We start from the raw sequence: 114,847 nt of genomic DNA, 5'->3' as shown, positions 1-114,847 counted from the left end.
CGGCCCGCTCGCTGCCCAGGACCACGTTCACGGCGACCGCGTACGCCTCGAACAGCAGGAAGACCAGCGCGACCCCCAGCAGCGCCGCGCACCCGGGGGTGCGGCGGCTGTCCCGGGTCTCCTCGCTGAGGTTCCCGGTCACGTCCCAGCCCCAGTAGCAGAAGGCGGCGACGAGCGCGCCCGACGCGAATCCCGAGGCCCCGTCGAAGTGGCCGAACCCGAACCACGACCAGTCGAAGGCGGCCGCCGCGCCCTGGTGCACGACCGCGCCCACCAGGAACAGCAGCAGGAGCAGCAACTCGACTCCCGTCACGAGGAGTTGGGCCCGCGCGCTGAGCCGTGCGCCGCCCAGCACGACCAGCAGCACCAGCAGGAACCAGCCCGCGCCGACCGCCGTGGAGAGCGCCGTGCTGTCGGCCAGCGCCGGGTCGTACAGCGCGAGCGTCAGGGCGCCCGCGGGCAGCGCCCCGGCCACCATGAACAGCGTCGCCGACACCACCAGCGCCCACCCCGACAGGAACCCCAGGCACGGGTGGAGGGTGCGGCCCACCCAGGAGTAGGCGGCGCCCGCGTTCACGTCGATCCGGCCCAGCCTGCCGTACGCCACGACGATCCCCAGCATGGGCAGCGCGCAGTACAGCAGCGCGGCCGGCGCGGCCAGGCCGACGGCGCCCACCAGGACGGCGGTCGTGGCGGCGAGCGAGTAGGCGGGCGCGGTGCCGGCGACCGCCATCACGGTCGTGTCGAGGGTGCCGAGAGCATCGGGGCGTAGCCCTCTTCCGGAGAAGTTGCGCATGCCGAACGTCCTTGACTGGCAGGGGGGATGGCGCTGTGCTGATCGGTCCGTGCGCATCGTAGTGGCGGTCGCGGAAGCTGCGGCTCCGGGGACCTCCGGGGCGCGGCGGGGCCGCCCGAGTTGCCGGGCGCGGCGCGCGGGTGTGCCCTGGGATGGGGACGGGGACGCCGTGGGAAGGAGCTCCGCCATGGGCGCACACGCGGCACCCGCGCGGCACCGCCGTGCGAGGCGCCTCACCGAGGGCCGCAACACCCTGCAGTGGGCGCTGCCCGCCACGCTGGGGTTCTTCTACGGCCTGTACGCCGGGTTCCTGCACCGCGGCGCCGGTCCCACGGACTGGGGCGACGTGGCGTACGGCCTCGTCAGCGGGCTGGTCTTCGGCGTGCTGAGCTTCGCGCTCGGGCGGTACCGGCGGGCGCTGCCGCGCGAGCTGCGGGGCGCGGCGTACGGGCGCTGGCCGGCGCCGGCATCGGGTGGCTGTTCAGCCTGTCAGGCGGCAGCGTGGTCGCCAGTGCCGGGCTCGGCCTCGGTGTGGGCGCGGCCGTCGGGCTCGCGGCGTTCTACCTCTTCTACACGCACGAGTAGCGCCGGACCGCGGGCCAGCTCACAGGCACGGGTGGCGCCGGACCGCGGGCCACGCTCACAGGCGCGGGTAGCGCCGGATCGCGGGCCACGCTCACCCGCACGAGTCGCGAGCAGCGGGCGCCGCGGGGCCCGCTGTGCGCGCGGAGACGCGGTGGCGCGGTGCCCGCTCCGGTCGCAGACTGAGGACCATGGCCGGTTTCGCTGTCGAGACCAGCGGTCTCGTGAAGGTGTTCGGATCCACCAGGGCGCTCGACGGGGTCGACCTGAGGGTGCCGGCCGGCACCGTCTACGGCGTGCTCGGCCCCAACGGTGCGGGCAAGACCACCGCCGTGAGGGTCCTCGCCACGCTGCTGCGGCCGGACGGCGGCGAGGCCCGCGTCTTCGACCGCGACGTGGTCCGGGACGCCGACGAGGTGCGCAGCCGGGTCAGCCTCACCGGCCAGTACGCGTCCGTGGACGAGGACCTGACCGGCACCGAGAACCTCGTGCTGCTCGCCCGGCTGCTGGGCCACTCCCGGCCCGCCGCCCGCGACCGGGCCGCCCAGCTGCTGGAGGCGTTCGGCCTGTCCGAGGCGGCGGGCCGCCAGGTGAAGCAGTACTCGGGCGGCATGCGGCGCCGCATCGACATTGCGGCGTCCATCGTGAACACCCCCGACCTGCTGTTCCTCGACGAGCCGACCACCGGGCTCGACCCGCGCTCCCGCAACCAGGTGTGGGACATCGTGCGGACCGTCGTCGGCCAGGGCACCACCGTGCTCCTCACCACGCAGTACCTGGACGAGGCCGACCAGCTCGCCTCCCGGATCGCGGTCATCGACCACGGCCGGGTCATCGCGGAGGGCACGAAGGGCGAGCTGAAGGCGTCCGTGGGCGCGGGCTCCGTGCACGTGCGGCTGCGCCACGCCGAGCAGCGCCCCGACGCCGAGCGGGCCCTCGCGGCCGCCCTCGGGGCGACCGTGCAGCGGGAGGCGGACCCGGTCGCCCTCACCGCCACCGTCGACGGGCACCGCACGGAGCTCGGCGCCGCCGAGCAGGCCGCGCGGGCGCTGGCGGCACTGGCCGGGCAGGGCATCACCGTGGACACCTTCGCGCTGGGCCAGCCCAGCCTCGACGAGGTGTTCCTCGCGCTCACGGGCAAGGAAGCCGAGCCGCGGAAGGACGACGCACCATGACCACCACCGGCGAGCGGACCGCCACCGCCCCCCGCGCCGACGACCTCGCCGACCTCCTCGTGCAGGGGGCCGACCGCAGGCCGCCGCGCCCCTCGGCGCTGTCCGCGTCCCTCACCTTCGGCTGGCGGGCCATGCTGAAGATCAAGCACGTGCCGGAGCAGCTCTTCGACGTGACCGCGTTCCCGATCATGATGGTGCTGCTGTACACGTACCTGTTCGGGGGCGCGCTGGCCGGGTCGGTGTCGGACTACGTCCAGTTCCTGCTGCCCGGCATCCTCGCGATGAGCGTCGTGATGATCACGATGTACACCGGGGTCGCCGTGAACACCGACATCCAGAAGGGCGTCTTCGACCGCTTCCGGACCCTGCCCGTGTGGCGCCCGGCCCCCATGGTCGGCTACCTGCTCGGCGACGTCGTCCGCTACCTCATCGCCTCCGCCGTGATGCTGTCGGTGGGCCTGCTCATCGGCTACCGGCCGCAGGGCGGCCCGTCCGGGGTGCTGGCCGGGGTGGCGCTGCTGATGGTGTTCTCCTTCGCCTTCTCCTGGGTGTGGACGATGTTCGGGCTGCTGCTGCGCAGCGAGAAGTCCGTGATGGGCGTCAGCATGATGGTGATCTTCCCGCTGACGTTCCTCAGCAACGTGTTCGTCGACCCGAGCACCATGCCGGGCTGGCTCCAGGCGTTCGTCCACAACAACCCGGTGACGCACCTGGCGGCGGCCGTGCGGGAGCTGATGGCGGGCGGCCGGCCCGGGGTGGACATCGCGTGGACCCTCGGTTGGTCGGCGCTGCTCGTCGCGGTCTTCGGCGCGGTGACGATGCGGCTGTACAACCGCAGGTGACGGCGGACCGCCGAGCGCGCGTCACCGAGGCGGAACGGCCTTGGGCCCCGGCGCGCGGCGGCCGCGCCCGGGGGCGGCAGTGCGAAGCGGCGGACGAGGGCGGCGCGGGGACCGCCCGAAGCGGCGGCCCGGGGGCGGCGGCCGGGGGCGGCGGCGGTGGGACCGCCCCGGGCGGGGGCGCAGGCGACCGGCCGGTAGTGTTCCGGGGCGTGAACAGCCCGGAGAGCCCCGCACCCCCGTCACCGTCGTCGGCGTGGGCGCCGACGGCTGGGACGGCTGCCCGAGGCGTCCCGTGCCGCCCTGAGGGCCGCGGAGGTCGTCGTCGGCGGCGGCGCCCGCCAACTCGGCCTGCTGCCCGAGGACGAGGTCCGCGCCGAGCGGATCGCCTGGCCCTCGCCGCTGCGGCCCGCCGTCCCCCGGGTGCTGGCCGCCCACGCGGGCCGCCGGATCGCCGTGCTGGCCAGCGGCGACCCCATGTTCCACGGCGTGGGGCGCGCCCTCGCCGACGCCGTGGGCGCCGAGCGGCTGCGGGTCCTGCCGCACCCCTCCTCCGTGTCGTACGCCTGCGCGCGGCTCGGCTGGCCCCTGGAGGACACCGAGACGGTGTCCCTGGTCGGGCGGGACCCGGACACGCTGACCGCGGCGCTCCACGACGGCCGCAGGCTGCTCGTGCTGAGCGCCGACGCCGCGACCCCCGCCCGGGTGGCGGCCCTGCTGCGCGGACGCGGGTACGGACCGAGCGCCCTGCGGGTGCTGGAGCAGCTCGGCCACCCCGACCGGGAGCGGCTGACGCCCCCGCCACCGCCGACGCGTGGGACGCGCCGCCCGGCGACCCCCTGAACATCGTCGCCGTCGAGTGCCGCCGCGCCCCGGGCGCGCCCCGCCTCGGAGCCGTACCGGGCCTGCCCGACGACGCGTACGAGCACGACGGGCAGCTGACGAAGCGGTACGTGCGGGCCGCGACGCTCGCCGCGCTCGCCCCCGCCCCCGGCGAACTGCTGTGGGACGTCGGCGGCGGCTCCGGTTCCGTCGGCATCGAGTGGATGCGGACCCACCGCGGATGCCGGGCCGTCAGCGTGGAGCGCGACCCGGCACGGGCCGACAGGATCGAGCGGAACGCCGCCGCGCTGGGCGTGCCGGGGCTGCGCGTGGTCCGGGCCGCCGCGCCCGGGGGCTCGCGGGGCTGCCCGCGCCCGACGCGGTGTTCATCGGCGGCGGGCTCACCGCGCCCGGCCTTCTGGACGCCTGCTGGGACGCCCTCCCGGCGGGCGGTCGGCTGGTCGCGAACACCGTGACGCTGGAGTCGGAGGCGCTGCTGGCCGACCGGTACCGGCGGCACGGCGGCGAGCTCGTCCGCCTCGCGGTCGCCCACGCCGTCCCCGTCGGCGGCTTCACCGGGTGGCGGCAGGCGATGCCGGTCACCCAGTGGTCCGTGACGAAGTGACGCGGCGGCGGCGCAGGCGGCGCGGGTGATGCCGGTGGTACCGGTGTGGTACCGGTGGTACCGGTGGCGTACGGACGCAGGGACGCAGGGACGCAGGCACGCAGGGACGCAGGGACGCAGGCACGCAGGCACGCAGGGACTCAGGGACGGACTGACGCAGTGACGAAGGCAGGAGAGCAGCAGTCATGACGGTGTACTTCATCGGCGCCGGCCCGGGCGCCGCCGACCTCATCACCGTGCGGGGCGCCCGCACGCTCGCCTCCTGCCGGGTGTGCCTCTACGCCGGCTCACTGGTGCCGCGGGAGCTGCTGGCCGAGTGCCCGCCGGACGCCCGGCTGGTCGACACCGCGCAGATGGACCTGGACGCGATCGTCGCCGAGCTGGTCCGCGCCCACGAGGCCGGGCACGACGTGGCGCGGCTGCACTCCGGCGACCCGTCGGTGTTCAGCGCCGTCGCCGAGCAGATGCGCCGCCTCGACGCGGCCGGGGTGCCGTACGAGGTGGTGCCCGGCGTCCCGGCGTTCGCGGCGGCCGCCGCGGCGCTGAAGCGGGAGCTGACGGTGCCGACCGTCGGCCAGACCGTCATCCTCACCCGCGTCGCCCAGCAGGCCACCCCCATGCCGGAGGGCGAGGACCTGGCCACCCTGGGCCGCAGCGGCGCCCTGCTGGTGCTGCATCTGGCGGCCCGCTACGCGGACCGGGTCGTCGCGGAGCTCGTACCGCACTACGGGGAGGACTGTCCGGCCGCCGTCGTCGCGATGGCCAGCCGACCCGACGAGGTGGTGCTGCGCGGCACGCTCGCCGACATCGCGGAGCAGACCAAGGCGGCGGGCATCACCAGGACCGCGGTCATCATCGTCGGCCGGACGCTGGCGGCCACCCAGTTCCGCGACAGCCACCTGTACTCGCCGGAGCGCGAACGCCACGTCTGCTGACCCCCGGGCCGCGCGGCCCCTGGCAGCGGGCCCCGACGGCCCGACCGCCCCGACCCACCCCGACCGGCCCGTCGGCGCCCCAGCCCTTCGGTGAGGCCGCGCGGGGCGGGGACGCGGCCGTACGGTGAAGACGTGCGAGTGGTCCGCGACCGGGTCGCGCTCGGCGCCTTCGCCGTCACGTGCGTCCTGGCGGGCGGCAACGCCGTGGGCGTCCGCTTCAGCAACCGCGAGCTGGACCCGCTGTGGGGCGCCGCGGTGCGGTTCGGCGCCGCCGCCGCCGTCCTGCTGCTGCTCATGGCCGTGCGGCGGCTCGCCTGGCCGCGGGGACGTGCGCTGGCGGGCGCGGTGCTGTTCGGGGTGCTGAACTTCGGCGTCACGTTCGGCCTCGCCTACTACGCGCTGGTCCACATCCACGCCGGTCTGGCGCAGACGCTCCTGGCGCTGGTGCCGCTCGTCGCGCTGCTGCTGTCGGTGGCGCAGCACCAGGAGCGGTTCAGCGCGGCGGCCCTGTCCGGGACGCTGTGCGCGACCGCGGGCGTCGGCGTGGTGTCGCGGGCGACGGTGCAGGCCGACGTGGCGTGGCCGGCGCTGCTCGCGGCGCTCGGCGCCGTGCTGTCCTTCGCGCAGGCGGCCGTCCTCGTGAAGCGGGTGCCGAAGCTGCACCCCGTGACGATGAACGCGGTGGGGATGGCCGCGGCCGCCGTGCTGCTCTTCGCCGGGTCGCTCGCGGCAGGGGACGCCTGGGTGCTGCCGGACCGGGCCGCCACGTGGTGGGCGCTGGCGTATCTGGTGGTGGCCGGGTCGGTGCTGACGTTCGTGTCCTACGTCGTGGTCATCGAGCGGTGGGGGCCCTCAAGGGCGGCGTACGTGTTCGTGGTCATCCCCGTCGTGACGATCGCCGCCTCCGCGTGGCTGGACGACGAGCCGCTCACGCCGTCCCTGCTGGTGGGCGCGCCGCTGATCCTCCTCGGCGTCTACCTGGGCGCGCTGCGGGGCGCCGCCGCCCGCCGGAGCGGCCCCGAGGACTGACCGCCGCCCCCGGAGCCGCTCGGCCGGCGGTGGCACGCCACGGCCCCGGTACGGTCCGGTCCAGACCGGTCCCGTCCGGTCCGGTCCGGTCCGGACCGCTCCCTCGGCTGCGGCGGCGCGCACGGCCGCGGCACGGCCGGGCACGCCCACGGGGCCGCCGCTCGGCCGGCCGCACCACCTCGGCGACCCGGCCCACCCCACCGCGTACGTCAGTGCGGCCCGCCCGGGATGGTCGACGCCACGATCCGCGACCTCGCCGAACGCGGCCTGCCGCACCACCGCACCACCGCATCCACCGCAACCCGCCACCGCCCGTGTCCTGACGCGCAGTCGGCCGGCCGGGGGCGGCGGTGGGCCCGTCGGCGCACGTCGGAGCCGTTCGCCCCCTTTCCGGAGGGCTGCGGTCTGTGGTGACCTCACTACGGGCCCGTCCGTCGGCGACACCGGGCGGGCCCGCCGTGTCCGTACCCGACCCGGGGAGGTGCCCATGGGCCCGATGGCGCGAGAGCGAGCCGCGAGGTGATCGCCGCGGTCGGCCACGCCGACCTGACCCCCGACAGCCTGCCCCTGGTGGAGGCCGCGCTGCGGGCGCGGTTCGAGCACACCGCGGACGGGGCGACCGGTGTCGTCCGCGTCGGCGCCGGCCTGCCCCTGGCCGTCGGCCGGGCGGTACGGGGGCGGGCCGCGGCCTCGTGGTCATGGTGCCCGCGCAGGGGTCCGTCCCGGCGCTCCTGCCACGGCGCGACCGGGCCGCGGCCGGTGAACTCCTGCTGCTGGCCGAGCACATGCGGCTGCTGCCGTACGACCCCGAAGGGCGGGACGCCTGCGTCGAAGCGGACGAGCGGATGATCCGCACCAGCCGCCGGCTGCTGGCCGTCTGGGACGGCTCACCGTCCGACGAGCGGGACGCCACCGCCCACCTGGTGGCGTACGCCCGGGCCCGGGGCATCCCCGTGGACGTGGTGTGGCCCGAGGGCGCGGCCCGCGCCACCCGGGCGGCGGGCGGTGCCCGATGAGGGACGCGCGACGGGACCGTTCGCCCTGCCCGGGGCGCACATGACGTCCCTCGCGCAGCACGGGCCACCGGCCCGGCCGTCGCGCTGCTGCGGCTCGCCGGCGGCCGCCGCCCTGACGCGGACGCCCGTGCCCGTACGGTCGCCCGGTGCGCGGCCCGCGGTCTGTCCGCCGCCCTGGCCCTGCCGGCGGCCACCGCCGGGTTGTGGACCGCCGCCGTGGAAGGGGGCGCGGTCACCGCCGGCTTCCCGGCCGTCGGAGCCGTACGTGCGCGGCGGCGGTGACGCGGGGCGGCAGCGTAGCGTCTGCCGCATGAGTGATCGGGGAGAGGGGACACCGTCCCGGATTGACGCCCAGGTGCCGCGACCACGGCGCGAGTTGGCGGGGACGGCGGCGGTCGCGGCCGGGGGCCCGGCGCACCCGGCGGCGACACGGTTGCGGCGGGCGCACGGGACGGGCAGGCCGTACAGGACGGGCAGGCCGTACGGGACGGGCAGGCCGTACGGGACCAGCGGGGCGTACCCGACCAGCGGGGCGTGCGGGCTGAGCGGGGCGTGCGGGGCGCCCGGTGGGGCCGGGCCGAGCGGGCGGCGCTGCTTCTTGCCGCGCCGAGGCCGGGCGGGGAGGGCGCGGCGGCCCAGCGGGGGCGGTGCTCGCCGCACTGTGCTTCCTCGTGTGCTGCGCGATCGGACTGCAGTCGTGGACGGCCCTGCGGGTCGCGGGCTTCGACCTGGGAATATTCGACCAGGCCGTGCGCTCCTACGCCGACTTCGCGCTGCCGCGGTCCGCCATCAAGAACGTGCACCACGAGTTCCCGCCCGGCTTCTCCGTGCTGGGGGACCACTTCTCGCCGGTACTGGCGCTGCTGGCGCCGCTGTACTGGCTGTGGGACGACCCGCGGACCCTGATCGTGGCGCAGGCCGCGCTGTTCGCCGCCGGGGTGCCCGTGGTGCGCCGCATCGCCCGGCACTGCTACGCGGGCGCCGCGCCCGCGGCCGTACGGCGCGCGGCGGACGTGGCGGGCCTCGTGTACGCCCTGGGCTGGCCGCTGGCGAACGCCGCGTACTCCGGCTTCCACGAAGTGGCCTTCGCGGTGCCGGTCACCCTGCTGATGCTGGAGCGGGGCCTGGCCCGCCGCCACGGCCCGGCCGCGGTGTGGGCGGCGGTGCTCTGCACGGTCAAGGAGGACATGGGGCTGGTCGTCGGCCTGTTCGGCGCGCTCCTCGCCGTCCGCGCCCACCGCGCCGGCAGCCGCGGCGGGCGCACCACGGGGCTGGCCCTGATGGTGGCGGGCCCCGCGGTGACGGCGGCGGCGGTGCGGTGGTTCCTGCCGGCCATGGGTGGGGTGCCCGGCTACTACTGGTCCTACGGCAGGGTGGGCGCCGACCCGGGCGAGGCGCTGGTGCGGCTGGTCACGGAGCCGTGGGCGGTGGCGCTCGTCGCCGTCACCCCCACCGTCAAGGCGGCGCTGCTCGTCTGGCTCCTGGGCACCCTGGCGCTGCTGCCGCTCGGTTCGCCGACCTTCCTGCTGGCGCTGCCGCTGCTGGGGGAGCGGGTGCTGTCCGACAACCCCAACCACTGGCCGGCGATCCACCACTACGACGCGTTCCTGTGGCCGATCCTGCTGACCGCGGCGCTGGAGACCGCGGGCCGCCTCCACCGGGCCCGCTCCCGGCTGCCGCGCCCGCCCGGCCTCGACCGCATCCGCCCGTCCGGCACGCGGGGCGGCGCGCGCCCGACCCGGGGCGCCCGCGCCCGACGGGTGCGGCGGCCGCCCACCCGGTGGTCGCCGCGCTGCCCGCGGCGGCGGTCGCCCTCAGCACGGCCGCCACGCTCTTCGTGGGCGCGGGCGTCCTGCTGAACCCCCAGTCCTGGCGGCCCGACACGGAGGCCAGGGCCCTGATCCAGGCCGCGGAGCTGATACCTGACGGGGCGACGGTGGAGGCCGACAACAACATCGCGCCCCGCCTCACGGCCCGTACCGACGTGGTGATCGCGGACGCCACCCCCAGGGGCGCGGACTGGGTCCTGATGCGGGAAGGGCGGCGCTCCTTCCCCTTCCTGAGCGCAGCCGACCAGCGCCGCAGGGTCGCCCTGCTCAGGGACCACGGCTACACGGAGACCTGGAGCCGCGACGGCGTCGTCCTCCTGCACCGCACCCGGGCCGAGACCGTGCCGGGCACCCGCCGTCCCGGGCCGGGCAGCGTCCCGGTGAGGGAGCAGGTGCCCGCGGACGTCGGCCGCGACCTGTTCCGCCGCTGAGGCGCACGCACGCGCGCCGGAGCCTGCGCGCCTGCCACGCGCCGCCGCCCGTACGGCCGTTACGTCCACCCCACCCACCCCACCACCCGCCCACCCCACCACCCGGTCGCCCGGTCGCGCGGTCGCCCGGCCATGCAGCGCCCGGCACCGCGTCCACCCGGCGCCGCGTCCACCCGGCGCCGCGGCTACACGGCGACGGGGTGGCCGAGTGCCGGGACCGGTTCGTCGAGCCGGAACTCGCGGTGCAGCAGCTCCACGGCCCGCGCGCAGTGCACCTTGGAGACCGTGAACGCGGTGCGGATCTGCGAGGTCGACACCGAGTAGGCGTCGATCCCGGCCTGCCCGAGCGCGGCCAGCATGCGGCCCGTGGTGAACGGCCGGCTCAGCAGCCCCGTACCGATCAGGGAGATCTTGGCCACCGGGTCGTGGACGTCCGCGGGGCAGGCGAGCCGGCCCAGCACCTCGCGCAGCACGGGCACATGGCGGCGGGCGACCGTGAAGTCCCAGCCGTGGCCGATGTCCCCGTCGCCGACACGGGACACGAGGTCCACGGGGACGGAGATCTCGGCGAGCGCGGCGAACAGCTCCAGGCCCCGGTGGCTCAGGCTGCCCGGGCGGATCACCACCCGGGCGACCTCCGTGTCGTGCGCGATCGCCGTGACGGACTGGGCGCTTTCCAGCATGTCCTCTCCGGTTTCCTCAGGGATGACGGTGGTGCCGGGCCGGTCGGAGAACGCGGAGCGGACGTGGATGCGCACGCCCGCCCTCGCCGCGATCCCGACGGCCTGCGGGTGCAGGACGGCGGCCCCCGAGTAGGCCATCTCGGCCATGAGACCGCTGCCGATCACGGGCAGCAGCCGGGCCTCCGGCGTGATGCGCGGATCCGCGGTGTGCACACCTGCGACGTCCGTGTGGACCTCGCAGGCGGCCGCGCCGAGCGTCGCCGCGAGGGCGACGGCGGTCGTGTCGGAACCGCCCTTGCCGAAGGTGACCACGTCGCCGGCGGCATCCCCGGCCTGGCCGCCCGCCACCACCGCGACCGTGCGGCGGCGCAGCAGCTCCCGCAGCCGCGTGCCGTCCACGGCGGTGAGCCGCCGTCGCCGTGCGGACCGGACGCGGCCATACCGGCCTGCGCCCCCGTCAGGGCCGCGGCGGGGACACCCATGCCGGTGAGGGCGATCGCGAGGAGGGCGGCCGACGCGACGGGGCCGGTGGCGAGCAGCTGGTCCGCCTCCCGCGCGGGCGGCGCCGCCGACACGGCGCGCGCGTCCGCCGCGAGGGCGTCGGCGGTGGTGCCGCGTGCCGACACCACCGCGACGACGGGATGGCCGGCGCGGTGGGCGCCGGCGATCCGCTCGGCGACGGCGCGCAGCCGCTCGGGCGCGGGCCCCAGGGACGTGCCGCCGAACTTCATGACGCGGATCGCTTCCGCCGCCGGGGGGACGGCGGCTACCGGGCTGTGCACGGTGGTTCTCCTTCTCATGTCGTCGAGGCGGCACCTGGTGTGCCCGAGTGGCGGTGGAGGCCCGGACGGGGGCGCGAGGCGGCCCGGGGACCACTCGCACGCAGGCCGCCTCGCACGCAGGCCGCCCGGACGCAGGCCGCCCGCGCGCAGGCCGCCCGTACGCAGGCCGCCCGCGCGCAGGAAGCTCCCCGCGCGCAGGAAGCCCCCCGCGCGAGCGCCCGGCCAGGTGAGCGGTCACCCAACGACGTCCAGCGCCTGGGTGACGGCGTTCCGTACGGTGATCCCGGCGCGGTCCAGCAGGTACCGCTCGCCGCCCACGAGGTCGAAGTGGACGTCCGGCACCCCGATGCGCCGCACCGGGGGCCCGCCCGCCTCCGCGAGCACCTCGCACACCGCGCTGCCCAGACCGCCCACGGCGCGGTGGTCCTCGATGGTCACCACCACCTCCGAACGGGCGCTCGCAGCCAGCAGGGCCTCCCGGTCCAGCGGCTTGACCGTGTGCATGTTGAGGTGCCCGGCGCTGACGCCCCGCGCGGCCAGTTCGCGGGCCGCCTCCGCCGCCACGAGGTTGGGGTGCGGTCCGGTGGCGACGAACAGCACCCGGCCGGGTGCCCGCAGCACCCGCGCCCTGCCGAGCACGAACGGGGCGCGCTCCGCGTACGGCGACGGCGTCGCGGGCCCGCCGAGCCGCAGGTAGGCGGGGCCCGGGGTGCGCGCGAGGGCCACCGTCGCCTGCGCGGCCTCCCACGCGTCGGCCGGCGCCACCACCGTCATGTGCGGCAGCATGCGGGTGGTGCCGAGGTCCTCCAGGGCGTGGCGGGCGGGGCCCTCGGAGCCCGCGGAGAGCCCCGCGTGCGTACCGACGATCTTGACGGGCAGGTCGGCGCCCGCCACACCGGTCCTGATCTGCTCGAAGGCGCGGCCGACGGCGAACGGGCCCAGGCCGCTCGCGAACACCGGCCGGGCGGCCACCGTCATCCCGGCGGCGACACCGATCAGGTTCTGCTCGGCGACGCCGAGGTCCACGTACTGGCGCGGCAGCTCCGCGGCGAACTCCGCCTCCAGGTCCGTGCCCGCTGACAGGCAGGCCAGCAGCGGGTTCTCGCGGCCCAGCGCGAGCAGCGCCAGGGCGTAGGCGTCCGGGCCGGACAGCACCGAGCGGTGCTCCCACACGTGGTCGAGGACGTCCGCGACGGAGCGGCGGGCCGCGACGCCCGTGCCGGTCACGGACGCTCACCCGCCAGCGCGGCGAGGGCCAGCCGCCGCGCCTGCGCGTCGAGGACCGCTGTGTTGCCGCGCCGGGTGTCGTGCAGGCCGGGGACACCGCGCGCCGCCACGGTGCGGGCGAGGACGACCGTGGGCCGCCCCGGCCGGACGGGCCCTTCGAGGGCCCGCCGGATCTGGCCGTGGTCGTGCCCGTCGATCCTCAGCACGTCCCAGCCGAAGCCCGTCCACTTGTCGGCGAGCGGCTCCAGCGCCATGCGGTCCTCGGTGCGGCGGCCGCCCTGCCAGCCGTTGCGGTCCACGACCGCGACGAGGTTGTCGGCGCCGAGGTGGGCCGCGGCCATGGCCGCCTCCCAGGTGGAGCCCGCCTGGAGCTCGCCGTCGCCGAGGATCACGAAGGCGCGGTTGTCGTAGCCGTAGCGCCGCCCGGCGAGGGCCACGCCCAGGCCCAGTGACAGGCCCTGCCCGGGCGCGCCGGTCGCGAAGTCCACCCCGGGCAGCCGCCGCAGGGGGTGCCCGGCGAGCCGGCTGCCGTCCTGCCGGTACGTCCCGGTCTCCGCGTCCGGGATGAGGCCCGTCGCGGCGAGCGCGGCGTACAGCGCGGCGGAGGCGTGGCCCTTGCTGAGGACGAGGTAGTCGCGGTCACCGGAGGAGGCCCCGTCGCCGGCCGGCTGCCGCAGCACCTCGCCGTACAGCACGGCGAGCAGGTCGGCGACGGACAGGCTGCCGCCGAGGCGGGCACCACCGGGCGCCCCGCTCATCTCGACGACCCGGCGCCGGATGTCCGCGGCGAGCCGTGCGGCCGCGTCCTTCCTCGGCGGCGCGTGTGTGAGCATGCTCGATCCCTCCGAAACGAAGCCGTCTCCCCGGTCAGCCGACGCCATAACAAACCAACTGAGCTGTTTTGTCAATGGCGGCCTTGGGGGTTCGGTCGCAGGGACGGGTGGGTCGGCGGCCTGCGACCCCGCCAAGGCGACCCCCGACCCCGCACCTCGAATGGCATGCCCTCACCTGGCGATGAAAGGGCGATCCGGGGGTCGGGCGGCCATGTCGCGGCCGACTTCGGAGCGAGGTGAATCCCCCTCGCCCTTCCGGGTGGGTCACCTGCCGGCCCTCTGGCTGCGCAGAGAAAGCCCCTTGACAAAACCAAGCGGTAGGTTTTTTGCTGTGGGGGGCGCGAGCGGCGCACGGCCGGTAAGGCGGAGCACCCGTCACCGCCGACCCCTGCCCTGCCGGCGGATTCGCCGGATGCTTGCCGACGAACGGCGTGATGGCGCGACCCGGCCTTTCTCGGGCAGCTGCCCGGTGAGGCACTCGCGGAGGATGCGGGATGCGAACTCGTGAGGGCGCCCCCACCCGCTGCCCACCTGTTCGTACGGGGCCCGGAATGGCCCGTACCCGTCTTGACCAGCGGCGGAGGGTTCGGGGCGGCCCTCTCCGGACAGCCCCGGACGGAGGTGAAGGCAGCCAGAACCGCAACCACTGCTCGGCTCCTTGCGGCCCTCGGGGCCGTACCACCGAAGGGGCTGGCCGGTTACCGCGGCGATGCCTGCGAAGTCGTGGTCGCCGTGCAGGAGGGTGAGTCCCCGCAACTCGGCAGCCGCGGCGCCGAGGTCCATCGCACCGGCGACGCCGGCCTCCTCGTCGCCCGCCGCCTGCTCGGAACCGGCCGACTCGTCACCACCGACCACGTGATCGGCCGACTCACTGCGTACGCCGGAGCCCCGGTGCTGGAATAGCCCCATGGCCGACACGCTGTACGACACCGACCTGATCATCATCGGCGGCGGTCCGGCAGGCTGCGCCGCTGCCCGCATGGCCGCCAGCGTGGGCATGCGCTCGATCCTGATCGAGCGGGACCGGCTGTGCCGCAACCTCTACCGGATTCCGGCCCTGAACAACGTCCTCGGCGGCCACACCAGCGGCCCCGAACTGGCCGACTCCATCGTCGCGGAGGTCAAGGGCACGGATCTGTGCCGCCTCGAAATCGGCCGGTACGTCACCGATCTCCGGGCCGGCAAGGACGGGGTGACGGTCACGGTCGACACGGGGACCCGTCTCACCGCTCCGTACGCCGTCGTCGCCACCGGCGTCGGCGCCCTCCAGCCCCGCGACGTCACCTGGATCACAGCCCCCGCCGGCCTCACCCTGCCCCCGCTCTGGCAGGCCCAGGCGGAGGATGCCGAGGGCCGCACCCTCCTCGTACTCGGCGGCGACCGCCCGATCGGCACCTTCCTGCGCGCCCACCCGACCACCGACACGCGCCTGCTCGTGGCGTACCCGGCGGCTGACGCGTACAAGATCGAGGAGATTCGCGAAGACCCCCGCGTCATGCTCCTCCCCGTCGAGCACCTCACGCTGGCCTCCGCAGAAGGCGCCTCGGTATCAGCGGAAGCGGTGGGCAAGGACGGCGTACGGCACACGATCGCGGCGAACGCTGCCTACCTCAGCATCGGGAACGCCCCGACCGCACCGCCCGGCGACCTGACCCGTGGTGCGGACGGATACTGCCCGCCTACCGACCAGCACCCCCGCGTCATCGTGGCCGGAGACCTCCGCTCCGCCCGGTTCCAACGGATCATGACTGCCTTGGGCTCCGGCAGCGAAGCCGCCCTGCACGCCTACTACGCGGCCAGGGACACGGACGTCCGCCAGCTGGCCCATCACTGAGGCCATCTGGGGAGCCCCGGGAACAGTCGCTACGGACAAGGACCAGGACAACGAGGTCTGAGACACGTCGAAGGGCCCCACCGCGAACGGTGGGGCTCTTCGACATCGTGCCCGGTGAGGCACTGGCGGAGGATACGAGATTCGAACTCGTGAGGGGTTGCCCCCAACACGCTTTCCAAGCGTGCGCCCTAGGCCTCTAGGCGAATCCTCCGCCGGAAACATTACATGACTCCGGGGAGTGCTCGCGAACTCGTTGCCGGGCCGGACGATCAGGTACCCTGGGCGCAGCCCCTCACGTGGCGCTATCTGACTGAACTCCCCCAGGGCCGGAAGGCAGCAAGGGTAGGTCGGCTCTGGCGGGTGCGTGGGGGGCGCTTGCGTGTGTGATCTTGGGCGGGTCGTTTGTCAGCGCGGCCCGATATCGTCGTATGCGTGTCGTCCCTCGCGCTGTACCGCCGCTACCGCCCCGAGACCTTCGCGGAGGTCATCGGGCAGGAGCATGTCACTGACCCGCTGCAGCAGGCGCTGCGGAACAACCGGGTCAACCACGCGTACCTGTTCAGCGGTCCCCGCGGGTGCGGCAAGACGACCAGTGCCCGCATCCTCGCCCGGTGCCTGAACTGCGAGCAGGGGCCGACGCCCACGCCCTGCGGGGAGTGCCGGTCCTGCCGGGACCTCGCGCGGAACGGGCCGGGGTCCATCGACGTGATCGAGATCGACGCGGCCTCCCACGGCGGTGTCGACGACGCCCGCGACCTGCGGGAGAAGGCCTTCTTCGGGCCCGCGGGCAGCCGGTACAAGATCTACATCATCGACGAGGCGCACATGGTCACCTCGGCGGGCTTCAACGCCCTGCTGAAGGTGGTCGAGGAGCCGCCGGAGCACCTGAAGTTCATCTTCGCGACCACCGAGCCCGAGAAGGTCATCGGCACCATCCGGTCGCGGACCCACCACTACCCGTTCCGGCTCGTCCCGCCCGGCACGCTGCGGGACTACCTGGCCCAGGTGTGCGGGCAGGAGGACATCCCCGTGGAGGACGGGGTGCTCCCGCTCGTGGTGCGGGCCGGTGCCGGGTCCGTCCGTGACTCCATGTCCGTCATGGACCAGCTCCTCGCCGGTGCCGGCGAGGACGGTGTGACGTACGCCATGGCCACCTCCCTCCTCGGGTACACCGACGGTTCGCTGCTCGACTCCGTCGTCGAGGCGTTCGCCACGGGCGACGGCGCGGCGGCCTTCGAGGTCGTCGACCGGGTCGTCGAGGGCGGCAACGACCCGCGGCGGTTCGTCGCCGACCTGCTGGAGCGGCTGCGGGACCTCGTGATCCTCGCCGCCGTGCCGGACGCCGCGGAGAAGGGGCTCATCGACGGGCCCGCGGAGGTCGTCGAGCGGATGCAGGCGCAGGCGTCGACGTTCGGCGCCGCCGAGCTCAGCCGGGCCGCCGACCTCGTCAACACCGGGCTCACCGAGATGCGCGGCGCCACCTCGCCGCGCCTCCAGCTGGAGCTGATCTGCGCGCGCGTCCTGCTGCCCGCCGCCTACGACGACGAGCGGTCGCTGCAGGCGCGGCTGGAGCGCCTGGAGCGCGGCGCCCACTTCCAGACCCCGGCCCGGGCCCCGCCATGGGGTACGTCCCGGGGCCCGGCGCCCACGTGCCGGACGCGGCCGGGCCCGCCGCGCCGCCGCCCGCCGCGCCCCCGTCACGCCCGCCGCCCAGCCCGCCGGTACGGCCGGAACGGTCGCCCCCGCGCCCGGCCCCGCCCAGGCCCCCGGTCCCGCGCCCACCGCGCCGCCCACCGCGCCGCCCGCCCCGGCTCCCGCTCCCGTCGCGGCCGCCCCCGCGCCCGCCGATGCGCCTGCGGCCGCCCCGGCTCCCCGCACGCCCGGCGCCTGGCCCACCGCCGCCGCACCCGGTGCCGGTGCCGGTACGGGCAGCGCGCGCCAGCCCGGAGGGTGGCCGTCCGCCGCCACGCCCGGGCAGGGGCGGCCGGCCGCCCCGCAGCCGCACGCCGCCCCGTCCGCGCCGCAGCCCGCCGCCCATGCGGTGGCCCCCGAAGCGGCCCAGGGCGCCGCTCAGGTGCGGAACATGTGGCCGGGCGTGCTCGAAGCCGTCAAGAACCGCCGCCGCTTCACCTGGATCCTGCTCAGCCAGAACGCCCAGATCGTCGGCTTCGACGGCACGACCCTCCAGCTCGGCTTCCTCAACGCGGGCGCCCGGGACAACTTCCTGAGCAGCGGCAGCGAGGACGTGCTGCGGCAGGTCCTCGCCGAGCAGTTCCACGTCCAGTGGAAGGTCGAGGCCATCGTCGACCCGTCCGGCGGCGGCGCCCCCGGCCCCGCCTCCCCGGGCGGATACGGCGGTGGCCGCCCCGCCCCCGCCCCGCCGCCCGCCGCACCGCAGCCGAGCGCCCCCGGGCCCGCCGCCCCGCCACCCCCGCAGTCCGGACCGCAGACCACCGCGTCGCAGTCCGGGCAGGCTCCTGCGGCGCAGCAGCCCGCACCCGGCCCGGGCGCCGCCCGCGGCGGGCCGCGCGCCGCCGAGCCGCAGCCCGCGTACGAGCCGCCACCGCCGCCCGCGCCCCGGCAGGTCGCACCCGAGGACGACGTACCGGAAGAGGACGACCCCGACCTCGTCGAGTCGGCGCTCTCCAGCCACGAGCTGATCGTCCGAGAGCTCGGCGCCACCGTCCTGGACGAATACACGAACGAGTGAGGGCGTCCCGGTCGGCGGCCCGCACAAAGGGCGGGGCGGGCTCCGGGCTACCCTGGCTGGCGTGAAGGTCCTCGTCATCGGCGGCGGCGCCCGCGAACACGCCCTGTGCCGCTCCCTCTCCCTCGATCCCGACGTCACCGCTCTGCACTGCGCGCCCGGCAACGCCGGAATCGCGGACGTCGCCGAGCTCCACCAGGTGGACGCCCTCGACGGCGCAGCCGTGGCCGGCCTGGCCCGCGACCTGGGCGCCGACCTCGTCGTCGTCGGCCCGGAGGCCCCGCTCGTCGCGGGCGTCGCCGACGCCGTGCGCGCCACCGGCATCCCCTGCTTCGGCCCGTCGCGGGAGGCCGCCCGGCTGGAGGGCTCCAAGGCGTTCGCGAAGGACGTCATGGCCGCCGCCGGGGTGCCCACCGCCCGCAGCTACGTCTGCACGACGCCCGAGGAGATCGACGAGGCGCTCGACGCCTTCGGCGCCCCGTACGTCGTCAAGGACGACGGCCTCGCGGCCGGCAAGGGCGTCGTCGTCACCGGCGACGTCGAGCAGGCCCGCGCGCACGCGCTCTCCTGCGAGCGGGTGGTGATCGAGGAGTACCTCGACGGGCCCGAGGTCTCCCTCTTCGCGATCACCGACGGCACGACCGTGCTGCCGCTGACCCCCGCCCAGGACTTCAAGCGGGCCCACGACGGCGACGAGGGCCCGAACACCGGCGGCATGGGTGCCTACTCGCCCCTGCCGTGGGCCGAGCCGAAGCTGGTCGACGAGGTCATGGACACCGTCCTCCAGCCGACCGTCGACGAACTGCGCCGCCGCGGCACGCCGTTCTCCGGCCTGCTGTACGCGGGTCTCGCCCTGACCGGCCGCGGCGTCCGCGTGATCGAGTTCAACGCGCGCTTCGGCGACCCGGAGACCCAGGTCGTGCTGGCCCGGCTGCGCACCCCGCTCGCCCGCGTCCTGCTGAACGCCGCGAACGGCACGCTCGACGCGGAGCCGCCGCTGACCTGGCGCGACGAGGCCGCCGTGACGGTGGTCGTCGCCGCGGAGCACTACCCGGCGGCGCCGCGCACCGGCGACCCCGTCACCGGTCTGGACGAGGTCGCGGAGCTCGACGCCCCGCACACGTACGTCCTGCACGCCGGGACCAAGCGGGACGGCGACCACGTGGTCAGCGCCGGCGGCCGCGTCCTGTCGGTCACCGCGACGGGCAAGGACCTCGCGGAGGCCAGGCAGCGCGCGTACACGGCGGTCGGCCGCATCCGCCTGGAGGGTTCGCACCACCGCACGGACATCGCCCGCGAGGCCGCGGGCGAGTAGGCGGCAGACCCGGGCGGGCGGGCCCCTGCCGGTGCTCCCGGCGGGGCGGGCCCCTGCCGGTGCTCCCCGCTGCGAGGGCCATGGCCGTGGCCGGCCCTCCCGTCGGGGACCGGCCAGACGGGTCCTCCTCCTGTGGGCCGGATGCGGCGGGCCCCCGTCTTGGGGGGCCCGCCGCCGGTCTTTCGCCTGGGCGAGTCAGGCCTTCAGGCGATGCCATGGCCAATCCTCACGGTCAGTGGTTCCCGCCGCCGGACAGGCGGGCCTGCCCGGTGCCGCCGGGCCCGCCGGAGCCGCCGAACCCGCCAGGAACGCCGGAGACGCCGGAGCCGCAGAAGCCTCCCCGACCGCGGGAGCCGCCGGAGCCGCCGGGGCAGCCGCACGGCCCCTACCGTTCCGGCACAGGGGGGCCGGAACGAGCCGCTGACGGATCCGCCGCGTGCGGGCTGCCGCAGTCGCTGAACCCCAGCTCATGCCGCGCTGCCGGGACGTCCGGAGCCGCGCGGGCCGACCGCCGGTCGGCGGGCCGCCGGTCGGCGGGCCGCCGCAAGTGAACCGCGGGCCTCGCACAGCCGTCGCACCTCTCGCCAAAGCCATTCCATCGAGTGACGACTCACCCATCCGGATGACGCCCGCCGATGCCCCAACTAGGGTGCCGCGCAGGCGTTCCGGCACTTGGCCCACCGGCATTGCGATGTCAGTGGCGGGTGTCACAGTGGGGGAGTGAGCAAATCCGCCGCAGGCAGCGGGCCCGCGCAGGGCCGTCTGCCACAGGGCTGGAGGGGGTGACGTACGGCTGTGTTCGGTTCCGGCTTCCGCAAGGACAGGGGCGCCGCGGGGACCTCGGGTTCGCGGGCGTTCCCGGGTTCTCCGAACGCCATGGGTGAGGAACGGGGTGCCCGCGCGGCACGCGCCCGGGCTCTCGCCGTGCTCCGGGTGCGCGGCAGGGCGTGGGCCGTGGCCCTCCTGCCCGCCGCGGTGGCGGTCGTCCTGCTCTCCGGCGGGGTGAGCGGCCACCTGACCGGTCCCGGCTGGGACGTCGCCCGCCGCGTCATGGTGGTCGTCGCCGTGGCGGTGCTGGCGGTGGCCGCGGGTGCCGCGGCCGTGATCGCCCAGGCCCGCCCCGCGCAGACCCCCACGGTGGAGATCGCCGAGGCGTCGGCGCCCGACCTGTACCGGATGGTGCGGGACCTCGCCACCAGGCTTTCGGTGCCCGCGCCCTCGGCGATAGCGCTGACCCCGGACTGCGACAGCTGGCTGGAGGACCGCGCGGGCCCCTCCGTGCACGGCGGCGGGTCCCGTGCGGACGGCGACGGCCCCTCCGGGCCGGCGGCGGCGCCGGTGCTCGTCATAGGTTCGCCGTTCCTGTGGTGGATGCGCGTGGGAGAGCTGCGGGCCGTGCTTGCGCCCGTCGTGGCCGGTACGGGCGCGTCCGTGCAGCCGGACATAGCCGCGGCCCGCCGCTTCGTGCGCGGCCTGGACGCCGCGGTCGCGCTTGCGGCCAGGCCCGGTCTCGGCGCCGTACGGCGGCTGGGGGCGCGGGCCGCCGGAGCGGTCGCCCGGCCGATGCTGTCGGCGGTGCGCGGGCACGCGGCCGAGATGGAGCGGGGCGTCGCGGCGGCCGCATCGGAGCGGGCCCAGGCCGTCGACTACGGCCTCCGGATCGTCGCGCAGGAGCAGGTCGGCCTCGCCTACGCGGGCTGGGACCGCCTGCTGACCCGCGTGGCGCTGCCCGCCTGGCGCATGGGCCGCTGGCCGTCCCGGCTGGACGCCGGGGTGGTGGCGGCGCTCACCGAACTGTCCCGGCGCGACCGGCTCGCCGAGGGGTACACGTCCCGGCTCGGCGAGCGGCCGGCCTGCGACCTGCTGGAGGAACCGGGGCTCGTCGACGAGGCGGCCTCCCTGCTGGCGGCCCGGCTCTTCCACGGCGGGCCCGCGCAGACGGGGCCTGACTGGGCACCGGTTGACTGGCAGGAGTACCCGCGGGAGGTCGTCGACCGGAAGTGGCGGACCGAGGCCGCGCGCCTGCACCGCGCGCTGGACCGGCTGGGGGCGCCCGAGGCGCCGACGCTGGAGCGGGTCTTCGCCCATCTGGCCGCCGCGCCGGACGGTGACCTGCTGGCTGCGGCGCTCACCGCGGAGGTCGCGCGGGAGGACGCCGCCCGGGAGGACGCCGCGCGCGAGGCAGCACGGGCCGGCGCGGCCGGTGCGGCGGACGCCCGGCACGCCGACCGCGACGCGCATCCCGGGTCGCCGGGCCCCGAGGCGCTGCTCCTCCCGGACGGGGGCGACCTGCCACTCGTGCCGCTTCAGCCGCCGCGTACCGGGCGGGACCTGCTGGCCGACCACGTGACGGCCACGGTGTGCTGCGCGGCGGTGGACACGGCCGGCGCGGCGCCGGGCCTGGACTGGCTGGACGGGCCGACACTGCTGGTCGACGGAGCCGGCGCGGCCGCCCGTGCCGAGGTGTCGTCCGGTGTGCTGGCGCTCGTCGAGGACGCCGACCCGAAGCCCCTGCGCACCTGGCTCACCACCTTGGGCATCCGCCCCGAGGCCCCTCTGCGCCTCACCTGAAGGGGCCCGCCGGAGCCCCCCCGAGACGACGGCCGCAGTGGACCCACTGCCCGTTGCGGCTCCCTGCGGTGCGGTGCAGTGCAATGCAGTGCGGGACCCGTCGCAGGTGTGGGCCGTGCTGTCGGACCCGCCGTGCGCCCGGGCGGTACAGCAACCGAGCCCGCCGGGCCTTCCGGCGGTGCGGCCCCGGCGCCCGCAGCGGCCGCGTAAGCACCGGCCCCGGCCGCCGTGGCCGCGTAAGCCCACCGGCCCGGCGGTAGCGGCCGCGTAAGCCCCCCGGTCCCCGCCGCCGCGGCCGCGTAAGCCCCCGGTCCCCGCCGCCGCGGCCGCGTAAGCCCACCGGCTCCCGCCGCCGCGGCTGCGGAGGCGCACCGGCCCCGGCCGCCGCGCGGAGGGCCACAGGCCCCGGCCGCCCCCGGCTCCGGCCGGCCGCGGGGCATCCCCCTTGCGGGTGACACCGGCGCACCCGCATCGGAATGCCTCGCTCCGTTCACGTCAATTCGCGACGACCGGTGACGGAGTGCGTGCGTAATGTGATGTGCTGGGGACCGGCGCTGAACGCGCCGCGACAGCCGAGCGTCGAGCCGGGCGGAGCGGGGGAGTCGAGGGAGGGGCAGCACCATGGGGGCGGAGCAGGTACGGCGGTGGGAGTCCGGTGCGCTGGCCCACGCCGCCGACGATCCTTTCGGCCAGGGCCCGCTGCCCTGGCTGCGCGGCACCGAGCAGTACGTGGACGAGCACGGGCGGCTCACACCCTGGTACGCGGTGCCGCCCGCCGTCCCGGGCCGTGACGCGTCGGCCGGTTCGGGCGGCGCGCCCCGCCCGGCGGACGACGTGCACCTCCAGATCAAGGGCTTCGCCTCCACCGGCGCCGTGGCTCCCGGCGAGGCGATCGACTTCCACGTCACGGTGAACCCGCCGCAGCAGTTCTCGGTCGACGTCTACCGCATCGGCCACTACGGCGGCGACGGCGCCGCCAAGATCACCACGAGCCCGCGGCTGTCCGGCATCGTGCAGCCGCCCCCGCTCACGGCGGGCCGCACGGTGTCCTGCCACCACTGGTGGCTGTCCTGGCGGCTGCCCATCCCGTCGTACTGGACGATCGGCGCGTACGTCGCCGTGCTGACCACCGCGGACGGCCACCGCTCGCACATCCCGTTCACCGTCCGCGACGGCCACCCCGCCGACCTGCTCCTGGTCCTGCCGGACCTGACCTGGCAGGCGTACAACCTCTACCCGGAGGACGGCCGCACCGGCGCGAGCCTCTACCACGCCTGGGACGCGGACGGGCACCTCCTCGGGGAGGGGGACGCCGCCGCGACGCTCTCCTTCGACCGGCCCTACGCCGGCCAGGGCCTGCCCCTCCACATCGGGCACGCCTACGACGTGATCCGCTGGGCCGAGCGGTACGGCTACGACCTCGCCTACGCCGACGCCAGCGACCTGCACGCGGGCCGCGTCGACCCCACCCGCTACCGGGGCCTGGTCTTCCCCGGCCACGACGAGTACTGGTCGGTCCCGATGCGCCGGGCCGTCGAGCAGGCCAGGGACTGCGGCACGTCCCTGGTGTTCCTGTCCGCCAACACCATGTACTGGCAGGTGGACCTCGCCCCGTCGCCCTCCGGCGTCCCCGACCGGCTGCTCACCTGCCGAAAACGCCAGGGCCCCGGGAAGGCCGCACTGTGGCGGGAGGTCGACCGGCCGGAGCAGACGCTGCTCGGCATCCAGTACGCCGGCCGCGTCCGGGACCCGCAGCCCCTCGTCGTACGGAACGCGGAGCACTGGCTGTGGGAGGCCACCGGCGCGGGTGAGGGCGACGCGCTGCCCGGCCTCGTCGCGGGCGAGGCCGACCGCTACTTCCCCCGCACCCCGCTCCCCGACCACCAGTGCCGCATCCTGCTGGCCCACTCGCCCTACCGGGACGCCGACGGGGCCGTACGCCACCAGGAGACGTCGCTGTACCGCGCGCCGTCCGGCGCCCTCGTCTTCGCCTCCGGCACCTTCGCCTGGGCCCCGGCCCTGGACCGCCCGGGTCATGTCGACGCCCGCGTCCAGCGCGCCACGGCCAATCTCCTGGACCGCATCTGCAAACGGGACTAGAACCGCTCCGTGCCCCCGGACACGGCCGCTGTCCCGCCGTACGGGAGAATTGCCGCGTTGGGACAGACCCACGGGGAGGAACCGTGTCCGGATTCGTAGAAAAGCCCGAACCGCTTCAGGTGCCGGGCCTGGTACATCTCCACACCGGCAAGGTGCGCGAGCTGTACCGGAACAGCGAGACGGGCGACCTCGTGATGGTCGCCAGCGATCGCGTGTCGGCGTACGACTGGGTGCTGCCCACCGAGATCCCGGACAAGGGCCGGGTCCTCACCCGGCTCTCCCTCTGGTGGTTCGACCGGCTCGCCGACCTGATCCCGAACCACGTCGTCTCCACGGAGCTGCCCGCCGGCGCGCCCGCCGACTGGGAGGGCCGCACCCTCGTCTGCAGGTCCCTGCAGATGCTCCCCGTCGAGTGCGTGGCGCGCGGCTACCTCACCGGGTCCGGCCTGGTCGAGTACGACGCGTCCCGCACGGTGTGCGGGCTCGCGCTGCCCGAGGGCCTCGTGGACGGCTCCGAGCTGCCCGCCCCGATCTTCACGCCCGCGACGAAGGCCGCGGTCGGCGACCACGACGAGAACGTCTCGTACGAGGAGGTGGCCCGCCAGGTCGGTGCGGAGACCGCCGCCCAGCTCCGCCAGACCACCCTCGCCGTCTACAGCCGGGCCCGCGACATCGCCCGGGACCGGGGGATCATCCTGGCGGACACCAAGTTCGAGTTCGGGCGCGACGAGGACGGCGGCCTGGTACTGGCCGACGAGGTGCTGACGCCGGACTCCTCGCGGTTCTGGCCCGCCGCCGAGTGGCAGCCGGGCCGCGCCCAGCCCTCGTACGACAAGCAGTTCGTGCGGGACTGGCTGACCTCCCCGGCCTCCGGGTGGGACCGCAGGAGCGAGCAGCCGCCGCCCCCGCTTCCGCAGGAGATCGTGGAGGCGACCCGCGCCAAGTACGTCGAGGCGTACGAGCTGCTGACGGGCTCCACCTGGCAGTGACCGGCCGACCGGCGCGCCCCGCTGCCCCCGGAGGCGGCGGGGCGCCGCCGGCGCATGCGGCGCGCCACCTGCCTCCTGAACGCCGAAGGCCCCGGTCGTGATGACCGGGGCCTTCGATCCCGAGCGGACGACGAGGCTCGAACTCGCGACCTCAACCTTGGCAAGGTTGCGCTCTACCAACTGAGCTACGTCCGCATGCGCTGTCGCGCGGCACCTACTATACCCAACCCCGGTCGCGTGCGAGACGCACTGCCGCATGACGGTTCTCGGCACCGAGCTTCGAGACGGCGGAGGACAGGTAGTTCCGGACGGTCCCGGGGGAGAGGGAAGCGCGCTGGGCGATCTCCGCGATGGGCGCCCCGTCCGCCGCCAGCTCCAGCAGCTCCGCCTCCCGCGCGGTCAGCGGCGAGTCCCCGGACGCGATGGCGTCGGCCGCCAACTCCGGGTCGACGTAGCGGTTTCCGGCGTGCACGGTACGGATGATCTCGGCGAGCTGCTGCGCGCTGACCGTCTTCGGCACGAAGCCCCTGGCGCCCGCCGCCAGGGCCCGCTTGAGGTGGCCCGGGCGGCCGTGCCCGGTCACGATCATGGTGCGGCAGCCGGGCAGTTCCGCCCGCAGGGATGTGGCGACCCTCACGCCGTCGGCGCCGGGCATCTGGAGGTCCAGCACCGCGACATCGGGCCGGTGCGTCCGCGCCATGGCGATCGCCTCGGGCCCGGACGCCGCTTCGGCGACGACCTCGATGTCGTCCTCCAGCCCCAGCAGCGCCGCCAGCGCCCCCCGGATCAGGTGCTCGTCATCCGCCAGCAGCACGCGGATGCGCACGGGGTACGCGGTCACCGGCGGTCCTCCTCGGCGACGGGCCTGCCCACCCGGGCGCCGGGCCCGTCCGCGCGGCAGCCGGCCGCGGCCTCCGCACGCCGCGCCCCGGCGGGAGCGGGGAGGGGCCGGGCGGGCGCTTCGGTCCCGGTGCGCCCGAGGGCGGCTGTCTCCGGGGTGGCGCCGCTCCTCCCGGGAGGGCCGCGTCCCGCGCTGCCGGGCCCCCGGTCGCCGCCGGTGCGGGGGCTGCGGCGGCTCGGGTCGCGGGAGGGGCGGGCGCCAACGGCACCCTGGCGGTGACGCGGAACCGGCCGCCGGGCAGGGCAAGCGCCTCCAGCGTCCCGTCGAGCGCCGTGAGCCGCTCGCGGAGCCCGGCGAGCCCGGAGCCCCCGCGACGGCCCTACCGGCGGCCCCGGGCGAGGCGGGGACTCCCCGGCGGCCCGCTGCGAGGCAGCGGGGCCGGGGCCGCCGGCACGGAGGCCGGCGGCAGCGGCAGCGGCACCAAGAGCAGCGGGAGCCCCCTTCACTGCGGTCCCGGCACCGGTGTCATCAGTCCCCGTCTCGGCTGCGGCGCCCTCCACACCGGCCCGGACGCCGGCTCCGCAGCCGACGTCGATGCCGGCTCCGGTCCCCGCGGGAAGGCCGGCCTCCGTACCTGTACGACCTGGACGACGGCCGTCGCACGCTCCCGCAGCAGGGGCGGGCCCAGCCTCCGCGCGGGCCCTGCGAGAGCTGCCGCCACCGGCGCCGAGAGCGGCACCGCCTTCATGAGCGCCACCGGCGCCGAAGCCCCGACGGCCGCCTCCCGCCCGCCCCCCATACCCGACAGGGTGCCCGTGCCGTCTGCCGAGTTGGCCACCGCCGTGCCCGCGTCCTCGCCGCCCGCCGGGTTGGCCACCGCCGTGCCCGCGTCCCCGTCGCCCGCCGGGTTGGCCGCCGCGGCGTATGCGCCCGCGCCGATGCCGGTGTCCGCGCCGGCCCCCGCCATGCCCGCGCCGTCGTTCTCGATCACCAGTGTCACGTGTCCGTCTCCCCCCGTCGGCGCCGTCACCGTCAGGGTGCAGGTGCGTGCGTCCCCGTGCCGCGGGACGTTCGTCGTGGCCTCCCGTACCACCCATCCGAGGGCGGAGCGGGCCTGTGCCGGCAGCTCGGCGGGGACGCCGTCGGACGTGATCCGGCACGTGACGCCCGCGGCGGCCAGTACGCCCCGGGCGCCTTCCAGTTCCGTGTGCAGGTCGGCTTCGCGGTAGCCGCGGACGACCTCCCGTACCTCCCGCTGCGACTCCTGGGCGATCCGCTGGACCTCGGCCATCTGCTCCACCGCCTGCTCGGCCGCACCGCGCCGGGACAGCTGCACGGCCAGCTCGCTCTTCAGGGCGATCACCGACAGGTTCCGGCCCATGACGTCGTGCAGGTCGCGGGCGAACCGCAGCCGTTCCTCCGCGACGGCCAGCCGTGCCTGGAGCCGGTGCGCCGCGTCGAGCTCCCACACGGTCCGCAGCAGCCACCCGGAGAAACCGCTGGTGGTCGCGAAGACGACGGACCCGAACGCCGTCGCCAGGACCAGCGCCACCACCGCGCCAGCGGTCAGCCCGAGCGCCGCGCAGGCCAGTCCCACGCCCAGCGGGGCGGCCAGGGTCAGCACCAGCAGGTGGCGCACCTTCAGCAGGCACAGGGCGAGTCCGCCGACGCCCCAGCTGGCGATGGCGCCCAGCAGGTAGGCCGTCAGTTCCGGGTCCTGCACGCTGCCGAACCGGAAGAGGGCCAGCACCGCGACGCAGCCCGCCGCCGTCACCGCGGCGAGGGCCGCGATCAGCCGCCGCGGGCGGGGCCGGCGCCCCAACTGCCAGCTGAGGGCGTACGAGCAGAGGGCGGCCACGAGCACGGTGTGCGTCAGGAGGAGCAGCAGGAGCCAGCCCCCTGCCGGGCCGGCGCCCTCCGCCGAGCCGACCGCGACGGCCGCCGCCGGCGGGCCGCCCAGCAGCAACTCGACAGCAGCCAGCCCGTGGTAGGTCCAGCGGGTGTACAGCTCCACCTTCTCCGGGTGGCTCCTGCGGCTCCACCAACCGGTCAACTCGGCCATGCCCCCGTGCTCCTCCCCCTCGGTCCCTGCCCGTGGCGCCCCGCCGGGCCACCCGCCGACGGCGGCCGGCCCGCCCCGCCCCCGCGCGGTTCGGCCCGGCTCCGCGGTCCCCGGCCGGCGTGACGCCCGCCCTTCGCGGTTCAGCGGCGCGGCTCCCAGCGGAACCACCGCTGGACAGCAAACACCGAGACCGCCGTCCAGACCAGCGCCGCGACCCCGGCCCGCAGCAGTTCCCCGCCGTCGCCGATGCCGAGCCACCCGGCCCGTATCACCGTCATCACGCCGGTGAACGGCAGCAGTTCGCACACCGCAGCGATCCGCTCGGGGAACACCTCCAGCGGGAGGAAGAGCCCCGACCCGAACGCCGACACGAGGAACAGCGGCATCGTCGTGATCTGCGCGCTCTCCACGGTCCGGGTCACTCCGGCGGTGACGGCGGCCAGCGCGGTGAGCAGCACGAGGCCGACCGCGGCGCCGCCGACCAGCAGTTCGGGCCGCTGCGGTGCCCGTACGTCCAGGAACGCCACCGCCGCCGCCACCAGGATCGCGCACTGCACCACCGCGAGGGTGACCGGGGGCAGGGCCGTGCCGGCCAGGATCTCCCGGTCGGACACCTCACCGGTCCGCAGCCGCTTCAGCACCAGTTCCTCGCGCCGCGACACGTACGCCGCGACGAGGTTGAAGTACACGACGATGATCAGGGTCATGCCCAGCCCGCCGGTCATGGCCGCCTCGGCGATGCTCAGGCCGGCCTTGTCCAGGCTGATCCGGTCCAGCGTCCCCCGGATCGAGCCGATCATGAGCAGCGGCATGACCACCGTCACGAACAGCGCGGTCCGGTTCCGCACGAGCAGGGTCAGCTCGGCGCGTCCGAGGGCGGCCAGCCGCCCGGCCGCCGTGGTTGTGGGCCCCACTTCCGTGTCCCTCTCCGTCTGCGCCGCGTCCGTCGTCGTCGCCGTCATGCCGTCACACCCCCGCCGTTTCCGCAGCCGGTCCCGCAGCCTGCCCCGGGGGCGTGGTGCCCGTGGGGGTCTGCGACTGGGCTATCTCCAGGAACGCTTCCTCCAGCGACGCCGAGCGGGCGTCCAGGCCCTCCAGCCGCACGTCCTCGTCCTGCGCCCACCGCAGGAGCCGGGTCAGCGCCTCCTGGAGGTCGTGCGCACGGATCTCGACACGCCTGTCGCCGTCGGAGCCCGCCGCCCGCAGCGCCAGGGGCAGCCGCGCGACGGGCACGCCCGGCGGCAGCCGGAAGCGGATGCGGGACGGGCGTGACGCGGTCACCTCGGCGGGTGTGCCGGATGTCACGATGCGCCCCGCGTGCATGATCGCCAGCCGGTCGGCGAGGCTCTCGGCCTCCTCCAGGTAGTGCGTGGTCAGCAGGACCGTCGTCCCGCAGTCGCGCAGACTCCGCACCAGCTCCCAGGTGTCCCGGCGGCCCTCGGCGTCCAGGCCGGTCGACGGCTCGTCGAGGAACAGCACGTCGGGGCGCCCCAGCAGCGCCAGGGCGAGGTCGAGTCGTCGCCGTTCACCTCCGGACAGCTGCTTCACGCGCACCCGGGCGCGGCCCGCAAGGCCGACCATCCCCAGCGCCTCGCCGACGGGTCGGGCGCCGCTGGTGCAGCCGCCCCACATGCGCAGCGTCTCGGTGACGGTGAGGTCGGAGGGGAAGCCGCCTTCCTGGAGCATCACGCCGGTACGGGGCCGTACGAGCGCCCGTTCGGTGTACGGGTCGCGGCCGAGGACCCGTACGCGGCCGCCGGTGGGGCGGGCCAGCCCCTCCAGGAGTTCGACGGTGGAGGTCTTGCCGGCTCCGTTCGTGCCGAGCAGCGCGAAGATCTCGCCGTACGGCACGGAGAAGGTGATTCCGGATACGGCCTCGAAGCCCCCGCGGTAACTGCGCCGCAGGTCCTCCGCCCATATCGCGTGGTCGTCGCTGGTCATGCTTCCAGCGTTCCCGAGGAAGAGGGGCCTCGGCAGAGAGAACTGTCAGCAGTCCCCGCTGACAAATGTCATGCGGGGAGGGGCGGACGGGAAACGGGAATACGACGAAGGCCCCGGTCTTTCGACCAGGACCTTCGTTCTCTGAGCGGACGACGAGATTCGAACTCGCGACCCTCACCTTGGCAAGGTGATGCTCTACCAACTGAGCCACGTCCGCAGTGCGACCACTCGGCTTTCACCGGCGGTGCGGACACCACTCTACCTGATCCACCGGAGTGGTCGGTACGTGATGCAGAGCGGGTGACAGGAATCGCACACTGCGCCTTCCCCCTGGAAGGGGGATGTTCTACTACTGAACTACACCCGCACGCTCCGTGAGGTGGGGCCTTTTCGGCCTCGCCCCTCGGCGTGCTCCAGACTCTAGCCGATCAAGGGGGGTGCTCTGCAACTCCGCTCCGGCAGCCCCGAGGCCGAGACCCGCCGAGGCCGCGGAACCCCCTCAGGCCGCGAACCCATTGAGGGCGCATGGTGGTCCGCCTCCGCACGCCGGACGACCGCCCCGACACCTCCGTGCCCGCCGAACATCCGTGCCCGCCGAGTTGGGGACCCGGGGGCCGGGGGAGCGCCCGGTGCGGTACGCCCTCTGGCCGACGCGCGGTGCACGTGGGCCTCGTCAGGGGCTGGGCCTCGTAAGGAGGGTGCCGCCGTGCGCGGCGGCGACGGGCGGGGTGGGGAGGGTCAGGGAGGCCTGGGCGGTGCGGCGCTGCTGCTCCCGTGTCCGGCCCGCTCCCGGTCCGGCCCTGCGCGCGGCCCGGTGGGCGCCGGCACCTGCGTACTCCGGCACTCCGGTGCTCCGGCACCTACGCGCCCCCACGCGCCACGCGCCCCCCGCGCCCCACGCCCGCCACGCGCCACGTGCTCCACGCGCCCCCCGCCCCCGGCGGGAGCGGGTCAGTGCGCCTCGTGGAAGGCGTCGTAGATCCGCTTCGGGATGCGGCCACGGGCCGGTACGTCGAGCTTGTTGGACTGCGCCCAGGCCCGTACGGCCGCCGGGTCCGGTGCCACGGACGTGTGCCGGAACGGCTGCTTCCGGCCGGTGGAGGAGGAGGTGGACTTCTTTCGGCCCACCGCCATGTAGGGCGCGAGCAGCTCCCGCAGTTTCTTTGCGTTCGCCTCATTGAGGTCGATCTCGTACGCCTTACCGTCGAGCCCGAACCTGACCGTTTCCGCCGCTTCTCCGCCGTCGATGTCGTCGGAGAGCGTGACTACTACGCGCTGCGCCACGGATATCGGTCCTTTCCTGCGGCACGCCGCGCGGGGTCGTGTGTGCTCCGTCACGTCTCTCACGTCCGTGACGTCCTTGACGTGCGGCGATACCGGATTTACGGGTATGGAGAGGAAATCTCTCGCTTCTCTGGATTCCTTTGTACAGCGCGTGGCACCGCATTGGGAAGCCCTGGCAAATGCCTGCGCGTGTCCGTGCGCAATGGAAGGGCATTCATTTCCGTGATTTCCCGGGGGTCGGCGGGGTTCCCGCCGGGCTTCCGGGAGGGTTCCGGCGCGGTCGCGCGCGGGGCGTCCGCGTTCCCGCCCGGCGCCTTCCGCGGGCCGTACTCGCAGTGATCATCCTGGCGTTTGTGGGATCCTCTGGAAATCTACTCGCGTAGAATTTGTAGGCAGGTACGCTGAGGGAACCGCCCACGCAACACACCACCGGGAGTGCCAGTGGCACGCGTCGTAGTCGACGTCATGCTCAAGCCGGAGATCCTCGACCCGCAGGGGCAGGCGGTGCAGCGCACACTGCCTCGCCTGGGCTTCGACGGGATCGCCGACGTCCGCCAGGGGAAGCGCTTCGAGCTCGATGTGGAGGGCCCGGTCGACGAGGCCGCCCTCGCCCGCATCCACGAGATGGCCGAAACGTTCCTTGCCAACACCGTCATCGAGGACTTCGTCGTCAAGGTGGAGGAGGCGTGACTTCTCGTATCGGAGTCGTCACCTTCCCCGGGACGCTCGACGACCAGGACGCGCTGCGCGCGGTCCGGCTCGCGGGCGCCGAGCCGGTCTCGCTCTGGCACCGCGACAAGGACCTCAAGCAGGTCGACGCGGTCGTCCTCGCGGGCGGCTTCTCCTACGGCGACTACCTGCGCGCCGGAGCCATCTCCCGGTTCTCCCCGGTGATGGGGACGATCATCGACCAGGCCAAGGCCGGCATGCCGGTCCTCGGCATCTGCAACGGCTTCCAGATCCTCACGGAAGCCCACCTGCTCCCCGGCGCCATGCTGCGGAACAACCACCTGCACTTCATCTGCCGCGACCAGAAGCTGCGGGTGGAGAACGCGGACACCGCCTGGACCGCCGACTACGAGCAGGGCCAGGAGATCTCCGTACCGCTGAAGAACATGGACGGCCGGTACGTCGCCGACGAGCGCACGCTCGACGAGCTGGAGGCGGAGGGCCGGGTCGCGTTCCGCTACCTGGACGTCAACCCCAACGGCTCGCTGCGCGACATCGCGGGCATCACCAACGCCGCCGGGAACGTCGTCGGCCTGATGCCGCACCCGGAGCACGCCGTCGAGCCGCTCGTCGGCACGGGCCGCACCGACGGCCTCGGGTTCTTCACCTCGATCCTCAAGAAGCTGGTCAACGCATGACTCTCGACACCGTCAAGCACGCGGCCGAGACGCCCGACGTCGAGCAGCCGTGGGCCGAACTCGGCCTGAAGAAGGACGAGTACGAGCGCATCCGCGAGATCCTCGGCCGCCGCCCGACCGGCGCCGAGCTCGCCATGTACTCCGTCATGTGGTCCGAGCACTGCTCCTACAAGAGCAGCAAGGTCCACCTGAAGCAGTTCGGCGAGAAGGCCCCCGAGAACGACGCCATGCTCGTCGGCATCGGGGAGAACGCCGGCGTCGTCGACGTCGGCCAGGGCTACGCGGTCACCTTCAAGGTCGAGTCGCACAACCACCCGAGCTACATCGAGCCCTACCAGGGCGCCGCCACCGGCGTCGGCGGCATCGTCCGCGACATCCTCGCCATGGGCGCCCGCCCCGTCGCCGTCGTCGACCCGCTGCGGTTCGGCGCCGCCGACCACCCCGACACCAAGCGCGTCCTGCCGGGCGTCGTCGCCGGCATCGGCGGCTACGGCAACTGCCTGGGCCTGCCCAACATCGGCGGAGAGGTCGTCTTCGACTCCTGCTACCAGGGCAACCCGCTGGTCAACGCCGGCTGCATCGGCGTGATGAAGCACGAGGACATCCACCTCGCCAAGGCGTCCGGCCCCGGCAACAAGGTCATCCTGTACGGCGCCCGCACCGGCGGCGACGGCATCGGCGGCGTGTCCGTACTGGCCTCCGAGACCTTCGACGCTGCCGGCAACAGCGCCTCCGGCGCGGGCAAGCCGACGAAGCGCCCGGCGGTCCAGGTCGGCGACCCCTTCCAGGAGAAGCTGCTCATCGAGTGCACCCTGGAGGTCTTCGCCGAGAAGCTGGTCGCCGGCATCCAGGACCTCGGCGGCGCCGGGCTGTCCTGCGCCACCTCCGAGCTGGCCTCCGCCGGCACCGGCGGCATGCGCGTCGAGCTGGACTCCGTCCCGCTGCGCGACGCGACGCTCTCGCCCGAGGAGATCCTCATGAGCGAGTCGCAGGAGCGCATGTGCGCGATCGTCGAGCCGCAGCACGTCGACCGGTTCCTGGAGATCTGCGAGAAGTGGGACGTCATCGCCACCGTCATCGGTGAGGTGACCGACGGCGACCGTCTGGAGATCTTCTGGCACGGCGAGCAGATCGTGGACGTGCCGCCGGGCACCGTAGCCCACGAGGGCCCCACCTACCACCGGCCGTACGCGCGGCCCGAGTGGCAGGACGCCCTCCAGGCCGACGACGCCGGCAAGCTGCCCCGGCCGGGCTCCGCGGACGAGCTGCGCGCGCAGGTCCTCCGGGTCGTCGCGTCCCCGAACCAGGCCTCGAAGGCGTGGATCACCGACCAGTACGACCGGTTCGTGCAGGGCAACACCGTGCTCGCCCAGCCCGAGGACTCCGGCATGGTCCGCATCGACGAGGAGACCAACCTCGGCGTGGCCATCGCCACCGACGGCAACGGCCGCTACGCCAAGCTCGACCCGTACGCGGGCGCGCAGCTCGCGCTGGCCGAGGCGTACCGCAACGTCGCCGCCACCGGTGCGAAGCCGCTGGCCGTCTCCGACTGCCTGAACTTCGGCTCGCCGGAGGACCCGGGCGTCATGTGGCAGTTCGCCGAGGCCACGCGCGGCCTCGCCGACGCCTGCCAGCAGCTGGGCACGCCGGTCACCGGCGGCAACGTGTCGCTGTACAACCAGACCGGTGACACCGCCATCCACCCGACGCCCGTCGTCGCCGTGCTCGGCGTGATCGACGACGTCACCCGCCGCACGCCGATGGCGTTCGCGGAGGAGGGCCAGCTGCTCTACCTGCTCGGCGACACCCGCGAGGAGTTCGGCGGCTCGGCCTGGTCGCAGGTCGTCCACGACCACCTCGGCGGTCTGCCGCCCAAGGTCGACCTCGACCGGGAGAGGCTGCTCGGCGAGATCCTGATCTCCGCCTCGCGCGACGGCATGGTGGACGCCGCGCACGACCTGTCCGACGGCGGCCTGATCCAGGCGGTCGCGGAGTCGTGCCTGCGCGGCGGGAAGGGCGCCCGGCTGATCGTCCCGGACGGGCTCGACGCCTTCACGTTCCTCTTCAGCGAGTCGGCCGGCCGCGCGGTCGTCGCCGTCCCGCGCAGCGAGGAGCTCCGCTTCACCGACATGTGCGGCGCGCGGGGCCTGCCCGCGACCCGCATCGGTGTCGTGGACGGCGACACGATCGACGTCCAGGGCGAGTTCAGCATCGCCCTGGAGGAGCTGCGCACGGCGTACGAGGCGACGATTCCGGCGCTGCTCGCCTGAGCCGCACGCCCCAGGGGCCGGTCCGCCCCCGCGCGGACCGGCCCTTGTGTGCGTGGTGCGGCAGGCCCTGCGATAGCCTCAACGACCCGGCTCACCCGGGTGAGTTGGCATGACTGACATATACGGACGCTATTTCGGGGGCTCTGTGTCAGACACTGTACTGCGGCATGCCGGGGCGTCGCCGCTCAAGCCGGGCGATCCCCGGCGAATCGGGCCGTACGTGCCCATAGGGGAACTCGGCAGCGGGGGTATGGGCCAGGTCTTCCTGGCCCGCCCGGCCGACGGGCGGGCGGACCTCGCGGCCGTCAAGGTCATCCGGCCGGAGTACGCAGGCGACGCCGAGTTCCGGCGGCGCTTCGCACGCGAGGCGGCCGTACAGGCCCGTGTGCACACCCCGCACGCCCCGCGGCTGCAGGGCAGCGGCTTCGACGACGACCTCCTGTGGATGGCCGCCGACTACCTCCCGGGCGTCAACCTCGCGGAGGCCCTGGCCGACCACGGCGCACTGGGCCGGGAGGCGGCCTGGCGGCTGCTCGCCGACCTGGCGCGCGCCCTGCGTGACCTGGCCGCGTCCGGCATCGTGCACCGCGACCTGAAGCCGTCGAACGTGATCCTGTCCGTGCAGGGTGCCCACGTCATCGACTTCGGCATCTCCAAGGCCGGCGACGCCAGCATGCTGACCGCCGTCGGCCAGCGGGTCGGCACGCCCGCCTTCATGGCCCCGGAGTACCTGAGGACGGGCCGCACCGACGGCGCCTCCGACGTGTTCTCCCTGGGCAGCACGCTCGTGTACGCGGTCACCCGGCAGGGCCCGTTCGGCCTCGGCACCGGCATGGACGTCCTGCACCGCGTGGCGTACGAGGAGCCCGACCCCGCCGCTCTGGGCGCGGTCCACGCGGTCGACCCGGTCCTCGGCGCCCTGCTGGCGGAGTGCCTGTCCAAGGACCCGGCGCTGCGGCCCGGCCCCGACCGGCTGCTGGCGGCGGCGGCCGGCCAACCGGCAGCGGACCCGTGGCCGGAGCCGCTGGGATCGCAGGTGGCCGCGCGCCGCAGGGCGTACGACGAACTCCAAGTACACCCTGAACACCACGCACACCCTGAGCATCAGGCACACCAGGTCCATCCTGAGCATCAGGCGCACCGAATACATCCCGAACAGCAGGCGCACCAGTCGCACCAGTCGCACCCGGGACACGCCGTACACCAGGGCCACTTCGAGCAGCCCGCGCCTCCCCCTGCTCCCACGCCCCCGGGCCTTTGGGCGCGCAGCACGGCACGCATCCCGGCACGGGCCCCGCGGCGCCGCCGTCCGGCGCGTACGCCGCTGCGCCCTTCCCCGGTCCGCCGCAGGCTCACGGCGGGGGCGGAGGGTTCGGGCCCGCCACGCCGCCCGCGTACCCGGGCACCACCGCGCCTGGCCCGCGGCGCCGCGGCAGGAAGCCGTACTACATCGCGGCGGCCGCCGTCGCCGTGTGCGCGGTGGTGGTGGGTGCCGTGCTGCTCACCCGGCCGGGCCCGCCCGCCGGGCCCGCCGACGCCCTGCCGGTCGCCGACTCCTCGCCCGCGCCCGCCCGGCCGTCCGGCGGGGGCGACACCCGGGACGGCGAGGTGGCCGCACTGCCGGAGGGCGGGGACGCCTCCGCGGACCCCGCACCGTCCCCGGCCGCCTCCTCCGCCGGCCCCGACGCCCAGGAGCCCGCCCCCAGCGCCTCGCGGGACGCCGCCGCCCCGGCCGCGCCGGCCGCCCCCGACCCGGCCCCGGCGGTCACGGTCACCGCCACGCGGACCGCCACCGCCCGGACCTCCGGCGGCGCCACCTCCGCACCGCCGGCCTCCCCGACGCCCGCCTGGATCACCGACTGCACCTTCTACTCCGGGACCGGGGAGACGAAGTACGGGGACAAGGGGGCGCGCGTGACCCAGGTGCAGTGCATGCTCAGCAAGCGCGGCTACAGCGTGGGCTCGGCAGGCGTGGACGGCGACTTCGGCGCCGGCACCAGGAACGCGGTCCTCGCCTTCCAGCGCGCCGCCCGCCTGAGCGTCGACGGCATTGTCGGCCCCCAGACCTGGGCGGCCCTCCGCAGCACCTCCTGACGCGGCGGCTGCGGGTGCGCGCTTCGGCGGGACGCTGCCGCGGGGCCGCCGCGCACGAGTAGCCTCGGAGCATGCCTCCGGCCAAGAAGACCGCCCGCAGCACCCGCAGTTACGACCCCGCCAGGACCCGCGCCGCCGTGCTGGCCCAGTTCGGGAACGTCCGCGACGCCGTCCTGACGCTCGGTCCGGACGAACTGGCGCTGCCCACCCGGCTCGGCGAGTGGACCGTGCGGGAACTCGCCGCGCACGTCGCCATGGTGCTGCGCTCCGTCGTCCGGGGCGTGACCGGGCCGGAGCCGGCGTCCCGGGACTTCGGCCTCATGGACTGGCCGGCCGCCACACGGGGGTACGCATCGGCGGTCGACGAGGACACCCGGGAGCTGGCCGGGGCGGCGGAGGGCCCGCGCGGCCTCGCCGAGCTGTACGGGCAGACGGAGAAGGACTTCGCCGCGGCGCTCGCGTCCGGCCGGGACGAGCAGCTCATCACCACCCGCTTCGGCGGGATGCGCCTCGGGGACTTCCTCGTGACCCGCACCGTCGAGCTCTGCGTCCACACCGACGACCTGAACGCGGCCACCGGGCTCGGCATCCCGTACGACCGCCAGGCGCTCGCCACCTGCACGCGCCTGCTCGCGGACGCGCTCGCCGTGCAGGCGCCGGGCGGTTCGGTGGAGCTGCGCGTCCCGCCGTACGCGGTCGTCCAGTGCGTCGAGGGGCCCCGGCACACCCGGGGGACCCCGCCGAACGTCGTCGAGACCGACCCGCTGACCTGGCTGCGGCTCGCCACGGGCCGGACGGCCTGGGCCGAGGCGGTGGAGCAGGCACAGCTCACGGCCGGCGGCGAACGCGCCGACCTGTCGTCGCACCTGCCCGTCCTCGGCTGAGCCGCGCGGGGGCGGCCCGGGGCGGTCGACTCCGCGGGCCGGGCCCGGGCACCGGCCGGTGCCCGAAGCCCCACCCGCCGCGGACCCCCCGCCTCCGCCCCCGCGCCCGGACCCCGGCGGCCGGACCCCGGCGGCCGGACCCCGGCGCCCGGATCTCGCCGGCCGTCCCCGGCCCGTTCCGTCGGCCGCCCAAGGAGCGGCAGCAGTCCGGGGCAAGCGGCAGCAGTCCCGGGCAAGCGGCGGCAGCAGTCCGGGGCAGCGGTACCCGCCTATGGCAGCGGCAGCCGTTCCGTAGCGCCCGTGCCGCGGGAGGGGCCGCGGGACCGGCCAGCCGGACGGCACCGGGCGCACCGCCCGCGCCGAAGGGCCCGCGGAACCGTTCCGGCGGTCGTCCCGTCAGAGCGGCATGCGGATCACGAAGCAGCAGCACCCCGTCGCCGCGGTCGCCCTCGCCGCCGCGCTGCTCGTCCTCACCGCCGCGTGCGGCACCGCCGGTCCGGGCGGTGGCGCGGCGCCGGGACCCGACCCCGCGCCGCCGCCGCTGCACGGCGTGCACTGGACCGTCGACAGCGTCACCGTGGACGGCGCCCGGACCAGCGCGCCGACCCGCACCCCGCACGTCGAGTTCAGCCCCGGCGCCGCCCGCGGCTCCCTCGGCTGCAACGCGTTCACGTCCGAGGCCGCGACCAGCGGCGACACCGTCCGCCTCACCGAGCTGACCCGGACGGAACGGGCCTGCGACGAGCCGGTCCAGCGGTTCGAGGAACTGCTGGCGCGGACCCTCACCGGCGGTGCCCTCCGCACGGAGCTCGCCGGCGGCCGCCTCACCCTGCGTACGGAGGACGGCGACACCATCGCGCTCAGCGAGGAGCCGCCCGCCGAGCTCACCGGCACCACGTGGACGGTGGACGGCCTGCTCGCCGGGCCGGCCGCCGACGACACCGCGTCCGGCCTGCCCGTGGGCACGGACGGCCTCGCCCATCTCACCCTCGGCGCCGACGGACAGGCGCGCGGCAGCCTCGGCTGCAACACCTTCACCGCCGAGGTCACCGTCACCGAGAGCCCCGGCACCCTGGTCTTCAGCCGCATCGCCACCACCCGCAAGCTCTGCGGGCGGCCCTCCGGCGAGCTGGAGGAACGGCTGCTCGCCGCGCTGCGCTCAGGCCCCCTGGCGTACCGGATCCAGCACCGGGCCCTGACCGCCACCGCACCGGACGGCACCGGATTCACCGCCCGCGCCGAAGCGCCCGCCACCACCGGTACGCCCACCGGTACGCCCGCGCCTGGCACGCCCGCGCCCGGCACGTCGGGGCCCGCCGGGTGGGCACCCGACCCGGCCCGGCCGGGCGCGACCGAACGCACCCCGCAGTCCCCGGCCGCACCCGGCGGGACGGCGGCCGCCCCCGACCCGGCTACTCTGGAGTAACCCGCCGGTAAGCAGCTCCCGTCGCCCCGGCCCCGTGCGAGGTCCGTCACATCCGGGGCGCCTCCGGTGCCCTCGCCGGGCACCCGGCGCGGCCGTCCGCCGGGGCGCCGCGACATCGGGGGTTCCCCTGACCAGGCGGTGTTTCGCGGGGCGCGGGCGCAGCCCCGGCGGGAGGGCGGCGGGCCCCGCGGTCCGAGCCGGCCGCCGCCGCCACCCGTACCGGCGGCGCATCCCCAATTCGGACCAGTGCTCGGTCTCGCCTACACTCGGTGGCGTGCCACGTGGTGACGGTCGACTGAATCACGACCTGCTTCCCGGCGAGAAGGGCCCCCAGGACGCTTGCGGCGTCTTCGGTGTCTGGGCTCCGGGCGAAGAGGTCGCAAAGCTCACGTACTTCGGGCTCTACGCCCTCCAACATCGGGGTCAGGAATCCGCGGGAATCGCGGTCAGCAACGGCTCCCAGATCCTCGTCTTCAAGGACATGGGACTCGTGTCCCAGGTCTTCGACGAGACCTCCCTCAGCTCCCTCCAGGGTCACATCGCGGTCGGACACGCCCGCTACTCGACCACCGGCGCCTCCGTCTGGGAGAACGCCCAGCCGACCTTCCGGGCCACCGCCCACGGGTCCATCGCCCTCGGCCACAACGGCAACCTGGTCAACACGGCCCAGCTCGCCGAGATGGTCGCGGACCTCCCCAAGGAGAACGGCCGCGCCACCCAGGTGGCGGCCACCAACGACACCGACCTCGTCACCGCCCTCCTCGCCGGGCAGACCGACGACGACGGCAAGCCGCTCACCGTCGAGCAGGCCGCGGCGAAGGTCCTCCCGACCGTGCGGGGCGCCTTCTCCCTCGTGTTCATGGACGAGCACACCCTCTACGCCGCCCGCGACCCGCAGGGCATCCGCCCGCTGGTCCTCGGCCGGCTGGAGCGCGGCTGGGTCGCCGCGTCCGAGACCGCCGCCCTCGACATCGTCGGCGCCAGCTTCGTCCGCGAGATCGAGCCGGGCGAGCTCATCGCCATCGACGAGAACGGCCTGCGCACCTCCCGCTTCGCAGAAGCGAAGCCCAAGGGCTGTGTCTTCGAGTACGTCTACCTCGCCCGCCCCGACACCGAGATCGCCGGCCGGAGCGTCTACCTCTCGCGCGTCGAGATGGGCCGGAGGCTCGCCAAGGAAGCCCCCGTCGAGGCGGACCTCGTCATACCCACCCCGGAGTCCGGCACCCCCGCCGCCATCGGCTACGCGGAGGCGAGCGGCATCCCGTTCGGCGCCGGGCTCGTGAAGAACGCGTACGTCGGCAGGACCTTCATCCAGCCGTCCCAGACCATCCGCCAGCTGGGCATCCGGCTGAAGCTCAACCCGCTCAGGGAAGTCATCCAGGGCAGGCGGCTGGTCGTCGTCGACGACTCGATCGTCCGCGGCAACACCCAGCGCGCCCTCGTCCGGATGCTCCGCGAGGCGGGCGCCGCCGAGGTCCACATCCGGATCTCGTCGCCCCCGGTCAAGTGGCCGTGCTTCTTCGGCATCGACTTCGCGACCCGCGCCGAGCTGATCGCCAACGGCATGTCCGTGGAGGAGATCGGCCGGTCCCTGGGCGCCGACTCCCTGTCCTACATCTCGCTGGACGGCATGATCGAGGCGACCACGATCGCCAAGCCGAACCTGTGCCGCGCCTGCTTCGACGGCGAGTACCCGATGGAGCTGCCCGACCCGGAGCTGCTCGGCAAGCAGCTGCTGGAGACCGAGCTGGCCGCGGCCCCGGCCGCCACGGCCGCCACCGACGCGCTGCGCCGCCCGTAGGCCGGGCCAGGGCCGTCGCTCTTCCTCTCCCTTCCCACCCACCTCTCCGCACGTTCCCTCTCCGCAGCAACCTCCGGCTGTACGACACGAAAGCTCTGAACCCATGTCTCAGACTGTGAGTGCCGATGGCGGCGCCAGCTATGCCGCCGCGGGCGTCGACATCGAGGCGGGTGACCGCGCCGTCGAGCTGATGAAGGAGTGGGTGAAGAAGACCCAGCGCCCCGAGGTCCTCGGCGGCCTCGGCGGCTTCGCCGGCCTCTTCGACGCCTCCGCCCTCAAGCGCTACGAGCGGCCGCTGCTGGCGTCCGCGACGGACGGCGTCGGCACCAAGGTCGACATCGCCCGCCGCATGGGCGTGTACGACACCATCGGTCACGACCTGGTCGCCATGGTCATGGACGACATCGTGGTGTGCGGTGCCGAGCCGCTGTTCATGACGGACTACATCTGCGTCGGCAAGGTCCACCCCGAGCGGGTCGCCGCCATCGTCAAGGGCATCGCCGAGGGCTGCGTCCTGGCCGGCTGCGCCCTCGTCGGCGGCGAGACCGCCGAGCACCCCGGGCTGCTCGGCCCGGACGACTTCGACGTGGCCGGTGCCGGCACCGGCGTCGTCGAGGCGGACCGGCTGCTCGGCCCCGATCGCATCCGTACGGGTGACGCGGTCGTCGCCATGGCCTCGTCGGGCCTTCACTCCAACGGGTACTCGCTCGTCCGCCACGTGCTGTTCGACCGGGCCGGGATGTCCCTCGACCAGCAGGTCGAGGAGCTCGGCCGCACCCTCGGCGAGGAGCTGCTGGAGCCCACGCGGATCTACTCGCTGGACTGCCTGGCGCTCACCCGCACCACCGACGTGCACGCCTTCAGCCACATCACCGGCGGCGGGCTGGCCGCGAACCTGGCCCGGGTCATCCCCGACGACCTGCACGCCGTGGTCGACCGGTCCACCTGGGCCCCCGGCGCGATCTTCGAGCTGGTCGGCAAGGCCGGCCGGGTCGAGCGGCTCGAACTGGAGAAGACCCTGAACATGGGCGTCGGCATGATGGCCGTCGTGCCCGCCGACTCGGTCGACGTGGCGCTGGCCACCCTCGCGGACCGGGGCGTCGACGCCTGGGTCGCGGGCGAGATCACCGAGCGCGGCGACCGTGCGACGGGAGCCGTCCTCACCGGCGACTACGCGAGCTGAGCAGTCAAAACCGGTCCGGGGCGGGGCCCCGGACCGGTTCGGAAAGGCTCAGGCGTCAAGCGCGTCGACGTTGCGAGGACGGATCGTGCTCCTCGTCCTCGTCGTCGGTGTTGTACAGCTCCGCGTAGCGAGCGTACGGGTCGTCTTCCTCGTCGTCGTCCTCGAACGGCTCAGCGTTCGGAGGCTGACTCGAAGTCGATGCGCCCAGCTCTTCGGCCAGGCGTGTGAGGTCCGTCCCACCGCTGTTGTACTTCAGCTGGCGGGCGACCTTCGTCTGCTTGGCCTTGGCCCGGCCGCGCCCCATGGCTCGACCCCCTCGGTGACAGGGCTCGACGGCCCCAGAGTCTTGACACGCGTTCACGATTCGGGACGGACTCCCCGTGGGGAGACCGGCCCGTAGGGCTTCAACGGTACCTGCTTCCGCGGCCATACGGTACGCCGCCCGCATGACGCGCCTCGGAGCCGAACCAGTGAGGAGCCCCGTCCTCGCTGGTCAGCTGCGATTTTAACCTCTTCCTGAGGTCGACCCGCAGACCGGCGTGAGTCTTGTCTCTCTGTCGGCGAACAGATGTCTGTACGAACGCACGAAGAGGCGGAGCCTCCCCGAGGAATCCGACGCGGACGCACGCTGCCGCCCGCCGGGCTCCCCTGTCAAGGGCGCGTGCCCGGCGGGCGTTTTCTTCCTGTCCGGAAACAGACCATCGGGTGATCGTTTCACCCGATGGCCGGCATCCGCGGCACTCCGCCGGCGCGGGTGTGCCCGGCGGCCGTGCCCGGTGCAGGGCGGCGGATGCCCGCGGTGGCCCGGGGAGGGCGCCGCGGGGCGGGGGTCAGCGGCGGGCGTCCGCCATCCGCTGCTCGGCGATCCTGTCGGCCGCCGCGGCCGGCGGAATGCCGTCCGACTTCGCACGTGCGAATATTTCCAGCGTGGTGTCGAAGATCTTCGTGGCCTTCGCCTTGCACCGGTCGAAGTCGAAGCCGTGCAACTCGTCCGCGACCTGGATCACACCGCCGGCGTTGACCACGTAGTCCGGCGCGTAGAGGATCCCGCGGTCTTCGAGGTCCTTCTCCACCCCCGGGTGCGCGAGCTGGTTGTTGGCCGCGCCGCACACCACCTTCGCCGTCAGCACGGGCACCGTGTCGTCGTCCAGGGCGCCGCCCAGCGCGCAGGGCGCGTAGACGTCGAGGCCCTCCGTGCGGATCAGGGCGTCCGTGTCGGCGGCCACGGCCACCTGCGGGTACTTGTCGGTGATCCGGCGCACCGACTCCTCCCGCACGTCCGTGATCACGACCTCGGCGCCGACCTGCAGCAGGTGCTCCACGAGGTAGTGGCCGACCTTGCCGACGCCGGCGACGGCGACCTTGCGGCCGCGCAGGGTCGGGTCGCCCCACAGGTGCTGGGCCGAGGCCCGCATGCCCTGGAACACGCCGTACGCGGTGAGGACGGAGGAGTCCCCGGCGCCGCCGTGCTCGGGGGAGCGGCCGGTGGTCCAGCGGCAGGTGCGGGCGACGACGTCCATGTCGGCGACGTACGTGCCGACGTCGCAGGCCGTGACGTACCGGCCGCCGAGGGAGGCCACGAACCGGCCGTACGCCAGCAGCAGCTCCTCGGTCTTGATCTGCTCCGGGTCGCCGATGATCACGGCCTTGCCGCCGCCGTGCTCCAGGCCGGCCATGGCGTTCTTGTACGACATCCCCCGGGCGAGGTTCAGCGCGTCCCTGACGGCCTCCTCCTCGGAGGCGTACGGGTAGAAGCGGGTGCCGCCGAGGGCAGGGCCCAGGGCGGTCGAGTGGAGGGCGATGACGGCCTTCAGGCCGGTGGCGCGGTCCTGGCACAGCACGACTTGCTCGTGGCCGCCCAGCTCCGAACGGAACAGGGTGTGCAGGACGCCGTCGGTCACATCGGTCACGGTGGTGACTCCCAAGTACGAAGCGGCGATTCCGGATGCCTCCTGCGGGTGGGGAGGCGATCCGTTCGGCAAGAGAGTAAGTGCTACCTGGGCGTAGATATCCCGCAGTGCGCAGGATCACCTCGTCGGAGTACCGGCGGGTACCGGCGTGGAAGGATTCCGGCATGCCGGCTGACTCCTCCCTCGCCGTCCCCTACGCCTCCTACCTGCGGGTGTACGAGCCGCTCGCCGCCTTCCCCGAACCCGAACGCCTGCACTGGGAGCGCTACGCGCACCGCGCCCTGCGCGGGGAGACGCCCACGGCCCAGGACGAGCTGCGCCGCTCGCTGGCCGACCTGCTGCCCGTGCCGCCGGTACCGGTGCCGGTGCACGAGAGCGCGGACGCGTTCGTCGCCGAGGTCGGCGGGACGGTGTGCGTCTGCCCGTGGCGCACCCGTCTGCGGGGCTGGCAGGCCCTGGCCGAGCTGCCGGGGCTGCTGCCGCCCCCGGTGCTGGACGCGGCCCTGCCGCCGGTGGTGCGGGAGCAGGCGGCGGCGGACCACGAGCGGTGGCGGGAGCGGAACCCGGACGCGCGGCCCTGGATCAGGAGCGCCACCTGGCAGGTGCCGGTGCGGTGGTTCACCCTCTTCGCGGACGAGGAGCGGGAGTACGTGCCGGGCAGCGGCGCCGGCAAGGCCGCGGTGCTGCGCTACCGGACGCCGATGGTGCAGGCGCGGCGGCGGGTGGCGCGGTCGCTGAAGACACTGCGGGACGCGATGGACGAGGGACCGCTCACCGAGGGTTTGGTAGATGTGGGGCGGTGGCTGGAGGAGTTCCACCCCCGGGCGCTGGTCGAACTGGACTACGGCGGGCTGGTGTACGCCCTGTCCGCCGAGTGGCTCGCCGGGGACCGGTCGGCCGCGGACGTCGCGGAGGGGATGGCCGCGCTGCGGGCCGGGGACGGCGAGGCCGCGGGCGCGGCGTACGAGCGGCTGGCGGAGCGCTGGCGCGCGGTGCGGAACCTGCAGTCGGCGAGCTGAGCTTGCGGCCCGGTCGGGCTGCGGCCGGGTCCTCGGGTGGCGGCCGGGGCGGCCGGGGCGGGGCGGCCGGGTGGGGGCTGAGAGGCCCTTACCCGATACCGGACCTATGCCTCAAGGGTGATGGATAGCACTAACAACGGCTCTTGCGTCGATCACCCGACCTCGTGCCAAAATAGGACAAGGAGTCCGGGGAGGGCTCCTTCCGTCCGCATATGGACGGAAGGCTCAGCATTGCACGCTATGGGGGGTCTGGTGGCTCCTGATCGCTCTGTGACTGATCGTCACTGTGACGTGACTGTCCGCTATGGCATGGTCCATCGGCTTCCGCCGCTGATGGACACCTGAGAGGGCAATTCCATCGGTTTGGCCGAACGTGGCTGGACAGATGGTGTAGTTGTAGTGCCGAGGACAAGCCGTTCGTCCTATAACCGACTCGGCCCGCGTCTGCCATTTCGGGCAACGCGGGTCAAGGTGCAGAATTTAGAGGAAAGAACCGAGAACGTCGGTTCTCCCGAGGAGGCCGCTCATGACCGCTCGCACCCCTGATGCAGAGCCGCTGCTCACCCCTGCCGAGGTCGCCACGATGTTCCGCGTGGACCCGAAGACGGTGACCCGCTGGGCGAAGGCAGGCAAGCTCACGTCCATCCGCACCCTGGGTGGGCACCGCCGGTACCGCGAGGCGGAGGTCCGCGCTCTGCTGGCCGGCATTCCGCAGCAGCGCAGCGAGGCCTGAACTCTCTCCACACCCCTGTGAAACGGGCTTGTCCGGGTCCCCCAACTCGGCTCGCCCGCTTTTGGCTCCACTGACGGCCGCCCGCCCCAACGGGTCGCCGTCGGCGCTCGCGCCGGACTCCGCCGGGTCCGGCGCGATTTTTTTGTGCCCTGAAGGCGGTGGGCGCAGCGTGTCGCGCGCCAGGCCCCGGTGTCTTCTCTCCGGGGGTGGCCCCGCGCGCCCCGGGGCCCCGCGGCGGGTGGCGCGGGTGTCCCGGGGGCGCCTTGCGGGGTGGTGCGGGAGCGCGGCGGGGAGTGCGGGGCGCTCCGGAGGGGGTGGGGCGCGGTCCCGAGCGGGCGGCCATCGGGGGAGTGCAATTGCACGTATTAAATTGGGTCGTTGTAGGGAGGGGGTAAGGGAAGCGCTTTCTGAAAAAGGTTCCGTGACTCCCGTCACACCGCCGAAGCCTTGCGCGCCGGCGTGTCACCGGTGTTGGCGCACCGTCAACAGACCCCGGGTCAGGGAAGCGTGGGCGGCTCACCGCCGGTGCCGGAAGGGCTCCCCAGGCGGTGGCGGGGCGGGTGCGGCGTGGGCGGCTCCGCGAGCAGCGGGGGCAGCTCGCTGAGTTCGGCGAGTTTCTGCAGGCGGTGGCAGACGGGGCACCGCTGGGTCTGGTGCCGGTAGCCCCGCGCACCCGAGGCCGCCGCGAGGTGGGCCCGCAGCAGCGCGCGGGTCTCGTGCCTGGCCGTGGCTGCCGCCATGCGCGTCACCTCCGCTGAAGGGCACCGGCGCCCTGCTGATGGGGTACCGGGACCGAGGGGGCCCGTCAAGACGGCCCGTCGCATTCCGGCTGCGGTCCCGCCCCGTGGCGCGGCCTCCGCCGCCAGGGGTGTACCGCCTCCCACCCTGTCCGCCACCGCCCCGGCCGCCCAGGGCCGTTGGGCCCTCAGTGCGGGGCCTCCAGGGGGTCCCGGGCGGATGCTGAGGCATGGAGTCCGTCGTCTTCACGACCCTTGCCGGGACCGGTCCTGCTGCTGACCGCGCCGGCGTTCGCGGACCAGCTGCTGCTGCGCGGGGCAGGGCGGGCGTGCTGCCGCGGGCAACGGCGCACGCGCCGGCCGGATGTCGGCGACCGGGTGCGAGCAGCTGCACGCGAGCATGTCGGCGGGCGGGCAGTCGGAGCTGAAGGAGCGGCGGTCGGCCCTGGTGCTGCGTGACGAGGACGGGGGCGGGGATCCCCCGCGCCGCACCCCCGTGGACCTGGAGGGCGGCACCGCGGTGGTCCGCGTCCCGGCCGAGGGCCGCTGAGACCGGCGCGAGGAACGGTGCCCCCGCGTACGGCCCGCAGGGGCCCGGCGGCCGACGTGCGCGCGGGCCCGCGGCCCCCGGCAGGCAACGTGAGGCGCGTACGACGAGAGGCGCGTACGACGAGAGGCGCGTACGACGAGAGGCCCGCACCTGGCGGTGCGGGCCTCTCGATCTGCTGCGGTCCTGACGGGATTTGAACCCGCGGCCTCCACCTTGACAGGGTGGCGAGCACTCCAAACTGCTCCACAGGACCAGGTTTCGCAGCCCGTTGGTGTTCCCTGGCTGCGAGGAAGACTGTACCCCAGGTCAGAGGGCGCGGTCGACTTCACTCAAGGCGACCGCACGGTCACCCGGACCGCCGCACCGCCCGGTCACGGCGCCAGCGCGTCGATGGCCTTCACGATCCGCTTGTCCGACACCGGATGGGCCGTGCCCAGGGCGTGCGCGAAGTAGCTGACCCGCAGTTCCTCGATCATCCAGCGGATGTCGAGCGCCTCCTGCGGCACCGGGCGGCCCTTCGGGAACTGCTCCAGCAGCCAGGCGTACTCGTCCTGCATCTCGTGGACCTTCTCCATGCGCGTGGTGTCCCGCTGCACGGACGTCGGCATCTGCTGGAGCCTGCGGTCGGCCGCCACCAGGTAGCGCATCAGGTCCGGCAGCCGCCGCAGCCCGGTCGCCGTGACGAAGCCGGGCGGCATCAGGCGCGCCAGCTGCTCCTTCACGTCCTGGACGTTGTTGATCAGCGCCAGGCTGTTCGTGGCCTTCAAACGGCGCTCGCAGGACTGCCACGCGGCCAGGACCTGCTGGACCTGGTCCACCGTGCGGACGGTCAGCTCGACGAGGTCGGCGCGCACCTTGTCGTACAGCTTCCGGTACGACTCCTCGTCCCACGCGGGCCCGCCGTGGTCGGCGATCAGCCGGTCCGCGGCCGCCGTCGCGCAGTCCTCGAACAGCGCCTGCACGGAACCGTGCGGGCTGCGGGACAGCGCCAGCTTCTGCTGGTTCGTCAGCCGGTCGGAGGCGAACTTCGCCGGGTTCACCGGGATGTTCAGCATGATCAGCCTGCGGGTGCCCTGCCACATGGCGCGCGCCTGCTCGGCCTCCGTGTCGAAGAGCCGTACGGCGACGGTCTCGCCCTGGTCGACCAGCGCCGGGTACGCCTTGACGGGCTGGCCGCCGCGCTTGGCCTCGAAGACCCGGGTGAGCGTCCCGATCGTCCAGTCCTTCAGGCCCGTGCGCTCCAGCGACTGGCCGGAGCCCGAGGGGCCCGCCGCAGCGGCCGCGGCCGCCTGCGACAGGGCCTGGCGGGCCTTCGGGCGCAGCTTCAGCTGGAGCGCCTCCAGGTCCTTGTCCTCCGCCAGCTTGCGGCGCCGCTCGTCGACGATCCTGAACGTGACCTTCAGATGGTCGGGGACCTTCGCCCAGTCGAAGTCGTCACCGGATACGGGGACGCCGACCATCCGCTGGAGCTCGCGGGCCAGCACGGTCGTCAGCGGCTCGGCGCTGGGCTCCGCCACGGCCAGGAACCGCTGCGCGAAGTTCGGCGCCGGCACGTAGTTGCGGCGGATCGGCTTCGGGAGGGAGCGGATCAGCTCCGTCACGACGTCCTCCCGCAGGCCCGGGATCTGCCAGTCGAAGCCCTCGTCCACGACCTGGTTCAGCACCTGGAGCGGGATGTGCACGGTCACGCCGTCGGCGTCCGCGCCCGGCTCGAACTGGTACGTCACCCGGAACTCCAGCCGCCCCTGCCGCCACGAGTCCGGGTAGTCGGCCTTGGTGACCGCCCCCGCCTTCTCGTTGATCAGCATCTCCCGCTCGAAGTCGAGCAGTTCGGGCTCCTCGCGGCACTTGTGCTTCCACCACGAGTCGAAGTGCGCGCCCGACACGACGTGCTCGGGCACCCGCTGGTCGTAGAAGTCGAAGAGGGTCTCGTCGTCGACGAGGATGTCCCGGCGCCGGGCCCGGTGCTCCAGCTCCTCGACCTCGGTCAGCAGCCTGCGGTTGTCCGCGAAGAACTTGTGGTGGGTGCGCCAGTCGCCCTCCACGAGCGCGTGCCGGATGAACAGCTCCCGGGACGCCTCGGGATCGATGCGCCCGTAGTTCACCTTCCGCTGGGCGACGATCGGCACGCCGTACAGCGTGACCTTCTCGTACGCCATGACGGCCGCCTGGTCCTTCTCCCAGTGCGGCTCGGAGTAGGTGCGCTTCAGCAGGTGCCCGGCGAGCGGCTCGATCCACTCGGGCTCGATCTTCGCGTTGACCCGCGCCCACAGCCGGGAGGTCTCCACGAGCTCCGCCGACATCACGAAGCGGGGCGGCTTGCGGAACAGCGCCGAGCCGGGGAACACCGCGAACTTCGCGTTGCGCGCCCCGAGGTACTCGTTCTTCGCGCCGTCCTTGATGTCCTTCATCCCGATGTGGGACAGCAGCCCGGCGAGCAGCGACACATGGATCTGCTGGGCGCCCGCGTCGTCCTCGTTGAGGTGTATCCCCATCTGCTTGGCGACCGTGCGGAGCTGGCTGTAGATGTCCTGCCACTCACGGATCCGCAGGTAGTTGAGGTACTCCGCCTTGCACATGCGGCGGAACGCCGACGACGACAGGGTCTTCTGCTGCTCGCGGAGGTAGCGCCACAGGTTGAGGTAGGCGAGGAAGTCGGACGTCTCGTCCTTGAAGCGGGCGTGCTGCTGGTCGGCCTGCGCCTGCTTCTCGGCGGGCCGCTCGCGCGGGTCCTGGATGGAGAGGGCGGCCGCGATGACCATGACCTCGCGCACGCAGCCGTTCTTGTCGGCCTCGATGACCATGCGGGCCAGCCGCGGGTCCACCGGGAGCTGGGCGAGCTTCCGCCCGAGCTGCGTGAGCCGCTGCCCCCTCTTCCCCTCCGGTTTCCCCTCCGGCTTCCCCTCCGGGGAGGACTTCTGCGCCAGATCGATGGCGCCCAGCTCCTGGAGGAGCTGCACGCCGTCGCGGATGTTGCGGTGGTCGGGCGCGTCGATGAAGGGGAACTTCTCGATGTCGCCGAGCCCGGCCGCGGTCATCTGGAGGATGACGGAGGCGAGGTTCGTCCGGAGGATCTCCGCGTCCGTGAACTCGGGGCGGGCGAGGAAGTCGTCCTCCGAGTACAGCCGGATGCAGATGCCGTCGCTGGTGCGGCCGCAGCGGCCCTTGCGCTGGTTGGCGCTGGCCTGGCTGACCGGCTCGATCGGCAGCCGCTGCACCTTGGTGCGGTGGCTGTAGCGGGAGATGCGGGCGGTGCCCGGGTCGATCACGTACTTGATGCCGGGCACGGTCAGGGACGTCTCGGCCACGTTCGTGGCGAGCACGATCCGCCGCCCCGCGTGCGACTGGAACACCCGGTGCTGCTCGGCGTGCGACAGCCGGGCGTAGAGCGGCAGGACCTCGGTGTTCCGCAGCTTCTTCTTGATCAGCGCGTCGGCGGTGTCGCGGATCTCCCGCTCGCCGGAGAGGAAGACCAGGATGTCGCCGGGCCCCTCCGCCTGGAGCTCGTCGACGGCGTCGCAGATCGCGGTGACCTGGTCCCGGTCGGCTTCCTCGGAGTCCTCTTCGAGGAGGGGCCGGTAGCGCACTTCCACGGGGTAGGTGCGGCCGCTGACCTCGACGATCGGGGCGTCCCCGAAGTGCCGGGAGAACCGCTCGGGGTCGATCGTCGCGGAGGTGATCACGACCTTCAGGTCGGGGCGGCGGGGCAGGAGCTGGGCGAGGTAGCCGAGCAGGAAGTCGATGTTGAGCGACCGCTCGTGGGCCTCGTCGATGATGATCGTGTCGTACGCGCGCAGCTCGCGGTCCGTCTGGATCTCGGCGAGCAGGATGCCGTCCGTCATCAGCTTGACGAAGGTGGCGTCCGGGTCGACCTGGTCGGTGAAGCGGACCTTCCAGCCGACCGCCTCGCCGAGGGGCGTGCCCAGCTCCTCCGCCACGCGCTCGGCGACCGTGCGGGCGGCGATCCTGCGGGGCTGCGTGTGCCCGATCATGCCGCGCACCCCGCGGCCCAGCTCCAGGCAGATCTTGGGGATCTGCGTGGTCTTCCCGGAGCCCGTCTCACCGGCGACGATCACGACCTGGTGGGCGCGTATCGCCTCCAGGATGTCGCTCTTCTTCTGGCTGACGGGGAGCTGCTCCGGGTACGTGACCTCGGGCACCCGGGCGGCCCGCGCGGCGGTACGGGTGGCTGCCTTCGCCGCCTCGGCGGCGATCTCGTCGAGGACGGCCTGCCTGGCCTCGGGCTTGCGGATGCGGCGGACGCCTTCGAGACGGCGGCCGAGCCGGTGGGCGTCGCGCAGGGAGACCTGGGCCAGAAGGGTCTGCAGGTCGGCGAAGGAAGTAGACATACCGTGTCCCAGGATCTCACCCGCGGCTCCGGAGTGGCGAACCCATTTACCCGTACCATTTCGGCAGCCGTGCCCCGTATCCGTCGAGGAGACCCCGTCCATGTCGCGTCCCGGAGATCCGCGCGGTGCCGCGGCGGCGCTCCGGGCCGCGGCGGCGGCCTCCGCCCTGGCCGTGCTCGCGGTGCTGGCGGCCCTGGTGTGCGCGCACCCCGCGGGCGGCGCTCCGCCCGCCGGACCGGCCGCCGCCCGGATGTCCGCCCCGGGGCGGCCCCGGGCGCGGCCGCCGTGGCCCCCGAGGGGGCGGCACGTGCGCCGGTGCCGGGTGCGGCGTTCGCCGCGTCGGCCGACGACGGCGGGCGCGACTGCGACGGGGGCTCCCCGGCCGGTGAGGGCGGGCTGCGGCCCGCCGCACCCCCGCGCGGGTCCTCCGCCGGTGAACTGCTGCCCGCGCTGTACGAGGCGCGGGCGGCGGCCGCGGCCGGCTGCGGGGCGGCCGTGGTGACGGCCATCACCCCCGAGCGGGCGCCTCCCCTGCTCGCACCCCCCTCTCCCATGGACCTGTCGATCCTGCGCGTGTAGCCGACGGCCGCGTCCCGCGCCGCCGACCGTCCGTCTGCTCTTCTCGCACGCTCAGGAGTCCCGTCATGTCCAAGTCCGCGCCCAAGTCCGCGTCCAAGCCCGCGTCCAAGCCCAGGTCCACGACCCCCTATCTGCTCGGCGCCGGGGTCGCCGTGTCCGCCGCCCTGCTGGCGTTCGTGTCGTACACCGCGACGAAGCCGGAGGCGCCGGGCACCGGCACCTCCCCGGCCGCGTCGTCGTCCTCGTCGTCTTCGGGGGCTGCCGCCGGGGAGTCCGGCGTGTTCCCCGAGCTGGAGGCGCTCGCCCGGCGGGACGCGGGCGACGGCCTGGCGCAGGGCCGCGCGGACGCGCCCGTCGTGCTGATCGAGTACGCCGACTTCCAGTGCGGCTACTGCGGCAAGTTCGCCCGCGACACGGAGCCCGAGCTGGTGAAGCGGTACGTCGACGAGGGCGTGCTGCGGATCGAGTTCCGGAACCTGCCCATCTTCGGTGAGGAGTCGGAGCGGGCGGCGCGGGCCGCGTGGGCCGCCGGGCGCCAGGGCAGGTTCTGGGAGTTCCACGCCGCCGCGTACGGGGAGGGCGCGAAGGAGAAGGGCTTCGGCGTCGCGCGGCTGAAGGACCTCGCCGAGGAGGCGGGGGTGCCGGACCTGGACCGGTTCGCCCGGGACCTGGACAGCACGGCGGCGCGGCAGGCCGTGGAACGCGACCAGCAGGAGGGCTACGGCCTCGGCGCGGCCTCCACCCCGTCGTTCCTGATCAACGGCCGTCCCGTCGCGGGGGCGCAGCCGCTGGAGGCGTTCACCGCGGCGATCGACGAGGCGGCGAAGCGCGCGGCGGCCGAGCCCGCGGCGGGCCGGGCGACGCCGGCGCCGTCCGGCCCCGCGCCGTCCGGGCCTGCGCCGTCCGGCACGGCGGGGCAGCCGACGGCGGGGAGTCGGCGGGGCAGGCGGAGGGCGCGGCCGGGAGCGCCCGGTGACGGACATCGGCTACCTGGCCGCGTTCCTCGGGGACTGCTGGCGCTCGTCAGCCCGTGCAGCGCGCTGCTGCTGCCGGCGTTCTTCGCGTACTCGACCGACGGCGCCGCCCGCCTGGTCGCCCGCACGGGCGTCCTCTACGCGGGCCTGGCCACGACCCTGGTGCCACTGGGCGCGGCGGGCTCCCTGGCGGGCCGCTTCTTCCACGGCCACCGCGACCTGCTGGTCACGGCGGGCGGCTGGCTGATCATCGCGCTGGGCGCCGCGCAGGTCCTGGGCCTCGGGTTCGCGCCGCGCGGGTTCGCCGAGGCGAGCGGCCGGATCCGCCCGACGACGGCGGCATCGGCCTACGCCCTCGGGCTGGTCTACGGCCTGGCCGGGTTCTGCGCGGGGCCGATCCTCGGCAGCGTCCTGACGGTGGCCGCGCTCGGCGGCAGCGCCGCGTACGGGGGGCTGCTGCTGGCGGTGTACGCGCTGGGCATGGCGGTGCCGCTGTTCCTGCTGGCCCTGCTGTGGGAGCGGTACGACCTGGGGCGGCGCCGCTGGCTGCGGGGGCGGGCGCTGCGGGTGGGCCGCCTGGAGCTGCACACCACGTCGCTGGTGTCCGGGGCGTTCTTCGTGCTGCTGGGGGTGCTGTTCCTGGCGTTCGACGGGGCGGCCGCGCTGCCGGGGCCGCTGTCGGTGGACGACACGTTCGTCCTGGAGCAGTGGGCGGCCCGCGCCGGCAGCGCGGTCCCCGACTGGGCACTGCTGCTGGGCGTGGTGGCGGTGACCGCGGCACTGCTGTTCGTACGGGGCCGGCGCCTGCGCGCCCGCGACTAGCCCGGCTCGGGCGCCCCGGTGCCTCCGGCCCCCTGCGCCCGGGGGCCGGGGTGCAAGGGCCGGGCGCCGGCCCCCGAGCTCGGATGACGGGAAGTACGGGGCGGGCCCCGTTGGCGTGCCGGTCGGCGTGAACGGCGAAAGGCCCCGTCTTGCGACGGGGCCTTTCGGCTGGTGGCTGGGGCCGGGGTCGAACCGGCGACCTTCCGCTTTTCAGGCGGACGCTCGTACCAACTGAGCTACCCAGCCACGCGACCCACGAGGAGTCGCAGCGGTCCTGACGGGATTTGAACCCGCGGCCTCCACCTTGACAGGGTGGCGAGCACTCCAAACTGCTCCACAGGACCAAGCTTCGTGCGAGCACCAGTCTCGCACAAGGTGATGCGTGCCCCCAACGGGATTCGAACCCGTGCTACCGCCTTGAAAGGGCGGCGTCCTGGGCCACTAGACGATGAGGGCTAAGGGCCCGCCTGGGCGCCTTGTCAGCGCGTCGGGGACGTGAGAAGCATATGGGATGCGGAGGCGGTTCGCCAAAACGGTTTCACGGGGACCCCGGCGCGCGGGGCGCCGGTGAGGGCGAGGGTGCCGGGGAGAGCGGCGGTGGGGGCTGCGATGAGGGCCGCGGCGGGGAGCCGGAGGGCGAGGGCGGCGGGCCCAGCAGGAAGGGCGACGGGCTGGGGGACGCGGGGGACGGGCCCGGGGAGGGCGACGCGTCCGGCAGGACCTCGTCGGGGATGCGGCGCGCCACCTCCACGGAGGTCAGCCCCAGGCCGCCCAGCGTGATCTCGTCCCACGCCTGGAGCCGGCGGGTCTCCCGGTCCAGGTACAGCAGGGACGCCTCGACCAGCGCCGGAGGGTCCTGTTCCAGGGCGCGCAGGCCGCCGCCGCCCGTGGAGCCCTCGATCTTCAGCCGGGTGCCCCGCCCGAGGACCTCGTTGATCCGCCGGTGCATGTGGCCCGCGAGGGCGAGTGGCACCAGGCCGTCCACCTCGTGCGTGGCGAGGGGGTTGTGGGCCACCGCGATGTCGACCGGCGTCCCCGCCCGCGCCTGGGCCCGCAGCGACGCCGCGAGGGTCCGCCCCGCCGCGTGCTCCGACGTGTCGCCCAGCGGCCGCACCGACCGGTCCGGCGTGTACTGCGGGTCTCCGATGCCGGCGACCCGCACCCCGGCGACCGTGACGGCCTGCCCGCCGTCCAGGACGTACACGTTCGGCAGGCCCTCCAGGTATTCCTGGGTGGCCATCGAGTCGTGGTTGCCGCGCACCCACACGTAGGGCGCGCCGAGGGTGCCGATCGGGTCCAGGAAGCGGTTCTCCGCCGCCGTGCCGTGGTCCATGGTGTCGCCCGAGTCGATGATCAGGTCGATCCGGTACTGCTTCACGAGCGAGCCGATCACATGCCACGCGAGCGGGTTCAGGTGGATGTCGGAGACGTGCAGCACGCGGATCGTGCTGGGGTCCGGCTGGTACGTCGGCAGTGTGGACGTGGTCTCGTACAGCTTCGTCACGTTGGTGACGAGGCGCGCCAACTCCTTCTGGTAGATGTCGAATTCGGTGACGATCGAGCGGGCGTTGCCCACGACGGACGGGGCGCTGGTGAGGAGCCCGGAGAAACGCGGCTCCAGGACGGACTTGCGGTTCCACGTGGCGTACGCCGCCGTCCCCGACGCGGCCAGCAGGGCGAGCGCGAGCCCTCCTGCGGCGAGGGCGCGGCGCGGGCGGCGGTAGACGGCAAGACCGAGCGCCGTGGCGCCGGAGAGGACGGCGACAGAGGAACGGAAGGCGAGCTGCCAGGCGCCGTCCGCGACGTCCCCGCTGATCTCGTCCTGGAGCCCGGAGAGCCGCTCCGGGTGCTCGACCAGGGCCCGTGCGCGGTCGGGGTCGAGCGCCTCGACGTCCACGTCCAGGCGGAGCGGCGCCAGGTGCGTGTCCAGGTCCAGCGAGCCGAGCGGCGGCACGTCGATCCGCGTGCCGCCGCTCAGCGAGGGCCGCAAGGCCATCCCGGTGTCCATGGGCCCCACGGGCGTGCGGACGGTGCCGACCGCCAGCAGGCCGAGCCAGGCACCGACGAGGGCGACGGCGCCCAGGGCCGCGGCGCGGGCGAACGGGTGCGCCCCTCGCGGTGCGGGCCGCGGCGGCGCCCGGGGCGGCCGGGGCCCTTACGGGCAAGGCGGGTGAGCCCGCCGCGTACGGGGCGGGCGAGACGGTCGGTGAGGTGGTGCAGGGCGCGTGCGACGCGCCGGTACGTGACACGGACGACGGCTCGGGCCATTGGGGCGGTATGCCCGCACCGTCGCGGGGCTATGCCCGTACCCGGCGGGCATCCACGACAATGGCGGAGTGCTGGAGATGACGCGCGAGGAGTTCGAGGAACTGGTCGCCGAGGCGCTGGACCGGATCCCCCCGGAGCTGACGCGGCTCATGGACAACGTGGCCGTGTTCGTCGAGGACGAGCCGTCCGCCGACGACCCCGACCTCTTGGGGCTGTACGAGGGGACCCCGCTCACCGAGCGCGGCGAGTGGTACGCGGGCGTGCTGCCCGACCGGATCACCATCTACCGCGGGCCGACCCTGCGGATGTGCGAGTCGCGGGAGGACGTCGTCGCCGAGACGGAGATCACGGTGGTGCACGAGATCGCCCACCACTTCGGCATCGACGACGAGCGGCTGCACGACCTCGGCTACGGCTGACGGTCGGCTGCGGCTGCGGCTGCTGCGGATGGGGCCTGCGGGGTGCGGGTGCGGCTGCCGCTGTGGCTGACGGTCGGCTGCGGCTTCCGCTGCGGGTGGGGCCTGCGAGTGGGGCCTGCCGGCTGGGGTTCGGGGTGCGGGTGCCGACTGGGGCTGTCGGCTGGGGCTTGCGCTGCGGGTGGGGCTTGCGGGGTGCGGGTGCGGCTGCCGCTGTGGCTGACGGTCGGCTGCGGCTTCCGCTGCGGGTGGGGCCTGCGAGTGGGGCCTGCCGGCTGGGGTTCGGGGTGCGGGTGCCGGCTGGGGCTGTCGGCTGGGGCTTGCGTTGCGGGTGGGGCTGTGGCCGCGACTGCCGGCTGGGCTCGGGCTGCCGCTGCGGCTTCAGCGGGGCTTCTGTCGGTGGGTGACGTCGGCGGGTGATGTCGGCGGGTGACATCGGCGGGGCGGGGCTGCGGTTGGGATCTGCGGCGGTGGCCTCGGGGTGCGGCTGCGGCTGGGGTTTCCGTCGGTGTGGCTGTGGTTGCGGCTGGCTTCTGCCAGGTGGGTGGCTGCGGGTCGGCGGGGGACTGTTCCGCGGCTGGGGTTTCCGTCGGGCGGGGCGGGGGCGGGCGCTGCTGCCAGGGGCCCGATCGCCCGGTGGCTGCGTGGGCGCTGCGGGTCCGCTGCCCGTCGGCCGGTGAGCCGGCCGCCCTGCGGCTTCGCTTCGGCGGCGGACGGAGGTGTTCCGTGCGGTCCGTCGGCACGGGGACGGGGGCGGATCGAGGGGGGTGCCGGGCGTGTCCCCGGCGGGGGCAAGGGAGTTGGGCAGGGAAACCTCGTGTCCCCCGCCTGGAGGTGCCCCCGTGCGCCCTTTGCCCGCCCCCGTCCGATGGGCCGTAGCCGCCGTGGCCGTCGTGGCCTCCGCAGGCACCCTCAGCGGCTGCATGAGCGTCTCCGACGACGGCTCGCGGCCGCTGCCGAGCGAGTCGGTGGACCCGTCCGGGGCGGCGGCGGCCGAAGCGGACGCGGGGGCCCCCATGCCGGGCGGCCGCCACGAGCACCGCGGCTCCCTCGACCGGCCCGCCGGCGCCGACGACGCGCCCGGCGAGCCCGGGGCGAGCCGTCGCCCGGCGCCTCCCCGGCCCCGGCGTCCTCCCCGTCGCCGTCCACCGCGCCGAAACCGGGCGGCTCCCCCTCGCCCGGCGGCGGACGGCCCTCCTCGGGTGACGGCACCGGAAGCGACGGCGGCACGGGGTCCGACGGACCGGGCGGCTCCACGTCCACGTCCCCGAGCGGCGCCCCCGCGTCCCCGTCGGAGCCCGCCGCGTCCGAGCCGCCGGAGCCCACGCCGTCGCCGTCGTCCGAGCCGCCGGCGCCCGACCCGTCGGAGCCGCCGTCCGCGTCGCCGTCCGCGGACACCCGCACGGAGGCGATGCGCGGGCCGGACCCCGGCGTACGGTCAGAGCCGGCGGCGTCGCCGCAGGTGGTGCCCGCCTGAGGGCCCGGTCCTCGGGGCCGGTTTGCGTTCTGTGGGGGAGAGTGCGTATGGTGGTAGATCGTTTGATCCCATTTGCCCGGCGCCAAGACAGAAGAGCGCCGCGTGTGGCGCGTACTCTCCCCCTGCCGTGGCTGACCGCATTGAGGCGGTCGAATTTGCGAAGCAGCGAAACACGGAGTTGACGGGCGCGTGCCGAGACTCCGGAAGGTTTCGCATTTCGCATGTCCATCTTCAGTTCTGACCAGTCCTCCGCCGTCCTGACCGAGGACGCCGCCGTGGCCTCCGCCGTCGACGAGGCGTTCGCCGACGAGACCGCCGCCGAGGCGACCGACGCGATCGACGCGACCGACACGGCCGCCACCCCCGACATCAACCTGGACGACGAGCCCACCGCCACGTTCGCGGACCTGGGCCTGCCCGAGGGCGTCGTCCGCAAGCTCGCCCAGAACGGCGTGACGACCCCCTTCCCGATCCAGGCCGCGACCATCCCGGACGCCCTGGCCGGCAAGGACATCCTGGGCCGCGGCCGCACCGGCTCCGGCAAGACCCTCTCCTTCGGCCTGCCGCTGCTGGCCACGCTGGCCGGCGGCCGCACCGAGAAGAAGAAGCCGCGCGGTGTCATCCTGACCCCGACCCGCGAGCTGGCCATGCAGGTGGCCGACGCCCTCCAGCCGTACGGCGACGTGCTCGGCCTGCGCATGAAGGTCGTGTGCGGCGGCACGTCGATGGGCAACCAGATCTACGCCCTGGAGCGCGGCGTCGACGTCCTCGTCGCCACTCCGGGCCGACTGCGCGACGTCATCAACCGCGGCGCCTGCTCGCTGGAGGACGTCCAGGTCACCGTCCTCGACGAGGCCGACCAGATGTCCGACCTGGGCTTCCTGCCCGAGGTCACCGAGCTGCTCGACCAGGTCCCGGCCGACGGTCAGCGCATGCTCTTCTCCGCGACGATGGAGAACGAGATCGCGACGCTCGTCAAGCGCTACCTGAAGGACCCGGTGAGCCACGAGGTCGACGCCGCGCAGGGCGCCGTCACCACGATGACCCACCACATCCTGATCGTGAAGCCGAAGGACAAGGCGCCGGTCACCGCCGCGATCGCGGCGCGCAAGGGCCGCACGATCATCTTCGTCCGCACCCAGCTCGGCGCCGACCGCGTCGCCGAGCAGCTGCGCGACGCGGGCGTGCGGGCCGACGCCCTGCACGGCGGCATGACCCAGGGCGCCCGCACCCGGACGCTCGCCGACTTCAAGGACGGGTACGTGAACGTGCTCGTCGCCACGGACGTCGCCGCGCGCGGCATCCACGTGGACGGCATCGACCTGGTCCTGAACGTGGACCCGGCCGGCGACCACAAGGACTACCTGCACCGCTCGGGCCGCACCGCCCGCGCCGGCCAGTCCGGCACGGTCGTCTCGCTGGCCCTGCCGCACCAGCGGCGCCAGATCTTCCGGCTCATGGAGGACGCGGGCGTGGACGCCTCGCGCCACATCATCGGCCAGGGCGGCGCTTTCGACCCGGAGGTCGCCGAGATCACCGGCGCCCGGTCGCTGACCGAGGTGCAGGCCGACTCCGCCAACAACGCCGCCAAGCAGGCCGAGCGCGAGGTCGCCGAGCTGACGCGCCAGCTGGAGCGCGCCCAGCGCCGTGCCACCGAGCTCCGCGAGGAGGCCGACCGCCTCGTCGCGCGCGCCGCGACGGAGCGGGGCGCCGACCCGGAGGCGGCGGTCGCGGAGGCGGCCTCCGCCCCCGTACCGGAGCAGCAGCGCGGCGAGCAGCGGCCGCAGCGCGAGGAGCGTCAGGAGCGGGGCGGTGACCGTGGCGGCTTCCGCCGCGACGAGCGTCGCGACGACCGTCCGTCCTCGTACGACCGCCGCGAGCGCACCGACCGCCGGGACCGTGACGATCGCGGTGACCGCGGTGACCGCGGCGGCTTCCGCCGGGACGACCGCCGTGACGACCGTCCGTCCTCGTACGACCGCCGCGAGCGCACCGACCGCCGGGACCGTGACGACCGCGGTGACCGCGGCGAGCGCGGTGACCGTTTCGAGCGGGGCGGTGACCGCGGCGGCTTCCGCCGGGACAACGACCGTCCGTTCAACCGCGACCGCCGCGACCGCGACGAGCGCGGTGGCGACCGCGGTGGCTTCCGCCGGGACAACGACCGTCCGTTCAACCGCGACGAGCGCGGTGGTGACCGCGGTGGCTTCCGTCGGGACAACGACCGTCCGTTCAACCGCGACCGCGACGACCGGGGCGAGCGCGGCGGCGCCCGCCGCCCGGCCCGCCCGTTCAACCGCAGCGACCGCCCCGGCGGCCACGACCGGCCGTACGGCCGTCGCGACGACCACCGGGGCGCGGCTCCGTCGGCCGCCGCGACGACAAGCCGCGCTGGAAGCGCAACGGCTGACGCCTGACGGCCGCCTGACCGGGCCCGTACGACACCTCGTGCCGTACGGGCCCGGCGCGTCAGGGAGGCGGGAACCACCGCCCGGACGCGGCCGGAACGCGTCACCGGGCGACCGCCGGCGCCCCCGAGCCGCGAAGCGCGGCCGTCGTGTCGGGATACCCGATCGGTTCCCGGGGTTCCTTTGGCTATGCTCAGGGGTGTCGTACCGAGGGCCCTTAGCTCAATTGGTCAGAGCAGCGGACTTTTAAATCATTGGGTGGCCCTGGCTGCCGGAGTGCCGGGGCGCCGTCGAGTAGCGTTGAAACCCCCTCTGACCTGCTGCTCAGCGGGAATGCCCACGCGCTGTCCGATCGCTCTGCCGGGCGCCCGAAGGCCAGGGGAGCGCGAGGGGAGCGCATTCGGACAGGGGTGCGCAGAGGGGGGGCGCGCGGCCGGATCGACCGAGGGCCCTCGCCCCGGAAGTCGCCCACGTTGCCCGCCTGTGTCTCCGTTGTGGGGCTCCGACAACACTTGATTGGGGACGGGGTCAGGGCTCGGCGTACGGCGTCGTGCATAAGGCCGTGAAGGCGGCCCGGTCGTACGGCTATGCTGGGGCGGCGGGCCGCTAGCTCAATTGGTCAGAGCAGCAGACTTTTAATCTGTTGGTTGTGGGTTCGAGTCCCACGCGGCCTACGAACAGCCCCTTGGCTCGGTGACGGACCGAGCCAAGGGGCTTTGTGGTGAGCGGGCGCGACGTCCGGTGGTTCGTCGGTCCCCGTCGCAGGGTGTGTCGTTGGCGGAGGCGAGCACCCCCGACACGATCTTGATGCCGACACTCGGCTCCGGTCGTGAGCGAGGCGACCGTCAGCTGTCACCCGCGGACCTGACCCAACCATCCCGCTCGCCCAAGATCAGCGACATGGGGAACCCGGTGCCGGGATGGCCGCACGGTGACCGCACCCACCCGTGATCAAAACCCCGTGACGAAGTGACCTGGGCTACATTTCTCCGCTCGTGCAGGGTGCGCCCTTCTCCGGAGTCTGCTCGCCTTGCACGTACTTCTCCAGGAACTCCTTCACGCGCGGATCGGAGGCCTCGTTCACTTTGAGTTGATGGCCCCAAGCTGTCAGAACAATGGGTGTCGACTGGGGCGTATAGGGGCTTAGGAATGCATACGGCGTGGAGGACACCATCTCCGTGAGCATGTGCAAGTCCGGGGCCGTGATGCTCTTGCCGTGTGTGATCCACACGGCGCCGTGCTCCAGGGAATGCACGGCGTTCTCATCGGCAACCGGACTTGAGTAGATCTTGGAATCGCAAGGTGTCCATCGAGGGTGGTGGTCGCCACCCGCCGGCGGGCTCATGGGGTAGGTCACCTCTGTGGTCACATGCTTCCTACTGAGACCGGACCATGTCTGCTCGCCCCTGACCAGAGCTGAAGTGGCTCCCTCGACATCGCCCCTTGTGTCCAGGGCGTACCAGCCGCCGGCTGCTGCGGCGATGAGGGCAACAGCAGCAAGAAGGATCCACTTGCGGCCGTTGCGTAGCCGAGGCGGTTTGTCGACGCCTCTGGCTGAAGGATGTCGATCCGTCCGACGTGCGTGCTCGCTCTCGCGGTACATCTAACCTCCCGAAGGACTCTCGCGTTCCTTGTCTCAGTTGCTTTCAGGAGTGACACCCGCAATGTGCAGAAGCAGGTTCTTCACTTCCGTGGCGTGAAAATCGTCCTTCCTGAAGGAAGGGTCCGAACAGATGAGCAATGGGCCGTCCTCGGGACTGTCGGGGAGCCGGCCGTGACTGCCGCCGACACAGGTCGGGTCAAGTGGGACGACTTGCAGGGACGAGCGGATTCCGGCCTTCATGAGACCGAGCTTGGCGGCCGCCCGGATCTTTGTCGCCCGTCTGCTCGGGTCGAAGAAGAGCTCGGCAGGGTCGTATCCGGGCTTGCGGAAGATCTCGACGCCTCGCGCGAAATCCGGCGCTCGGTCGTCGTCGAGCCAGTAGTAATACGTGAACCAGGCGTCGGGTTCGGCGACCGCGACCATGTCGCCCGACCGTTCGTGGTCGGCGCCGAGGGCGGCCTGCCCGGCGCGGTCCAGTATCTCGTCCACACCCGGCAGGGACTTCAACAGATCGCGGACCCGCGGCACGTCGGCCGGGTCTTCGACGTAGATGTTCGCCACTTGGTGGTCGGCGAGGGCGAAGGCCCGTGAGGCCCAGGGATCGAGGTACTCCATGCCGTGCTGCGTGTACACCCTCAGCAGGCCCTCCTCGCGTAGGGCGCGATTGATGTCCACAGGACGCCTGGCCTGCGTGATGCCGTACTCGCTGAGGATGACCACTGTGTAGTTCTCGGCGTGCAGTCGGCTCAACAAGGGAGCCAGCACGCCGTCGAGTTCGCGGGCGGCAGCGACGGCCTCGGGACCGTGGGGGCCGAAGCGCTGGAGGTCGTAGTCGAGGTGCGGTACGTAGGCGAGGAGCAGGTCCGGGTGCGCGCGGTGGACCAGATAGCCGGCTGCGGCAGCGATCCAGCGAGAGGATTTGATCCCAGCATTCGGCCCCCAGTACGAGAACAACGGGAACGTGCCGAGCCTTCGGGTCAGCTCATCGTGCAAAACGGGCGGTTGCGTGTAGCAGTCCGGCGACTTGCGGCCGTCGTAGTGGTACACGGGGCGAGGTGTCACCGTGAACTCGGTCTTCGCCCCCATCGCGTACCACCAGCAGATGTTGGCCGCGGTGGTGTCGGGACGCTGACGACGGAGCTCGTCCCATACACGCTCACCCGTGACGAGGTCGGCGGACTGGCGCCAGTTGAGCACTTCGCCGAGTTCCCGGGAGAACCAGCCATTGGCCACGGCTCCGTGATCGCGGGGCAGGGCACCGGTGAGGAACGTGGACTGTACGGGACAGGTCAGGGCCGGGAAGACGGGGGTCAGGGACGACGTGAAGCCTTCCTGGGCGACGGCACGCACATGGGGCATGTGGGGGAGTAGACGCGGCGTGAGGCCGACGATGTCCAGCACGGCCACGGGAGCGGATCGGCGCGGACGGGCGGTGCTCATGATGTCGTCTCCTCGGTGAGTCCCAGCAGGGTGAGCTGGGCGCGTATCCAGTCCATCTCGGCCGCGAGACCGTCGATCAGCTCGTGGGTTCCCTCGGGGCGCTGCCCGTCCGGCAGAACCGACCAGGTGTAGGTCTCGACCTCGATGTGGGTGGTCGCGGGGTGCGGTCCGCCTAGGACGGCGGCCAGCGTGTCCGCGAGCGCCGACTGCGTGCCGCGGAGAGGCGGAGCGGGTTCCGCGCTCACCGGGATGTGGAAGTGGACCCGCCACGGATCCTGGCCCGGGAGCGGTGACGTCCCTTCGAGCACTTGGGCGAGGTCGTCGGCGCGCTCCACCCCGAGGCGGCCCCTCTCACGGACCTGGTGAAGGAAAGGCGATCCGGCGAAGGCCGCGAGGGCCTCCCGGGTGTGTGAAGAGGCGGTGTCCTCGGCATGGAGGGCGGCGGAAGCCTGTAGCTTGACCAACGGAATCCCGCTGTCCTGCAGACGGGTGAGGGCGGCCTCCGGTTCCTCGAAGGACACGGCCAGGTGGCAGGCGTCGAGACTGACCCCCAGGAAGTCTCCCGCCTGCTCCGCGAGGTGTTCGACGGCATCGGCGGTGGTCTCTACGACACAGCCGGGCTCCGGCTCGAAGCCGACTTCCACCGGGCGGCCCGTCCGATCCGCGTGGTCGGCGAGTTCCCGGCGCAGCAGCATGAGGTTGTGGTGTGCCAGTGTCCTGCTTTCCTCGTTCCAGTCGGTGCGCCAGGCCAGCGGCAGCGTGGAGATGCTGCCGCGCTCCGCATCGGCGGGAAGCAGCGCGGACAGGATCGTCACGAGGCGCTTGGTGTGCTCCAGGCGGCGTCGGTCGGCCCAGTTCGGCTGGTACACCGCTTGTTTGACGACCGGAGCGTGGAACGCCTGGTAGGGGAAGCCGTTGAGCGTCACCACCTCCAGGCCGTGGTCGTCGAGCCTCTTGCGCAGGCCGGCCACGGCCGCAGGGTCGGCTTCCAGCCGTCCCGCGACATCGTTGGCGAGCCAGAGCCCGAGGCCCAGGACGTTCGTGCCCAGTCGCTCCCGGAGGGGAAGCGCGTATGTCAGCAGCTGGGACATCACGCCGTCCAGGTCCTCCGCCGCGTGGACGTTGGTGCAGTAGGCGACGTGGACCCGAGTGCCGTCAGGGTGCAGAAACCTCATGCCCGGTCCCCCGCTCACGCGCCGCGAAGGACGGTGTTCCCGGCATACGACGACGGGTGTGCCCACTGGATCCCGGCGAGCTCCAGTCGTCCGCTCTGGCCGTAGAACTCCACCGGGTTCCGCCACAGGACGCGGTCAACGTCGTCCTCGGTGAAGCCGGCCGCGAGCATGGCCTGCCCCGTGGCGCGGGTCAGCAGCGGGTCGCTGTGGCCCCAGTCGGCCGCCGAGTTCACCAGGACGCGCTCGGTTCCGTACTCCAGCAGAATGCGCACCATGCGGTCGGGATCCATCTTCGTGTCGGGGTAGATGGAGAACCCCATCCAGCACCCGCTGCCATGGACCTGGGCCACGGTGGTCTCGTTCAGGTGGTCGAGCACGACCTGGCTCGGAGCGATCCCCGACGCGGCGACGATGTCGAGTGAGCGGGCCGTCCCCGTGGCCTTGTCGCGGTGGGGCGTGTGGACCAGGACGGGTAGCTCATGAGCGACGGCGAGCTCCAACTGCGCGACGAACGCCTGCTCCTCCGCTTCGGTCATCGCGTCGAACCCGATCTCTCCGACGGCCACGACGCGGTCCTTCTCGAGGTAGCGCGGCAGGAGGTCGAGCACTTCTCGGCAGCGGGGGTCGTTGGCCTCCTTCGGGTTGAGCGCGATGGTGCAGTGGTGCTGGATGCCGTACTGCGCCGCCCGGTAGGGCTCCCAGCCGATGAGGGAGTCGAAGTAGTCGATGAAGGTGGCCGCGGAGGTGCGGGGCTGGCCCAGCCAGAAGGCCGGCTCGACGAGGGCACGCACCCCGGCGTCGTACATCGCCTGGTAGTCGGACGTCGTCCGGGAGGTCATGTGGATGTGAGGATCGAAGATGCGCACGTCGTCTCCAGAGACGGTCGGATTCGGGGGCAGGTGCGTCACGAGAGGGGACCGATGCCGGCGCTGAGGACGGCGTCGACGTCAGGGGGGACCGTGCGCCCCGCGGCGGTTCTCTCCTCGGCGAAGGCGGTGGCCATCCGGACCAGTTCGGTGTCCACGCGCTCGGCCAGGCCGAAGACGGACGTCAGCGGGATGCCGACGAAGAGGCACTTGAGCACGCCCTGCCGCCAGGACGACTGGTCGAGATGAGCCTGCGCGTACGGGCCCATGGCCACGGTGATCAGCCGGGAGTCGTTCGTGCGCAACGCGTCCTGAACCAGCGGGACGGCGGCGTCGGCGATGTCGAGCAACGGCAGCGCCCTGAGAACAGCCCTTCGTTCGGCCGCGTCACCACTCCTATAGAGACGGGCGACCGCATCGCCGACGGCCTCGCGGTGAGGGGGCAGAGCATGCAGCAGGAGGGCGCGGGCCGCGTCGTCGCGGGTCCAGTCGGCCAGGTTCTCCGGTGCGGCGGTCAGCACGGACCGTCCGCAGCGGCGGCGGGCGGCCGCGAAGAACCGGTCGATTCCGGGCGGGTTCTGCTGTACGGAGCGGAGGGCCGCGGTCAGCCAAACGTGCTGCTCGGTGCTCAGATCGGCGGCCAGTGCCTTCCGTACGTCGCTCTGTGTCGGAGGGATCACCGCAGGCTCCCCACGTAGTCGGTGGCGAGCGTGCTCGCCTCGCGCAGGAAGGCCAGGCTCTGGCGGGCCAGCTGCGGTGCCGCATGGCCGCTCCGGGGGAGCTCGACGGAGATCAGGCCCGAGTAACCGCACTCCGCGAGAGCCGCCAGCACGGGGGGAAAGTCGATCTCGCCCTCACCGAACATGAGGTGTTCGTGCAGGCCACGGCGCATGTCCTCGATCTGCACATTGGCCAGCAGCGGGCCGCCGCGGAGCACGCATTCGACCACGGGGTTCGGTTCCAGGCACTGGCAGTGGCCGATGTCCAGCGTCAGGCCCAGCGCCCCGGGGCGCCCGAGCGTCGCGTGGAGGCGCTCGAAGTCGTTCAGGGTGCCGACGAGCATGCCTGGTTCCGGCTCGAAACCCAGCTGGACGCCGAGGCGTTCGGCTGTGTCCACGAGGCGAGCGCACCCGTCGGCCAGCAGACGCCATCCGTGCTCCTCTGGGACGTCGTCGGGCAGGATCCCGCTCCAGAAGGAGACCGCCTCGGCCCCGAGATCCGCGGCCACTGTCGCCGCTCGCTCCAGGAAGTCGAGTCTGCGCTTCCTCCCGTCGTCGTCCCCGGTCAGCAGGGTCGGTTCGTGCTTGTGCCAAGGATCGAGCAGGTAGCGGGCGCCCGTTTCGACGACCACGGCCAGGCCCGCGTCGTCGAGACGGGCCCGCAGCGCGGAGACCCGGCGGGCGAGTCCGGCGTCGAAGGGGTTGAGGTGGGCGTGATCGAGGGTCAGTGCCACGCCGTCGTAGCCGAGGTCGGTCAGGACGGTCAGTGTGTCGTCGAGGGAGTGGTTGGAAAAGCCGTTTGTGCCGTATCCGAAGCGCAGGGGCAGGCCCTGCCGGGGCGGGGCGGGCGTCATGTGGGAGAGGTCCTTCGCGTCAGGTAGCGGGCCAGGGGCAGGACAGCCGAGATCAGCGCCGCGGCCTTCGGCGCGCCCGTCCGGCCGACGAGAGCGGCCTGCAGGGGCACCAGTCCGAGGATTCCGGCGCCCACCGCGGCCTGGATGCGCTCCGCGGTCGGACGGCGGACGGCCTGGGCCTGTGCCGCGCCGAAGCTGGTGAGGTATGCGGCGAGCGGCGCGGTGACCGCCAGCGGGGGCAGGCGTCTCCCCGGGGCCTTCGAGACCCTGGCGAGAGCGAGGGCGAGAGAGGCTGTCATGCCCAGGGTGGCGGCCGGCAGTGCGGCCGAGGAGCCACTCTCTTCGCGCTTGCTGAGCCAGGTCACCGTGTGGACATGGCAGGCCACCACGGCGGCGGGCAAGGCGGACCGCAGTCCCGACGGCCCCGCCGCGCGCAGGACGTCGAGAGCGCGGGTCGCCGCCATGGCGGCGGGCCCCCACCGGGTTCCCTTGAACGCCAGGTCGTACGCCCACACGCTCACCGCGAGCGGCACCGCGCCCGCCAGGGCGCGGGGACCTCCGGCCCAGGCGGATATGCCCAGGCCGGCGGCTGTGAGGGCGCAGGCGGTCGTCAGCGCCGTGCGGGCGCCGACGCGGCCCGACGGGATGGGACGTTCCGGTCGCTCGAGGATGTCCAGATGCCGGTCGGCATAGTCGTTGAGCGCCATGCCGGCCCAGTAGAGGCACACGGACGACGCAGCCGTGGCTGCGGTCCGAGCGGACAGACGGCCGGCCGCAGCGGCACCCGCGAACGCGTCGCCAGGAACCGTGAGCGCGGCCGGGGCGCGGACGAGCACCGCGAGATCGCTCAGCATTCGACCTCGCTCACCGGGGCACCGGGCCGTCGGTCGCCCAGTCCCGCAGACGCTCGTACTGTGCCGCCAGGCCGTGTTCCGTTGCGTCTACCGGATCCTTGAAGAAGAACCCGAGCTGGGACTGCGGTCCGGCCTCTCCACGCCGCAGGGCCAGGCCCATGAGGCGGGCGAGGTCCAGGACCAGGGGTGCGGCGAGTGCCGAGTCACAGCCCTGCCAGGTGAACTGCAGGGTCATGCGTGTGCCGAGGAACCCCTCGAAGGAGATGTGGTCCCAGGCTGTCTTCCACTCGCCCAGGTCCGGCACGTGATCGATATGGGTGTGCCCTTCCACGGAATGGCCGAGGATCTCCCGGACGGCGTGGCCCTTCGACTCGATCTTGCCGGCTGCCGCTGCCGGGTCGGCCAGGGTGGCTCCGTCCCCGCCACCCAGCAGATTGGTGCCGGACCAGGAGCGGACCTTCAGGGCCCGCATGCGGAACATCGGCGCCAGCACGCTCTTCACCAGGGTTTCCCCGGTCTTGCCGTCACTACCGGCATACGGGAGCCCGTTGAGCCGGGCCAGCTCATCGAGTGCCGGCAGACGTGCCCCGGTGGAGGGAGTGAAATCGACGTAGGCGCAGCCCGCGCTCAGCGCGGCGTACGCATAAAGGGAACTGAGCGGCAGGACGGTCGAGTCGGTGGCGAGGGCCGCCCGCATTGCCTCCAGGCTCGCCGTCGCCGGGTGGAGCGGGGCCGGTGCCTCGGTGGAAGCCACGTTGACCACCACGACCGCTGTCACGCCCGTCCTGGAGCGGAAGGACCGCAGATCCGCCACGAGACCCTCGGCGACCTCCTGCTGAGTGCGCCTGCCGTGGTCCACGGTCGCTCCGGGACGGATCTCACGGTCCGCAGCGCTCAGGGCGGGCTGCACCTGCTCGAGGAACCAGCCCGGTAGCACGCCGGAGTCGGCGAGTTGTTCCGCGCGCTTGGGGAGAGGCACGGCGGAGACGTCGTGGCCTCCGAAGACGAGGTCGTCGAAGGCCGGCAGCGCGGCGTCGGCGAACTCCGGCTCCGCCGTGACGCACCCGGTCGTTCCGGTGAGGCCGGCCGCCATGGCGCCCGCGCCCGCCACCGTGGTGGTGGCGACGGATCCGCGAGCGCCCACGAGCCAGACACCCAGGCGCTGTGGAAGAGGGAGCGGCATGTCAGTCTCGACCCTTCTGTGTCGGAATCGCGGGGAGAACTTCTGCGTCCACCTCGTCCGGGGACGGTGCTCTCGTGTCCGCGAGGACGGAATTCGCCTCGGACTCGAGGAGGTTGACGATCCAGCCTTGGAGGCTGGCACCGGCCAGTTCCGCGGCCTTCCGCCAGCGGGCGAGCTGCGCTTCCGGAACCTCGAGCTTCGGCATGCTCACGGTCGTCGCGGGACGGGGCTCCGTGGACCTGGCCGCACGTAATTCCCCGCGCAGCTGGTTCCGGGACCATCTCTCCTTGACCGCCCGGTCCAGCCAGGATTCCTGCTCCTGCGGGCTGAGCGACGCGACTTCCGCGTGATGCTGGAAGCTGAGTTCCTTGCGCCGTGCCGACTGGGGAACGCGCCGGGCGACCCACGCGTAGTTGCGAACGGTCTGGTAGTCGAGTCCCACCGACTCGACGGCATCGCGGTAACGCCCCTCGTACCGCGACTGCCCGTAGACGATCCAGTCGCCGAGGCACCAGGCTGACGAACTGGCGACACGGGCCAGGTTCCGGCCGGCCTTCTCCCAGCTTTCGAACGACATGCCACCCGGAAGCTGCAGGCCGACATCCGTCACCATGGCCACCTTCCGCCTGGCGGAGCTGCCCTTGAGCCGCGGTGTCGCGTTCTCATCCCCCGAACTGATGGTGCGCGGTTCGTTCAGTGCGTTTGGCGTAGCTGTTGCCATGCTTGTCTCCCCCCGTACATGACACAAAGGTTGGGTCGTACCGTGGGTTCCGGCTCGACATCCGTCAGGAAACGCCCTCCGGGTAAGGGAACGAGTCGAACGCCTTGTCCATTTCCTCGGGAGTGCGGCGGGCCCACTCGAGCGTCAGCCGATGCGCGGCCTTGCGCGCCATGGGCGGATTGACCTGCTCGGGGCGCGGCTTGAGGATCGACTGGGCGGCCCAGCCGAGTCCGACCCAGCGGTCGATGGAGTTCCAGCGGCGCGCGTCGATGTCGAGCATGGTCATGGCGCGGATGATCGCGTGCCATACGAGCCAGTTCATGGGCGGTTCGCCATTGGGGCCCAGGTTCATCATGTGGACCTTGAAGCCCTCGGGCATGCGCGGGTCGTAGAGCGAACCGTCGCCCAGGCGCAGGAACACACGGGCGAGGTCGCGCTCATTGCGACAGTAGCGGTCCAGGATCTCCAGCTGGAGGCGGGAGAGATAGGCGTAGGCGTCCCGGGCCGGCTCCACCCGGGAGTAGAACTTCTCCGGGTACGTCCCCGCCTTGCGGGTGAGGCTGTAGACGTAGAACATCCCCTCCACGTCGCCGCCCGCGTGCTCTCCGACGGCCGCGAACGCCGCGCGTATCTCCGGCGTGGCGTTGTAGTAGAAGGTCTGCTCGTAGACGTACCAGAGTTCGTTGGCGAGGCGGTCGCCGTGCATGCCCGGCACCCGCGGAAGCTGCGTCCCAGGGCTGCGGGCCGCGTCGCTTCCGGACGCGGTGGCCACACCGGGAAGGGAGCTCAGGCCCGCCGCGGCCGCGGCTGTGGCAGTCGTCCTGAGCAGGGTGCGACGGTCCATTCCAGTCATTGCTGTTCCTCTTCGTGACGAGACGGTGAGTGGGTGGTCGTGACCGCGTGTCTGTGGCTCGCTTTCACGAGAGCCAGCAGGAGCAACTCGGGCGAGTTGAAACCGGCCTCCTCGGCCCAGGAGGCCAGGTCGGTCTCGGCGGGGAGCCCATGCCGCGACCGATGCTCGGCGTGGATCCGCTCGACCTCCTCGGGGGTAAGCGTCTGCAGGAGACCTTCGTCCCGCGGTGCCGGCAGCGCGGTGTGGGCGGCCGCGTCGGAGGCCCACGGGACGTAGGAGTCCTCCCAGCGGAGGTGGTCGAGCAGGGGCCGGGCGGTGCGTTCGACATGGCGGACGTACAGCAGCCAGCGCCACAGGTGGCGGCAGACGGCGTTCTCCCGGGCCAGCTGTCGGAACTCCTCACGGGCCAGGTGGTTCTGTGCCAGCCACGTGGAGAAGGCGCCTTCCTCGGTCTTGCCGTGCCGGACCCGCCACCGGTGCTCCTCGCTCTCGACCTCCGCTTCCGTCGGTTCGACGTGCAGCAGGTCGGCGAGCACGAGCACGAGCGTGCGGTTCATCGCGGCGGCGTTGACCGCCGCGGCCCGAGGGTGGTGGAGCTGGATGTACTCGGCGATCTCCTCCATGGAGACGCTCAGGCCGCCGATGCCGACGCGGCGTTCCCTGTCGTAGAGGCTGTCCAGTGCCGCCGTACGCGCCACCTTCGGAACGGTCCCCCCGCGCGGTGCTCCCTGTTCGGCGTAGAGACGGAGCAGGTGCAGCAGTTGACGTGCGTCCTGCGCCTTGATGTCCACGGGCCCTGCGGCCCAGACCTCGTCGAGCGCCGCGACGGCTTCGGCGTCGGACCCCTCGGCGCGGAGGCGTTCTACCACTGCCCGGCGGGTCCGTTCCGTGTAGTGCAGCGACTTTGCCGCACGTAGGGCGTCGGTGAGCAGGCTCTCGGGGACACGGCCGGAGGCTGCTGCGGCTTCGAGCGTGGCCCGGATGTTGACCATCGGCTCGGACACATGCCGATAGTCGCCGTCCTCCATGTGGTACAGCAGGGCGACTTCGTCGTCGTCGATGAGCTCCCCGGAGGCGAAGCGCTCGAAGACCCCGCCCACGCCGGTCATGCCGTAGGGCTCCAACTCGGCGGCGCGCAGGGCGCCCATGCTGGAGGAGCCGAAGACGCGGACCCCTCGCTCGAGCGCGATAAGGATCTCCTTGTGCCACACCGACCGGGACTGGTGGAACTCACCGTCGATGAGACCGATCGCGTCCGGGGCGCGGTCGAGTGCGGAGATCAGGTCCGCCTGGCGGGCCGGGGGCAGGTAGACGGCATCGGGCAGGATGCTCCGAGCATCCTCCAGAGGCAGGCTCGGGCCGAGGAAGACGACAATGGTCACGACCGCGCACCTCCCCGGGCGGAAACGAAGGAGCGGGCGCGGTGGCCGGGTTCGTAGTTCTCGAACCGATAGCCCTCCAGGCCCGGGACGACGATCTTCACCACGGTTGCCGGACACCACTGAGTGCTGAGGTCGACCACGATGGCCCGCTCCAGTCCCGCGCTCTTGAGGCGGTCGAGCAGGGTCTCCGTGTCGGCCTCGAAGGTGTAGCCCGCATGCGAGGGCGGCGGAGCGGGCGCGGCCGGGGCGGACGCGGCCGTCGACCGCCAGCCCTCGTCGCTTCCGGAATGCGCCCGGCGCAGGGCTTCGCGGTGGCGGTAGATATCGTCGCGCGACCCCGCCACGGTGACGGTACGCGCCTGCACGGCCTCGGTGATGGCCCGGGTCATGGCGATCTCCGGGTCGAGGTGCGCACCGTACCCGGAGAACGTGCCCGGCACCAGTTGGTGTGGGTCGACGATGTTCGCCCAGTAGACGGGAACTCCCGTGTCGACCGAGCAGTCGAAGAGCAGCACGACTATGTCCGCGTCGTCGAGTCGTGCCGTTAGCGCGCGCACGGTGGGGTACTCGACGGTGGAGAGGTCGACCAGGGGTGGCACGGCGCCGTGGCGCCATGCCTCGGTGTGGCAGGCGATCGCGTCCCGCTCGATCACCTCCAGCAGGCCGGCGGTGACCGCCTCGGCGGCCGTGTTCCCGGAGGCGAGCCCGTTGGAGGTGATCTGGAAGGAGAAGAGGTCGTGGATGCGCGTGGAGCGGTTTCCCATGTGGATCATCGACACCGGAAGGGCCGCACTCTGCTGGCCGATCAGGTCCCAGCCCCAGGTCCACTCGTAGGGCCAGTGCTCGGGGAAGGGCGCGGCCTTGGCCAGGGGCAGGTCCTGCTTGGCTGGGACCACGTACTCGCGTCTCATCTCCGCGTAGGAGCGGCGCAGCGACGGGGGAGACCACTCCACTTCGGCGTGGTGGAGTTCCAGGGACTCCATCAGCCCGGACACCAGGGCGCTCGTTGCGGTGAGTCCCTTGCCCGAACTGACACTCAGAACACGGCCGTTGGGTCGTACAGCAAGGGTGACAGGGATGCCGATCGTGTCCAGGCCGGTAATGTCGGCGAGGCGGGTGATCCCCAGCCTGGGCAGGTACGGACGCACGCGTTCAAGGGTTTCCTCGGGCGCGACGACGCGGTGGGTACCGTCGAGCCGCCTCTTCGGGAGCCGAGGACGGCCAGGGGCGAGCAGCGACGGGATGTCGCGGCCCAGAGCGGCCTCAACCAGAGCCGAACTCACAAGTCCCCCAGGGCGCGTATGCGGATGGTGAGCAGTCGTTCTTCCCAGAGCGGAGGGCGTCCGGTCGCGTGGTAGGCGAGGGCCAGGGCGACGCCGAGGTCCCCTTCCAGGAAGGAGGTGTCACGTCGGGTTCCCTCGAACCCGACGTAGTGCAGCGGTCCTTGACGCCGCTCCTGGGCGATCCGCGCGGCCCAACGGGCGCCGTACGTCCTGGCCTCGGGCAGTTCCCAGGCCTCGGCCGCACGGCGCCCGAACCATGCGAGGCCGGCGGTTCCGTGGCACAGGCAGGCGTCGACGACGCGGGCGCGATCGGCCGGCCGGGCGAGGGCGGCCGCCGCGGCTTCGCGTGCGGCTGCGGCGACCGACGCGGAGCCCGTCGCCTCCGCCGCCACCAGAAGCGCGAGGGAAATACCCGGATCGCCGTAGCACCAGGCGCTGCGGGACGGCTCGTACCGGCTCTCCACAGAATTCGGGTAGATCGTGCCGTTCAGCGGGCTCCGCTGGCGGAGGAACCACTTCAGAGTGGCGGAGAGAAGCTGAGTCGCCTCCCCCGCGCAGCGCAGACGGCTCATCGAAGCGGAGGCCAGATAGGAGATGAGGCCGGCCACACCGTGCGCGACACCGAGGTCCCGCTGGCCGATCATGTGGGGGCGAAGGTTCATGCGCGCCGGTGACGCGGTCAGACGCACATAGAGACCGTCGTCCTCTTCCGCCCGCTTGCGTATGACCTGCAGAATCTGGCTGGTGATCCGCTCCCGGACCGCCTGATCGGGATGGACCAGCGCGTACACGCCCAGCCCGAGCAGTCCGGCGGGAAGATCGATGTCTCGGTCCTCGGGGAAATCAGCGACCCATTCCGTGATCATGTCGTCGAAGCGGTTGACTCCCTGAAGGGAGGACCCCGAGGTGCGGGACAGGTGGAACGCCACCCATCCCACATGCGCGACTCCGCCGTACAGCCAGGGTTCGAGCTGTTGTTGCGACCTCATCACGGATACCGCCGCACCGAATGCGGAAGAAGCCGAGAAGTCGTTACCAAAGAGCTGCTCGAACTCCATCGCGGCCGTGGCAAGATCAAGAAGTCGCACCAGATCGGGGGAATCCTCGATTCCGCTCTTTGCGTCGTCAAAGAGTGTCCGAGCCAGATCCAGTTGATCAACTTCGGTCAGGTACTCGCTCACTCGACTCCTCTCCCTGGGGTGCCGGGCCAGATCGGCGCGAGCGATGCCGGCCAGGGCGACTTTCAGCCGCGCTGACCAATTCGCCGTTCTTCCTCCGGGTGCAGCGGTCATGGTCAACTCCGGGAGCAATCCTTAGGGATCTCGCAGACATGTCAAGGCTCTATCTGCGTACCGGGTGCGGCCCGCTGGTGGGTGGCCGCATGGCCGTTCGTGTCCCGCCGGCGGGACACGAACGGACTTCCATGGATTGGCCCAGCGGGCGGGTCTTGGGGTGGTTTCGCGCTGATGTCAGAAATTCTTTGCCTCCCATCGCGACCCTATTTAAGGTCCATTCGTCGATCCGATCGGATCGAATTGATCACTGAAGGAGGTGTTGTACGTGGCGCAGACGATGACGCCGAACACGCTCGACCTCACGGTGGACGTGGAGGTTCTCACCGCCCCGGGCCGTGACAAGTCGTTCGAGGGTCAGGAGATCCAGGCGGGTGGTTGGACGACGACCACCACCTGCTGGAGCTGCTCGTGGACCTGCAGCGGCTGCGACTCGGAGTGCGCGTGCTGAGTCACGGGCACTAGGCCGCTCTGATTCCTGCGGGAATCCGGGATCCACTGGCCAAAGGCTCCGGGCGGTGTGTGGTTTTCGGTCACATGCCGCCCGGGGTTCCGCCATCGCGCCAGGAGCGCTTGTGACGAGCTGCGCTCCCACGGAGACTTGGCGTCGTTCGCCGACGAGGAAGAGGACGGCAGTGTGACTTCGGCAGACTCTCAGGGCAAGAGGTCCACGCCCGCCAACATTCTCGATTCGCTGAAGCTCAGCTGGCAGGCACACAGAGGTTTGTTCCTGCTTGTGGTCATCGCGCTGCCGGCGCTCGAAGGTCTGCTCATGCTGGGCCTTCTGGTGATCTTCAGGTTCGGTGCGCCCGCATTTCTCGACACCGCGGCCGAACCGAGTCAGGTTCTGGACGACATGCTGCCGCTGCTGTTCACGGCGGTCGGCGTGACCATCCTGATGCTGCTGTCCGCGAACACGCGCCACACGGTTCAGGAACTGCTGCTCGACCGGGTCAGGCAATTCAGTACGCGACGCATGCACAGGGCCATCGCCTCGCTTGAATTGTCGGACTTCGATGATCCCGCAATTCATGACCGGATCAGCAGGGCCGAGACCACGGCCGACTTCAAACCGCGGCAGGTCGTGCGCGGAATCGTCGCGCTGGTTTCGTCCGCCTTTCAGATTCTCTTCTTCGTCGGTTTGCTTGTGGTGCTGCAACCGCTTCTGCTGCCGATGATGGCTCTCGCGGCGGCGCCGATTCTGATCCTGTCGGCCAGGCTGGCGGGTCAGCAGTTCTCCTTCTTCTACAGCGTGACCTCGCTCGAACGCCGCCGCCGCTATGTGGGTCGGCTCATCACCTCCCGGGAGTCCGCGGCCGAGCTCAGGTCGTTCCGGCTGACGGAGCATTTCGCCGACCGTCACGCCGCACTGTCGCATCAGCGCTACGCCGAGCTGCGGCGCATGGTCCGCGGCCAGTGGCGGAGCCTGCTGGTCGGACAGTTCTCCTTCGGGCTGGTCATCGCCGCCGTGATGGGCGTCATCGCCTGGTTCTTCGTGAGCGGACGCATGGACACCGCGGAGCTGCTCACCGTCGTCGTGGCCCTGAGCCGGCTGGCCGGCGCGGTGGGCAACCTCGGCGGGCCCATCACCGAGATCTCCGAGGCGGGGCTGTTCCTGGGTGACCAGAACGCCTTCTACGAGCAGACCCACAAAGCCCGCGAGGCCCAGCACTCGGACCGTCGTCCCGCGCCGCTGCGGGAGCTCGCGGTGCGGAACCTCTCCTTCACGTACAACGGAGCAGACCGCGAGGCACTGCGGGAGATCGAGCTGACCATCCAGGCCGGACAGCTCGTGGCCTTCGTGGGGCCGAACGGCTCGGGGAAGACGACACTCTCGAAGATCCTCGCTTTCCTCTACCCGCCGACCGAGGGCGAGGTGTTGTGGAACGGAGCGCGCAGCACGGAACTGAGCACCGAGTCACTCCGTGACCACGTCACCACGGTCTTCCAGGACCCGCTGGAGTACCACTTCTCGGTCGCCGAGAACGTCACCCTGGGAGACGTGGCCCGCACACCCGATCCCGCGGAGATCGACGTGGCGATCTCCGCGGCGGGGGCCTCGAACGTCGTGGCGCGGCTGCCCGACGGCCTGGAGACACAGCTCGGTACGGAGTTCGACAGCGGCACCTCCCTGTCCGGCGGCGAGTTGCAGCGACTCGCCATCGCGCGAGCCTTCTACCGGTCCCGTGAGCTCGTCATCCTCGACGAGCCGACCTCGGCCCTCGACGCGGTCTCCGACCACGCGCTCCTGGCCGATCTGCGCAGACTGCTCGCCGGCCGCACCGCGATCATCGTCTCCCATCGCTTCTCCAACGTGCGGTACGCGGACCAGATCTTCGTCTTCAACGAAGGACGGATCGTGGAACGAGGCACCCACGCGAGCCTGATGGAGGCTCGGGGCCTGTACGCCGAGATGTACGCCCTGCAGGCCAACGTGTTCCTGGAGGAACCGGTCACGATGGAGCAGCCATGACCATGCGTCTGGGAGTGATCGAGTACCTGGACCTGTCCCGGGACGGCGACGTCACGGAGAAGCGGCGGAAGGCGTTCGAAGGTTCGCTCGTCGCCGACAGACTCGGATACCACCGCCTGTGGGTGCCCGAGCACCACGGCATCGGTTCCCCGAGCACCAACCCGCTGTCGCTCGTCCCGGTTCTGGGCAGTCACACGAGCCGCATCCGGGTCGGTGCGGCAGTGACCCTGCTACGGCTGCGGGACCCTCATCTGACCGCGGAGGACCTCACCACGGCGGCGGTCTTCTGCGGCGAGCGGCTCGATGTGGGCCTCGGCAGGGGAGGCGTCGCCGGACCGGGGACCGATGTGCTGCTCTCCCAGCAGAAGGACGACGAGAAGCTCGACCGGGCGTTGCGCGACCTCGTCGAGGCCCTCGAATCCGGCTCGGAACTCGTCGAACCGCTGGGAGTCCCCTACGAGGGCTGGCTGCACGGCGCCGGACACCGGTCGGCGGTGCTCGCTGCCGAGTTGGGCTGGAACTACTGCCACGCCCTGTTCCTCAACTCCGACGTCGACGCCTGCGCGGCCACCCTGCGTGCCTTCCGGGAGTCGTCGTCTTCTGGGACGGCCGCAGTCGCCATCGCACTCGCTGTCAACAACGACCCGTCGAAGGCCGCGGTCGACGCGCGCCGCCAGCCGTTCGCCGTGACCGCCGGCACTCCTCGCGAGTGCGCCGAGACCGTCTGGAACGTACGGAGGATGACGGGCGCGGACGAAGTCGTCATCGCCGAAGTCTCCCGTGACGCTGGTGACCACCGTCGGGCGCTGAAGGAGATCTTCGCGGCCGTGATGGATACCCCGCACGGGGTGTAGGAGGATTTGCACGCATGGTCGCCGCCTTCGCTCTCGCCCGTGTCGCCCTGCTCAGCGTGGAGGAGGCCTCTCGGCTCATCGCCCTGGAGGATCCCCACGACCCGCTCGTCGAAGCGGCGATTCGGCTTGCCTGGGGCTCCCCGTCGTCCCACCCCGGAAACCAGGGCGAACGAACCCGTGCCACCACGGTGCGGTACATCTCCAGGATGGGCGGGCGTGCCACGCCCTTCGGACTCTTCGCCGGCACCGCGCCGCTGACGGTCGGCGACAGCCGGCGCCTCACGCTGCAGGGACGCGACCGGCACCAAGTCCGCGTACGGACCGACTTCGAATTGCTGCACTCTCTCGTCACCGAGGCGATCCAGGAGGCTTCCGCCGAGCGGCGACCCGTCCGGCGCAACCGCAAGCTCTACACGGTGGGCGAGAGCATGCGCTACGCGGCCGCGGACGGGCCGGTGGCAGACGTCGTCAGCGGCAGGCTCACACCGGCCATCCGGGCGGTGCTCGACGTCCTGGGAGACGGCAGCCTGCTCGTGGGCGAACTGGTCGGCGCACTGACGAGCCGGTTCGCCGGAACGGCGAGCGAGGCCCTGACCGACTTCGTGAACCAGCTGATCGACACGGGCGTGCTGCAGTACGACGTTGCCCTGCTTCGGCCTGGATGGGAGCCCGCGGAACTCGCGCACTCGGCGCTCACGCGCATCGGGGACCGAGCACGCGGCTCAGCGCTCTCTGTCCTGGCGACGGAGGCCAACGGTCTCCAGCCGCTCGACGCAGATCTTGTGGATCACCTCGACAAGGTCTGGGACGCCGCCGCCGAGTGCGCCCCCGCGCTGGCGGACATACCGAGGAACCGCAGGTTCCACCTCGATCTCGAGTTGGCGACCTCGGACGCCCAGCTGGACGCGGGCACGGTGGAGGAACTGGTCGGCGCCGTGCGCAGGCTGGAGCTGCTGCTGCCGCCTCCCACGTATCTCGTCGAGTTCCGCCAGGCGTTCGAACAGCGTTACGAGGATGCCGAGGTTCCCCTGCTGCAGGCACTGGACCTGGAGAACGGCATACTGCGCCCCGGCGAGCGGACGCTGTCCCCACTGGCCCGCAGCGCCGGGATCGACGGCTCCCCGGCGCCCCACGAAGCCGCGTTACCCGCAGGCGTCCGCCAGGTCCTGGACCTGTGGCTCCGGACGGGGCAGCCGGTGGACCTGGCGGATTTCCCCCAGGCGGAACACACCTCCGCGCGCGGCCTGCTGGCCGCGTTGCTCGACGACCACGAGGGGCGCTTCCGCAGTCTGCTGTCGGCCGGCTACCAGCGCAGTCCCATGGCCCTTGTCGGACGCTTCGCCCTGGGCCGCCCCGAGTTGGAAGACGCTCTGCAGCACTGGCGACACGTCGAGGCGGAGCGGGAGGACGGGCCGATACACGCCGAGCTGGTGTACGCGCCCGAAGGACGCATCAGCAACGTGCTGCTGCGGCCACGACTGCACGACGAGGAGATCGCGCTCACCGGTGCCGGCGACGGCACGATCACGCTCGACCGGCTCTTGATCCGGTTGGAGAACGGCGTGATGCGGCTGCGTGACCGGGTCTCGGGACGAGATGTCGTCGTGGAGACCAACAGCGCGCACAACGTCACGGCCCCCGCTGTCGATCCCGTGTACAGCTTCCTGGGCCTGCTCGTGTCGCCCGGCGCCATCGGCTGGTCGTGGGGGCCGCTGCAGCACCTGTCGCACCTGCCGCGGCTCACCTGCGGATCGGTGATCGTCTCCCCGGAGACCTGGACCGTGTCGGGCGAGGACGTCAGGAAGGCGCTGGCCGCCCGCGACTCCGGCGGCAGACTGCGCGAGCTGCTGCCCGGCTTCGGCGACCGCCGGTGGATCGGCGTCGGGACGGACGACCGCGTGCTGCCCGTCGACGTGACGTCGCCCCAGTCCATCCTCGCAGGACTGCACCGGGAAGTCCGCTCGGCCAGGGTCGAACTCGTCGAACTGCCGCAGGTGGAGAGCCCGGTGGCGTCGAGCGCGACAGGACGCCACGTGACGGAGATCGTAGTGCCGCTGCAGCGGACACGGCCGGGCCTGCCCTCCCGTCAACGGCCCGCGAGGACGGAAACGCTCTTCGACCCCGGACTTGGCGCCTCGTGGGTGTACGCCAAGTACTACTGCGGCTCCTCCAGCGGGGACGCGACCGTCGCGCAGGCCGCCAGGCTCGCCCGGGAACTAACGGCCACTGGAGTGATCCGGAAGTGGTTCTACCTGCGCTATCACGACGAGGGCCACCACATCCGGGTACGCATACTGCCGACCACGGCCGCCGACCGTCCTGCGGTCGTCGCCGCCCTGGACGAACTCGGCGCTCAGCTCAAGGCGTCGGGACTGATCGTGCGTGCCGTGCTGGACGACTACGTGCCTGAGGTCGCCCGGTACGGCGGCCGACGGGGACTCGAGCATGCCGAGTCGCTGTTCACCGCGGACAGCAACGCGGTGGCCCGCTTCGTCGGCAGCGGCATCGACGAGGCGACCCGGCTCTACGCGTGCGTGGGTGACATGCTCCACTGGGCCTCGATCCTCTTCGCCACGTTCGAGGAGCGTCAGACCTTCCTCCGACGCCACCAGTCCGGACTGGGGCTGACCTTCCAGCAGACCGGGAACCGCCACGGACTCTTCTTCCGCGAGCACCGTGCGAAGCTGGACGCGCACCTCGCCGACCACACGATGGACCCGGCGACCGGCTCGGCCCTTGAGAGCCTCGCGTCCGTCCTGGACTCGTACGACCAGATGTCGGTGGCCGCGTCCGTCCTTCACATGCACTGCAACCGTCTGTTCGGGGCGGACGCCAGGAGGCTCGAGTTTCTCGCCTCCGAGCTGGCCGGCCGCAAACTCCGTGAATGGCAGGCACGCGGAATCACCGTGCCCGGAAAGGGAGGACAAGGGTGACACGCGACCAGGCTGCGGCGGCCGTCAGCGCCACCGGCATCAGCAAGAGTTACGGGGCGGGCGCGACCGAGGTCCAGGTTCTCGACAACGTCACGGCGAGTTTCGCCGCGGGTGAGTTCACTGCCGTCATGGGGCCCTCGGGCTCCGGAAAATCCACGTTGCTCCACTGCCTGGCCGGCCTCGACCAGGTGAGCAGCGGCCAGGTGATGCTGGGCGAGCAGGACCTGACCCGTATGTCGGACCGACAGCTGACCTTGCTGCGCAGGGAGAAGGTCGGCTTCGTCTTCCAGGCCCTCAACCTGCTCCCGTCGTTGACCGCACGCCGCAACATCCTCGTCCCCTTGATGCTCGGCCGGCGCAAGGCCGATCAGGACTGGTTCGACAGGATCGTCGACGTCCTGGGGATCAGTGCGTTCCTGGAGCGCAGACCCGATCAGCTGTCCGGCGGACAGCGGCTACGCGTGGCGGTCGCCCGTGCGCTGGTCACCAGGCCCCACGTCGTGTTCGCCGATGAGCCGACCGGCAGTCTGGACCGCGCCACAGGCGGTGAACTCCTCGATCTGCTCCGCTCATCGGTGCGGGATCTCGGCCAGACGATCGTCATGGTGACGCATGACATAGACGCCGCGTCGGTCACGGATCGCGTGGTGTTTCTGGTGGACGGCAAGATCGTCAGCGAACTGGCGGAGCCCACACGGGAGTCCGTGCTCGATGCCTGGAAGAAGCTGGAGACCGCATAGATGTTCCGCCTCGCTCTCTCCAACGCGCTGTCCAGGGCCTCTCGTCTGGTGGTCTCTGTCCTGGCCGTAGCGCTCGGGGTGGCCTTCATCACCGCGACACTCGCCGTCACGGATGCCCTGAAAGGTGCGGTGGAGGACGCGTTCGGTCGCGAATCGCGTGATCTGAGCGCTACTGTGGAGCGCAGTCCACAGGCCACGGAGGCGGGCTCCCGCACCGTACCGCTGGAACTCCTGGAGAAGGTCAGGGCCGTGCCCGGCGTGGCCGCGGCCGAAGGCGAGCTGTGGGGCCCCATCACCGGAGTGACGAGGGGCGAAGGCCGACCGTTGTTCCAAGGCGAGCGCACGGTGCTGCTGGGCTTGGCCACCGAGCCCAAACTCAGCGGCTTCACCCTCGTGGAGGGGCGACTTCCCGAGCGGGTACACGACGTCGTACTGGACCGCCGGGCGGCCCAGCTGACCGGAATGGCGCTTGGCCGACAGGTGTTCCTGCCCGCTCCGTCCGGGGTCGGCCGGCCCGAGCCGTACACGGTCGTCGGCCTCGTGGAACTCGGCGCACGCTATGACCGCTTGTCCGACGCCGCGGTCATCGGGCTGCCGACCAGCGGTGCCGCGAAGGTGCTCGGTGCGGCGGCCTACGGCCGGATCGACGTCCTGGCAGAGTCGGGCGTCCCGTCGGAGGCCGTCGCCCGGAGCCTGTCCGGCGCCCTCGGCTCGTCCTACCGGGTGCGAACCGGAGAGGAGGTACGCCAGGCCGACCTGGCGGAAGCGGCGGCCGATGTCGACTCCTTCGCCAACGCGCTCCTGGCCTTCGCAGCGATCGCCGTGGTCGTCTCGGGCTTCGCGATGCACAACACCTTCGGGGTGCTTGTCGCGCAGAAGTTGCGTGACAACGCGCTGCTGCGCTGCATCGGAGCGACCCGACGGCAGGTGGGCCTGATCGTGCTCGCCGAGGCCCTCGTGGTGAGTCTGGTCGCCGCCCTACTCGGCCTGGCACTGGGCATGGGGCTCGCCGCCCTGCTCCTGCGCACGGGCTTCGCCGACATCGGTGTGCGGGGTGCCGAGCAGGCATCACTGGGCCTCGCTCCCCGAGTCGTCGTCCTGGCGTTGGCCACGGGGATCGTGGTCACGCTCCTGTCCGTCCTGATGCCGATGCGGCGAGCGGCGCGTACGTCTCCCCTGGCGGCCATGCGCCTGGCCGATCCACTGGTCCGGGAGGCCCGCCGTCGCAGGCTGGTGTCCGCGGGCTGTCTCGCCCTTGTGGGCATCGCCGCACTGTCCTACGCCACCGTGGCGAACTCCGCCGGCCTCGCCCCGACGGCGGCGGGGGTCGGCGCGTTCGCGACTCTGCTCGCCACACTCATGGCAGGGCCCCTGTTCGCGCCCCGCCTGATCGAGTTCGTGGCACGATCCGGCGGCACCCTGGGGCGCCTGGCCGGGGAGAACGCGCGGCGCAATCCGCATCGCACGGCAACGACCACGGCCGCGCTGACGATCGGAATGGCACTGGTGACCGTGGTCGGGACCGTGACCGGCGCGATGTCGGATTCGCTTGAGAGGCAGTACACGAGGAGCCAGCCGTTCGCGTACACCCTGCGCACCAGCACACCTGCGCACGCTGTCCCTGACGAAGTGACCACGGCCCTCGCCGCCGGTGACGCGATCGCCGGCACGGTGCGAGTCCGGCCCGGCGGCATCACCACAGAAGCCGAGGTGAACGGCAGGACGGTCCGGGTGTCAGGGGTGGGTTCCTCGGTCCGCGATCTGGCCCCTCGGGCCGATCAGGGGACACTGGCGGATCTCCGCCCCGGCACGGTCGCGGTCAGCCAGGGACTGGCACAGAAGCTGCACGTGCGCGTAGGCGACGCGGTGACCGCTCGCATGACGCGCAGTGGAATCGAGCGGAATCTGAGGGTCGTCGCCCTGCTTGACGACATGTCTCCGCTCGGTCCCTTCACCGTTCTCGACGACGACTTCGCACAGTTCGTTCCGGATGCCGCACCGAGCGGCTTCCTGCTGGTGTCGGCGAAGCAGGGCGCGAGCGCGGCAGAGGTCCGCCAAGCGGTGGAACGGGCGACGCAGGGGCACGAGACGGTGATCGCGACAAGCGCCCAGAACGGGCTCAGTGAGCAGAGCAAGGATGTGGACGACCTGCGGCAGCTCCTGTGGGGCCTGCTGGCCCTCTCGCTGCTCATCGCCATGTTCAACCTCGCGAACACGCTGTCCCTGCAGGTCATGGAGCGCACCGGAGAATCCGCGGTACTGCGGGCCCTCGGGCTCACCCGTGGGCAGCTGCGTCTGATGCTCGCGGCGGAGGGGCTGCTCATGTCGGTCGTCGGCGCTGTGGTCGGCTTGGTCGTGGGCCTCGTGGCGGCAGCGGGCATCGCCGCTGTGGTGACAACGCCCGAGGCCACGGTGATCGCCCTTCCCTCCGCCGCACAGCTGGCGGGCTCTACCCTGCTGGCCGTGGCGATCGGTGTACTGGCAACGGTGCTTCCGGCGAGGAGTGCGGTGAGACAACCCGTCGCAGTGGCTCTTTCGAGGAACTGAGGCGGGCAACAAGTCTGTCGGCCGCCGACGCGCGGTGCGCCAGCCCCTGGCTTGGTGGAGAGGCCAAGCCAGGGGCGTCGTCGTGAACCGGCGGAACGTCAGGCGGTTCGCCCGGTCGCTTCGTGAGGCGGCTCGCTCTTCCTCGTTGCGCGGGGGCGTCGTTGGCGGGGGACGAGTTTCACGACCGCCTCGGCGGCCTCGCGGGCGAGGTCGTCCAGGACGGACTGGTAGATGTCCCGGGTGATGTGGGTGTCCGAGTGGCCGAGCATCTCCGACACGATCTTGATGTCCACTCCAGCGGCGAGCGCGAGCGTCGCGGCACCGTGCCGTAGGTCGTGAAGGCGGACCGGGGGCAGGCCGGCGGCTTCGAGCTCGCGCGTGAACGTGAGCGAGACCTTGGCCGGGTGGAGGAGGGCGCCGTCGTCCTCGGTGAAGACACGGCCGGTCGTCTTCCAGGCCGAGCCCCAGCGGGCCTGCTCCTTGCGCTGGCGCTTCTGGTGCTCGCGGAGCGAGTCGACCGACTCGGCGTCCAGAGCGACCAGGCGCTCCCCGCTGTCGGTCTTCGGGGCTGCCTCGTGCACCTGCCAGCCGGACTGGACGAGTTGGGTGGCGACGGTCATCGAGTGGTGAGCGAGATCGATGTCCATCCAGCGCAGCCCGCAGGCTTCGCCACGGCGCAGCCCTCGGAAGGCGATCAGGTGCCAGAGGGTGTAGAGGCGGTGCGCGGCGACCTGGTCGAGGAAGGCGCCGGTCTGCTCCGGCGTCCAGACCATGACGGGGCTGGGCTTCTCCCCGGTCCGCTTCCAGTGGCGTACCCGCTCGGCGGTCCAAACCATGGCCTTCGCGCGCGAGGCCGGGTTCAGTTCCACATGCTCGGCGGGGTTGAAAGGCGGGATGATCTGCTGGGCGATCGCGGTGTTGAGGGCGGCGCGCAGGGTGCGCTTGATCGTGTGCTGGCTGTTGGTGCGGGTGGGCTTGCGGAAGGACGGCATCTCGTCGATGGATGCCTTGAGCCACTTGCGACGGGCTCGGTTCTCCGCGCCCTTCCAGGGGATGGTCTTCAGCTCGTTCAGGGCTGCTCGCCGTAGGGCGTTCTGCTCGATGATCTCGACGTTCGCGTCGTTGATGGCCTCGAACATCCTGTCCAGGTCGGCGACGCGGAGCCGGTCGAGCCGCAGGTGTCCCAGGTGGGGCTTGAGGTGTACCCGTACGTCGCTCTCGTAGCGCTTGAGGGACGTGGAGCGCAGCCGCTTCTTGCCCGCCAGCCACTCGTCGAGCCAGTCCGCGACAGTGATCTTGGAATGGAGGCTCTGGCCTGTGGAGTAGCGCCGGCGCGTCTCGTCGTAGTCCGGCAGCGGCTCCTTGCTCTTGGCGCAGGTCTCGAGCATGTCGCTGACCGCGAGATGACCGGCGGGGTCGTCCTCGTCGGGAATGGCGAGCAGTGCGCGGACCTTGTTCAGTTCCTTGGTGGCCTCGGCGGAGGACTCGAAGCCGCTGCGGCGGAACTCCCGGCGGGTGCCGTCGGGTCGGTTGGCCAGTTCGTGGCGTATGGACCAGGTGCCGTGGCGCCGGTTGGTGAGCTTGGGGCACGACTTGCCGTAGTTCTTGCCGGTCTCGGGGTTTCGGCAGGAGCAGCGGCGTGTGACGGCGCCGCCGGACGTGGTGGTGCTCGGCAACGCTAGTCCTCGGGGTTGTCGACGAACGTGAGGTCAGCGGGCAGAGCAGGGGGGACCAGCCCGCGCTCACGCATCGCGTTCCGGAACTCGCGAAGTTCGCTGCAGTCGTCGAACGCGAGCTGCTCGTACGAGGCCGCGGTTTCGAGGAGGGCGTCGCGGCGGGCGGCGTCGAGGGTGACGCTGGCCTTCCGACGCCGCTCCTTCGCGAGCCGGGTGGACGCCAGTGCGGTGGTCACGGCGTCGCTGTGGGAGCGGTAGGTGTCGAGCACGTCCCGGGCGGACCCCTCGGGGGCGGGCTTGTCGAGAGGGGTCTCGCCGGTGAACCAGGAGACCGCCTCCCACGTCGGGACCTCCCTGCCGGGGAGCACGGAAACCGAGGCGTCGGTGCCCAGCGGGAACAGCAGGCTGATCGGCGGAACCTTGTAGACCTCGGCGAGGACGAGGAACTCCGCGAGGTCGATCGAGCTGCGGCGTCCGGTCTCCAGGTTCGTGATCGTCGTCTTCGGGACCGGGAGTCCCAGGGAGGCGCACGCCTCGCCGGCCTCCGCCACGGTGAGGCCGGCGGCCTTACGGGCCCGGCGTAGCTGCTCGGCGACGCGGGCGGTGAAGCTCGGGGACCAATCAGGGTTCGTCATAGCTGCAACTTACGTCGAGAAAATATGTGGCCACAACATCCATGATACTCGTTCTGCTGTCAGAGCAACTTTTCTCGATGGGATGTGTCATGGCTGCGTGCAAGGCTGTCAGGGGGATGGCTCGCGAGGAACTGCTCGCTCTGCCTGTTGCCGTCGACCTCGACACGGCGAACAAGGCGCTGACGATCGGCCGCAGTACGGGATACGCGCTGGCGAAGCGGGGCGAGTACCCGGTCACGGTCCTCAAGCTCGGCAACGCGTACCGCGTGGTCACGGCGGACCTGCACCGCCTGCTGGGTATCGTCCCGGACGGCGGACGCGGGGAGACCGAACTCGCCGCGTGACCGATCGGCCGGACGCCGAGTCGGTCCGCAACTCGCCTGTGCCCAGGGTGTCCTCACCTACTGCCGTTCGCATTCGGGCGAGTATCCGTGTGCGGATCCAACGGCGTGGCGGATCCCCGTCCGTACATCGGGACGTGTGCAGGAAGAAGCCTGTACGGGCGGCGCGGTCCGCAGAGTACGACCGGGGTGGCTGATGCCGGGCGGGGTGTACGACGCGCTGGATGACCTGGAGGGCACTCTCAAGGCCGGCGATGGGCCCCACTCGCCATCCAAAGCCCCGGCCCTCGCGTTCAGCCCCTACTGCGGCGGGAGGACCTGCTGGCGCGTGGCGGCGGGCAGGTTCGCGAACGTCCACAGCAGCAGTGCGTCGCCGACCTGTCGCAGCTCTTTGGGGACCTGCTGAGCGGCGTCCAATGTGATCGTCTGGGATAGATCCGGACGACGATGCTTGCTATACAGCGCTGTGACCTGGGGAGAGTCCTCCGGCGCACCTGGGGATTGGTCGATCGCCAGGATGCTGTGGACCAGCCTGTTCCGCGTCGTGTTGAGCCTCTTCATGTCCGCGAGCAGGTTGCGCGCTTTGGCTCTCTCACTACCTTCCAGGGCGATGTTCACATCGACCAGTGCGCGACAGTCGTCAATCAGCTGGTCCGTGCCTCGTCCCGCGGCGATGAGCTCGGCGTACTGCGAGTCAAGGAGTCCCACCAGCAGTCGACGCAGGGCAAACTCCGCACGAGCGGCTTCCACCGCCACCGCTCCGACGAGCTGATGCAACTCTTCGTCGGGAGACGGTCCAGAAGTAGGCTCTGTCATGCCACGACTGTGGCACCCCAACCTGGTGACAAGGACGCGATACGCCTCCAGTCGGCTCTACACCTTCACCACCAAACAGAACGGCGCCGACCCGGACGGGTGGGTCGGCGCCGGGTCTGAGTCTCAGGCGTCGATGCGGGCGACCTTGCGACCCACCTTGAGGTAGAGCTCGACACCGTCGAGTGCCCCGACCTCGCTCACGACCGCGCTGAGCGTCTGCTGGACGGAAGCCTCCGTGAGCTGCGTGGTCTGCTGCTCTCCGTCCGACTCGCGGATGAGGCGGAGGCCGTTCTGCTGGGCCACGCGACGCACGGCGGAGATGCTGGGAGCGAAGTCCAGCGTGCGGCTGATCAGAGCTCCGAGCGTGTCCTCGGCGTGGTCCTTCAGGGAGACGATGGGGAGGTTCTGGGTGTCACCGAAGGAGCGCTTGGAGAAGCGCGCTGTGAACTCCGCGCGGGCGGCGGCAGCGGCGTCCAGACTGTGGAGAGCGGCCACCACTTCGCCGGCGAGGATCCGCTTGATCGCCATCGGGTGCGCGGTTCCCTCCTCCAGGCGCTTGGTGACCACGCGGATCTCGTCGTCCGTCCACTCGGTGAGCAGCTGGAGGTACGGCTCGGTGAGGTGGTCGGGGATGGACATCAGCCGGCCGTAGACGTCGTCCGGCGACGCCGTGAGGCCCACGTAGTTGCTCTTGCTCTTGCTCATCTTGGTGCCCGTGCCGTCGGTGCCCTCGATGAGCGGGGTGGTGATGACGACCTCGGGGGTCTGGTCCGAGATCTCCATGACCTTGCGGCACATCTGGAGGTTCAGCAGCTGGTCCACGCCGCCGAGTTCGACGTCGGCGTCGATGGCCACCGAGTCCCACGCCATGACGACGGAGTAGACGAATTCGGCGACGGACAGCCCGTGGCCCTCGGCGAGCCGGGTACGGAAGTCCTCGCGCTGGAGTGACATGGAGACCGGCACCCGGGCGAGGACCGCGACGAGCTCCGGCAGGGTGACCTTGTTCAGCCACTCGCCGTTGAAGCGCAGGTCGCCACGCTGGAAGTCGATGAACGGCGTTACCTGCTGCTGGTAGCCGCTCAGGTTGCGGGCGATGTCCTCGTCGGTGAGGGCCGGCCGTTCCGAGGAGCGGCCTGACGGGTCGCCGATCTTGGCGGTGACGTCGCCGATGATGAAGACGACGTGGTGACCCATCCGCTGGAACCGGCTGGCGATGATGATCGGAACCGCGTGGCCGAGGTGGACGTCGGGCGAGGTCGGGTCGATGCCGTACTTGACGACGAACGGCCGTCCCGCAGCCTGCGCGGCCTCGATCTTCTCGGCGAGCACGGCGGCCGAGGGGATCAGGTTGATCGCCCGTCTCTCGACCAGGGCGGCTTGCTCCTTGGGGGAGAGGTCGGAGAGGTCGAGGGAGCGCCTTGCTGTTGTCTCGCCGAGCAGCTGCGCGACCGTATAGTCCGCGCCCAGGTCCGCTCCATCGAGGATGTGCATGACACGGGTGACGGACTCACTCAAACGGCTCATGGCGCCTATACGCTCCTGCGTCGGACAACTGGCCTGACCAGTACGAGATTTGAAGGGGCGATTCTATTGATCAGGAACTTCACTCGCACCCTTGTTACGGCGCGCGCCGTCGGGGTGGGAGTGCTCGGATAGCCCCCGGGGTTACGCGGATTCGACGGCCTTGCCTACGGCACGGCTGACGCGATCGCGGAGCGCGTCAGCGGAGACATATGAGAGCGCCTCGGCCAGCGAATCGAGTGCAGAGGCGAACTGTCCCTCCTGCTGGCGCAGATGGGCGTCAAGAAAGGAGGCCACGGCCCCCGTGGCGCTGCGGCGGGCCTGCCGCGCGTACAGCACGGTGAGGGAGAAGGCCCAGCACGCGTGCAGGAAGCCGTAGACAGGGCGAGGGGTTTCCCGCCAGGGGGAGAAGAAGGTGACGTCGGCGGGGAGGCTCACGTCGTGCGCGGCAAGGGCGTCGTTGAGCCAGTTGTGGGCGGCCTCGTGGATGAGGTCGCGGGCCAGGACCTCGGGGTGCGCGGTGTAGTCGGTGAAGACGGTGCCCGGGAGGCGGGTGAGGGCCCAGCTGTGGAGGGTCTCGTCGAGCCGGCGGCGGTGGAGCAGGCAGATGACGGGGGCGTGCTGGGTGAGCAGAGGGCGGAAGCCGTGCTCGGTCGCGGAGGCGAGCGCGGCACGAACGAGGCCGCGGGCCTCGGGTGGGGCAGGGGCGGTGTCGGGGCCGACGAGGTAGTAGGCGGTTTCGGAGATCTCCGAGCGGAGCAGGTCCTCGGGGGGTGGGCTGAGCACGATGTGCGGGCCGGCGGACAGGTGGGTCAGGTCTCGCACCGTCGTACGGCGGTACCAGGCCAGGCGGTCCGCGCCCCGGGCGCGCGCGGCGTGTTCGGCCCCTTCGAGCAGGTGGTGGGCGACGGCGTAGTCGAGGGCGGACGGGCCGAGGCGGTTGCCGAGTACGGAGGCGATACGGCCGGTCCGCAGGCGCTGGTGGTCGGCGATGCCGTCGAGAGTGACCAGGGCTTCCGGGGAGAGGGCGCTCATCTGGGGCTCCGGGGGTGGAACGGGGCCGGACCGGGACGGGCCCGGCCCCGTGGCGGTCAGGACTCGGTGGTGGGCTCAGCGGCGTCGGGCTGCACCGTGGTGGCCAGCCAGGTCTCGGTGGCCGCGTTGGAGGTGTGCGCGGTGGTGCGCACGGGGTCGCTGTCGCGCAGGGACGCGACCGCCTCCAGGAACTCGTCGAACGTCTTGTCTTCTGCCACTGCTCGCTCTCTCCTCTGGTCGGGGCCGTGGGTTGAGGTGAATGGCGGGTGCGGGCGGGCCGCGAGGGCCGGTCATGGCTGCATGGCTCCTTACTCGGAGACGAATAGCGTCAGGAACTTGCGGACGCGGCCGGTGCGGACCGGTTCGGTGCCGTGGACGAGCTGGCTGCCGAAGACCACGAGCGTTCCCGGAGAGGGGGCGACGCTCCACCGAGTGCGCGGCATGTTGCGGAACCAGGGGGAGGACATGTCCGTCCCGTCGTGTGCGAAGCGCATACCCGGGGCGTAACCCGACTCGGGCGGCGCCTCGTCGGCGGTCCAGATGGCGTCGCTGCCCGTGGTCTCCACGTAGAACGCGCCGCCGGTGTCGTGGATGTCCGTGAGCGTGACCGTCGCGGCGGCGATCTGGCGGGGACGGGCGAGCGGATTGGGAGCGATGCCGTCTGCATGCGGGGTGATGTACTGGCCGGCGCCGTACTCGAGGTAGATCCACGGCCGGTGGCCGGTTACCGACGGCAGCGTGCGCGTGATGGCGGCCATGTGCAGCTTCAGGGCCTGGTCGAGGAGGACGCTTGCCTCGTACGGGATGTCGGTCATCTCGATCCGGCCGGCCGGCTCGTAGACGTCCTGCGCCTCGGCGGGGGAGTGGCCGGGGATCTCGTGGATGGTGGTGCGGCGGTCCGTGCCGTATCGGTCGCGTCCGGGTGAGCCGAGAGCGTCGTCCATGATGAGGCTGAGTCGCTCGGTCTCGTCCGGTTTGAGGAAGCCCTCCACGGTACGGATGGATAGCGTCTCGGCGATGTGGATCACTGCTCGCCTCCATCGCTGGAGTGGGCTTCGGTCGCGCAGGCGCAGAGGGTGGACGTTGGGGCAGAGGCGGCCTCGGCCAGGGCCTCTGTGAGTACGTGCGCTGCCTGGGCGAGGTGCTCGAAGTACTCGGCAGGCGTGGTGCCGGCAGCGGGTACGAGATGGAGGTCGAGCGTCGGATACACCCGGCCGGTAGTGCGGCACGTGAGCTCGCTGCGACCGAGGACCAACGAACACGCCCTGGGCAGGGAGGAATCGGCTCGGCTGGTGGCACGGCACAGGCGTGCCGCTGTAAGCGCGTACTCGGCGCGGTCGCGCGGCAGGATGCCGACCGAGAGGAAGCGGGGCTCGGCTCGGGGGAGGTCGGCGTAGGGGTGGCCCTGGCAGCTGTCGTAGGTGACGGCGTTCCATCCCGCGGTGAGCGCGTCGACGACAGGGCGGACGCCGGGCTCGATGCCCTCGTGCCACTGGGGGTGGTGGGGGTCGAGATCGTCTGCCTCGTGTACGCCGGGGAGGCCGACAGTGTTGATGTTCCCGCTGGCGCTGACCTGGAGACGCGCGGGCGTGCGGGGCACGGTGTGGTCGTCCCAGCGGGTCAGGAAGGCAGCGACGTGGTGCATGTCGTTGGGGTGGACGGGACGCCAGCGCAGCCGGGAACAGGAGGCAGCGGGCGGGAGGTCCGGCTGGGCGAGTAGGGCGGCGACGCCGTCGATCAGGCGCATGCGGTGGTCGCAGTAGGCGTCTTCGTCGCCTGCGGCGGCGAAGCGGAGGCGGACCGCCGGGCAGCCCGCGCCGCAGGTGTCGCGGTAGTCGCAGGTCGTGCACTTCGTGACCAGGGAGCGTGCCTGCTGAAGCAGGGGAGAGCCGCCCTGGGCGCCGGCCACGTCCGCCTCAGCGTGCACGTCGCCGAGCGCGGCCAGGCCGGCCTGAGGCCAGGGCAGTTCGTCGCAGCTTCCCAGGCGGTCATCGGGATAGAGGGTGAGGACGTGGTCGCATTTCAGGTCGGAGAAGTGACAGGAGCGGGTTTGTAGACCCCTCAGGCGGCGGATGACGGAGACGACGGGCTCCAGCTTGACGCGGCGGAACAGGCCGCTGGCGACCCAGTGGTGGGCGGCCTCCAGCACGAAGTCGGCGTACTGACGTGGCGTGATGGCCCAGGCCGGGCCGGTTGGGCCGATGGCCCGTCGCTGGAGTGCCCGGCTCGTCGGCGTGCGGGATCCGGCCACCGTGGTCGACCGGGTGACCGCCGCGTCGAAGCACGGCACCAGGCTGACCGTCGTCACAGAGGGGAAGGAGGCGAGGTGCTTCATGATCTCGGAGGCCCGGCCGAGGACGTACGGGGTGACGGCGCAGATGACGCCGGCGCGGCGTTCCCGACGCCCGAGGAGTTCCAGGGCTTCGACCACTCGCGGGTACGTGGGGCGGCCGTCGTAGCCGACGCGCCACGAGTTCCCGAGCGCGTCCCCGTCGAGGGAGAGGCCGATCTCCAGCTCTGGGTAGTGCCGCTCGAACAGGTCCAGCCAGGCGTCGTCGAGCTGGAGGCCGTTGGTCTGGAGGCTCACGCGGATGACGTTCGGCTGTGCGGCGAGCGCGTCCAGGACCTCCGCGATCCGTTCCCGGCCGGCGGTCAGGGGCTCCCCGCCGTGGAGTTCGACGCTGAGTGGACGCCCGGAGAAGATCGCACCGAGGCGGTGGACCTGTGCCGCGCTGATCCGGGCGCCGCCCGGTGACTCCTTGCGCTTCTCGAAGCAGTAAAGGCAGTCGATGTCGCAGGTCTCTCCCCGGAGCTTGAGGATGACGGAGACGGCCGTGTCCGGCCCGGTGCTCGACAGCGGGGCGTAGAGACTCTCCAGGTCGATAGGTGAGGTGCGGGTGACGGGCATCAGAGGACTCCCGAGGAGGAGAGGCGTGGTCTACGCGCCATCGGTGGAGACTGTGGACAGCCACCCGAGGAGCTGTCCGCCGGTGACGGGGACGTGGACGTCGCCGCGGCGAAGGAACCATCCGTCGGCGTATCGCTGGGGCAGCCAGCCAGCGTCAGGGGCACCCAGGTTGGGAGGCGTCCGCAGCGGGTCGTTGACGGGCCAGCAGTCCAGGAGCGCTCTGGTCACGCGCCGCTGAACTGGACGGAACCACTCCCACGTCTCCGCGTGGGCCGGGTCGATCGGCGGACGGGACGGAGCGCTGGCAAGAAGCGGCAGCCACTTGTCGCTCAGGACCGGATGCCCGGCCGCCGCGCACTCGAGCGCGGTGAGGCAGGTCGCCAGCTTCCGGCAAACGACGCCGACGGGTTCGGCCAGGCCGTCCGCGACGAGGCCGGTCAGGTCCTCGGCGAGGCTCGCTGCGACCTCGGCCTGGTCGGCGACCGCCCAGCGTCGGTAGCCCTGGCGCTCCTCGGGATCGAGCACCGGGCCCCAGCGTCCGGAGCCGTACGAGAGAGCGGTGCGCAGGCACATGAGGTCGTGCATCGAGGCGCGTACCCGTCGGAACGATCCGAGGTCGTCGCGGTGGACGTCGAAGGAGCGGAGCAGGTAGCGGAGTTCCTCCGCCCGCTGCGGCGCCGTCGCCTGGAGGTCGACACGGACGCCATCCACGATGCGTGACTCCCACGCCGGTAGGGTGCCTTCCACGATGCCACGCAGGTCGATGTCGCTCGCCGCGTGGGCGAAGCCGCAGGCGAGGGCTCCCTCCAGCCAGACCTCGCGGGCCTCGCCGGACGCGAGCAGTGCCTGGGCGACTCTGTCGGCGATCTCCCGGCGCAGTCGTGTCGATGGGTTCACCGGTGGCCTCCCTCGATCAGGATCTTGCTGTCAGCGGTGATCTCCCTGAGGAGATCTGTGGCCCATATGTCGAGCGCGCCGCGCACGTCGGACCGCTGGGCACCTATGTGAGGTGAGGCCAGGAGGTTGAGCGGCGTCGTGGAGTCGGTGAGGAGCGGCAGATGTTTCCGCTCTACCGGGTCGAGGGCGAGGCCCGAGAGCCTCCCGTGCGCCAGCGCCCGCAGGCAGGCCGCGACGTCGAGGGTCTCCAGCCGCCCTGCGCAGATGAGCAGAGGCCGCTGCGGAGCGACGCGTGCGAGGAAGTCCTCGCCGATGAGCTGCTCGGTCGTGGGACGCAGCGGCAGAGCGATCACGTGTACCTGCGACTGCTCCATGAGGGCTGACGGCGACAGCTCCCGCAGACCGGGAGGGTTCGACGGCCACGCGGCGAAGGCCGTCCGGCCCATGAAGGGGGCCAGGGCCCAGTCGGCGGCCAGCCCCACCGGGCCCGCGCCCCAGATCCCGGCGGCCAGGGTGCCGAGTGACGTACCCATGCACGCCTGCTTCTCGTGCTGGCCGAGCAGTAGCGCGTGCTGCCCCAAGGGGATCCGCCGGGCCAGGGCGAGGGCAGCGGCGAGGACCCACTCGCCCACGGCGTCCGCGCCGGCCTCGGCGTTGCGGTGCAGCGTGATGCCACGGTGCCGGAGGGCGTTCACGTCGATGTGGTCGATTCCGGAGCCCGTCCGTACGACGTGCTGAAGGCGAGGAAGCGCGTCGAGCTCCCGCTCGCCGAGACGGACGCCGGAACGCAGGACGAGCACGGTCGCGTGGGCGGGCAGAGGCGCGTTCAGGTCCGGCAACTCGTGTACGAGGACATCGGGCAGGGCGCGGCGGATCGCGCTAGCGTCCGCCGCACCGCGTAACACCAGGACAGCGCTCATCGGAGGAACTCCGGCTTCTCGTACCGGCCGAAGGCGAGATCGCCCTCACCGACGACGACGGTCACGCGCGACGGCACGCCGAAGTACGCGTCGCAGGCGCGCTTCACCCCTGGGAGCCCGTCCCAGGCTCGCGGGTTGACCGCCGTGTCCGCGTAGTCGTCGACGAGCAACACGCCCGTCGGCACCAGGCGGGTGACGCAGTGCGTGAGCCCCGTGAGGGTGGAGCCGTAGAAGTCGCCGTCCAGGTAGGCGAACGCGATCTCGTCGGGCAGCTCCTTGGGAAGGGTCTCGTCGAACCATCCCGGATGGATGAACGGCGCCGGCCTGCCCCAGGCCGCGTGCGTGGCGCGCACGTCGTCGGGGGACGACCGGAGCTCGCCCGCCGCCAGATGGTCCGAGTCCTCGGCGCCGGGCGCGGGCATGCCCTGGAAGGAGTCGTAGACGTGGATCTCGCGGTCGCGGTCGCCCAGTGAGTCGAGCACGCTACGGATCCAGAGGGCCATCGCGCCCCTGTAGCAGCCGAGTTCCACCACGGCGCCCGGCAGACGGCGGGCGGTCAGGTCGGCGAGTTCATCCGCGATCACGCGGAGCCGGTCGGCACAGACCGTCCCGGAGTGCTCCCGCAGCAGCCACTCCCGCAGATCCTTCAGCATCGGATCCATGAAGGTCACCACCTGTCCACGAAGGGGTCGGCGAGTTCCCCGCTCAACGCTGCCGACAGTGGGCGGTTGATCCGGGGCAGCAGGTACACGTCGCCGATACGTTCCAGCGGCACCCACTCGAAACCCACCTGGATGGGGTCCGGCGGTTCAGGCATGCGCGGCTCGGCGTCGTCCATCTGCTCCGCGAGGAAATTGAACTGAACCTTCTGTACGTCTCCGAACTCGCCCTGCCACGACTCGGGGACGTACTCGACGACGCACAGCAGACGCCGGGCCACGACCTGGAGGCCGGTCTCCTGCGCGACCTTGCGGTTCACGGCCTGGCGCAGGTCCTCGCCGACCTGGGCCTTGCCGCCGGGGAGGTTGTAGTGGAACCCGGCCTCGTCGTTGTACGACAGCAGCAGGACGGCGCCGTCGCGCACGATCGCCGCCTTCACGGAGACACTGATCCGAGGCAGTTCGGGTGTCAGAGGCACGACAGAGCCTCCGGTTCGCCGACGCGCATCAGGTCGCCGACCTCCGCGAGTGACCCCGCGACGGTGGAGCGGAAACTCCCTCCGCGCCGGAACTGACGGGCGGCGGTGCGCATACCCGCGAGGGCGGCACGGCTGAGCTGGTTCGCGTAGATGCAGAGGCGGAAGCCGGCGTCGCCGAGTTCGGCGGCGCTCAGGTCGGGGAACGCCGTGGGCACGCTGACCAGCGGCACGCCGTGACTCCACGCACGTCCGATGGCCCGCGCCTGGTCACCGGTCGCGTCCTTGGAGTGGACGAGTACCGCATCCGCCCCGGCCTCGGCGTACGCCTCGGCGCGGGCGATCGCCGTGGCCATGTCCTCGCCGGCGATCAGGGCCTCGGTGCGGGCCACGACCACGAGGCCGTCACCGGCGACCTTCCGTATGCGCCCCACCTGCTCGCACAGCAGGTCCTGGTCGGCGAGGGTCTGGGCCCGGTGGGCCGCGAAGCTGTTGCACTTCGGGTAAGCGCTGTCCTCGACGCACACCGCCGTAGCTCCGGCGCGCATCAGGTCGTACGCGAACCGCTCCGCCGTGCGCACCGAACCGCCCGCGTTGTCGATGTCCACGATGACGGGCAGTTCGGTGACACGGCCGAGCGAGGCGACCACGTCGGACAGGTCCCGAGGGCCCAGGACGTTGGCGTCCGGCAGGCCGGAGGCCGCGGACACCTCCAAGCCGCTCACCCACAGGGCGTCGAAGCCCGCCTCCGCCGCGACGTGCGCGGCGAGCGCGTTCACCGCACCGATCGCCAGTACCGGGCTCTCCCGCTCGCTGTCGTCGAGGGCCTCGCGCAGGCGCATCGCCTTCGTGCCGTCAGCCATGGGTCTCTGCTCCTTCCGCGTGGGCGGCGATGGGCGGTACCAGCTGTCGTTCGCGCAATACGTCCCAGGCGGCGAGCAGCACCTCGGACCGGGGTCGGCGGGCGTCCAGACGGACCACTTCGCCGAGGAGCGGGAACTCGTCGGGCTTCGAGACCACGGCCTCGTAGGTCTCGCGAACCCGGCTCTGGACGTCGTGCACGTCCCAGTCGGCCCGGACGGCGTCACCCTGTCGGGCCTGCGCCCGGCTCATCGAGGCGTCGGTCTCCAGGTCCAGGACGAGCGTGAGATCCGGGGCCACGGTGAGCTGCGCGGCCAGCGCCCCGTACGTCTCCGACGCCCTCATGCCGTGCTTCACCGCGAAGAAGGCCAGCTCGCTGAGGAGCCAGCGATCCGCGATCACGGGCCGGGCCGGCCGCTGGGGGAGCACGAGGCGATCCAGCGTGGCCCGCTTGTCCGCGGCGATCGCGGACAGGTAGGCGTCACGGTTCCCGGCGTTCGGCTGGTACTTGCCGGTGACGATGGCGGCGGCCTGGTCGGCGGCGAGGAAGTTGGTGGTGAGCATGCACAGCGGGGTGACTCCGTAGAGCCCCTCCCAGAGCCGGAACAGACCCTTGCGCAGCGTCGTCTTGCCGGTGCCGTCGAGCCCCTCGATGACGATGAACGGATAGCGGTGGTTCATTCGACCTGCCCCGCCCCCGTGCCGCCGGCGTACTTGGTGAAGCGGCCCCGCCAACGGGCCGTGGTGGACACCAGGTCCACGAGCCGCAGCTCCGCCAACTCGTCGACGAGGCGGGGCAGCTCGGGCTCGGCGCAGATGTCGGCCTCGATGGCCCGGCAGTACGCGGCGCGGAGGGCCGGGTCGTCGTCGGAGTCGCGCAGAGCCGCCTCCAGCACCCGCGTGGCCATGCCGTGTGCCACGACGCCCACCGCGGTGCCCAGGGCCTGCTCATGGAGCGGGCCCGGGTGCGGCTCCAGCGTGATGTGGTGCACCCCGCGGTGGCGGATGACCGTGAAGAAGCCCACCCACCACGCGGCGGCGGCGCTGACGGCCGTCACGGCGTCGGACCAGGCCGCCCCGGACTGCTCCGCGAGGATGCTCTGGGCAGCGGTGTCGGCGGCGCGGTGAAGCGCCCCGCGCTGGTTCCGCGACTCCGCTCCGTTTCGTTGGGGAAGCTCCCACCAGAAGCCGAGCCCGGCGTCCTCCAGCAGCGCCATCGCGGACCCGTCGCCTGCCGGCAGCGGAGACGGGCGCTGGGCCAGCACGGAGACATCGGCGCCCGGTACATCCGGCAGCGCCTTCTCCTCGGCGACGGCAGCCCGCCATTCGTCGAGATGGAGATGGAGCCGCTGGGTCAGCAGCCCGTCCGCCAGCGTCTGCCAGGCATGGGCCAGCGGTGGCGAACCGGGGGGCCGGGGCGGCAGGGTCAAGGAGGTCACAGGTCGGATCCTCACGTCCGGGGAGTCGCGGCACGCGACTCCGGTCGGTGGTGCTCCACCACGATGGCCGCCACGAAGGCCCCCGCCTATGAGTGTTTATGAGCCCCATCAGCGGAACGTGTCCGGGTGGTCGCGGAGAGAGGGAGAATGCCGACCATGGTCGACAGCGGACAGCGGCGGTGTACGCGCTGCGGTGCCCTTCTCAGTCGCTTCAACGCGGGTACACGATGCGCCTCGTGCCAGGACGGGCCGGCCGCCCGACGGGCCGACCCGGCCTTCTGGCGTGATCCGACGGTCCGGCGAGCCGTGGCCGCATGGGAACTCGGCACCGTCGTCAAGCTGTTCAGGAAGCACACGGGCCTCTCCCAGGCCGGCGTGGCGCGGATGGTCAGCATCGACCAGGCCGAGGTCAGCAGACTGGAACGCGGGCTCAAACAGATCCGCGACCGACGGCAGTTCGTCCAGTGGACCGATGCGCTGGGAGTCCCGGAGGAGCTGCTCGGGCTCCTGCCCACGGCCGATCCACACATCCCGGACGCCACGGGCCGACTGGGAGCGGCGGACACCGGAGCCCGTGGGTACGCGGCGCTGCCCGAAGGTCCGGGCCAGCTTCTGTTACCCGCCGGCCGGTCCGTCTCGACGACGGCGCTTCCCGTGCTGACCCTTCCCGCGGCCTCCTTCCTCGGGGACAACCTGAGACTCGACTCCCGCCCGGAGCTGGATGCCTGGCGCACCATGCCGATGCGCGCGCTCGTCGTCGCGAACCGCACGGTGGACGGGGCGGTCCGGCAGTTCGTAACCGACGCCCGTCCGAGCGGCGTACGCGCCACCGCCTCGGACCCGATCGACATCCCCGCCGCGTACGAACTGGACGACCTGACCTACGGCATCCTGTGGGCCGTGTCGGGATTCGAGGCAGCACTGCTCGGCGACGACCAGACCCTGCACACCTCGCTGGCCTCGCTCACCGCTTCCCCAGGCGCACCAATCGCCGCCGATCAGGGACTGACCGAAGTCTCCCGGATGCTCATCGGCTCGGAGACCGCCGCCCGGTACATCCTGGGCCACCGTGACCATCTTGGCGACGCACCCGTCTTCTGGACCAGGGAACAGCGCGGTGAGGAGGCCGCCACCTGGCTGTTCTTCCGGCACAAGTACCGCTACCTCGAACGAATGGCCCCGCCACGTCCCGGCGGTACGAGCGGCCGGGGGTTCTGCGTTCCCGAGACGGCGATCGCCTCCTCGCCGGCGTACGAGCGCGTTCTGCTGTTCCTCGCCATCGCGCTCATGGAGTCCTTCGGCATTCGCACTTGGGTGACCGACGACGGAGGCTTCGCGCACACTGACGGTTTCGCCCTCTCTCCCGGGCGTCGGGCTGTCATCGCCTCTTGGGTACGGACCGAGGGAGCGTCCCACCTCGCCGTCACCGCGCGGCCGGGAGCCCTGCGGACGTTCGCCGATGTGACCGGCCATGTCAGCCACCACTCGGCCACAGCGGCCGAGCAGGCCGGACAGCGCCTCGCGGCGACGGCGGAGTACCTCGGCCTCGACGCCTCCTGGCTCGGTCGCCGGTGCGCACAGTTGTCGGCCGTCGGCACGGAGCGGCTCGCCCGGCCGCGCAGCCGGTTGCTCGGCCTCGAAGGGCTGGAGGCTGCCTGCCGGTTCGTGACCGAGCAGCTGGTGATCATTCCGCGTACCCGGACGGCGCCGACCCGATAGCCTGCGTGAACCACTCGTGAGGCCGCGCTCGGCGGCGTCCGGACAGGGGAGCAGGGGATATGACGGAGTCGGTCAGGAACGTGGCGGTCTTCTCCCTCGGCGGCACGATCGCCATGACCACCGATCCCACCACCGGAGGCGTCGTTCCCGCGCTCTCGGCCCACGAACTCCTCGCTGCGGTACCCGCTCTGGCCACGAGCGGCATCGGCCTCAAGGTGCGGGACTTCCGGCGTCTGCCCGGCGCCTCCCTGACCTTCGAGGACCTCACCGCACTGTCGGCCGCGATCACGGCGGAGCTGGAGGCCGGCGACATTGACGGCGTCGTCATCACCCAGGGCACCGACACCATCGAGGAGACCGCCTTCCTCCTCGACCTCTACCACGGCCACGAGCAGCCGGTCGTCGTCACTGGCGCGATGCGCAATCCCACCCTGCCCGGCGCTGACGGTCCGGCCAACCTCCACGCCGCCGTCCTGGCCGCCGCCGATCCCGGACTCAGTGGCGCCGGCTGCCTCGTCGTACTCGGCGACGAGATCCACTCGGCCCGGACCGTCCGCAAGTCCCACACCACCAGCCCCGCCGCCTTCACCTCACCAGCGTGCGGCCCGATCGCGCGGATCGCGGAGAACCGGGTGCGGCTGGTGGGCGGCCTGCCATCCCGTGGACCGCTGGTCGGCGCCCCCGACCGTGAGGCGCGCGTCGGGCTCTACACCGTCACCCTCGGCGACGACGGCACCCTGCTCGACCTGTGGGACGGCAACTGCGACGGACTCGTGGTCGCGGCCTTCGGCGTCGGCCACGTCCCGGAGCGTCTCGTCGAAGGGCTCACCAAGCTCGCGTCCCGCATCCCCGTGGTCCTCGCCTCCCGCATCGGCAACGGCCCCGTCCTCTCGGACACGTACGGCTTCCCCGGTTCCGAGAAGGACCTTCTCGGACGAGGACTCATCGGAGCTGGAGACCTCGGCCCTTACCAGGCGCGGCTCCTGTTGCAGGCCCTGCTTGCCCAGGGCGCCGACGGGGCGGCGGTCCGCGAGACCTTCACCACCGCCTTGGCCCGCTGACCCACCTCTTCAGGAGACACCCGCACATGCGTGCTCACGAGCTGACCGTAGGCCGTACCTTCGGCGTCACCTTCAACCACGGGGAGGACTTCTTCGAGGCGTTGTCCACCTTCTGCCGGGGCAACGGCGTACGGCAGGGCTACATCCCCTCGTTCATCGGAGCCTTCGCGGAGGCCGAGATCGTGGGCGCCTGCGAGAAGCTCGCGGACCCGGACGCGCCGGTCTGGGCGAAGACCTACGTCACCAACGTCGAGGCGTTCGGCGCGGGCACGCTCGCCCACGACCCGGCCACCGGCGGGATACTTCCGCACATCCACGTCTCCGCCGGCCTCAAGGCCCAGTCGGCCGACGGCAGGACGAGCCACCTCCTCAGCGCCAAGGTCCAGTTCCTAAGCGAGCTGTTGATCGTGGAGGTCACGTCGCCCACGATGACGCGGCCCCGGAACCCCGACCTCTACGACGTCCCGCTGCTCACGTTCGGCTGACCGGCAGGAGCCGCCGGAGCCAGGGGTGATCGGGCGCGATCACGCTGATCGCGTCCGCCAGCCAGGCGCGTGCCGGAGCGTCGAGGAGCGGTAGTACAGCTTCGAAGTCGGTCTCGTCCTTGTCCCGGGTCGCCTTCGCCTTGTAGAAGAGCTGCACCTCGGGCGCGAGATACGGGATGCCCGTCTCGCTCGTTCGCCCGAGCCGGTCGATCGGGAGCCGGATCTCCGGGGTGCGCCGCGAGACCCACTGGGTGCCCTCGGCCTCATCCAGCATGAGCTGCACCGACCAGGGCGCCTCCGGCGTGCGGCGGCACCAGATGTCGTGGAGCGGCGGCCGAAGGACCTCTCCAGGACGCCACGGCCGCAACTCCCCCTGACCGGGCGGATCCGCCACGTACAGGTCCCAGTCGGCCAGGAGATCCTGTACGCGGGCCTGGTCACGCCGGAGGACGAGGACGTCGAGATCGCCGTGTGCGCGTAGCTCGCGGCCGACCGCGAGTTCGATCGCGTAGCCACCGGCGATCCACCACGGGAAGTCCGCCTTGGCGAAGACCGTGGCCACATCCTCGGGACGATCCGGTACCCAGCGTCCCAACACGTCAGCACTCACCCGCCCATACTCCCAGTGACCAGACGGGCGAAGACGAAGGCCGGCGGCGGGTCGGCGGTCTCGCTGGAGTGCCGTGCCGCTCGCTGGCCCCTCGCGCTCATAAACGCCCATGAGCACCAGGGGCACCGGCGGCCATCGTTGAGTGCGTGACTCGCGACCGGCCTCGTGGCTGGTGCCTGAGCCACGATCCTCCCGGGGCCGCGCGCCCGAAGCCAGGGTGATTCCTGCTGCCGTACGCCTCTCAGCGGCGTACTCGCCGCACTTCCGCGACCACATCGCAGCCCCGGGAGAAGGCCATCGCTGTCACCCACAGGAGGTGTGTCGCCCGATGATCAGCGCTCCGTCTGCCGTTCTCGGCCTCGTGTACCGCTGGACCGACCACACCCTCAACCCGACCGGCGAAGCCCGCGCGGTTCTGCGACGTGTCCTCAAGGACCTGGGTCTGTCCGGGGCCGTCGTCAGCGACGGAGTCCTGGCCGTCTCGGAGCTCGTGGCGAACGCGCACGAGCACGCGCGCGGTCCGTACGAGGTGCACGTTCGCTCGGCCGCCGGGAGGTACATCTGCGAGATCCATGACGGGGATCCCCTGCTCCCCGAGGGCCTCTACCGCAGTGCCACCTCGTCACCGGACCCTGAACCGGCCGAGGGGGCGGGCGGGTTGCTCGTCGAGCGCGGACGGGGCCTGCGCATCGTGAACGAGTTGGCTCAGGGGCAGTGGGGGTTTCATGTGACGGACTGCGGAAACAAGGCCGCCTGGGTCGTGCTGGCCGCGGCTTCTGGGCCGATGGCGACTCGCGGCAGCCAGACCTGATGGAGTGAGCTGCCTCGGCCACATCCGCGCTGCGTACGGCCACAACGGCTCAGACAGCAGCTTGATCCCTAGGGTGCGGCGTTCGCGACCTTGGGCTTGGGCACAACGGCCTGCCCCATGGCCCGGTGGATCGTGATCTCGATGACCACCCGCTCCGGGTCTGGTGCCGGCGTCCGCCCGTATCGCTTTCCGTAGCGAGCGACAGCGTCGTTCACTGCGGCTGCGTCCGTGCGCACTTCGGCCGTGCCTTCCAGCGTCGCCCAGCGCCCTCCGTCCACCTGGCAGACGGCGACGCGCGCTTGGCCGGGAAGCGCCGCCTGTACGTTGGTGACTTTTCTGCTCGATTTGCGGGTGATAACCCGCGCGATGCCGGTGGCGGCGTCCACGGTGACCCCAACCGGCACGACATGTGGGCGGCCGTCTGGGCGGAGCGTGGTCAGAGTGCACAGGTGGTACTCATTCCAGAACTCCAGGTAGTCAGTTCCTTTGCGGTGTATCTCGGCATGCATGCCTGGAAGCCTAATCGCGAATGATGTCCTGACTGTCCGAAAGTGGTTATGGCCACACCCCCCTCCCGTGATGAAAGGCAGGGCTTTTAGTGCCGGATATACCTATTTGGCGCATTCGCTCGCGATGGAGGCATCTCGGATCGGTAACGAAGGCAACCCCTCTTGAGGTGCTTGGCGTGGTCGCGTCGTTCGCGAGAACTGCCAGCTCAAAAGCATGATCTACAACTAGGTGTGCTGATTTAGTGCGATTTGGTCCGTCGGTGCCGCTGTGGCCCGGTAGGCGTCTTCCAGCCGGATCTTGATGCGGCTTCGCGTAGTGTCCGATGAAGTCCCCAGAGCCTGCCCGGGATGCTTTGCGTCGTGTCATTGCTCGTTCGCGTCGGTGACTTCGGTGTCTGAGGAGTCTTGGGTGCGCGCCCGTTGTGGTTCACGGATCAGGTCCTTTGCGGCCTGGATCGACTACTGCCCTCGATGCCCGTGATCACTTTCGGCTGCGCTGTGCGGCGGGACTGGACATGGTCGAAATGGGCGCGGCCGTCGCCCGGCTTCGTGTCGGAGCAATCCACGGCTGGTGCGAAGGGGATTACTGATGTGGCCAGCAAAAACTGACCGCGACGCGACTGAACACAAGGTGCCTGCGCAGGGCGGACTGAGGCGTCGGCGCTTGGGGCGGTGGCGTGCCGCTCAGAAGCGGACGGTGGAGCGAGACCTGCACCGTCGGCTGCGTCGCGAGCTTCGGGACCTCGGCGTCCAGCCGCCGCTGGACGTGAAGGAGCTGTGCCGGGCGCTCGGCGAGAGGCGAGGACGGCCGATTGTCCTGCGGCCCTTCCCGCTGGAGAAGCCCGGACCGTCGGGGCTGTGGGTCGACACGCCTCAGATGGACGTGGTGCTCTACCAGCAGGAAACGACTCCGCTGCATCAGGATCACATCATCCTGCACGAGGTGTTCCACATCATCGTGGCGGAGGACGAGCAGGCGGAGGAGGAGCAGGAAGCTCCGGACGACTTCGTCGAGGGCTGGGCCACGATGATCCCGGTGCTCGATCCCGCGCTGATCCGGCGTGTGGCCCGCCGATGCTCGTACGACGACGGGGAAGAGTGCGCCGTCGAGTTGGCGGCCACGATCATCCTGGAGTGGTCGTCGGTGCTTGACCATGTTGCCCCGATGCCGGAGGACCCCACGGTGCAGCGAGTACAGGCGGCCCTCGGCGACCGACGAGGATGGCTGTAACCCATGACCGAACTGATCCTCCTGGGCCTCGTCGCCGCCGTGGCGTGGAAGCTCTACCAGTGGTCGCGGGCCCCGCAGGACGCGCCGCTGCGTTCCGTCACCCTGTGCTTGCTCACCGCCCTGCTGTCCTACCCCCTGGCCATGCCGGGTGGTGCTTCGGGCGTCGACACCGTGGCCGGGCATGGCACGGCGAAGCTCGTGCAGAACGTGCTGCTCCTGCTGACGGTCTACTTCCTGATGTGCTTTTACCTGTACTCCGCCGACGGGCCGACCGCCCGTCGACGGGCCCGACGAGAGGCCGTCGTCGTAGCGCTGGTGGCCGTGGCCATCGTCGTGGCCGCGGAGACGGTTCCCCATGACGTCTTCGCCGGCTCCTTCAGTACGGCGGACATGACGATCCCGCAGATCGCCTTCTTCTACGGCGTCACTGGCCTGTACCTCATGTACGCCCTCGGGGTCACCGGTCGGTGGACCCGCCAGTACGCCCGCATGTCGCGTCGCCCGCACGCGACGGGATTGTGGATGGCCGCTGTGGGCCTGAGCGCGATGGCGGTGGCCTGCGCGGTCCGCGCGGTCTTCGTGGCCGTCCGTTGGAGTGGCGGGACCGTACCGCAGCCGCTCATGGCCGGCGTCGCGCTGTTCCTCGTCGTGTCCATCCTGCTCTTCGTCGCCGGTGTCACCTATGCGGGGGCCCGCGCGAGGGTCACCTCGGCGCGGCTCTGGCTGCGACGACGCCGTGACCACCGCCGCCTGGCCCCGCTGTGGCAGCTGCTCACCGACGCGTACCCCGAGAACGTGCTGCGGCCGGCTTCTCCGGCGCTTTGGGATCGTTGGAGGGCGCGTGGCGTGCACCGGCGCTACCACCGGCGGATAGTGGAATGCCGGGACGGGTTGGTTGATATCAGCCCGTATCTGGCTCGCGAGGGTGAGGGCACCGAAGTCCTCGCCCTTCCCCCTGCCGTGCTGGCGGACCGCCTTCGCCAAGCCGTGACCACGATCGGGATGGACGCCCGTCCAGCGCGTCAGGCCGTACCCCTGGCAATGCCCCAGGCGGATGACCGGGACGCGGACGTGCGTCAGCTGATCGCGGTATCGGACGCGCTGCGCCTGTCCGCCTGACCGTCGACGATCAAGGAGGCCGAGATGCTGATCACCGCCCGCCGAGTCCTCGTGGGCCCCGGAACGTATCTGGACGATGGCGCAGTCCTCGTCGAAGGCGACTCGATCACGGCGGTGGGGCCACGCTCGCAGATCGTCGAGCGGGTCGGCTCGGACAGCACACACCTCGCGTTCCCCGAGGGCACAGTGGTGCCTGGTCTCATCGACGCACACGTGCACCTGGTGTTCGACGGCGGCGCGGACCCGGTGGCCACGCTCCACGAGTCGAGCGACGAGACCCTGCTGAAGGACATGCGCCGCCGCGCGGAACAACTCCTCTCCAGCGGCGTGACGACGGTGCGTGACCTGGGAGACCGCAACGGCCTCGCCCTCCAGCTGGACGCGGAGATCGCCAGCGGCAGCACTCCCGGTCCCCGGATCGTCTCCGCCGGCACACCCGCGACCCCGCCTGGAGGCCACACCCACTTCCTCGGCGGTGAGGTCTCCGGGGAAGCCGAGGTCCGCGACCTCGTACGGCGCAACGTGGAGGCGGGCGCCACCGTGATCAAGGCGATGGTGACCGGAGGCGGTCTGACCAAGGGCGGGCCGAAGAGCTGGCAGAGCCAGTTCTCCCCGGAAGAACTCCAGGCTCTGGTGGACGAGGCCCACCAGGCCGGCCTGCCGGTGGCCGCCCACGCGCACGGCACGGACGGCATCACCGCGGCCGTCGAGGCCGGGGTGGACACGATCGAGCACTGTACGTGGATGACGAGCGACGGTTTCGACCTGCGGCAGGACGTCCTGAAGCAGATCATCGACCGGGGCATCGCGGTCTGCCCGGCTGTGAGTCCCCACTGGCAGATGCTCCCCCGCTTCTTCGGCGAGGAGCGGGCGGCGGCCATGTTCGACCTCGTACGGCTGATGGCGGAGGCCGGAGCCAAGCTCATCGCAGGAACCGACGCTGGAGTCCAGCGCACAGGGTTCGACGGACTCGTGCCCGCCCTGTCGTTCTACGCGCACCTCGGCCTGCCGAACGGCAGGATTTTCGACATGGCGACCGCCGACGCGGCCGACGCGCTCGGACTGGGCGAGACGACAGGCCGGGTCGCTCCGGGGTTCCGCGCGGACCTGCTGGTGGTCGACGGAGACCCCCTCGAAGACCTCAGCGCCCTGAAGGCGGTCCGGGCCGTCGTCGCTGAGGGGCGCCTGCACGAGCCGGGCAAGACGCCGGAGCACGAGTAGCCACGCCGCCTGCCCGCGACGCAGGAGCTGCGGACAGGCGCTTACTCGCCGGCGTCCGCTTCCTTCTCCTCAAGCTCCGCCACCAACTCGTTCACCAGCGCCATCGCCTTCGGCGACAGCCCCTGAGAGCCAAGCCCACGAGCCCTCACCCGGCCCACGGCCCCCTTCTTCGCGGCTGCGAGGAGCTGAAGACCCTCATAGACCTGAGCAGCCACGGCGGCGTCTGGCTCGAAGTACATCCGCGAGACACCGACGACGGCTGAGAGCGCGTCCAGAACCGCCGGCGACGCGGTCCCGGTGATGCCTGTACGGAGATCCCGGAAGCCCTCCTCGGTGATGATCTGCTCTCCGGCGTGAGCGTTCACCGCGTTCGCCATCTCCGCATCCGAGGGGGGCCCCTGGGGGCCGGGATACGAGCTGTTCAGGAGCAGGGTGATCTTCTCGGCCAGCGATTCGGGAGGGGTGCCGAGGGCCGAGGCACTCCCGGTTCCCGACGGTGCGGGTTCGTCAACCTGCACCCCCTGCGCCTTGGCGATCGAGCGGGCCTCCGCTCGCCGCAGCTCCTCCGGGCTGACCCCGTACGCCGCCGCCAAGGCCGGGACGTACTTGTCCTTGAGACGTCGCTCTCCGCGTTCGGCCGACGCTACTGGTCCGGCGCTCTTGGTTCCGATCAGCTCAGCCGTCTCGTACTGGTAGTAGCCGGCATCGCAGCGCAGGTCAGTCAGATCGGGCGGCCCAGACCGTGGGAACAGGTCGTCTACGTCCCGTCCGAGCGCGCGCGCCAGCGCGGGCAGTTTCTCCGGATCGGGAGTCTGCGCGCCGGTCTCCCAGCCGGCGACCGCCGAGTCGGACACTCCCAGTGCCTCGCCAACGGCAACCTGGTAGATCTCGGCGGCTCGCCGTACCGCGCGCAGTCGGCCTCGGTCGAAGTGACGAGCAGGCATCGGACCTCGTTTTTGTGCAAACTGGAGTCGATCCAGTGCGTTGACTTTTTCTTCGGTCGGGAATAGTTTCAGCTTAGCGAAGAGCGAGCGGCGTTGCACGCTTGCTCGATCTTCGTCTTCGAACCCTTCCAAGGCTCTGGGTCGCGGGAGGGAGAGATCGGAGTCCCCTGCGACATCCAGTGCGCGGAGAACTCTCAGAACGGATCGGTGCCGGCGCTCGTCTCTCGGGCTTTGGGAAGTGTTCGGCTTCGGCCCGGAGGGGCACGGAGCCCTCTTCAGCGGCTTGGGCGCCGAGCGCGGGGGTGCAGTGTCCGAGCGGGCCGTGAGTCACGACCGCCCACTGACCCAGCGACATATGTCGAGTTGGCGTCGAATCGGCTCAGTACCCGCTGCCAGCTGGAGTGTTGACCGCCGTCTGCATATGTTGCTGGTCCCTCGGCGGGAAACGCCGACGTCAGGTCAACACGTGGGAGGGAAGTAGGAGCCACCCAAGCGCCACGGACGCGCTTCCTCGAGGGGAAATGAAACCGGCGCCCAGAAGTTAGCCGCTTCCGGACGCCGAGCCCGCCACCCGAAGGGGGCGGATCCATAACCGGAGCGGGTCGGCTGACCTTTTCGACGAGAACGGCCGTCCCACTCCACCTACGAGTGAGGAATTCTCGCATGCCCGAGTCCCGGAACGGAAGGGCGCACACCGCCCGGCCCGTCCAGGTCACCGACCCTGCCGCCGGATCCCGCCGGCGTCGCCTGGCCACCCTCCTCGCGGACATGGTGCCCGGTGCTCGCATCATCCGCGTCTCGCAGCGTGAGCCCGAGCGGACCTGGCCCAGTCCCCACGCCCGCGCCTACGACGAGCAGGGGAGCCCTGTCGCCCTCAACCGGGCCCAGGGCCTGACGGCCGCACGCTGGGTGATGCGCACCCACCCCGAGGTGAACTGGAACGAGGCATACGACCTCGACCTTGCCACCGGTGTCCTGCGCCCCGCCGCCGCGGCGTGCGCGGTCGCGGCCGGGAGGCGCTGACCGTGGCGCGGATCCGCACCTTCAAGCCCGAAGCCTTCACGTCCGAGTCCCTGGCGCAGGTGAGCGTCTACGCCGAACGGACCTTCTTCGGCCTGATCAGCCGCGCCGACGACCACGGCCGCCTCCGTGATCAGCCCGCCGCTCTCTGCGGAGAGCTGTGGGCCGTTCGCGGCGGGCGCACGCCGGTCGACGTCGAAGACGACCTGATCCAGCTCGCCGCCGCCAACCTGATCTGCCGGTACGAGGACGACGAAGGCAAGCGGTACCTGCACATCGTCACCTGGCACCGGCACCAGAAGATCAACCGCGCGAGCCGCAGCCGGCTCCCCGAGTGCCCGAAGCACGGCGCCGGGAAGCCGAAGCCGGATGCGTCGCAGGCTCACGGAGACGTCCCGGAGTCCTCAGTGAAGGCTCACGGAGGACTCACTGAGGACGCACGAATGCCCGCCGAATCCTCCGGAACGCACGAAACCGCAGGTCGCGAGGCATTCAGTGAGTCCTCACTGAACACTCACGGAGGGAGGGCTGAACCCGCGGTGAGCCTTCACGCCCTGGATCTTGGACCTAGGAACCTGGATCAAGGATCTTCCCCTTCGGGGGGCGCGAGCGCCCGCGCATCGGAGACCACCTCGGCTCAGCAGCTCATCGCCGAGTACGCCGCAGCCTGCATACATCGCCCGCCCAGTGGCGTCCTCGGTCACCTCGGCCGCGAGACGACCAAGCTCCTCGCGGAGGGCATCGAACCCGGCCACATCCGCGCCGGGCTGGCCCTCCACCGCGCCAAGGGCCTGCACCCCAGCACCCTGCCGAGCCTCGTCCACGAGGCCATGAACGCCACCCGCGCCGGTTTGGTCCGGCCGGAATCCCGGCCTAGCGTGCCCGGTCACCGGGCCTGGGCCAATCCCGCCGACCCTGCCGCCGCCTACGCCGAGGAGCTGTGATGCTCGACTACGACGCCCAGCCCGTCGGCGGCATCGCCCGCCGCCTGGCCCACATCCTGACCTCGCGTGGCCTCGACCCGAACGCCAAGCTCACCGACCTGGCGGAACCCCTCCCCGCGCTCCAGGCGGCCCAGGCCCGTATCCCGGCCCGCTACCGAGCCGCCGTCGCCGACCACCCGGCCGTCGCCGCCTGGGTCCGCGAGGTCGCCGAGGGCGGACGTCCGGGGCCCGAAGGCGCACCGGGGCTCGCCGAGGGCCGCTCGCTGCTGATCGTCGGCACGACGGGAACGGGCAAGACGTACCAGGCGTACGGGGCGGTCCGCTCGCTCCTGATCGCCGGGGTCCGGCTGCGCTGGAAGGCGATCACCGCCGCCGACCTGTACGCGGAGCTGCGGCCCCGCCCTGGCCACGACGGCGAGCGGGAGCTGATGGACCTGGCACGCTGCCCGCTGCTGATCATCGACGACCTCGGTGCCGCGAAGACCAGTGAGTGGACCGAGGAGATCACGATGCGGCTGATCAACCGCCGGTACAACGCGATGCTCCCGACCCTGATTACCACCAACCTCGGCATGGCCGACCTGCGGGCCCACATCGGTGACCGCGTCGCGTCCCGGCTCACCGAGATGACCGACCGGGTCATCCTCGACGGCCCCGACCGCAGACGAGCCCTCGCGGCCGAGCGACGCCGTATCGCCGCCGCCAGCGCCTGACCCTTCCCCGCGACGGCCGACACCGGCCCGCCTTCATCACCTGCACCAACCCCCAGGCCGCCCCTGCCCAAGCGCGACCCGGGGGGATACGGAGACATCCCCATGCACCGCACCGACACCCCGCAGCCCCGAGCTCTCGGCGACCACACCTGGCGCGACCGGGCCGCCTGCCGCTCGACCCCGCACCACCAGGTCGACCCCGAGCTCTTCTTCCCCGAGCCCGACGAGGTCGACCGCATAGCCGCCGCCAAGGCCCTGTGCGCGCAGTGCCCGGTCCGCAGCACCTGCCTCGACGCTGCCCTCGAGAACGGCGACCGCGACGGCATCCGGGGCGGCATGACCGAAGAGGAGCGAGAGGCCCTGCACAGCAAGTTGGGGGGCCGCCTCAGCTACTCCCGCGTCAACGAAGCCCTGGCCGGCCGCGACATCCACCTCACCAAGGCCGAGCGCAAGGCAGTCGTCCGCGCCGCCTATCAGGCCGACATCCCCGCCGAGCAGCTCGCCCGGATGCTCAAGGTCACCGAGGCGCACGCCGGGAAGCTCTACCGCCGCACCCGCCGCGAGATCCGCAATCGCGCCGTCGACCAGCAGAAGAAGGCGAACGAGGCAGCGAAGACGCCCGACAACGCCCCCCAGGTCCTGAAGAATCCCGCCGTCAAACTCCCGGCCCGCGACGGCCTCGGGACGGCGGCGTGAGCCACATCGCGCCGGTACCGGCGCGGATCAACGGCTGGGACCGGGCCGCCGTCGTCGCCCTCGGCGGCGCGGGATGCGCACTCTCGTACGACGCGCTGCAGCAGATGGCCACCGCGATCCATGTCCGAGGATTCTTGACCTTCGTCTTCCCTCTGGTCATCGACGGATTCATCGCCTACGGGGTACGAGCCCTCCTGGTCCTGCGCACCGCCCCGCTCGCCGCCCGCTGCTACGTGTGGACGCTGTTCGGTACCGCGACCGCCGCAAGTATCTGGGCCAACGCCCTGCACGCCGTACGTCTCAACCAGCTGGCGTCCGGCAGCGCAGGGCTCCGGCTCGGCGACGTCACCGTCGGCGTCCTGTCCACCCTGGCGCCGCTCGCCCTGGCCGGAGCCGTCCACCTGTACATCCTCATCGCCCGGCGGGCAGCTGAGGGCGAGCTGTCCGGACAGCCGGAGACGCCCGGTGTCCGGACGGATCGGGTCACCGATGACCGTCCGGACACCTATCCGGTCCGGCGCGGACGAGGGCCAGTCCCGGTCGCCTCCGGACACCCCGCCGAGTTGCCCGGCCCGGACACCGGCCGCGCGGCGGTCACCACGGGGCCGGACACCCTGGAGGCCCATGCCCCGGACACCCTGTCCGGACAGCGGGGGAAGCCGGTCGAGCCGGAGCCCGAGCACGACGGCCGTGACGCTGACCAGGGCGGACAGCCCGTCCCCAGACCCCGCCAGGTCCCCCGCCTGCACTTGGCCAAGCCTCCGGTCACTACACCGGATGCCGCCCATGAGACCGGCCCTGCCAACCGTTCGGACACCGGTGACCGCAAGTCGGCCCCGGTCACCGACGAGCAGCTTCTCGCGATCGCCCGCCAGGCGGTCACCGAGGCAGGCGACCTGACCCGGAAGGTCGTCGCGGACGCCATCCGCGGTCACGGACACGGCCTCGGGAACGACCGGCTGACCGTCCTGATGCAGCACCTCCGCAAGGAAGCGGAACAGGCTGCGGACACCCGGACCGCCTGACCGGACAGCCCGCTCGGCGGGTGCGCCGGCCCGTCCACCGGACCGGCGCACCCGCCGAGCACACGACTCCCTCCCGCCCCACACATGCACTGGAGCCGCCACCATGCGCACCACCTCGGCCACCCGAGCCGAAGCCGACGCCTGGATCACCGTGCTCAGCCGGTACGGACACCTCCACCACGCCGAACCCGGCCCCGACGGAGCCTGGACCGTCCAGCGCACACCCACGAGCACACCCCGCACTCTCCACCACCCCGTCCTCGCGCTCGACTTCGTCGCCGAGGTCCTGCGCGACGTACGCCGCGACCCCTCCGGACTGCCCCGATGACGCCCACCGATCCGACCTCCGCCCCCGCTGACCTGGGCGAAGGTCACTGCCCGGCACGAGGCCGAGCAAGCTGTACCTTCCGAAACTCCTCCGCAGCCACGGGCCGCGGAGGAGTTTCGGAAGGGCTTGCCCCCACCCCCCAGGGGGCGGGGGAGGCCCGGCACCAGGGGGAGCCAGGCCGTGGGGCCGCGACCGAGGGCGGATCGCAGCCGGAGGGAGAAGAAGCCGCGCGTTCCGCGCCGCGTACGCGCCCCCGCCTGCGCCAGAGCGTGCACCGCGACCAAGTCCGCAGCGTCCGCCTGACCCGCGACGAGCTCGACATCGTCAAGCGCGCCGCCGAAGCCGCCGGCCTGAAGACCGCCGGGTTCCTCGCCGACGCCGCGGTCGCGGTCGCCCAGGCCCAAGGCGACTCCAGGGCATGGCTGTTGGACCAGCGCGGACGCGTCGAGGAGCTGATGTCCGCCAGCGCCCAGCTCGGCCGCGCCGGCAACAACCTCAACCAGGTGGCCCGCGTCCTCAACTCCGGCGGCCGGCCGGAGTACGCCGACGACGCGGTCGCCCGTGTCCTGCGCGCCGCCGCACGGGTCGAGGCCGCCGCCATCGAGATGGCGAGGCGCTGACACCGTGGTCCCGGACATCTCCACCGGCAGCCGCACGTACGGACTCCTCTCCTACCTCTACGGACCCGGCCGCCGGGACGAACACACCGACCCGCACCTCGTCGCCGCCTGGATGCCGGAACTCGCACCCGACCCCGGCCGCGACCCGGCCGCCACCCTCAAGCAGCTCACCGACCGACTCGACCTCCCCGTCCTCGCCCTCCCCAAGGACCGCCGCCCCGCCCAGCACGTCTGGCACTGCCCCGTCCGCACCGCCCCAGGCGACCGGCACCTCACCGACGCTGAGTGGGCCGAGGTCGCCCGCCGCATCGTCCACGCCACCGGCATCGCCGAGGAAGGCGACGACAAGGCGTGCCGCTGGATCGCCGTACGCCACGCCGAGGACCACATCCACATCGTCGCCACGCTCAAACGCGAAGACGGACGAAGCCCCCGCCGGCACCAGGACGGCATCCGCGCCCAGGCCGAATGCCGCAAGATCGAAAAGGAGTGGGGCCTGCAGATCCTCAACGAAGGCGACCGCACCGCCGCCCAACGCCCCACCAGCGCCGAACGCGCCAAGGCGGAGCGCACCGGCCGTACCGAACCGCCCCGTGAAACGCTGCGTGAGCACGTCCGCCAGGCTCTGGCCGGCGCCGCAGACGAGGACGAGTTCTTCCGCCGTCTCACCGAAGCCGGCCTTCGCCTCGAAAAGCGTGTAGCCCCCTCCGGCGACATCCTCGGCTACAAGGTCGCCCTGCCCGGCGACCGCAACCGTGACGGCGAGCCCATCTGGTTCCCCGGCTCCCGACTCGCCCCCGACCTCTCCCTCCCCAGGATCCGCCAACGCCTCACGGACGGACCGCCCGAGGACCAGCAGACCTCCGCCCCGGGCCCGGTCCCCCGGGCCCTTCGCCCGGCCAGCGCCCGCCGCGACGCCACCCAAGTCGCCGAACAGACCGTCGCCGTGCTCACCGGGGACGACGATGCGGCGGGCGCGGCCCAGCTCATCGGCGTTGGTGAACTCCTCGACGCCGTCGCCCAGACCGCCCCGGCCTCCACCCGTAAGGAACTCGCAGAGGCCGCCCGCGCCTTCGAACGCGCCACCCGCTCCCACACCCGCGCCGAGCACGCCGACCACCGCGCCCTCCGCTCCGCCGCACGAGGCATCGTCCGAGCCGGCAACGCCCTCGGCAAAGGCGAGGACGGCGGCGCCACCGCGATGCTCCTGTCCACGATGGTCCTCGTCACGATCGCCGCCATCCGATGGCACTCCGCCCGCGGCCACGCCCAGCAGGCCGCCGCCGCCCGACAAGCCGCGCAGCACCTGCGGGCCGC

The 114,847-nt window shown here is 72.2% G+C and carries 92 protein-coding genes, 9 tRNA genes, 1 other RNA gene and 10 pseudogenes (2 of these 112 only partly in view); 57 read left to right on the top strand and 55 right to left on the bottom strand.

The annotated features are described in order from the left end of the window. On the bottom strand, positions 1 to 796 hold the 5' portion of the coding sequence (locus tag L6E17_RS17040; protein ID WP_236241598.1) for an APC family permease. 698 nt of this gene lie to the left of the window's left edge; the window shows 796 of its 1,494 coding nt (coding positions 1-796); its start codon is at positions 794 to 796; its stop codon lies off the left edge, out of view. Between the two features lie 773 nt (positions 797 to 1,569). On the opposite strand from L6E17_RS17040, the gene L6E17_RS17035 reads away from it, so the two are divergent. The 8 genes and pseudogenes from L6E17_RS17035 to L6E17_RS17000 all read left to right on the top strand — a co-directional run bounded on the left by L6E17_RS17035 (position 1,570) and on the right by L6E17_RS17000 (position 10,079). Beyond that, the gene (locus L6E17_RS17035; protein ID WP_236241597.1) at positions 1,570 to 2,553 is read left to right on the top strand and encodes an ATP-binding cassette domain-containing protein; all 984 of its coding nucleotides are present in this window, start codon (positions 1,570 to 1,572) and stop codon (positions 2,551 to 2,553) included. After that, complete coding sequence (locus L6E17_RS17030; RefSeq protein WP_236241596.1) at positions 2,550 to 3,395, top strand: ABC transporter permease; 846 nt, start codon at positions 2,550 to 2,552, stop codon at positions 3,393 to 3,395. Before L6E17_RS17035 ends, L6E17_RS17030 begins: the two co-directional genes overlap by 4 nt. 253 nt (positions 3,396 to 3,648) lie before the next feature. Further along, positions 3,649 to 4,839 (top strand): annotated as a pseudogene (cbiE, locus tag L6E17_RS17025) (precorrin-6y C5,15-methyltransferase (decarboxylating) subunit CbiE). A gap of 185 nt (positions 4,840 to 5,024) precedes the next feature. Beyond that, positions 5,025 to 5,774, top strand: coding sequence for a precorrin-4 C(11)-methyltransferase (gene cobM / locus L6E17_RS17020; protein WP_236241595.1), 750 nt, complete (start codon positions 5,025 to 5,027; stop codon positions 5,772 to 5,774). A 132-nt stretch (positions 5,775 to 5,906) separates the two neighbouring features. Beyond that, on the top strand, positions 5,907 to 6,803 hold the full coding sequence (locus tag L6E17_RS17015) for a DMT family transporter (RefSeq protein WP_236241594.1): 897 nt from the start codon (positions 5,907 to 5,909) through the stop codon (positions 6,801 to 6,803). A 519-nt stretch (positions 6,804 to 7,322) separates the two neighbouring features. Further along, positions 7,323 to 7,819 (top strand): annotated as a pseudogene (locus L6E17_RS17010) (hypothetical protein). 647 nt (positions 7,820 to 8,466) lie between these two features. After that, on the top strand, positions 8,467 to 9,678 hold the full coding sequence (locus L6E17_RS17005) for a DUF2079 domain-containing protein (protein ID WP_236241593.1): 1,212 nt from the start codon (positions 8,467 to 8,469) through the stop codon (positions 9,676 to 9,678). Continuing rightward, positions 9,657 to 10,079: a hypothetical protein gene (locus tag L6E17_RS17000; protein ID WP_236241592.1), complete on the top strand. Its 423-nt coding sequence runs from the start codon at positions 9,657 to 9,659 to the stop codon at positions 10,077 to 10,079. Before L6E17_RS17005 ends, L6E17_RS17000 begins: the two co-directional genes overlap by 22 nt. A 185-nt stretch (positions 10,080 to 10,264) precedes the next feature. On the opposite strand, the gene L6E17_RS31525 is transcribed toward L6E17_RS17000, so the two are convergent. The 5 genes and pseudogenes from L6E17_RS31525 to L6E17_RS16985 all read right to left on the bottom strand — a co-directional run bounded on the left by L6E17_RS31525 (position 10,265) and on the right by L6E17_RS16985 (position 13,604). After that, positions 10,265 to 10,762, bottom strand: coding sequence for a hypothetical protein (locus L6E17_RS31525; protein ID WP_374109077.1), 498 nt, complete (start codon positions 10,760 to 10,762; stop codon positions 10,265 to 10,267). 66 nt (positions 10,763 to 10,828) lie between these two features. Next, positions 10,829 to 11,173: pseudogene (locus tag L6E17_RS31520) on the bottom strand (aspartate kinase); the annotation flags it as partial. Positions 11,174 to 11,220: 47 nt separating this feature from the next. Further along, positions 11,221 to 11,493, bottom strand: a pseudogene (locus tag L6E17_RS31515) (aspartate kinase); the annotation flags it as partial. A 285-nt stretch (positions 11,494 to 11,778) separates the two neighbouring features. Next, positions 11,779 to 12,771 carry a transketolase family protein gene (locus L6E17_RS16990; protein ID WP_236241591.1) on the bottom strand — a complete coding sequence of 331 codons (993 nt, stop codon included), beginning with the start codon at positions 12,769 to 12,771 and terminating at the stop codon, positions 11,779 to 11,781. After that, a complete protein-coding gene (locus L6E17_RS16985; protein ID WP_236241590.1) occupies positions 12,768 to 13,604 on the bottom strand; it encodes a 1-deoxy-D-xylulose-5-phosphate synthase N-terminal domain-containing protein in 837 nt (278 codons plus the stop codon). Before L6E17_RS16985 ends, L6E17_RS16990 begins: the two co-directional genes overlap by 4 nt. Positions 13,605 to 14,225: 621 nt before the next feature. On the opposite strand from L6E17_RS16985, the gene L6E17_RS31510 reads away from it, so the two are divergent. Together L6E17_RS31510 and L6E17_RS16975 are read left to right on the top strand one after the other, a co-directional pair. Beyond that, positions 14,226 to 14,507 (top strand): hypothetical protein, encoded by a 282-nt coding sequence (locus tag L6E17_RS31510; protein WP_374109067.1) that lies wholly within the window; start codon positions 14,226 to 14,228, stop codon positions 14,505 to 14,507. A 4-nt stretch (positions 14,508 to 14,511) separates the two neighbouring features. Then, positions 14,512 to 15,438 carry an FAD-dependent oxidoreductase gene (locus tag L6E17_RS16975; protein WP_236241589.1) on the top strand — a complete coding sequence of 309 codons (927 nt, stop codon included), beginning with the start codon at positions 14,512 to 14,514 and terminating at the stop codon, positions 15,436 to 15,438. Positions 15,439 to 15,561: 123 nt separating this feature from the next. Here the strand turns inward: L6E17_RS16975 and L6E17_RS16970 are convergent. Then, a tRNA-Ser gene (locus L6E17_RS16970) sits at positions 15,562 to 15,649 on the bottom strand. A gap of 72 nt (positions 15,650 to 15,721) precedes the next feature. Between L6E17_RS16970 and ffs the strand changes: the two genes are divergently transcribed. From ffs to L6E17_RS16935, 7 genes and pseudogenes are all read left to right on the top strand, one after another. Beyond that, positions 15,722 to 15,820: signal recognition particle sRNA small type (ffs, locus tag L6E17_RS16965), an RNA gene on the top strand. A gap of 50 nt (positions 15,821 to 15,870) precedes the next feature. Beyond that, a pseudogene (locus L6E17_RS16960) lies at positions 15,871 to 17,412 on the top strand (DNA polymerase III subunit gamma and tau); the annotation flags it as partial. 109 nt (positions 17,413 to 17,521) lie between these two features. Then, complete coding sequence (locus tag L6E17_RS16955) at positions 17,522 to 18,148, top strand: hypothetical protein (RefSeq protein WP_236241749.1); 627 nt, start codon at positions 17,522 to 17,524, stop codon at positions 18,146 to 18,148. A 61-nt stretch (positions 18,149 to 18,209) separates the two neighbouring features. Beyond that, positions 18,210 to 19,460: a phosphoribosylamine--glycine ligase gene (gene purD, locus L6E17_RS16950; protein ID WP_236241588.1), complete on the top strand. Its 1,251-nt coding sequence runs from the start codon at positions 18,210 to 18,212 to the stop codon at positions 19,458 to 19,460. An 876-nt stretch (positions 19,461 to 20,336) separates the two neighbouring features. Continuing rightward, positions 20,337 to 22,031, top strand: coding sequence for a hypothetical protein (locus L6E17_RS16945; RefSeq protein ID WP_236241587.1), 1,695 nt, complete (start codon positions 20,337 to 20,339; stop codon positions 22,029 to 22,031). 621 nt (positions 22,032 to 22,652) lie between these two features. Next, on the top strand, positions 22,653 to 24,131 hold the full coding sequence (locus L6E17_RS16940; protein WP_236241586.1) for a N,N-dimethylformamidase beta subunit family domain-containing protein: 1,479 nt from the start codon (positions 22,653 to 22,655) through the stop codon (positions 24,129 to 24,131). Positions 24,132 to 24,214: 83 nt separating this feature from the next. Beyond that, positions 24,215 to 25,120 (top strand): phosphoribosylaminoimidazolesuccinocarboxamide synthase, encoded by a 906-nt coding sequence (locus L6E17_RS16935; RefSeq protein WP_236241585.1) that lies wholly within the window; start codon positions 24,215 to 24,217, stop codon positions 25,118 to 25,120. 122 nt (positions 25,121 to 25,242) lie between these two features. On the opposite strand, the gene L6E17_RS16930 is transcribed toward L6E17_RS16935, so the two are convergent. The 8 genes from L6E17_RS16930 to L6E17_RS16895 all read right to left on the bottom strand — a co-directional run bounded on the left by L6E17_RS16930 (position 25,243) and on the right by L6E17_RS16895 (position 31,248). Beyond that, a tRNA-Gly gene (locus L6E17_RS16930) sits at positions 25,243 to 25,315 on the bottom strand. 22 nt (positions 25,316 to 25,337) lie between these two features. Further along, positions 25,338 to 25,940, bottom strand: a complete 603-nt coding sequence (locus L6E17_RS16925; protein ID WP_374109076.1) for a response regulator — start codon at positions 25,938 to 25,940, stop codon at positions 25,338 to 25,340. A 523-nt stretch (positions 25,941 to 26,463) separates the two neighbouring features. Further along, complete coding sequence (locus tag L6E17_RS30580; protein WP_268985261.1) at positions 26,464 to 28,023, bottom strand: sensor histidine kinase; 1,560 nt, start codon at positions 28,021 to 28,023, stop codon at positions 26,464 to 26,466. Between the two features lie 140 nt (positions 28,024 to 28,163). Continuing rightward, positions 28,164 to 28,985 (bottom strand): ABC transporter permease, encoded by an 822-nt coding sequence (locus tag L6E17_RS16915; protein WP_236241583.1) that lies wholly within the window; start codon positions 28,983 to 28,985, stop codon positions 28,164 to 28,166. A 4-nt stretch (positions 28,986 to 28,989) separates the two neighbouring features. Continuing rightward, positions 28,990 to 29,964 (bottom strand): ABC transporter ATP-binding protein, encoded by a 975-nt coding sequence (locus L6E17_RS16910; protein WP_236241582.1) that lies wholly within the window; start codon positions 29,962 to 29,964, stop codon positions 28,990 to 28,992. Positions 29,965 to 30,108: 144 nt separating this feature from the next. Beyond that, positions 30,109 to 30,181 (bottom strand) — tRNA-Gly (locus tag L6E17_RS16905). 78 nt (positions 30,182 to 30,259) lie between these two features. Next, a tRNA-Gly gene (locus L6E17_RS16900) sits at positions 30,260 to 30,331 on the bottom strand. A gap of 584 nt (positions 30,332 to 30,915) precedes the next feature. Further along, the gene (locus tag L6E17_RS16895) at positions 30,916 to 31,248 is read right to left on the bottom strand and encodes an Lsr2 family protein (RefSeq protein ID WP_236241581.1); all 333 of its coding nucleotides are present in this window, start codon (positions 31,246 to 31,248) and stop codon (positions 30,916 to 30,918) included. Positions 31,249 to 31,689: 441 nt separating this feature from the next. On the opposite strand from L6E17_RS16895, the gene purS reads away from it, so the two are divergent. The 9 genes and pseudogenes from purS (at position 31,690) to purM (ending at position 42,273) form a co-directional block, all read left to right on the top strand. Then, positions 31,690 to 31,938 (top strand): phosphoribosylformylglycinamidine synthase subunit PurS, encoded by a 249-nt coding sequence (purS, locus tag L6E17_RS16890; RefSeq protein ID WP_236241580.1) that lies wholly within the window; start codon positions 31,690 to 31,692, stop codon positions 31,936 to 31,938. Then, on the top strand, positions 31,935 to 32,615 hold the full coding sequence (purQ, locus tag L6E17_RS16885) for a phosphoribosylformylglycinamidine synthase subunit PurQ (RefSeq protein ID WP_236241579.1): 681 nt from the start codon (positions 31,935 to 31,937) through the stop codon (positions 32,613 to 32,615). Before purS ends, purQ begins: the two co-directional genes overlap by 4 nt. Beyond that, complete coding sequence (gene purL, locus L6E17_RS16880) at positions 32,612 to 34,885, top strand: phosphoribosylformylglycinamidine synthase subunit PurL (RefSeq protein WP_236241578.1); 2,274 nt, start codon at positions 32,612 to 32,614, stop codon at positions 34,883 to 34,885. The genes purQ and purL overlap by 4 nt, the downstream gene beginning before the upstream one ends. A 109-nt stretch (positions 34,886 to 34,994) precedes the next feature. Continuing rightward, positions 34,995 to 35,804 (top strand): annotated as a pseudogene (locus L6E17_RS16875) (serine/threonine-protein kinase); the annotation flags it as partial. Positions 35,805 to 36,142: 338 nt separating this feature from the next. Further along, positions 36,143 to 36,979 carry a peptidoglycan-binding protein gene (locus tag L6E17_RS30575; RefSeq protein ID WP_268985260.1) on the top strand — a complete coding sequence of 279 codons (837 nt, stop codon included), beginning with the start codon at positions 36,143 to 36,145 and terminating at the stop codon, positions 36,977 to 36,979. Positions 36,980 to 37,050: 71 nt separating this feature from the next. After that, on the top strand, positions 37,051 to 37,863 hold the full coding sequence (locus L6E17_RS16860; RefSeq protein WP_236241577.1) for a maleylpyruvate isomerase family mycothiol-dependent enzyme: 813 nt from the start codon (positions 37,051 to 37,053) through the stop codon (positions 37,861 to 37,863). Between the two features lie 406 nt (positions 37,864 to 38,269). After that, positions 38,270 to 39,289 (top strand): META domain-containing protein, encoded by a 1,020-nt coding sequence (locus L6E17_RS16855; protein WP_236241576.1) that lies wholly within the window; start codon positions 38,270 to 38,272, stop codon positions 39,287 to 39,289. A gap of 274 nt (positions 39,290 to 39,563) precedes the next feature. Further along, positions 39,564 to 41,090 (top strand): amidophosphoribosyltransferase, encoded by a 1,527-nt coding sequence (purF, locus tag L6E17_RS16850; protein ID WP_236241575.1) that lies wholly within the window; start codon positions 39,564 to 39,566, stop codon positions 41,088 to 41,090. Between the two features lie 103 nt (positions 41,091 to 41,193). Then, the gene (purM, locus tag L6E17_RS16845; protein ID WP_236241574.1) at positions 41,194 to 42,273 is read left to right on the top strand and encodes a phosphoribosylformylglycinamidine cyclo-ligase; all 1,080 of its coding nucleotides are present in this window, start codon (positions 41,194 to 41,196) and stop codon (positions 42,271 to 42,273) included. Positions 42,274 to 42,328: 55 nt separating this feature from the next. Here purM and L6E17_RS16840 read toward each other — a convergent pair whose 3' ends face one another. Beyond that, positions 42,329 to 42,577 carry a DUF3073 domain-containing protein gene (locus L6E17_RS16840; protein ID WP_268985315.1) on the bottom strand — a complete coding sequence of 83 codons (249 nt, stop codon included), beginning with the start codon at positions 42,575 to 42,577 and terminating at the stop codon, positions 42,329 to 42,331. A gap of 526 nt (positions 42,578 to 43,103) precedes the next feature. Next, positions 43,104 to 44,183, bottom strand: coding sequence for a Glu/Leu/Phe/Val dehydrogenase dimerization domain-containing protein (locus L6E17_RS16835; protein ID WP_236241572.1), 1,080 nt, complete (start codon positions 44,181 to 44,183; stop codon positions 43,104 to 43,106). Positions 44,184 to 44,347: 164 nt separating this feature from the next. On the opposite strand from L6E17_RS16835, the gene L6E17_RS16830 reads away from it, so the two are divergent. After that, complete coding sequence (locus L6E17_RS16830) at positions 44,348 to 45,202, top strand: hypothetical protein (RefSeq protein ID WP_236241571.1); 855 nt, start codon at positions 44,348 to 44,350, stop codon at positions 45,200 to 45,202. 526 nt (positions 45,203 to 45,728) lie between these two features. Continuing rightward, the gene (gene bldC, locus L6E17_RS16825; protein ID WP_003949541.1) at positions 45,729 to 45,935 is read left to right on the top strand and encodes a developmental transcriptional regulator BldC; all 207 of its coding nucleotides are present in this window, start codon (positions 45,729 to 45,731) and stop codon (positions 45,933 to 45,935) included. Positions 45,936 to 46,432: 497 nt separating this feature from the next. Here bldC and L6E17_RS16820 read toward each other — a convergent pair whose 3' ends face one another. Next, complete coding sequence (locus L6E17_RS16820; RefSeq protein WP_236241570.1) at positions 46,433 to 46,675, bottom strand: DUF6274 family protein; 243 nt, start codon at positions 46,673 to 46,675, stop codon at positions 46,433 to 46,435. Positions 46,676 to 47,036: 361 nt separating this feature from the next. On the opposite strand from L6E17_RS16820, the gene L6E17_RS30995 reads away from it, so the two are divergent. Further along, entirely contained in the window at positions 47,037 to 47,222 is a 186-nt protein-coding gene (locus tag L6E17_RS30995) for a DUF6191 domain-containing protein (RefSeq protein ID WP_308315887.1), read from the top strand. 178 nt (positions 47,223 to 47,400) lie between these two features. Here L6E17_RS30995 and L6E17_RS16810 read toward each other — a convergent pair. Continuing rightward, a tRNA-Asp gene (locus L6E17_RS16810) sits at positions 47,401 to 47,475 on the bottom strand. Between the two features lie 118 nt (positions 47,476 to 47,593). After that, positions 47,594 to 51,571, bottom strand: coding sequence for an ATP-dependent RNA helicase HrpA (gene hrpA / locus L6E17_RS16805; RefSeq protein WP_236241569.1), 3,978 nt, complete (start codon positions 51,569 to 51,571; stop codon positions 47,594 to 47,596). A gap of 315 nt (positions 51,572 to 51,886) precedes the next feature. Between hrpA and L6E17_RS16800 the strand changes: the two genes are divergently transcribed. The 3 genes and pseudogenes from L6E17_RS16800 to L6E17_RS16790 all read left to right on the top strand — a co-directional run bounded on the left by L6E17_RS16800 (position 51,887) and on the right by L6E17_RS16790 (position 53,946). After that, a complete protein-coding gene (locus L6E17_RS16800) occupies positions 51,887 to 52,150 on the top strand; it encodes a hypothetical protein (protein WP_236241568.1) in 264 nt (87 codons plus the stop codon). Between the two features lie 65 nt (positions 52,151 to 52,215). Further along, positions 52,216 to 53,010, top strand: a pseudogene (locus L6E17_RS16795) (DsbA family protein); the annotation flags it as partial. 112 nt (positions 53,011 to 53,122) lie between these two features. Beyond that, positions 53,123 to 53,946 (top strand): annotated as a pseudogene (locus tag L6E17_RS16790) (cytochrome c biogenesis CcdA family protein). Positions 53,947 to 54,115: 169 nt separating this feature from the next. On the opposite strand, the gene L6E17_RS16785 reads toward L6E17_RS16790, so the two are convergent. The 4 genes and pseudogenes from L6E17_RS16785 to L6E17_RS16770 all read right to left on the bottom strand — a co-directional run bounded on the left by L6E17_RS16785 (position 54,116) and on the right by L6E17_RS16770 (position 56,111). Continuing rightward, positions 54,116 to 54,192, bottom strand: a tRNA-Phe gene (locus tag L6E17_RS16785). A 23-nt stretch (positions 54,193 to 54,215) separates the two neighbouring features. Continuing rightward, a tRNA-Asp gene (locus tag L6E17_RS16780) sits at positions 54,216 to 54,290 on the bottom strand. Positions 54,291 to 54,329: 39 nt separating this feature from the next. Continuing rightward, positions 54,330 to 54,402 (bottom strand) — tRNA-Glu (locus tag L6E17_RS16775). An 82-nt stretch (positions 54,403 to 54,484) separates the two neighbouring features. Continuing rightward, positions 54,485 to 56,111 (bottom strand): annotated as a pseudogene (locus tag L6E17_RS16770) (metallophosphoesterase). Between the two features lie 171 nt (positions 56,112 to 56,282). On the opposite strand from L6E17_RS16770, the gene L6E17_RS16765 reads away from it, so the two are divergent. The 3 genes and pseudogenes from L6E17_RS16765 (at position 56,283) to L6E17_RS16755 (ending at position 61,189) form a co-directional block, all read left to right on the top strand. Then, on the top strand, positions 56,283 to 56,633 hold the full coding sequence (locus L6E17_RS16765) for a metallopeptidase family protein (protein WP_071272282.1): 351 nt from the start codon (positions 56,283 to 56,285) through the stop codon (positions 56,631 to 56,633). Positions 56,634 to 58,328: 1,695 nt separating this feature from the next. Further along, positions 58,329 to 60,517, top strand: a pseudogene (locus L6E17_RS16760) (DEAD/DEAH box helicase). A 598-nt stretch (positions 60,518 to 61,115) separates the two neighbouring features. Then, positions 61,116 to 61,189, top strand: a tRNA-Lys gene (locus L6E17_RS16755). Between the two features lie 305 nt (positions 61,190 to 61,494). Here the strand turns inward: L6E17_RS16755 and L6E17_RS16750 are convergent. From L6E17_RS16750 to L6E17_RS16690, 13 genes are all read right to left on the bottom strand, one after another. After that, entirely contained in the window at positions 61,495 to 62,118 is a 624-nt protein-coding gene (locus L6E17_RS16750; RefSeq protein WP_236241567.1) for a DUF3105 domain-containing protein, read from the bottom strand. 33 nt (positions 62,119 to 62,151) lie between these two features. Then, positions 62,152 to 63,558 (bottom strand): alkaline phosphatase family protein, encoded by a 1,407-nt coding sequence (locus L6E17_RS16745; RefSeq protein ID WP_236241566.1) that lies wholly within the window; start codon positions 63,556 to 63,558, stop codon positions 62,152 to 62,154. After that, a complete protein-coding gene (gene eboE / locus L6E17_RS16740; RefSeq protein ID WP_236241565.1) occupies positions 63,555 to 64,733 on the bottom strand; it encodes a metabolite traffic protein EboE in 1,179 nt (392 codons plus the stop codon). Before eboE ends, L6E17_RS16745 begins: the two co-directional genes overlap by 4 nt. Before the next feature lie 14 nt (positions 64,734 to 64,747). Further along, positions 64,748 to 65,599 carry a TatD family hydrolase gene (locus L6E17_RS16735; protein ID WP_236241564.1) on the bottom strand — a complete coding sequence of 284 codons (852 nt, stop codon included), beginning with the start codon at positions 65,597 to 65,599 and terminating at the stop codon, positions 64,748 to 64,750. Positions 65,600 to 65,637: 38 nt separating this feature from the next. Continuing rightward, complete coding sequence (locus L6E17_RS16730) at positions 65,638 to 66,279, bottom strand: EboA domain-containing protein (RefSeq protein WP_236241563.1); 642 nt, start codon at positions 66,277 to 66,279, stop codon at positions 65,638 to 65,640. Further along, a complete protein-coding gene (locus L6E17_RS16725) occupies positions 66,276 to 67,172 on the bottom strand; it encodes a sugar phosphate isomerase/epimerase (protein WP_236241562.1) in 897 nt (298 codons plus the stop codon). Before L6E17_RS16725 ends, L6E17_RS16730 begins: the two co-directional genes overlap by 4 nt. Continuing rightward, positions 67,169 to 68,026 carry an SCO3242 family prenyltransferase gene (locus L6E17_RS16720; protein WP_236241561.1) on the bottom strand — a complete coding sequence of 286 codons (858 nt, stop codon included), beginning with the start codon at positions 68,024 to 68,026 and terminating at the stop codon, positions 67,169 to 67,171. The genes L6E17_RS16725 and L6E17_RS16720 overlap by 4 nt, the downstream gene beginning before the upstream one ends. Before the next feature lie 10 nt (positions 68,027 to 68,036). Continuing rightward, entirely contained in the window at positions 68,037 to 69,209 is a 1,173-nt protein-coding gene (locus L6E17_RS16715) for an inositol-3-phosphate synthase (protein WP_236241560.1), read from the bottom strand. A gap of 1 nt (position 69,210) precedes the next feature. Beyond that, positions 69,211 to 69,930 (bottom strand): LmbU family transcriptional regulator, encoded by a 720-nt coding sequence (locus tag L6E17_RS16710; protein ID WP_236241559.1) that lies wholly within the window; start codon positions 69,928 to 69,930, stop codon positions 69,211 to 69,213. 64 nt (positions 69,931 to 69,994) lie between these two features. Then, complete coding sequence (locus tag L6E17_RS16705; RefSeq protein ID WP_236241558.1) at positions 69,995 to 70,783, bottom strand: hypothetical protein; 789 nt, start codon at positions 70,781 to 70,783, stop codon at positions 69,995 to 69,997. Further along, entirely contained in the window at positions 70,780 to 72,165 is a 1,386-nt protein-coding gene (locus tag L6E17_RS16700; RefSeq protein WP_236241557.1) for a TfuA-like protein, read from the bottom strand. Before L6E17_RS16700 ends, L6E17_RS16705 begins: the two co-directional genes overlap by 4 nt. After that, positions 72,162 to 73,448 carry a YcaO-like family protein gene (locus L6E17_RS16695; protein WP_236241556.1) on the bottom strand — a complete coding sequence of 429 codons (1,287 nt, stop codon included), beginning with the start codon at positions 73,446 to 73,448 and terminating at the stop codon, positions 72,162 to 72,164. Before L6E17_RS16695 ends, L6E17_RS16700 begins: the two co-directional genes overlap by 4 nt. Further along, a complete protein-coding gene (locus L6E17_RS16690) occupies positions 73,445 to 74,629 on the bottom strand; it encodes a lanthionine synthetase LanC family protein (protein WP_236241555.1) in 1,185 nt (394 codons plus the stop codon). The genes L6E17_RS16695 and L6E17_RS16690 overlap by 4 nt, the downstream gene beginning before the upstream one ends. A gap of 379 nt (positions 74,630 to 75,008) precedes the next feature. Here L6E17_RS16690 and L6E17_RS16685 point away from each other — a divergent pair, with 379 nt between their 5' ends. From L6E17_RS16685 to L6E17_RS16660, 6 genes are all read left to right on the top strand, one after another. Continuing rightward, positions 75,009 to 75,191 (top strand): hypothetical protein, encoded by a 183-nt coding sequence (locus L6E17_RS16685; protein ID WP_236241554.1) that lies wholly within the window; start codon positions 75,009 to 75,011, stop codon positions 75,189 to 75,191. Between the two features lie 150 nt (positions 75,192 to 75,341). Next, on the top strand, positions 75,342 to 77,213 hold the full coding sequence (locus L6E17_RS16680) for an ABC transporter ATP-binding protein (RefSeq protein WP_236241553.1): 1,872 nt from the start codon (positions 75,342 to 75,344) through the stop codon (positions 77,211 to 77,213). After that, positions 77,210 to 78,067, top strand: coding sequence for an LLM class flavin-dependent oxidoreductase (locus L6E17_RS16675; RefSeq protein ID WP_236241552.1), 858 nt, complete (start codon positions 77,210 to 77,212; stop codon positions 78,065 to 78,067). The genes L6E17_RS16680 and L6E17_RS16675 overlap by 4 nt, the downstream gene beginning before the upstream one ends. A gap of 14 nt (positions 78,068 to 78,081) precedes the next feature. Further along, entirely contained in the window at positions 78,082 to 81,000 is a 2,919-nt protein-coding gene (locus tag L6E17_RS16670) for a lantibiotic dehydratase (RefSeq protein ID WP_236241551.1), read from the top strand. Continuing rightward, entirely contained in the window at positions 80,997 to 81,740 is a 744-nt protein-coding gene (locus L6E17_RS16665) for an ABC transporter ATP-binding protein (RefSeq protein WP_236241550.1), read from the top strand. Before L6E17_RS16670 ends, L6E17_RS16665 begins: the two co-directional genes overlap by 4 nt. After that, positions 81,741 to 84,287: an FtsX-like permease family protein gene (locus L6E17_RS16660; RefSeq protein ID WP_236241549.1), complete on the top strand. Its 2,547-nt coding sequence runs from the start codon at positions 81,741 to 81,743 to the stop codon at positions 84,285 to 84,287. A 98-nt stretch (positions 84,288 to 84,385) separates the two neighbouring features. Here L6E17_RS16660 and L6E17_RS16655 read toward each other — a convergent pair whose 3' ends face one another. Both L6E17_RS16655 and L6E17_RS16650 read right to left on the bottom strand, forming a co-directional pair. Then, a complete protein-coding gene (locus L6E17_RS16655; protein WP_236241548.1) occupies positions 84,386 to 85,963 on the bottom strand; it encodes a site-specific integrase in 1,578 nt (525 codons plus the stop codon). Between the two features lie 2 nt (positions 85,964 to 85,965). Then, complete coding sequence (locus L6E17_RS16650) at positions 85,966 to 86,598, bottom strand: helix-turn-helix transcriptional regulator (RefSeq protein WP_236241547.1); 633 nt, start codon at positions 86,596 to 86,598, stop codon at positions 85,966 to 85,968. 116 nt (positions 86,599 to 86,714) lie between these two features. Between L6E17_RS16650 and L6E17_RS16645 the strand changes: the two genes are divergently transcribed. After that, positions 86,715 to 86,942, top strand: a complete 228-nt coding sequence (locus L6E17_RS16645; RefSeq protein ID WP_308315886.1) for an integrase — start codon at positions 86,715 to 86,717, stop codon at positions 86,940 to 86,942. 297 nt (positions 86,943 to 87,239) lie between these two features. Here L6E17_RS16645 and L6E17_RS16640 read toward each other — a convergent pair whose 3' ends face one another. The 13 genes from L6E17_RS16640 to L6E17_RS16580 all read right to left on the bottom strand — a co-directional run bounded on the left by L6E17_RS16640 (position 87,240) and on the right by L6E17_RS16580 (position 98,474). Continuing rightward, entirely contained in the window at positions 87,240 to 87,755 is a 516-nt protein-coding gene (locus L6E17_RS16640) for a hypothetical protein (RefSeq protein WP_236241545.1), read from the bottom strand. A 123-nt stretch (positions 87,756 to 87,878) separates the two neighbouring features. Further along, positions 87,879 to 89,282, bottom strand: a complete 1,404-nt coding sequence (gene tyrS, locus L6E17_RS16635; protein ID WP_236241544.1) for a tyrosine--tRNA ligase — start codon at positions 89,280 to 89,282, stop codon at positions 87,879 to 87,881. Positions 89,283 to 89,423: 141 nt separating this feature from the next. Beyond that, positions 89,424 to 90,314, bottom strand: a complete 891-nt coding sequence (locus L6E17_RS16630) for an HEXXH motif-containing putative peptide modification protein (RefSeq protein WP_236241543.1) — start codon at positions 90,312 to 90,314, stop codon at positions 89,424 to 89,426. 56 nt (positions 90,315 to 90,370) lie between these two features. Further along, complete coding sequence (locus tag L6E17_RS16625; RefSeq protein ID WP_159054018.1) at positions 90,371 to 90,532, bottom strand: hypothetical protein; 162 nt, start codon at positions 90,530 to 90,532, stop codon at positions 90,371 to 90,373. A 90-nt stretch (positions 90,533 to 90,622) separates the two neighbouring features. Next, complete coding sequence (locus L6E17_RS16620; RefSeq protein ID WP_236241542.1) at positions 90,623 to 91,342, bottom strand: 2OG-Fe(II) oxygenase; 720 nt, start codon at positions 91,340 to 91,342, stop codon at positions 90,623 to 90,625. Further along, entirely contained in the window at positions 91,339 to 93,222 is a 1,884-nt protein-coding gene (locus L6E17_RS16615) for a radical SAM protein (protein WP_236241541.1), read from the bottom strand. The genes L6E17_RS16620 and L6E17_RS16615 overlap by 4 nt, the downstream gene beginning before the upstream one ends. Before the next feature lie 30 nt (positions 93,223 to 93,252). Further along, positions 93,253 to 94,119, bottom strand: a complete 867-nt coding sequence (locus L6E17_RS16610) for a hypothetical protein (protein WP_236241540.1) — start codon at positions 94,117 to 94,119, stop codon at positions 93,253 to 93,255. Next, on the bottom strand, positions 94,116 to 95,039 hold the full coding sequence (locus L6E17_RS16605) for a D-isomer specific 2-hydroxyacid dehydrogenase family protein (protein ID WP_236241539.1): 924 nt from the start codon (positions 95,037 to 95,039) through the stop codon (positions 94,116 to 94,118). Before L6E17_RS16605 ends, L6E17_RS16610 begins: the two co-directional genes overlap by 4 nt. Continuing rightward, the gene (locus tag L6E17_RS16600; RefSeq protein ID WP_236241538.1) at positions 95,036 to 95,701 is read right to left on the bottom strand and encodes a TylF/MycF/NovP-related O-methyltransferase; all 666 of its coding nucleotides are present in this window, start codon (positions 95,699 to 95,701) and stop codon (positions 95,036 to 95,038) included. Before L6E17_RS16600 ends, L6E17_RS16605 begins: the two co-directional genes overlap by 4 nt. Positions 95,702 to 95,706: 5 nt before the next feature. Next, positions 95,707 to 96,177, bottom strand: a complete 471-nt coding sequence (locus L6E17_RS16595; RefSeq protein WP_236241537.1) for an NUDIX domain-containing protein — start codon at positions 96,175 to 96,177, stop codon at positions 95,707 to 95,709. Beyond that, positions 96,168 to 97,037, bottom strand: coding sequence for an isocitrate lyase/phosphoenolpyruvate mutase family protein (locus tag L6E17_RS16590; protein WP_236241536.1), 870 nt, complete (start codon positions 97,035 to 97,037; stop codon positions 96,168 to 96,170). The genes L6E17_RS16595 and L6E17_RS16590 overlap by 10 nt, the downstream gene beginning before the upstream one ends. Beyond that, positions 97,030 to 97,716: a dTMP kinase gene (locus L6E17_RS16585; protein WP_236241535.1), complete on the bottom strand. Its 687-nt coding sequence runs from the start codon at positions 97,714 to 97,716 to the stop codon at positions 97,030 to 97,032. Before L6E17_RS16585 ends, L6E17_RS16590 begins: the two co-directional genes overlap by 8 nt. Next, the gene (locus tag L6E17_RS16580; RefSeq protein ID WP_236241534.1) at positions 97,713 to 98,474 is read right to left on the bottom strand and encodes a hypothetical protein; all 762 of its coding nucleotides are present in this window, start codon (positions 98,472 to 98,474) and stop codon (positions 97,713 to 97,715) included. The genes L6E17_RS16585 and L6E17_RS16580 overlap by 4 nt, the downstream gene beginning before the upstream one ends. Before the next feature lie 306 nt (positions 98,475 to 98,780). Here L6E17_RS16580 and L6E17_RS16575 point away from each other — a divergent pair, with 306 nt between their 5' ends. The 3 genes from L6E17_RS16575 to L6E17_RS16565 are packed head-to-tail and all read left to right on the top strand — an operon-like array spanning position 98,781 to position 101,739. Continuing rightward, a complete protein-coding gene (locus tag L6E17_RS16575) occupies positions 98,781 to 100,193 on the top strand; it encodes a helix-turn-helix transcriptional regulator (RefSeq protein ID WP_236241533.1) in 1,413 nt (470 codons plus the stop codon). A gap of 59 nt (positions 100,194 to 100,252) precedes the next feature. Further along, positions 100,253 to 101,254, top strand: coding sequence for an asparaginase (locus L6E17_RS16570; protein ID WP_236241532.1), 1,002 nt, complete (start codon positions 100,253 to 100,255; stop codon positions 101,252 to 101,254). Positions 101,255 to 101,280: 26 nt separating this feature from the next. Beyond that, positions 101,281 to 101,739, top strand: a complete 459-nt coding sequence (locus L6E17_RS16565; protein ID WP_236241531.1) for a PPC domain-containing DNA-binding protein — start codon at positions 101,281 to 101,283, stop codon at positions 101,737 to 101,739. On the opposite strand, the gene L6E17_RS16560 is transcribed toward L6E17_RS16565, so the two are convergent. Then, positions 101,726 to 102,301: a nucleotidyltransferase domain-containing protein gene (locus L6E17_RS16560; RefSeq protein ID WP_236241530.1), complete on the bottom strand. Its 576-nt coding sequence runs from the start codon at positions 102,299 to 102,301 to the stop codon at positions 101,726 to 101,728. The genes L6E17_RS16565 and L6E17_RS16560 overlap by 14 nt on opposite strands. A gap of 376 nt (positions 102,302 to 102,677) precedes the next feature. Here L6E17_RS16560 and L6E17_RS16555 point away from each other — a divergent pair, with 376 nt between their 5' ends. Then, complete coding sequence (locus L6E17_RS16555; protein WP_236241529.1) at positions 102,678 to 103,160, top strand: ATP-binding protein; 483 nt, start codon at positions 102,678 to 102,680, stop codon at positions 103,158 to 103,160. Between the two features lie 68 nt (positions 103,161 to 103,228). Here L6E17_RS16555 and L6E17_RS16550 read toward each other — a convergent pair whose 3' ends face one another. Continuing rightward, positions 103,229 to 103,669, bottom strand: coding sequence for a pyridoxamine 5'-phosphate oxidase family protein (locus tag L6E17_RS16550; RefSeq protein ID WP_236241528.1), 441 nt, complete (start codon positions 103,667 to 103,669; stop codon positions 103,229 to 103,231). Between the two features lie 697 nt (positions 103,670 to 104,366). On the opposite strand from L6E17_RS16550, the gene L6E17_RS16545 reads away from it, so the two are divergent. The 3 genes from L6E17_RS16545 to L6E17_RS16535 are packed head-to-tail and all read left to right on the top strand — an operon-like array spanning position 104,367 to position 107,240. Next, positions 104,367 to 104,900, top strand: a complete 534-nt coding sequence (locus L6E17_RS16545) for a hypothetical protein (protein ID WP_096627519.1) — start codon at positions 104,367 to 104,369, stop codon at positions 104,898 to 104,900. A gap of 3 nt (positions 104,901 to 104,903) precedes the next feature. Beyond that, positions 104,904 to 106,019 carry an MAB_1171c family putative transporter gene (locus tag L6E17_RS16540; RefSeq protein ID WP_236241527.1) on the top strand — a complete coding sequence of 372 codons (1,116 nt, stop codon included), beginning with the start codon at positions 104,904 to 104,906 and terminating at the stop codon, positions 106,017 to 106,019. 24 nt (positions 106,020 to 106,043) lie between these two features. Then, the gene (locus L6E17_RS16535; protein ID WP_236241526.1) at positions 106,044 to 107,240 is read left to right on the top strand and encodes an amidohydrolase family protein; all 1,197 of its coding nucleotides are present in this window, start codon (positions 106,044 to 106,046) and stop codon (positions 107,238 to 107,240) included. A 41-nt stretch (positions 107,241 to 107,281) separates the two neighbouring features. Here L6E17_RS16535 and L6E17_RS16530 read toward each other — a convergent pair whose 3' ends face one another. Continuing rightward, positions 107,282 to 108,184 (bottom strand): helix-turn-helix transcriptional regulator, encoded by a 903-nt coding sequence (locus tag L6E17_RS16530; protein ID WP_236241732.1) that lies wholly within the window; start codon positions 108,182 to 108,184, stop codon positions 107,282 to 107,284. 663 nt (positions 108,185 to 108,847) lie between these two features. Here L6E17_RS16530 and L6E17_RS16525 point away from each other — a divergent pair. From L6E17_RS16525 to L6E17_RS16490, 8 genes are all read left to right on the top strand, one after another. Then, positions 108,848 to 109,207, top strand: a complete 360-nt coding sequence (locus L6E17_RS16525) for a hypothetical protein (protein WP_236241525.1) — start codon at positions 108,848 to 108,850, stop codon at positions 109,205 to 109,207. 2 nt (positions 109,208 to 109,209) lie between these two features. Continuing rightward, the gene (locus L6E17_RS16520) at positions 109,210 to 110,148 is read left to right on the top strand and encodes a hypothetical protein (protein WP_236241524.1); all 939 of its coding nucleotides are present in this window, start codon (positions 109,210 to 109,212) and stop codon (positions 110,146 to 110,148) included. After that, positions 110,148 to 110,861 carry an ATP-binding protein gene (locus L6E17_RS16515; RefSeq protein ID WP_236241523.1) on the top strand — a complete coding sequence of 238 codons (714 nt, stop codon included), beginning with the start codon at positions 110,148 to 110,150 and terminating at the stop codon, positions 110,859 to 110,861. Before L6E17_RS16520 ends, L6E17_RS16515 begins: the two co-directional genes overlap by 1 nt. A gap of 102 nt (positions 110,862 to 110,963) precedes the next feature. Continuing rightward, on the top strand, positions 110,964 to 111,557 hold the full coding sequence (locus L6E17_RS16510) for a WhiB family transcriptional regulator (protein ID WP_236241522.1): 594 nt from the start codon (positions 110,964 to 110,966) through the stop codon (positions 111,555 to 111,557). Further along, positions 111,554 to 112,582: a DUF2637 domain-containing protein gene (locus L6E17_RS16505; protein WP_236241521.1), complete on the top strand. Its 1,029-nt coding sequence runs from the start codon at positions 111,554 to 111,556 to the stop codon at positions 112,580 to 112,582. Before L6E17_RS16510 ends, L6E17_RS16505 begins: the two co-directional genes overlap by 4 nt. Positions 112,583 to 112,685: 103 nt before the next feature. Beyond that, positions 112,686 to 112,910 carry a hypothetical protein gene (locus L6E17_RS16500; RefSeq protein WP_236241520.1) on the top strand — a complete coding sequence of 75 codons (225 nt, stop codon included), beginning with the start codon at positions 112,686 to 112,688 and terminating at the stop codon, positions 112,908 to 112,910. Between the two features lie 269 nt (positions 112,911 to 113,179). Further along, positions 113,180 to 113,530, top strand: a complete 351-nt coding sequence (mobC, locus tag L6E17_RS16495) for a plasmid mobilization relaxosome protein MobC (protein ID WP_236241519.1) — start codon at positions 113,180 to 113,182, stop codon at positions 113,528 to 113,530. Between the two features lie 4 nt (positions 113,531 to 113,534). Beyond that, positions 113,535 to 114,847 carry the 5' portion of a relaxase/mobilization nuclease domain-containing protein gene (locus L6E17_RS16490; RefSeq protein WP_236241518.1) on the top strand. The gene runs 436 nt beyond the window's last position, so the window shows 1,313 of its 1,749 coding nt (coding positions 1-1,313); it begins with the start codon at positions 113,535 to 113,537; its stop codon lies off the right edge, out of view.

This window comes from Streptomyces sp. CC228A, from assembly GCF_021390935.1.
Lineage (GTDB): Bacteria > Actinomycetota > Actinomycetes > Streptomycetales > Streptomycetaceae > Streptomyces.
This window is presented reverse-complemented; position numbering and strand designations above follow the sequence as displayed.

Excerpts from the sequence above, each read along its gene's own strand:
- L6E17_RS16660 (WP_236241549.1), top strand. The coding sequence starts at position 81,741 with ATGTTCCGCCTCGCTCTCTCCAACGCGCTGTCCAGGGCCTCTCGTCTG.
- L6E17_RS16515 (WP_236241523.1), top strand. The coding sequence starts at position 110,148 with ATGCTCGACTACGACGCCCAGCCCGTCGGCGGCATCGCCCGCCGCCTG.
- L6E17_RS31525 (WP_374109077.1), bottom strand. The coding sequence starts at position 10,762 with ATGCTGGAAAGCGCCCAGTCCGTCACGGCGATCGCGCACGACACGGAG.
- L6E17_RS16975 (WP_236241589.1), top strand. The coding sequence starts at position 14,512 with ATGGCCGACACGCTGTACGACACCGACCTGATCATCATCGGCGGCGGT.
- L6E17_RS16600 (WP_236241538.1), bottom strand. The coding sequence starts at position 95,701 with ATGGATCCGATGCTGAAGGATCTGCGGGAGTGGCTGCTGCGGGAGCAC.
- L6E17_RS16615 (WP_236241541.1), bottom strand. The coding sequence starts at position 93,222 with ATGCCCGTCACCCGCACCTCACCTATCGACCTGGAGAGTCTCTACGCC.
- L6E17_RS16675 (WP_236241552.1), top strand. The coding sequence starts at position 77,210 with ATGACCATGCGTCTGGGAGTGATCGAGTACCTGGACCTGTCCCGGGAC.
- L6E17_RS16555 (WP_236241529.1), top strand. The coding sequence starts at position 102,678 with ATGATCAGCGCTCCGTCTGCCGTTCTCGGCCTCGTGTACCGCTGGACC.
- L6E17_RS30580 (WP_268985261.1), bottom strand. The coding sequence starts at position 28,023 with ATGGCCGAGTTGACCGGTTGGTGGAGCCGCAGGAGCCACCCGGAGAAG.
- L6E17_RS16590 (WP_236241536.1), bottom strand. The coding sequence starts at position 97,037 with ATGGCTGACGGCACGAAGGCGATGCGCCTGCGCGAGGCCCTCGACGAC.
- hrpA (WP_236241569.1), bottom strand. The coding sequence starts at position 51,571 with ATGTCTACTTCCTTCGCCGACCTGCAGACCCTTCTGGCCCAGGTCTCC.
- L6E17_RS16955 (WP_236241749.1), top strand. The coding sequence starts at position 17,522 with ATGTGGCCGGGCGTGCTCGAAGCCGTCAAGAACCGCCGCCGCTTCACC.
- L6E17_RS16985 (WP_236241590.1), bottom strand. The coding sequence starts at position 13,604 with ATGCTCACACACGCGCCGCCGAGGAAGGACGCGGCCGCACGGCTCGCC.
- L6E17_RS16570 (WP_236241532.1), top strand. The coding sequence starts at position 100,253 with ATGACGGAGTCGGTCAGGAACGTGGCGGTCTTCTCCCTCGGCGGCACG.
- L6E17_RS16940 (WP_236241586.1), top strand. The coding sequence starts at position 22,653 with ATGGGGGCGGAGCAGGTACGGCGGTGGGAGTCCGGTGCGCTGGCCCAC.
- L6E17_RS16710 (WP_236241559.1), bottom strand. The coding sequence starts at position 69,930 with ATGGCAACAGCTACGCCAAACGCACTGAACGAACCGCGCACCATCAGT.
- purM (WP_236241574.1), top strand. The coding sequence starts at position 41,194 with ATGTCTCAGACTGTGAGTGCCGATGGCGGCGCCAGCTATGCCGCCGCG.
- L6E17_RS16510 (WP_236241522.1), top strand. The coding sequence starts at position 110,964 with ATGCACCGCACCGACACCCCGCAGCCCCGAGCTCTCGGCGACCACACC.
- L6E17_RS30995 (WP_308315887.1), top strand. The coding sequence starts at position 47,037 with ATGTCGGCGACCGGGTGCGAGCAGCTGCACGCGAGCATGTCGGCGGGC.
- L6E17_RS16720 (WP_236241561.1), bottom strand. The coding sequence starts at position 68,026 with ATGCTGAGCGATCTCGCGGTGCTCGTCCGCGCCCCGGCCGCGCTCACG.
- L6E17_RS16550 (WP_236241528.1), bottom strand. The coding sequence starts at position 103,669 with ATGCATGCCGAGATACACCGCAAAGGAACTGACTACCTGGAGTTCTGG.
- eboE (WP_236241565.1), bottom strand. The coding sequence starts at position 64,733 with ATGAGGTTTCTGCACCCTGACGGCACTCGGGTCCACGTCGCCTACTGC.
- L6E17_RS16605 (WP_236241539.1), bottom strand. The coding sequence starts at position 95,039 with ATGAGCGCTGTCCTGGTGTTACGCGGTGCGGCGGACGCTAGCGCGATC.
- L6E17_RS16820 (WP_236241570.1), bottom strand. The coding sequence starts at position 46,675 with ATGGCGGCAGCCACGGCCAGGCACGAGACCCGCGCGCTGCTGCGGGCC.
- L6E17_RS16715 (WP_236241560.1), bottom strand. The coding sequence starts at position 69,209 with ATGCCGCTCCCTCTTCCACAGCGCCTGGGTGTCTGGCTCGTGGGCGCT.
- L6E17_RS16860 (WP_236241577.1), top strand. The coding sequence starts at position 37,051 with ATGCCTCCGGCCAAGAAGACCGCCCGCAGCACCCGCAGTTACGACCCC.
- L6E17_RS16705 (WP_236241558.1), bottom strand. The coding sequence starts at position 70,783 with ATGACTGGAATGGACCGTCGCACCCTGCTCAGGACGACTGCCACAGCC.
- L6E17_RS16745 (WP_236241566.1), bottom strand. The coding sequence starts at position 63,558 with ATGAGCACCGCCCGTCCGCGCCGATCCGCTCCCGTGGCCGTGCTGGAC.
- L6E17_RS16830 (WP_236241571.1), top strand. The coding sequence starts at position 44,348 with ATGCCGGCTGACTCCTCCCTCGCCGTCCCCTACGCCTCCTACCTGCGG.
- purL (WP_236241578.1), top strand. The coding sequence starts at position 32,612 with ATGACTCTCGACACCGTCAAGCACGCGGCCGAGACGCCCGACGTCGAG.
- L6E17_RS16640 (WP_236241545.1), bottom strand. The coding sequence starts at position 87,755 with ATGACAGAGCCTACTTCTGGACCGTCTCCCGACGAAGAGTTGCATCAG.
- L6E17_RS16855 (WP_236241576.1), top strand. The coding sequence starts at position 38,270 with ATGCGGATCACGAAGCAGCAGCACCCCGTCGCCGCGGTCGCCCTCGCC.
- L6E17_RS16910 (WP_236241582.1), bottom strand. The coding sequence starts at position 29,964 with ATGACCAGCGACGACCACGCGATATGGGCGGAGGACCTGCGGCGCAGT.
- L6E17_RS16840 (WP_268985315.1), bottom strand. The coding sequence starts at position 42,577 with ATGGGGCGCGGCCGGGCCAAGGCCAAGCAGACGAAGGTCGCCCGCCAG.
- bldC (WP_003949541.1), top strand. The coding sequence starts at position 45,729 with ATGACCGCTCGCACCCCTGATGCAGAGCCGCTGCTCACCCCTGCCGAG.
- L6E17_RS16915 (WP_236241583.1), bottom strand. The coding sequence starts at position 28,985 with ATGACGGCGACGACGACGGACGCGGCGCAGACGGAGAGGGACACGGAA.
- L6E17_RS16540 (WP_236241527.1), top strand. The coding sequence starts at position 104,904 with ATGACCGAACTGATCCTCCTGGGCCTCGTCGCCGCCGTGGCGTGGAAG.
- L6E17_RS16565 (WP_236241531.1), top strand. The coding sequence starts at position 101,281 with ATGCGTGCTCACGAGCTGACCGTAGGCCGTACCTTCGGCGTCACCTTC.
- L6E17_RS17035 (WP_236241597.1), top strand. The coding sequence starts at position 1,570 with ATGGCCGGTTTCGCTGTCGAGACCAGCGGTCTCGTGAAGGTGTTCGGA.
- L6E17_RS16500 (WP_236241520.1), top strand. The coding sequence starts at position 112,686 with ATGCGCACCACCTCGGCCACCCGAGCCGAAGCCGACGCCTGGATCACC.
- L6E17_RS16945 (WP_236241587.1), top strand. The coding sequence starts at position 20,337 with ATGGGTGAGGAACGGGGTGCCCGCGCGGCACGCGCCCGGGCTCTCGCC.
- L6E17_RS16650 (WP_236241547.1), bottom strand. The coding sequence starts at position 86,598 with ATGACGAACCCTGATTGGTCCCCGAGCTTCACCGCCCGCGTCGCCGAG.
- L6E17_RS16530 (WP_236241732.1), bottom strand. The coding sequence starts at position 108,184 with ATGCCTGCTCGTCACTTCGACCGAGGCCGACTGCGCGCGGTACGGCGA.
- L6E17_RS16750 (WP_236241567.1), bottom strand. The coding sequence starts at position 62,118 with ATGTACCGCGAGAGCGAGCACGCACGTCGGACGGATCGACATCCTTCA.
- L6E17_RS16725 (WP_236241562.1), bottom strand. The coding sequence starts at position 67,172 with ATGACGCCCGCCCCGCCCCGGCAGGGCCTGCCCCTGCGCTTCGGATAC.
- L6E17_RS16585 (WP_236241535.1), bottom strand. The coding sequence starts at position 97,716 with ATGAACCACCGCTATCCGTTCATCGTCATCGAGGGGCTCGACGGCACC.
- L6E17_RS16535 (WP_236241526.1), top strand. The coding sequence starts at position 106,044 with ATGCTGATCACCGCCCGCCGAGTCCTCGTGGGCCCCGGAACGTATCTG.
- L6E17_RS16670 (WP_236241551.1), top strand. The coding sequence starts at position 78,082 with ATGGTCGCCGCCTTCGCTCTCGCCCGTGTCGCCCTGCTCAGCGTGGAG.
- cobM (WP_236241595.1), top strand. The coding sequence starts at position 5,025 with ATGACGGTGTACTTCATCGGCGCCGGCCCGGGCGCCGCCGACCTCATC.
- L6E17_RS17030 (WP_236241596.1), top strand. The coding sequence starts at position 2,550 with ATGACCACCACCGGCGAGCGGACCGCCACCGCCCCCCGCGCCGACGAC.
- tyrS (WP_236241544.1), bottom strand. The coding sequence starts at position 89,282 with ATGAGCCGTTTGAGTGAGTCCGTCACCCGTGTCATGCACATCCTCGAT.
- L6E17_RS16525 (WP_236241525.1), top strand. The coding sequence starts at position 108,848 with ATGCCCGAGTCCCGGAACGGAAGGGCGCACACCGCCCGGCCCGTCCAG.
- L6E17_RS16630 (WP_236241543.1), bottom strand. The coding sequence starts at position 90,314 with ATGAGCGCCCTCTCCCCGGAAGCCCTGGTCACTCTCGACGGCATCGCC.
- L6E17_RS16645 (WP_308315886.1), top strand. The coding sequence starts at position 86,715 with ATGGCTCGCGAGGAACTGCTCGCTCTGCCTGTTGCCGTCGACCTCGAC.